Origin of the sequence: Siminovitchia fortis (assembly GCF_007681465.1) — a bacterium.
Classification (GTDB): domain Bacteria; phylum Bacillota; class Bacilli; order Bacillales; family Bacillaceae_C; genus Siminovitchia; species Siminovitchia fortis.
In genome coordinates, this window is record NZ_VEKZ01000004.1 from 1 (window position 1) to 115,343 (window position 115,343).

A 115,343-nucleotide genomic window follows, 5' to 3' on the forward strand; every position below is an offset into this window, starting at 1 on the left:
GTATTATACTTGATTTCACTAGCTTTCGGATGGTTTTTAGATAAATTTAGTCACGGATTAAGGTATATATTTATCACCTAGATAAACAAGCAAAGCCCATATCCCTGATTCATCCAACTGCATATTTGAAGGTAAATGAGCATCAGCTCCATTATTTGGGCCTCCTAGGAAGGATGTTGTCCAAACCTTTTCTCCATTTACAACTAATGCCGGCGATACTTTATTTTTCCCTTTTTTAACAGCGACTATTGATAATTCACCTTATGGGAGTGACTTTCCCCAAAAATGCCACATATATTTGCCTGTTTTTTTCTTTTCAAACGGGAAATCAATAAACCCAACTTTATTCTTTAAACCCTCATCTCGTAATTTCCGGATTGAAAAGTGGGACTCTCTTCCCACTCAATAGATTTAATAATTTCTTCATTTATCGCAAAGGGCAAAGTCTTTGTCTCATCATTAGTATTTGTTATAATATCCGTTTTTGAATTATCAGCATTGTCTTCTGAACCATACTTTTTTGAATTATCACAACCTATTAAACAAGACATAATCATAAAAATTAAAATATATCTAATTGAACTCACTCCCAACACTGAGTTTGTTAAACGAATTTTTTGAAAGGGGCTGTCCAGAAAGTCAGTGAAAATTGATTTTCTGTGACAGCCCTGTTTTTGATTTATATCGAAAGATGCCTACAAAAAAATCGTCCCTTCTAGTAAAATGAAAATGACCAAACCAACATTTCAGAAAGGACGATTTTTTATGAGTAATCCGAAGATCACTAACAATGAGTATAACACACAAATGAGCCTTCCTCTAGAGGTAAAAGGCATTCAATGAAATGCGGTTTGCGGCTTATAACCGATATGAGGCTTTTAGGCTGGGAAGGGCAAAAAGCATGGCCATTAGTTAAAGAAAGGAGATAACTACATGTGTTATTTCATTACTATTGGATTAGACAGGGAGATACCGAATGAAATAAAAAACGAATTTGAAATAAAGGACATTTTCATTGAAAGAATATTTGATAACAAACCTGCTGATATTTTTAGTTGTAAATATAAATATGTTTATACGATTACTACTGGAATGTGTTCTTGTGACTTTTTTAAAAAAACGAGTAATGAAAGAAAATTCACGGAATCCATGTCTCTTTTAAAATCATTTTTTCGCATTTTGAAGGAGAAAGGGTATAGTATTGCCTTTTATTTTCATATGCACGCAGGGACTTATGGGGAAGAAGATTTGCCAATCTTATCAAAAACTAAAATGAAAGCACATGATTTTATTTCTAATCTCCAAAATCTCGAAGAAGATGTTATTTATCTTACAAATAAGTATATGTAATTTTTTAATTGCAATATACAACGATTAAGCCCAAATCAACCGCAATTTTGGTAGAAGTATCAAATACTGGATGCCCTAGGACATATCGGATAACTTAATTTGAATAGCGGGATCTTGTACGGGCGCGGTAAATTTGTTTATCCTACCGCTTGCTTGAGAAATCATGCCCAGGGTGGCTCCGTGTCAATCCTACAAGATCAAAATTTTTCCTATAAAAAAAGATTGACAGAGAAATGTGGAAGTGGTTACACTGTGTGTAAAGGGTTACACCATATATTTTTTAACCAGTGTGTAAAGGGTTACACACTGGGGTACATTATTAAATTTTAACTAATTTAGACTTGTATTTGTAAAATATCCGGTTCCTATTTCACTATTATGTAACGGGTTACATATAAGAGGTTCATAGATTCATATTGTAGAACGGGGGTGAGCAGGTGGCAACAATCAGAGATGTGGCGATGGCGGCGGAAGTTTCGGTCGCGACGGTTTCGCGGGTGATCAACAATTCCGGCTATGTCAGCGAGGATACAAGAAAGAAAGTGGAAAGCGCGATTGAAAGTCTGAATTATAAGCCGAATGCCGTCGCACGGAGCCTTTTTAAGAAGCAGTCGAAAACGATTGCCCTGATCCTTCCGGATATCAAAAACCCGTTTTTTCCCGAGGTGGCAAGAGGGGTGGAGGATTTGCTGAACACTAGGGAGTACACACTGCTTTTGTGCAATTCGGATGAAGACATCGAGAAAGAGATCAACTATATGGAGATGGTCGAGCAAAAATATGTCGATGGCGTCATCATCGTGACGAGCACGCTGACGCCAAAGCATATCAAAAATAGGGCCGTTCCGGTTGTGGCGCTCGACAGGCCGATCGGCGAGAATGTTCCTTCCGTTTCGGTGAACAACTATGATGGTTCGAGGCAGGCGGTCAGGCACCTGAAGTCGGCCGGTTGCAAGAGGATTGCGCATATCCGCGGCCCGATGAATGTTATAAACTCCGATGAACGGTACAAGGGTTATTTGGAAGAAGTGGGCAATGAGCCGTGGTTCGATCATAAATACGTAGCTGCAGGGGAATTTGATGTCAAGAAAACAGCAGAGGTAACAATGCGGTTATTGACGGAGAATCCGGAGATCGACGGAATATTTGCCGGAAACGACTACATGGCCATGGGTGTCATGAAAGCCGCAAGGCAGCTCGGGATCCGGGTTCCGGAGGAGCTGTCTGTGATCGGTTTTGACGGAATTGAGATGGGCCAGCTGACAAGCCCGGAAATCACGACCATGGCACAGCCCATTTACAATCTGGGAAGAACGGCTGCCGAACTTCTCCTTCGGATTATTGAAGGAAAATATGTGGCAAAAAAACATTATGTATTTGAGGTCGAGCTGCTTGCCGGCCAGACCACATTACGAAATTGACGAGGTGCTAAAAATGAAGAGGAAAATAACCGTCATCGGCAGCGTCAATATGGATCTGGTAACGTTGGCGGACCGGACCCCAAAAGCGGGTGAGACGATTCTCGGCAAAGCATTCCATACGATTCCCGGAGGAAAAGGAGCGAACCAGGCGGTTGCGGCCGCTCGCCTCGGCGCCGAGGCCACGTTTATCGGCTGTGTCGGAGACGATGATTTTGGCCGACTGCTTACACAGCGTTTGCGGGATGAAGGTATCAATATCGACTATGTAAAACCGGTTACACATGTATCAACAGGAATCGCCGCCATCACGATTTCAGAAGGCGACAACCGGATTATCGTGGTACCGGGTGCAAATTCACATGTAACCGCAGAATACGTTCAGAAGCATGAAGAAGTCATTGCGGCGAGCGACGCGATAGTGCTCCAGCTTGAAATTCCTGTTGACGGGGTAAAAAAAGCGATGGAACTTGCACGCAAGCATCGGGTAAAAATCATTTTAAATCCCGCTCCATTCCAGGTGCTTTCGAAGGAAATGCTGCTTCTCGCCGACTACTTGACGCCAAATGAGCATGAACAGGCGGAACTCCTTGCCACGGGAAACTGGACGGAAGCCGAGCGGGAAGAAATTTTGCAAAAGTGCATTGTGACAAGAGGAGCCGCTGGAGCTTCCATTTACCAAAACGGCGAAAAGCTAATCCCGGGCTATCCTGTTGAGGCTGTCGATACGACCGGTGCCGGGGATACGTTTAACGGAGCGCTCGCCTTTTCGCTGAGCGGCAAGGCGGACCTTGAAGAAGCGTGCCGGTTTGCGAACGCGGCTGGGGCCCTCTCAGTCACCAAGCTCGGTGCGCAGGGCGGCATGCCGTCGAGCGAAGAAGTCGCCGAATTTTTACAACGGCAGGAAGGGTGAGAAGATGAAAAAACATGGCATACTAAACAGCCATATTTCCGAAGTGCTGTCGAGATTGGGCCATACGGATACGATCGTGATCGCGGATTGTGGACTCCCCATCCCCGATCACTGCATCCGGATTGACGTTTCCCTGAAAATCGGTACGCCCGGCTTTATCGAAACGCTTGAAGTTCTGCTTGATGACATGCAGGTTGAAAAAGCGACGCTGGCCGAAGAGATCAAGACGCACAACCGGCCCGCCGAAGAAGAGGCAGCAGCGCTTTTAAAAGGGATTCCGGTCGACTACCTGTCCCATGAGGAATTCAAAAAAGAAATGGCAAAAGCAAAGGCCGTGATTCGAACGGGTGAGGCTACGCCTTATGCAAACATTATTTTGCACGCCGGGGTGATTTTCTGATATGAGCGCAAGACCAATCGTTCAAATGAAAGGGATTAGCAAGGCGTTTTCAAACGTTAAGGTGCTCGAGAATGTCGACTTTGAGATTTTGCCGGGTGAAATTCACGCCTTGATGGGTGAAAACGGAGCGGGTAAATCGACGCTGATGAAAATCCTGACTGGGGTCTACGAACGGGACACTGGCACGGTGAGCATTAAAGGCAAGGAAGTCGATTTCAAAAACCCGAAAGAAGCCGAAGACACCGGAATCGCGTTCATTCACCAGGAACTGAACATCATCCCGAATTTGACCGTGGCCGAAAATATGTTTCTCGGAAAAGAGCTGACGGTCGGCCGGTTCGGAGTGACGAAAGATAAAGAAATGAAACGAAAAACCCGTGAGTATCTGAACCGTCTTGGCATTGACATCGATCCTTCCGCAGAAGCGGGGCAGCTGTCGGTCGGTCAGCAGCAGATGATTGAAATTGCCCGTGCGGTAGCCGCCAACACGGAGGTGTTGATCATGGACGAGCCGACGGCCGCGCTCACGGACCGTGAAATTGAAGCATTATTTGCCGTGATTGACTCGCTGAAAAAACAGGGAGTCGGCATCGTCTATATATCCCACCGCATGGAGGAGATCTTCCGGATCTGCGACCGAATTTCGGTCCTCAGGGACGGCCGGTTTATCGGCGTAGAAAGAATTGCCGAAACATCCTACGACGATATAGTTCGAATGATGGTCGGCCGCCAGCTTGGCGATCGTTTCCCCAATCGCGAAGTCTCGGTCGGCGCTGAGAAACTTCGGGTTGAAAACCTGGCGAGTAAAGGAAGTTTTAGCCGCATCAGCTTTTCTGTCAAGAAAGGGGAAATACTTGGCGTCGCCGGATTGATGGGGGCGGGGCGCACAGAAATCATGGAAGCCGTTTTTGGCTATCGGAAAGTCACTGACGGGAAACTTTTTATTGATGGAAAAGAAACGATAATCCATAGTCCGACAGATGCGATTCGGGCAGGAATCGGTTTTATCACGGAAGACCGGAAATCGAAAGGTCTTGTTCTCGGCATGTCGGTCCAGGAAAACTTCACGCTCGCCAACCTGAAACGAATTTCGAAGCGGGGCGTAATTTCTGAAAAGGAAGAAGCACGCTTTGCCGAAGAGATGATTGGCAAGCTGCATGTCAAAACATCCGGGAGGGACCAGGCTGTCAAATCGCTGAGCGGCGGGAACCAGCAGAAGATCGTCATCGGAAAGTGGCTTGGAATCCGCCCGGAAATTTTGATTTTGGATGAACCGACACGAGGCGTCGATGTCGGTGCCAAAAAGGAAATCTACCATCTGATGGATGAGCTGACCAAGGAAGGTGTCTCGATCATCATGGTTTCTTCTGAGCTCGAGGAAGTGCTGGGAATGAGTGACCGAGTCATGGTCATTCATGAAGGAAAATTGGCTGCCATCCTTGATAGGAGCGAGGCGGACCAAGAAAAAATTATGCAGGCAGCAACAGGGGGAAATAAAAAATGAAATCCTCGTTTTCAAAACAATTACAGAAGCTTGGCGCATTACTTGGTCTCGTACTTTTGATCATTATACTGGCAATTGTCAGCCCAAGCTTTTTTACCTTAAATAATATTTTCAACGTCCTAAGGCAGGTGTCGATAAACGCCCTGATCGCTTTTGGGATGACTTTCGTCATTTTGACAGGGGGGATCGACCTGTCGGTGGGCTCCATATTGGCTCTCGCTTCCGCGTTGACCGCGGGGCTCTTGGCGGGTGGCATGGATCCGCTGCTTGCCATATTAATCGGGCTTTTGGCCGGGGCGGCGATGGGAGCATTGAACGGCCTGATCATCACAAAAGGAAAAGTCGCTCCGTTCATTGCCACGCTGGCAACGATGACGATTTTCCGAGGGCTGACACTCGTCTACACCGATGGCCGGCCGATCACCGGGCTGTCCAACAGCACGCTGTTCGAGCTGTTGGGCAAAGGGTATCTCGGCTGGATCCCCGTGCCAGTCATCTGGATGCTGGCTGTGTACTTTATCCTGTATTTTATTTTGAAAAAGACGGTTTTTGGCCGTCGGGTTTATGCGATCGGCGGAAACGAGGAAGCCGCGATTCTCTCGGGGATTCGCGCCGACCGCGTCAAGCTGTGGGTGTACACGATTACTGGTACGCTGTCTGCCCTTGGCGGAATCATCCTTGCATCGAGGCTGAATTCGGCACAGCCGACCGCGGGTGTCACCTATGAACTTGATGCGATTGCAGCGGTTGTGCTTGGTGGAACGAGCCTGTCCGGCGGACGCGGCTGGATTTTTGGAACATTGATAGGAGCCCTCATCATTGGGGTTTTAAATAATGGGTTGAACTTAATGAATGTCAGCTCCTTCTATCAACAAGTTGTGAAAGGGGGAGTTATTTTACTCGCTGTGCTGCTTGACCGCAAAAAATCTGCTTAAAAATCTAAAGGAGGAATTATCGTGAAAAAAGCATTCAAAGGTTTATTGATTCTGTCGATCATCATGATCATTGCTGCCGGCTGTTCGACAAAAGCACCTGGTTCAGACAAAGCGTCGGATGGCGATACCAATGGCAAAAAAGACGATAAGGTCAAAATTGGACTGTCGATTTCAACATTGAACAACCCGTTCTTCGTTTCCTTGAAAGACGGCGCGCAAAAAGCAGCTGATGCCGAGGAGGCAGAGCTTGTGGTTGTTGATGCGCAAAATGACTCCGCAAAACAGGTTTCCGATGTGGAAGACTTGATCCAGCGTGGCATTGACGTGCTGTTAATCAATCCGGCGGACTCTTCCGCTGTTTCCGCTGCGATTGAATCCGCCAACAAGGAAAACATTCCTGTCATCACCGTTGACCGAAGTGCCGAAGGCGGCGAAGTCGTTGCTCACATCGCTTCCGACAACGTGGCAGGAGGACAAATGGCCGGCGAGCTCATTTTGGAACAATTGGGCAACAAAGGGAAAGTCGTTGAGCTTGAAGGGATCCCGGGTTCTTCCGCCGCACGTGAGCGCGGCGAAGGCTTCCACAAAGCGGTTGACGAAGTTTCCGATATTGAAGTTGTCGCCAAGCAAGCAGCTGATTTCGACCGTTCCAAAGGGCTTTCTGTCATGGAAAACATCCTGCAGGCCAACAAAGATATCCAGGCCATTTTTGCCCATAATGACGAAATGGCTTTGGGAGCGATTGAAGCTTTGGAAGCTGCCGGAATCAAGGATGTCATCGTTGTCGGTTTTGACGCTACCGACGATGCCGTGAAAGCAGTCGAAGACAAGAAAATGGCGGCAACCGTTGCGCAAAAGCCTGAAGAAATCGGGCAAAAAAGCGTGGAAACCGCATTAAAAGTAAAAGCTGGAGACAAAGTGGATGAATTCATCCCGGTTGATCTTGAGTTGGTAAAATAAGGGAATTATAAAGCCGCCGGTGCTTGTTTACCGGCGGCTTTTTCATGCTTACCGATACTCCCACGGGGGTGCTCCGGTCCAAATTAAATCGAAATCCCCGCCCGAAAACAGGCGGGGATTACGGCCTTTAACCCGAACAGCCGGGATGAATCCGCATGATAATTAAAGATGATCCGTTTTCTTGGAGTATTGATGTTTACCGGCTTTGCGTTCTTCTTCGCGCTGAATGTTTTTTACTTCCCTGCGTGCTTGATTATCCCTTGCCTTTTTGTCATTGTCTGATGTATTGTATCGCATAAGAGAGTCTCCCTTTCCTTATGTTTGCGGTTAGTATGTCCTGACAGGGATTCCCTACTCGTTGTCAATCGGCCTGTTTTTTTAGATAGAAGACAGCGAGCGTTCCCGGGCCCGCATGAGACGCGACGATGGCACCGATCAGACGTATGTAAAAATTCTTTGTTCCGAAACGTTCTTCGATCATTTTTTTCATTAGCAAGGCAGTTTCTTCATCATCGCCATGGCTGATGCCGATCATTTGATTCTCAAGATCGTCACCGCGTTCCTCCATGAGGTCAAGCATTCTTTTTAAAAGTTTCTTTTTACCGCGGATTTTTTCAAGTGGGACCAATTTTCCTTCTTCAACATGCAGAAGGGGCTTGATATTTAAAAGTCCCCCGAAAAATGCAGATGACCTCGATAAGCGTCCGCCTGCTGCAAGAAATTCAAGATCCTCGATTGTAAATAGATGTTCCATGCGGTTACAATTGGATTGTGCGAATTTGATGATGTCTTCCTTTGGTTCGTTATTGTTTATTTTTTCCGCAACAGCCATGACGGTCAAACCATATCCCAAAGAAACGGCTTTTGAATCGATAATCGTCAAATCCAAATCGGGAAATTCTTCTTTTACCTGTTCTTTCACCATGACAGCCGTTTGATATGTACCCGAAAGGCCGGAAGACATGGATATGTATAATCCGCTTTCGCCTGTTTTCGCAAGGTCCGTAAAAAGTTCATGAAGCTGCTGAGGGGAGGCCTGGGACGTTTTGGGCATTTTTCCTGCCCTGATTTCTTCATATACTTGTTCAGGCGTGATGTTCTGTAAATCTTTGTACTCCCGGTCATCAATATGCACCTGAAGAGTGATCAACACAACGTTATTCTCTTCATAGAAAGACAGCGGCAGGTCGCATGCACTGTCGGCAAAAAGTTTCAATGTCATAAAAATACACCTTCCGTGAAAAAATAATTTGACAATCTTTGTCCTTTTATATAAGTGTATCTGCTTTTATAAGAAACCTCAACGTAAAAAAACGCTGAATTAGGGTGAAAAAATGAGAAAACAATCATTATGGGAAGTTATTAAAAAACTAATTGTCATCATAGCAGGGGCAATCCTCGTTGCCGTTGCGATGAATTATTTCCTTATACCGGCAAATGTTTATGCCAGCGGCTTTGCGGGTGCTGCACAGCTCTTATCAAAAGTCATCAGTCAATTTACACCGCTAAACGTATCAACGGGACTTTTATTATTGCTGTTCAACATTCCTGTGGCTGTGCTTGGGTGGTACAAAGTCGGAAAAACCTTTACGTTCTATAGTTTTATATCGGTTGCTGTCACTTCTTTTTTCCTTGAAATTATTCCTGTTAAGGCCCAGACGGCAGATATCATGCTTTACGCAGTGTTTGGCGGCGTCATCACAGCCATTGGAATCGGGATCACATTGAAAGTGGGGGCATCCACGGGAGGGTTGGACATCATATCGATGGTCCTATCCCGAATGAGTGATAAATCTGTCGGGACGTATTTCTTTATATTGAATGCCGTCATCATACTGACAGCGGGCGCTTTATATGGGTGGGATAAAGCATTATACACATTGCTGTCGGTCTACGCGTCCACAAGGGTGATCGATGCCATTCATACGCGCCATCAGAAACTTACGGCCATGATTGTCACGAAAAAAGCCGCCGAGCTTAAAGAAGCGATTTATAAGAGATTGGTCAGGGGCATTACGATGGTGCCGGCCAAAGGGGCGTTTTCCAACCAGGAAAAAGACATGATGATCATCGTCATAACCCGGTATGAATTGTATGAGCTTGAACATGTCATCAAAGAGGTCGATCCTGAAGCATTCACAAATATTGTGGAGACAGCGGCGGTTTTCGGCTTCTTCCGGAAAGATTAAGGGGTCAGGCCCCCGGTGCGTTAAAGCACTAAGGAGGGTCTGACCCCCGATGCGTTAAAGTGCTAAAGCGAATCTGACCTCTTGTCAAGCTGTTCCTGCAGCTCCCTTAACTGGCTCTGCTGGGCGAAGGTTGAGTTGGCATATGCTGAAGAAAGGGCATTCTTGGCAATCTCAACGGTTTCAGGTGACGTGTTATTTAAAGCCTGCTTAACAAAGTGCCTGGCCTCCTGAAAAAGTTTGTCTTTTCCCACCTTAAATACCTCCAAGCGATGATTCTTTCATGAACTCAATTTTTTCCTTTTCTGCCTCATCCAATGTGGAGCGATATGGAAAACGTTGTGCATGTTGTTCAACAGAGTTTTTTCCCTGATTCGTAAAGCGTCTGGATTTACTGTTTTTAGCCATGACAACACACCGCCTTTTTGAAATGGTAGGAAGGAACGCATCACGCGTTCATATCTTATTTTGGACGAAAAGCGGACAAAAACTTCGGGGAATTAATGACAGCCAATCCTCATCTTTGGCAAGAGGAAATAAGGAGTGTTAAAATATAACATTAATTGGCATTCCAACACGTCAAGCCTAAGGAGAGAGTCGATTGATTGAAATCCATCACGAATCCATAAGTAATATACCGGTTTTACATGTCGTAAAAGAAGGCCGAAAAAATGCAAAGCTGCCGATCGTCTTTTTTCTGCATGGTTTTACTTCAGCTAAAGAACATAATCTTCATTTCGGCTACCTGCTTGCGGAAAAAGGGTTCAGGGTCATTCTTCCGGATGCAAAATTACATGGGGAACGAAGTGACGGCAGGCATCCGGAAAAACTGATCTTCGAATTTTGGAACATTGTTCTCCAATCAATCCGCGAACTGAACGATATGAAGGAAGAATTATCCCAAAAGGATTTGATCAACAGCCGGATTGGAGTTGTCGGCACCTCTATGGGCGGCATCACGATGTTCGGCGGACTGGCCCGATACGATTGGATTAAAGCGGGCGTTTCCTTGATGGGAAGCCCGAGTTACGAAAAATTGGCCAGGGCGCAGATTGAGTCATTGGAAAAAGCAGAAATGACCATTCCTTTTTCTAACAAAGAACTTGATGGTATATATGCTGAATTACGGAAATATGATTTAAGCCTTCAGCCTGAGGGACTTGCAGGAAGGCCGCTCCTGATTTGGCATGGGAAAAAGGATAAGGTGGTACCGTTTCAGCCAACATCCGATTTTTACCAAAAAATTAAAGCTGATTATGAAAAGAGGCCGGAACGTCTATACTTCCTTGCCGACAACAATGCCGAGCATAAGGTGACCCGTGAGGCTTTTTTAAAAACAGTTGACTGGTTCAGCGAATTTTTATTGTAAAGAAAACATTTCTGTTTGAATTTATAATGGATTTGGTATGATAAGGATAGAAACCATTTGAAAGGAGCGGGGAACAGTGGACGAAGCATTGAAAGAGAATATTTACGGCGCCCTTGAACAGGTGATCGACCCCGAATTGGGCATCGATATCGTGAATCTTGGACTCGTTTATGATGTTGACTTGGATGAAAGCGGCACGGCAAAAATAACGATGACCCTCACATCAATGGGGTGCCCGCTTGCGCCTGTTATTGTAGACCAGGTGACAGCGGCATTGGCGGATATACCGGAAGTCAAACAGACGGAAGTGGATATTGTCTGGACTCCTCCTTGGACAAAAGATAAAATGTCGCGTTATGCGAAAATTGCGCTTGGCGTTACTTGATTAAAAGAACATATCTTCCGTTTTGCCATTCTGCTGAATGGGAATTGTATAGGCGAAGCTCCTTTTTGGCAGCTTCGCTTTTATTTTGAAGATAAACAGGTTTGAAGATAAACAGGCTCTTTTGGTTTTGAAAAAGGAGGAGGAATATGGATCTGAGCAAGATGACGATGACCATGCAGGAGGCTTTCGCGCAAAGCCAGCAAATTGCCAGAAGGCTGAATCACCCGGAACTGGATATACCGCATCTGTGGAAAGCTCTTATAGACAGGAATGACAGCCTGCTTTCAACGCTTTATGAGCGCCTTGGGGTGACGAAAGGGCAAATCCAGCTTGAACTCGATAAAATATTGGACCAGAAGCCGCAGGTGACTGGCCAGGGTGTGCAGGGCGGCCAGTACTTGAGCAGTCCTTTATCGACGCTCATCAGCAAGGCTGAGGAAGAAATGAGTGGGTTTGAGGATCAGTACCTGTCCGTGGAGCATTTTGCACTTGCTTTAATGGATATGCCGGATAACGGCATATCACGGTTTTTATCCCGCTACGGGATAACGAGAAAAAGCATTTTGGAAGAAGTAAAAGAAATCAGGGGGGGACAGCGGGTGGAGTCACAAAACCCGGAAGCGACCTATGAAGTTTTAAAAAAATACGGACGGGATCTCGTGGCGGAAGTGAAGTCCGGCAAACTGGACCCGGTCATCGGGCGGGATCAGGAAATAAGAAATGTCATCAGGATTCTGTCACGCAAAACGAAAAACAACCCTGTTCTGATCGGCGAGCCGGGTGTCGGGAAAACCGCCATTGTAGAAGGGCTTGCCCAACGAATCGTAAGAAAAGACGTGCCGGAGGGGTTAAAGGACAAGACGATATATGCGCTGGATATGGGATCCCTGATCGCCGGAGCCAAATTCAGGGGAGAGTTCGAAGAACGTCTCAAAGCGGTATTGCAGGAAGTAAAAAAGAGCGAAGGCAAGATTCTGCTGTTCATTGATGAAATCCATACAATAGTAGGCGCCGGAAAAGCGGAAGGTTCCATGGATGCAGGAAACATGCTGAAGCCAATGCTCGCAAGAGGAGAACTCCACTGCATCGGAGCAACGACTCTGGATGAATACCGGCTGTATATAGAAAAGGATGCTGCATTGGAAAGGCGTTTTCAAAAGGTGCTTGTTCCCGAACCGACAGTGGAAGATACGATTTCCATTTTGCGCGGATTGAAGGAAAGGTTTGAAATCCACCACGGGGTCAATATTCATGACAGAGCCCTTGTAGCGGCAGCAACTTTATCCGACCGCTATATTACGGATCGTTTTTTACCAGATAAAGCGATTGATGTCATTGATGAAGCCTGTGCCAATATACGGGTGGAAATCGATTCTATGCCGAGTGAGCTGGATGAGATTACGAGAAGAGTCATGCAGCTTGAAATCGAAGAAGCGGCCTTAAGGAAAGAGGAAGATGAAGCAAGCAAAGAACGGCTTGAGCTGCTGCAAAAAGACCTCGCTGACCTGAAAGAAAAGGCAAATGAAATGAAAGCGAAGTGGGAAAAAGAAAAAAGTGAAATTTCCAGCATCCAGGAAAAGCGGGAGCAATTGGAAAAGCTCCGCAGAGAGCTTGAAGAGGCGGAAAACGAGTATGATCTGAACCGTGCTGCTGAGCTTCGCCACGGCCGCATCCCGGCTTTGGAAAAAGAGCTGAAGCAAATGGAAGGCCAGGAGCGGAATGAGTCGCGTCTTGTAAAAGAGGAAGTGACAGAAGATGAAGTGGCTGAAATTATTTCCAGATGGACTGGCATTCCGATCACAAAGCTTGTTGAAGGCGAGCGGGAAAAACTGCTGAGGCTTGAAAGCATATTGCACGAACGGGTTATCGGGCAGGACGAAGCGGTGGAGCTTGTGAGCAATGCGGTGCTCAGGGCAAGGGCCGGAATCAAGGACCCGAACCGTCCGATCGGATCTTTCATATTCCTTGGACCCACCGGCGTAGGTAAAACCGAATTGGCCAAAGCATTGGCGCAAAACTTATTTGACAGTGAAGAGCAGATGATCCGCATCGACATGTCCGAATATATGGAAAAACATGCGGTATCGCGCTTGATTGGAGCCCCTCCCGGCTATGTGGGATATGAAGAAGGCGGACAGTTGACAGAGGCTGTCAGAAGGAAGCCGTATTCAGTTGTTCTGCTCGATGAAATTGAAAAAGCGCATCCGGAAGTGTTCAATATTTTACTGCAGGTCCTTGACGATGGCCGTATCACCGATTCGCAGGGAAGAAGGGTTGATTTCAAAAATACGGTCATTATCATGACTTCCAATATCGGGTCGGCATTTCTGCTGGAAAGGGAGCAAAATGAAGACCAAATAGATGAGGAGACGAAGGACCTTGTCCTTGGCCAGCTAAGAGCTTCGTTCCGTCCGGAATTTCTTAATAGAGTGGATGACATCATTCTGTTCAAACCGCTCAGCATGGATAACATCAAAGGAATTGTTTCAAAGCTTGTGAGGGAGCTTCAGGAGCGTTTGCGCGACCAGCATATCCAACTGGAGATGACAGACGCCGCAAAAGAATTTACAGCCCGCGAAGCTTATGACCCCGTGTATGGCGCACGGCCGTTAAAACGGTATTTGCAAAGCAAGATTGAGACAGGCCTTGCAAAGGAAATCATTTCGGGGAATGTTCATCCTTTCGATACAGTCATTGTCGATTTGCAGGATGATGAACTGAAAATAAGGATTAAAAAATAAAAATAACTCGCCGATCGCCGGCGAGTTATTGTTCTTCTGTTGGCTGTGCTGGTATCAGTGCAGAGACGATGAAAATCAAAATAACTGCGACGACGCCCAAAGTTGTTGCAGTTCCGAAATCATAGCTTGATCCAATCATGGAACCTGCTACATACATCAACATGTTTACAAGCAAAAGTGTCCAAAAAATTGTGACCAGATATCTCAATTGTGTTCCCCCCGTTTCAGAAACTTCTCTATGTAAGTCACATAATCAATATTATTATTCACCACGTTAGTATACCATAAACAAATGCGGCGTTCCAATAAATCCAATACAAAAAAGAGAAAAGAGGTCAGTCCCTTTCAACTTTGCATACGATAATTTTAGAATAAGAAAAGCGCAAGGCGCCCGTCTATCGGCGCAAAGCTAGACTACGCTTGCGAAGGCGTAGTTTGCCTTCATCAGCGATTGGCTTAATCCTTGCGCCGATGGCGCCTGAAGCTGGACATTACGTTAATTTTGTTTGAAAAGAAAATTCTGTAAAATTTTATACTTGCTTATCTTTGAACAAAGGCGCAAGCGCCGGACGCAGCATTAAGTGACAAATAAGATACTCACAACCTGATCATTTTATTATTTCCTTAACCACTTTTATTATTTCCTTAACCACAAAGAAAGGGGATGCCGAGATGAAAACAGCCGTATTATTTGGAGCCCGCCAGCCTTTCGGATTTGAATTATGTTCCCTGCTGCTTGAAAAAGGCTATGATGTATTCGCAATCGACCACCGTGATTGGATAACGGATGAGCAGGAGGAAAAATGGCTGCTTATCGGACGAAATGCCAATTTAAGATATATGGAGCTGGAAAATGTTGAAGATTCCATTCAACAAAAATTATCGGACGAAAAGTGCCTTTATATCATACCGACGCTAGATTATTTAAACCGCTGCCATCCAAGCGCAAGGAACGAGCTGATCTTTCAGCTTGAAAGGTTTTCGGAACGAAAAAAAACTGAAGCATCACTGCTGTTGATTCATCCGCCTGCCACGGAGAGGTCGCAGTCTTCATTTGCAGGCAAGCTGAATGGAATTTTTGAATCCTTAAAGAAATTTCATGATGTATGGGAATACTGTCCTTCAGATGATTATGCGTCCGGATTTCATGAAAATCTTTCTGCCGCTGCCAATGACGCGGTCAACTATTTAGAACAGCAAAAATTGCTGGAAAGCAATTGAAATAGTGATGACAGGTTAATGAACAAATGCTATAATTAGTACCAAGTCTTAATATAAGATAACAAAACCAATTTTCATAAGGAACGGAAAGAAGGGACATTTTATATGAATGCAGGAATAATTGGAGTCGGAAAGTACATACCCGAACGGGTGTTGACAAATAAAGAGCTGGAAACAATGATGGATACTTCCGATGAATGGATTCGGACACGGACCGGCATTGAAGAGAGAAGGATTGCATCGGATAATGTGAACACTTCTGATATGGCCTTTGAAGCTGCAAAAAAAGCCCTCGAAAACGCAGAAGTTGGTCCGGAAGAGATCGATATGATCTTGGTCGCAACAGTGACGCCTGACCAACCATTCCCTTCCGTTGCGTGCATGCTTCAGGCGAGACTTGGCTGTGTCAATGCTTCTGCAATGGATGTCAGCGCCGCATGTGCCGGATTCATGTATGGGGTGGCAACTGCAAAACAATTCATTGAGACAGGATCTTGCAAAAATATTTTGGTTGTCGGCGTCGAGAAGCTTTCCAAAATCACCGACTGGGATGACAGAAATACGGCTGTCCTCTTTGGCGATGGAGCAGGAGCTGTTGTCATGGGGCCTGTTTCCAAAGGACGCGGAGTCCTGGCATTTGATCTTGGTGCTGACGGGACAGGCGGACAGTATCTTTATCAGGAAAAATATATTATGATGAATGGCAGGGAAGTTTTCAAGTTTGCGGTAAGACAAATGGGAGAGTCATCTGTTAAAGTATTGGAGAAAGCAGGTCTTACAAAAAACGATGTGGATTTGCTGATTCCCCATCAGGCAAATATCAGGATCATGGAGGCGGCAAGACAAAGACTGGAATTGCCGGTAGAGAAAATGTCCAAAATGATTCATAAATATGGAAATACATCTTCCGCTTCCATACCGATGGTCATTGCTGATGAAGTGGAGGCCGGAAAAATAAAAGATGATGATCTGATCGTGTTGGTCGGCTTCGGCGGGGGTCTCACATGGGGAGCCATTGCCATTAGATGGGGCCGTTGAGGAAAAGCGGAAGCGCCCGTTTGCCGGGCGCCTGAGCTGGACAAACAGATGCTTAAATAATGAATACTTTATTTTTTGAAACAAGCAATATCTTCTTCAGAGGGGCAGAAAAGGAGATGAACAATTTGAAAAGAAGAGTTGTAGTTACAGGATTGGGAACTGTCTCTCCTGTAGGAAATGATGTTGAAACTTCATGGAATAACATTTTGGCAGGAAAATCGGGAATCGGTCCTCTTACAAGGCTGGATCCTGACAACTACTCAGCCAAAGTGGCGGCAGAAGTTAAGGATTTTGAAATTGAAAACATTATTGAAAGAAAAGATGCCCGCAAAATGGACCGCTTTACCCATTACGCTCTTGCATCTGCGATGATGGCTGTAAAAGACGCGAACTTGGACATCAATGAGAGCAATGCGGATCGGATCGGTGTATGGATCGGATCCGGCATCGGAGGAATGGAGACACTTGAAAATCAATTTCAAATTTTTCAAAAGAGGGGATACCGCCGGGTCAGCCCGTTCTTCGTTCCAATGATGATTCCTGACATGGCGACTGGACAAGTCTCTATTTATCTTGGAGCCAAAGGAGTCAACTCCTGTACAGTTACTGCATGTGCGACGGGTACAAACTCCATTGGCGATGCCTTTAAGGCCATTCAACGGGGAGATGCGGACGCCATGATTGCAGGAGGGACGGAAGCGCCTATTACGCAAATGTCCGTTGCAGGATTTTGTGCGAATACAGCTCTTTCCACGAATCCTGACCCTGATACGGCAAGCAGGCCCTTTGATTTAAACCGGGATGGATTTGTAATCGGGGAAGGCGCGGGCGTCATTGTACTTGAAGAACTTGAACATGCTACCAGCCGCGGGGCCAAAATATATGCTGAAATTGTCGGATATGGTTCTACCGGAGATGCTTATCATATCACGGCACCGGCGCCAGGCGGCGAAGGCGGTGTACGGGCAATGAAAATCGCTCTTGAAGACGGAGGGCTTGCTCCTGAGGACATCGATTATATTAATGCCCATGGCACAAGCACACCTTACAATGATAAATATGAAACAATTGCTGTTAAAGAAGTGTTCGGCGATCACGCATACAAACTTGCCATCAGTTCAACCAAATCAATGACGGGCCATCTTCTTGGGGCAGCCGGAGGGGTGGAGGCGATATTCTCTGTACTTGCCATAAAAGACGGAATCCTTCCGCCTACAATCAATTACGAAACGCCTGATCCTGAATGTGATCTCGATTATGTGACAAATGAAGCAAGGAAAAAAGAGATCAACGCGGTGATCAGCAACTCGCTCGGATTTGGCGGCCACAATGCCACGATTGCGTTTAAAAAATATTCTTCTTAAAAAAGGTACAGCTCCAACTTTGGGAGCTGTATTTTTTTAGGCACTTTTTTTCTCTTTCCTCAGTAGGATATGGAGGGAGGGATGCAAAATGGGAGTAATCCGGACAGATAATTGGATGGATGAACACTTCTTCAACCCGATGGAGCTGTGTAAGCTCGCTTCGCCGGATGTTGAAAACCATGCGCATTACTATCAATATTTGCGAAGATTTGGAATGTACCAGCCATCAAGGAGAACTCACGATATGTATACAAGGCTCAAAGAACAGAAGGCATGGGAGCATATGGAAAAGTTTTATGCAAAATATAAAAGACTGTGGAAAGCACCGGAGGTAGACATTTATATTTTTCCGATTGAGCCGGCGCGCCAATTCATGGTGGACCTTAAGGGGCGTTCAGGATTGACGTTTCCGAACAAGATCTTTTTGTTCCTTTCACCTGCAGATGATGTCAAAGTATGGGAATCATTGCTTGTACATGAGTACCATCACGCTGTACGGATGAACCGGTATAAAAAAGATCCGGAAGAATATTCTCTGCTTGATTCGCTTATTTTTGAAGGGCTTGCAGAACATGCTGTACTTAAATATTGCGGAAAAGAATATACAGCTGACTGGCTGGGCTTTTACAACCAAGACCAACTTCAGCATTTCTGGAACAGGGTGTATAAAGAACATTTAGAGCTGAAAAAAGAACATCCCTTGCATGATAATCTGCTTTTTGGAAGGAGAGGCATCCCCAATATGATGGGATATGCCCTCGGGGCGGACATCGTAAAAGAGTATGCAGGAAAGAAGCCGTTGACTGTACATGAGTCCTTTAAAGTTCCATCAGAGCGCATTGTTGAGAATAATAGGGCATACACCCGTGAAACAGAGCAGGCTTCCGGATGAACGGAGGCCGATTTCTTTTTCTGTAATGTATGGCTCTTTTTTGAATATAAATGGTGTTAGACAAGCTGTCAGAAACAATGTTCCGGGGGACTGCCATGCTGTTTAGAGGGACAATTTATTTGATAGGATTCGGTCTGTCTGTTGCTGGTGGAATCAATATCATCGCTTATATGAACCTCTTGCCGATGGGATACAGCTATTCATATTACTTTTTGTATATTGGCAGGCGTCCTGAATGTTATTTATTTATAGCCGGCCTTATCTTAATCTGGTTTTCCATTTACGGGACCAATTCCGAAGAATGACCGTATTGCCCGATGATGGATTCACAGGAATAAATTAACTGCAGCCTGCCCATACTGAAAAACAAATAGTTATGAAGTGAGGGGTTAAGGATGCTTTATCTTCATGATGTATGGGTCAATTGGTTCGAAGGGGAAGAAAATGGATATAACGTTTGCCATTTTCACGAATGGAGAAGAGGGGAAGATGTCATTGAACTTCTCGATCAAGTTCCGTTATTGTACATCGAGCATCTCTTATTCGACATGATTGAAAACGATATGGCCGACATACCACAGGAATTATTAAATGACATTTACCAAAAAGCCTATTTAAGAAAAAATCATGAGCGTATAGCGCTGGATTCATGCTTTGTCGTTACGGATGGACAAGGTATCCTTGCGGTGGATACGATGGGATATACGATTCCGCTCAGAAAAAGCAGGCTGATCCCTCGCCAGGAACAGCTTGTATTTGAAATGATTGAAAATAATGAACCGACAAAGTATAAGTTTAAACACGAAGGTGTGAAAAAGGAATTTCATATTCTATCTCCCGATCCCGTCTTGATGAGGGGCTTAACACGCAGAGAGCGCCATTTAAAACAGCTTCTGTTCATGGCACTTGACCAGTTGTACAATTCCAAGAATACGGCGGAAGTCAGATACTGGTATACCGAATGGTGCCCGCACCTATATACCGAAATTCAAACGATGGATTTTGAAAGTGTTTGGAATAAGCTTTATGAAGAGGCGAAAGAGGGATGGACGGAAAAACATCAAACCCTTTGTGAAAATATGGTGAAAGGGCAGCCGTTCTTTGAGAAGCTTTGGGAAATGGAATATGATTCAAAAGTAAATTAAGCAAGTCTTTGGAAATGAAAAATTCCCCTTCATGATCAAGGGGAATTTTAGTGTTTTAAGTAAAGAAAATATAAAATCTAGGCTCATTTTTCCATTCAGAAAGATATATCTATGTCTAGCTCCAGCGCTTGTCGCCCCTAAACAGCCGTCTTCCGCATTTCCGTTTGTACGTCGCTAAACGGGCGCTTGCGCTTTTCTTTTTTATTTTTTTCTGCCCAGGCCCATGGCATTTTCCATCTTTCTCAGCATCCGGTTTGCCTGCTGTTTTGCCTTCTCCGCACCTTCATCAAGAATGTCATCGAGCTCTTTTGACTCGACAAGTTCATAATACCTTTCTTGAATAGGTAATATTGTCTTGACAACGACCTCAGCTAAATCAGCCTTAAAATCTCCATAGCCTTTTCCATCATATTGTGCTTCAAGCTCCTCGATCGTTTTTCCGCCCAAAATCGAATAGATCGAAAGAAGATTGGAAACACCCGGCTTATTTTCCCGGTCGAATTTTATAATGCCTTCAGAGTCTGTAACGGCACTTTTTATTTTTTTCTCAATCTGTTTAGGTGTATCGAGCAACGTGATGAAAGCTTTCTGATTGGAATCGGATTTGCTCATTTTCTTTGTAGGTTCCTGCAAAGACATGATTCTTGCCCCAACCTTTGGGATTCGTACATCTGGAATTGTAAAAATCTCTCTATATTTCCGGTTGAACCTTTCAGCAAGATCACGTGTGAGTTCCAAATGCTGTTTCTGGTCTTCTCCTACAGGCACAAGATCAGCTTCATACAGCAGGATATCTGCAGCCATTAAAGGCGGATAGGTCAACAGGCCGGCAGAGACTGCTTCCTTTCCTGTAGATTTATCCTTGAACTGCGTCATTCTTTCCAGTTCACCGATATAAGAGATGCACTGCAGCATCCAGCTGGCCTGAGCATGGGCGGGCACCTCGGACTGAATAAATAAAGTCGCCTTCTTTCGGTCAAGGCCGGCAGCGACATACAGCGCCGCTAAGCCTCTTATATTTTTGCGAAGTTCAATCGGATCCTGGGGAACCGTAATGGCATGCTGGTCAACCACACAAAAATAACAGTCATATTCGTGCTGAAGTTCAATAAATTGCCTGATAGCCCCAACGTAGTTGCCCAGGGTGATCACACCGCTTGGCTGAATACCTGAAAAAATTGTCTTCATATGTAATCCTCCTAATATGATAAAAGCACTGACGCCCCGCAATCCCTACTCATGCAGCCGGCCGTCAAGTATCTTTGCACTCCTTAAAAATGTCGCAGATGGGGAATATATCCCAATAATTATAACGGCTAAAAGCTTGACAATCAAGCAAAGGCGGTGCTTCACCCGACTTTGGGTCCAGAAGAGCAGGAAAAAACAATCATTTCATTCTTAAGCAATTATTGCTAAAATAGTAATGAATTAACGGACATATAAGTTTTGCCAGATAAAAAGGAGTGTAGGACATCTTGAATTTTAGAAAGCTGATGGCTACAGCCGGAGTGTTCGGCATGTTGGCGCTTACAAGTCAACCGGCGATGGCACAGGGAGCCAAACAGGTTCACTCCTTCAATCCGACAAGGGAAAATGCAATCGCAATGAAGTCTCTGCCGCTGGAGTCCCCCCGCTTTATATACGATTCCGGCTTGAACTTTGAATATCCGGACGCTGTCCGCGGAATTTATGTAACAGGACAATCAGCAGGGGGAAGCCGTTTTGATGAATTGATGAAGCTGATAGAATCAACGGACTTAAATACAATGGTCATAGACATCAAGGATGACTGGGGCAACGTGACATTTAAAGGTGACAAAGGCTCACCATTTGAAAAGATCGGAAAAAGCTACATAAAGGACCCAAGGGCAATGCTTGAAAAAATGGAAGAGAAACAGATTTATCCGATCGCAAGGATTGTTGTTTTCAAAGATTCAATCCTTCCGAAAGAAAAGCCCGAGCTCTCATTCCAGGATGGAGGAAAAATCTGGGTTAACGGCCGGGGAGAAGCATTTGTTAATCCTTTTTTAAAAGAAGTGTGGGATTATAATGTCGATATTGCCATCGAAGCCGCTAAACTGGGGTTCAAGGAAATCCAGTTTGATTACGTAAGGTTTCCGGAAGGATTCGAAAACCGGGATGAACAGCTCAAATATGGAATGGGCGAATACAAAGACATGAAAGAGGACAATGTACAAAAACGCGTCCATGCGGTTACCGACTTTGTTGCCTATGCCCGTGAAAAATTGAAGCCGTATGGCGTCAAGGTTTCAGTGGATATTTTCGGCTACACCGCCACGCTGCCGGAAGCCCCGGGAATCGGGCAGAACTTCAGCAAAATATCGGAGAATGTTGACGTTATATCGTCCATGATTTACCCAAGCCATTGGACATCCTATTTTGGCATTGCCAAGCCGGATTTGGAACCGTATAAACTTGTCCGTGAATATGCAAAATTGGAAAATCAAAAGCTTGCGGAATTGAAAAATCCTCCGATTTCACGGCCATGGCTCCAAGATTTCACAGCTTCATATTTAGGAAGCGGAAACTATCAGGTATATGGAAAAGCTGAAGTGGAGGCCCAGATCAAAGCCCTCAATGATTCGGGAATTGAAGAATATCTGCTCTGGAATGCCGGCAACACATATACACCAGGTGTGGACTACACCCCGGGGACCGAGTAAAAAATAACGGCCCGCATGAATGGAAAAACAGAAACAGGTTAAATTAATTCAAAGAGGGTGTTTCAGACCCTCTTTTGAAGGGTAAAAATGCTTTAAGGGTTACTATAACAGAATGAAAGACGGGAGGAATACAGTATATAAAAAATCTAAATAAATCTATTCATGAATGAGGAAATAGTGTATAATACATAATATAAAGTGTTTCATAATACTGATTTTAATCTGGCTGGTTTTAAAAACTGATCAAAATCAACCCTTTAATATATTTCAAAATAAAATAGGAGTGTGCTAAAATATGGTCACATTATACACTTCACCAAGCTGTACATCATGCAGAAAAGCAAGAACTTGGTTAGAAGAGCAGAACATTCCATATACTGAACGGAATATTTTCTCGGAACCATTGACCCTTGAAGAAATCAAAGAGATATTGCGGATGACGGAGGATGGTACGGACGAAATCATTTCTACACGTTCAAAGGTCTTTCAAAAGCTCAATATCGATTTGGATTCTTTGCCTCTTCAACAGTTATTTGATATCATCCAAAAGAACCCGGGATTGCTGCGCAGACCGATCATCCTTGATGAGAAACGTCTTCAGGTAGGGTATAATGAAGACGAAATCAGGCGTTTCCTGCCGCGCAAAGTCAGAACGTATCAGCTTCGTGAAGCACAGAAAATGGTCAACTAAACGGTTAAGTTTAAGCATAAATAAGAAACCTTCATACTCTGGATCAGAAGTATGGGGGTTTTTTTAATAAAACAGTTGTTGGCGCCGCATGCTTAAGTCCGCACAGTCGAATTTTCGGAAAAATCGCTTGATTTCTTATAATTTATTGGTTAAGATAGGCGAAACATCGATTTTCTTTGGTGGGCTTTTGATGGTTTATAAATTGGGAGCAAATATTGTTTCCCTTTTACAAGCGTTTATCATAAAATAAAGAGTACAAGGGGAAGACTAATTATAATTTATACCTTTGTCGGGATACATGTCCCTTCAACACCGCCACCCTACAAAAGAAGGGAGAGTTGTTTTGTGGAGATTGAGCGTATAAATGAAAATACAGTGAAATTTTACATTTCATATGTCGATATAGAAGAAAGAGGCTTTGACCGCGAAGAAATATGGTACAGCCGCGAAAAAAGCGAAGAGCTGTTCTGGGAAATGATGGATGAGATCCATCATGAAGAAGAATTTGTACCAGAGGGCCCGTTATGGATCCAAGTCCAGGCACTGGACAAAGGGTTGGAAGTTTTGGTAACAAAGGCACAATTGTCCAAAGATGGACAAAGGTTCGAGCTGCCCATTCCGGATGAAAAATTGAAGGACTTGCCGATTGATGAAAGGATCGAGGAGTTTCTGGACCACCATCTTCAATTGAACCAGTATGTCCGCAGTGATGATGATCTGCTTGAATTCGTCCTTATGTTCAATGACTTTGAAGATGTACTTGCGCTCTCCAAGAGGCAGGGCCTTGAAGAAATTGAAACAAAGCTCTTTGCGTACGAGAACAAATACTACTTATACGTGAAGTTTCCGGATGAAGAGTCTGATGAGGACCAGATCGAGGATGTGTTGAGCATCCTGCTGGAATACGGGAATGAATCAGCGTTCACAATCCACCGCCTTGAAGAGTACGGGAAAAAAGTCATCGACCAAAATGTATTTTATACGTTGAACGAATACTTTGCATAAAAAACCGATTTCACTGGGAATCGGTTTTTTTATTTTATGGCAAATTAAAGGAAAAGCAGGCCCGATTGAAGAATACATATATGAAAAGAAGGGAGTGTGTTGTTTGTTAACTGCATTAAACAAAGAAGGAGAACTGTTCACGCTGTCCGGCGATATGCGGAATCGAGTCCCTCAGCTCCGGAAGCATGAACGATTCTTTTGCCCCGTCTGTAAAGAACCACTTATTTTAAAAGCCGGCCATGTAAGAATCCCCCACTTTTCCCATCGGCATCATTCCCAATGTATCGAAACAGCATCCGAACCGGAAAGTCCAAGACACTTGCAAGGTAAACTGGACTTGTTTGAATGGTGTCGATCCAACCAACTGGCTGTCTCACTAGAACATTATCTTTCTGATATCAGACAACGGCCCGATTTACTTGTCGAAAAAGCTGGAAGACAATTTGCTGTAGAGTTTCAATGCACTCCAATTTCCGTCCAAAGTGTGGAAAGGAGATCCCTCCAATACCTTTCATCGGGCATCATCCCCATATGGATAGTCGGCGGACAGCCTTTTCATAAAAGAAGGGCCAATGACATGTTCGAAATGACGGAATACCTATGGTCTCAGACGATGAGAAACAATGGACAAACTATGCTTGCCGGATATGAGCCGGAAAGCGGAAGGGGATTCCTTTTAACGAATATTACACCGTATACCTCAAGAAAAGTATTTGCCAGGCTGCATCAGTGGCCAATCTCGAAAATAAAATACCCCTTCCCATCTTTTCCTGCCCGTACCAATTTTCCATATAAAAATTGGCCAGATGAAAAAATGAATTGGATACAACAGAAGGTCCGTTATGGAAACCTTATGCGTGACAGTTTTTTAAGAGCTGTTTACATGGAAGGATCCAATCCATTCCTTTTATCACCTCTAATAGGTCTCCCTGTGAAATATATGGAAAGCTTCATTTCCCATCCTGCTGAATGGCAATTTTTCATTTGGTCCGATTGTCTGAAGAAATTGGGAACTGGTAAAAACATCTCGTTGAAATATGTAAATTATAAACTTCGAGAAAGAATATCCAATGGGGACATTATATGCAGGACGCTTCCGCTCCATGATGAAAATCAATGGGAAAAGTCAGTCCGCGATTATTTCCGATTGCTTGAAGAATTGTTTTATTTTCAAAGGGCAGGGAAAGACTTATACAGAATGATTCAGGTTATTCCGTGGCCTTCCCATGTTGAGGAAGCGAAATTATGGGACATAGACATTCATGACACATTAATCAACAATAGCGGGTGAACAAAAATGCCTTTCTGGCTTACTTGGCAGGATTTTTATGCTGAAAAAGAGAATATGTTAGTATGCAAAATTTGGAATAAGACAAAACGAACGGAGGATATGCTATGGCACACGATTCGAATGTAAAAACCCTTCCAAGCCGGTCAGAGGTGAAAGAGGAACTGACATGGCGCCTGGAAGATATTTTTCAAACGGATGAAGAATGGGAGAAGGAATATTCCTCCATCCAGGAAATGATTCCTGAGGGTGAACAATTTAAAGGCAAATTGGATGAAAGTGCTGATGCGCTATACGAAGCATTGGACTTCCAATCGAAGCTGGCCGAACGGATGGGAAAATTATATACATATGCACATATGCGCTATGATCAGGACACGGCCAATTCACATTATCAGGCTTTTAATGCGCGGGCTGAATCACTCTACTCTAAATTTGCCAGTGTTTTTTCTTATATTGTCCCTGAAATACTTGCAATGGACGAAAATAAACTGAATCAGTTTCTTGAGGAAAACAAGGACCTGCAGCTGTATAGACAGGCTTTGGATGAAATTAACCTGAAACGGGGGCACGTGCTGAGTTCGGAGCAGGAGGCTTTGCTTGCAGAAGCATCAGAGGTTTTGGGTGCATCCGCTACAACTTTTGGCATGCTGAATAACGCGGATCTTGTTTTTCCGGTCATTAAAGACGAAGAGGGCAATGACGTCCAATTGTCACACGGGAACTATATTCGGTTTTTGGAGAGCCAGGACCGGAATGTCCGCGAGCAGGCGTTTAAAAATGTGTATGAGACGTATGGAAAGTTCACCAATACATTTGCCAGCACTATAAGCGGGACAATCAAGAAAGATAATTTTTATGCAAAGGCAAGAAATTACGATTCAGCCAGGCAGGCGGCACTGGCCGCAAACAATATTCCTGAGAGTGTCTACGACAATCTTGTTTCCACCATCAATAAAAATTTGCACCTGCTCCAGCGTTACGTCGGCTTAAGAAAGAAAGTCCTGCAAGTTGACGAGCTGCATATGTATGACCTTTACGTTCCTCTTGTAAAAGAAGTGGATATGAAGGTCAAATATGAGGAAGCGAAAGATATTCTGCTGGAAGGGCTGAAACCGCTCGGCGAAGATTATATCAATATTTTGAAAGAAGGCTTTGAAAACCGCTGGGTGGATGTAATAGAAAACAAAGGAAAAAGAAGCGGCGCTTATTCTTCCGGGGTGTACGGTACAAATCCCTACATCTTAATGAATTGGCATGATAATGTGAACAACTTATTTACCCTGGCCCATGAATTCGGGCACAGCGTCCACAGCTACTATACACGAAAATGCCAGCCTTATCCATATGGGAATTACTCCATTTTTGTGGCGGAAGTGGCTTCTACCTGCAATGAGGCATTATTGGGCCATTATTTGCAAAAAACGACTGATGACAAGCAAAAGCGCCTTTATTTAATAAACCATGATTTGGAAGGTTTCCGCGGAACGGTATTCCGCCAAACGATGTTTGCGGAATTTGAGCATCTGATCCACCAAAAAGCACAAAATGGGGAGGCATTGACACCGGATCTGCTGACGAACGAGTACTATGAACTGAACAAGAAATATTTCGGTGAAGAAAACCTTCATATTGACAAGGAGATTGGCCTTGAATGGTCCCGGATTCCGCATTTTTATTACAACTATTACGTATATCAATACGCCACAGGCTATAGTGCAGCAACTGCCCTGAGCCAGCAAATCCTGGATGAAGGGGAAGAAGCGGTCAATCGCTATATCGGGTTCCTGCAGGCAGGAAGCTCCGACTACCCGATCGAGGTATTGAAAAAAGCCGGTGTCGATATGACTTCTTCAGAACCGATTGAAGCAGCCTGCAAAGTCTTTGAAGAAAAGCTGAATGAAATGGAAAAGTTGTTAAATGAATAAGATAAATAGAGAGCCGGATTTCCGGCTCTCATTTTTGGGGTCATTAACCTAATGAAATCCTTTGAACTTATTCCTTCCATTCATAAAGGAGAAAAAAATAAAGATGGAAAGGAAAAGCAGCGGCGAGGTAATGTAAATTGGAATCAGCTGCATAAGCCCCAGCATATTAAGATAAAAGCTGATGATGAAAAAAAGGATCATCAATCCAATCAGTGTTTTTCTCAATCCAGTGATCCCTCCGTTTCATATGCCTTGCTTAGATTTTTATGCGGAGGAATCGATATTATGAGAAAAAAAGAAAGGCGTTCCCGCCTTTCAACTTAACTGCAGCCATTTCCAATAAGAACCGTTTGCTGAATGTACCTTTTCCACTTTCCGTTGCAGCTGAAGCTTTTTCATCTTTCTTTCCATTTGTTGGTACGGAACATCGTACATAATGGAAAGGTCATGTGTAGAAATGATGGAATGGGACGACAAATATTTCTCCAGAGGCGGAATATTTGCAGGGTGTGCATAACCCCCGAGCATTTCCTTTAAAATTTGGACATATATGGAATATGAATAAAGGCCGGTTATTTTTAATCCTTCATCTTCAATATGTTCATTGAAAATGACAATGGCGGGCATTTCCGTCACATTCATTTCAGATGAAATCCTTATATCGCATTGAAATGCCCTTGCGGCGCTTGATGAATAAATATCCCGGATAAACTCTTTGCTGTCCAAACCTACGCTTTTTGCACATTTTTCCAATGTATTGATATCCGTAATATTAGCCTGTTCAGCAAAAAGCAGTTCCTGAAGCCTCCTCAAAAAGCGGATCCCTGCCCTTTTTCCCTGAAGCTCTGCAGCTTTTATGCTGATAGCCGCCAAATGCGGGACAACCGAGCCCTGTTCCGACATTTGTTGATCGCCGGATGTTCTCTCCCTGCTTTTGCTCCCATTATTCAGAACGGTTAAATTTCCACATAAGACATGCTTTAGGGTGAAATAATCACCATACTGAAGCTGGAGCTTTTTAATGATCGGGTTCAGGAGCCAGCACTCTTCGCAGAAAGGATCTATGAACACATAAATTTCAATCGGTTTATTTCGTACATTTTTGAGCTTAGGCAAGCTTTGGGTTTTCCAATCCATCACGGTGCTTCACCCTGGGCTTCATCAGGCGTATTGACCATATGATTGGCTGTTATGGCCAGCCTTGAATAAAAAAACTCCCTAAAGTCAGGCTCAAGTTCCACTTCATCCATTGCCTCACTCATGCAGCTCAGCCATGCCTTTGCTCTGACAGGAGTGATTTCATGGGGCAAGTGCCGTGCCCGCATCATGGGATGTCCATGCTCTTGTGAATACAAAGGGGGTCCGCCAAGGAACTGGGTCAAAAACTGCTTTTGTCTCCTTGCGACTTCTGTCAAGTCTTCAGGAAATATGGGGATCAGGTCGGGATGTTTTCCAACCCGGCGATAAAAGGCATCCACAAGGGCGGAGAGTTTTTCTTCCCCAATTGCGTCATACGGCATCATACGCTTTTCAACCATATGAATCGCTCCTTTTTCTAAAAATAGTATGAGATCATGAATCGGATAATATTTAACTTGGGCGGCAAAGTCCATCGGTTCCCTGTTCGCCAAATGAAGCCGATCCGGCGCCGTTGTTTTTCTTAAATAATATGTACATTGTATCAACGGCTTAAAAATAACACAAATAAATAGCATTTTGATAAAAAAGGGGGATTGACACGATCAAAAAACCCTGTTATGTAAAACAGGGTTTAAACGGGCTAGCCTAAATATGTGTCTGTTACCTTCCGAACATAATTTTGGGTTTCTTTAAATGGCGGGATGCCTCCGTATTTGTCCACATTTCCCGGGCCTGCATTGTAAGCTGCGAGTGCCAGCTTCACATTGCCCTTATATTTATCAAGCATGTTTCGCAAATATTTGGCGCCGGCCATGACATTCTGCTCCGGATCCATGATATCGGTGACTCCGAGGCCGCGGGCGGTGGCAGGCATCAGCTGCATTAATCCTGCAGCGCCCGTCCGGCTTACGGCACGTGTATTGAAATTGGATTCATGGCGAATGACCGCTTTAATTAATTTGGATGGCAGTCTATATGTTTCTGCTGCACGATTTATGACCTGTTCGACGGGGGAATCCTGTTTTACTTCGGTCGAAGACGTTCCATAAATGTTTGAGGCATCCCCTTTGTCAGTCAAATATTGCTGTATGTGATATTGGCTGTTTTGAAAAACCTGCCCAAGGGTATTCAATCCGTTTTCAGCCTGTCCAATCGAAGAGACTTGATTCTGTGATTGAACAAACTCCTGAAGAAGGCTGGCAAAGGATGATGAAACGGGCATACCGGAATTTGATTGCTGCCCCGAAAAGTTTTGGAGCGATTGCCATTCAAGCAATGCCCTGATCTGGCCAAGTGAATTCATTGGGTCCCCTCCTTTTTGGCATTAAAGAATCTCTTTATTTTATTATCGGCATGAACCTTTGGAATGTTGAGTTCGTTCAGCAGCTGGAAAAAGTCATTTTTGCCGCTCGATGTATGCTGTTCATCAACCTCATATTCTATTTCAAAATCTTCCCGGCCAAAATAAGTGCTGTGATCAAGCATTATCAGCCCTTTTTTATAAGGGACCTGTGCCCGGCGGGTCTGAAGCATGCCTTTATACTCAAGAGATTCAGGCTTTACATCCATAAGTATAAGTTCATCTTTGACTTCGCCGGAAGGGAAAGAATTTTTACCGATCATGGCCATTGCTTTTTCATCGGATATGGATTGATTGATTTCGAGGACACCGGCCTCCGCTATTTTCTTTAGGGTGAGTTCAAAACGCCCGCCTTTTTCCCTTATTCTGAGGGCAGCTTTTTTTTGTCCTAGTGAAAGGCCGTCCGTATCAAAATAATGGTTATTTTGTATGAGAAAATCTTGCTCATTGATTTTGAAATGCTTCTGCAGCTTGATAAAGTTCTCTTTGTTCAGCATGTTTTTAAATTCAATTTCAATATTTCGGCCCAAAGCTCTTCGTCCTTTCTGAAAGTCAAAGAAAGTATCAAATTTTACCGGATTTTCTCTTCAAAAAAGTTCGTAATGTCCAGCTTCAGGCGCCATCGGCTCGAGATCACAAGGCGAATTGCTGTGGTGGCTGAAGAACTCCCTCATCAAAATTCGCCTTGTGCTTGTCGCCTAAGGCTGCGCGCCTTACGCTTTTCTTAAAACTATATCTTATTATCGCTTTTTTAGACAGATAGTTCAATGTATGAATTGCAACTTTATGCTAAAATGAGTTCGTATATATATTATAGAAAAAAATAGTCCGTCTTCGCACCAGAAGTCACAGGGGTGAGTCATATCATGAATCATTGGGATCAATTTTTAGCGCCATATAAGCAGGCAGTAGAAGAATTGAAAGTAAAATTGAGAGGGATGAGGGGGCAATTTGCCGAAGAGCACGTCCACTCTCCGATAGAATTTGTGACCGGCCGGGTTAAACCGGTTGCAAGCATTTTGGTCAAAGCCAATTTGAAAAACATTCCACTGGATAAGCTGGAGACCGAAATCCAGGATATTGCAGGTCTCAGAATGATGTGCCAGTTTGTCGATGACATCCAGACAGTCGTACAGCTTCTTAGAAAAAGAAATGATTTTCGGATTGTCGAAGAAAGGAACTACATTTCTCATAAAAAACCGAGCGGCTACCGCTCTTACCATGTGGTTATCGAGTACCCGGTGCAGACAATCAATGGAGAAAAGAAAATCCTTGCCGAAATCCAAATCCGTACACTTGCAATGAATTTCTGGGCCACAATTGAGCATTCACTCAATTATAAATACCAAGGACAAATTCCCGAAGAAATAAAAAAAAGACTGCAGGCAGCCGCCGAAGCGGCATTCAGGCTAGATGAACAAATGTCACAGATTAGGGGCGAAATACAAGAAGCACAAGTCTATTTCACAAAAAACAGGGAAGCATACGAGCTTCCTGATGGTAAATAAGGAACGTTGACGGGAAAGGATGGACGTGATGAGGTTTTCAGTACTTTCAAAAGGAGATTCGACATCTAACGCCTTGATGCAAAGGGTCATTACTTATTTACAGGATTTTGAACTGGTCTATGACGAAGAAGAACCGGATATCGTCATCTCTGTCGGCGGGGACGGCACACTCCTATACGCATTTCACCGATACAGCTCAAGATTGGACAAAGTGGCTTTTGTTGGGGTTCACACCGGGCATCTCGGGTTTTATGCAGACTGGCTTCCGGATGAGATCGAAAAGCTTGTGATCGCTATAGCAAAAACACCTTATCAGGTCGTGGAGTACCCGCTTTTGGAAGTGATCATCCGTTACCGGCATGGCGGAAAAGAGACGAAATACCTCGGTTTGAACGAATCGACCGTCAAAAGCACCGTCGGAACCCTTGTCATGGATGTGGAAATAAGAGGGGAACATTTTGAACGCTTCCGCGGAGACGGCCTCTGTGTATCAACGCCATCCGGGAGTACCGCTTATAATAAAGCGTTGGGAGGAGCCATCATCCATCCTGCCATCCATGCGATTCAACTTGCCGAAATGGCATCCATCAACAACAGGGTATTCAGGACAGTCGGCTCTCCGCTCATTTTGCCTGCACATCATACGCTTATGCTCAAACCGGTATATGTCCATGACTTTCATGTTACAATCGATCACCTTAATGTGATGCACCGAGATGTAAAGTCCATTCAATTTCGGGTTGCTGATGAAAAAGTCCGGTTTGCACGGTTCAGGCCGTTTCCTTTTTGGAAAAGAGTACATGATTCGTTCATATCAGATGAAGGATAGGAAAAAATGTCAAATTTTACACTAGAATGGGTCATCCCAAAGGAACGCGCAGGAAAAGATATAAAAACTTTTTTATCGGAGGAGCATATATCAAGAAGGGCTTTGACGGATATTAAATTTGCCGGCGGGACCATCAGCGTTAACGGAAAGGAAGAGAACGTACGCTATTTTCTGGATGAGGGCGACAGGCTGGAAATTGTATTCCCTCCTGAACCGGTCAATCCCCGCCTTGCACAAGAACATATACCTCTTGATATTATATATGAGGATCGGGATATTTTGGTCATCAACAAGCCACCTTATATGAGTACGATTCCTTCGAGGGAACACCCGTCAGGAAGCGTTGCAAATGCTCTGGCTTATTATTATGAGCATCAGGGGTCGGCGAAGGCGGCGGTTCATATAGTAACGAGGCTCGACAGAAACACATCAGGGCTGCTGTTGGCGGCAAAACATCGGCACGCCCACCATTTATTCGGCCTTCAGCAGAAAGAGGCGATCATTCATAGGGCATATGAAGCCATTGCTGCGGGCACCTTTTGGAAGAAAAGGGACGTCATTGATGTGCCGATTGGCAGAAAACAGACAAGTATTATCGAAAGGGAAGTAAGAAGAGACGGAAAAAGGGCTGTTACGGTATATGAAGTACAGAAGCAGATGAAAGATGCGGCCTTTCTGAAAATTAAATTGGAAACAGGCAGGACCCACCAAATCAGGGTGCATCTATCTCATATAGGACATCCCTTGTTTGGTGATGAACTGTATGGCGGGCCGATGAATGGGATGATGCGGCAGGCTTTGCATTGCAGCGAGCTGTCCTTTTTTCATCCTCTGACAAAAAAAGAAATGTTTTTTAATGCTCCATTGCCGCAAGATATGCAAATGCTGTTGGAGGAACTTGAAATCCGCGGATAAGCGAGAATATCTGCGGATAGAGGGAAGTACCCGCGGATAAGGGGAAATACCCGTGGATAAGAGGAAATACCCGCGGATAATAGAAGCCCCGGCAAATTCCGCGCCTATGCAAACTCCGTAAATTTTTCCGGGATATACGGCATGGTGGACGGAACGGAGACTGTTTCCTTCTCCGGATATCTGAATGCCGTTAGCTTGCCTCCGAATACGCAGCCTGTATCGATATTAATGGTCCTTCCGACAGTGCGCGGAACACTGACTGGAGTATGTCCATAAACGATAAAAGGCCAGCCTTGGTACTTTTTCGCCCAGTCCCGCCTGACGGGCCTGCCGTCAGGCAGGAATTCCCCAGTAATGTCTCCGTAAAGCACAAATGTCTTCACACTTTTATTGACTTTGCCAATGTAGTCTTCTTTAATGCCCGCATGGGCGATGATAAGCTTGCCTTCATCAAGTATTTGATAAAGCGGAGAACCCTCATACAGTTCCATATACATTCTTCTGTAATGGTTCTCTTCTTTTGGCGACAGGCTGTCCAACTCGGCAACCGTTGTCTCAAGTCCATGGGTGACTTGGACATTTCTGCCTAGAAAATAACGATAAAGCTTGTTGCAATGGTTCCCTGGCACATAATAGGCACCATGAAGCTTCCAAAGTTTCCAAACGGTTTCGATGACTTTCAAAGATTGCGGGCCCCTGTCCGTGAGATCGCCGACAAAGCCCAAGAGTCTGCCTTCCTGATGAATGGGAACACCATCCCGCCATGAATAGCCGAGCTTTCGTAAGAGGTTTTTAAATTCCGAAAAACACCCGTGAATATCACCGATTATATCAATTTTCAATACAAATCACCTGTCTATTTCAAATATATCCGGATTTTCTTTGCTGAGCGGTTCTTTGATATTATTGTAATAATCCATTTCGTTTTATGCAAAAGCCTATCATATATAACGACAAGCCGGTTCAGATTTGTTAGGATAGGAAAGACAGGCGGAGAGGAGGCGCGAAAATGATGGCTGAAATGAATCAGGAAGAACGAGAGCAATTGGATGAAGAGCTGCTGCTGGAAACACTTCATGATGAAAACATGATGGGTTTCCGTGAAGAATTTTTACATTTACATCCGTATGACCAAGCAAAATTTTTTATAAAAATTGACCATGACATACGGTTGAAGATCTATCTATATTTATCACCTAAGGAAGTATCGGACTTTTTTGAGGTTTTGGATATTGAGGACAGTGAATATAAAGATATATTGGCGGAAATGGAGCCGCAGTATGCTGCAGACATGTTGTCACATATGTTTACGGACAATGCGGTTGACGTGTTGAATAAGCTGGATAAGCTCCAGGCGGCAAGCTATTTGACCATCATGAACAAAGAGAGTGCGCAGGAGATCAAGGACCTCCTCCACTATGAAGAGTCGACTGCCGGAAGTATCATGACAACGGAATACATCGCCATTTCGGCCAACCAGACAGTCCGATCCGCCATGCATATTTTGAAAAATGAAGCGCCTACCGCGGAGACCATATATTATGTGTTTGTGATTGATGACGACAGGCGCCTTGTGGGAGTCATTTCACTTCGTGACCTTATAATCAGCAATGATGATACAATGATATCCGAAATCATGTCTTCAAGGGTTGTTTCAATCACCGTTGATGCGGATCAGGAAGAGGCCGCGAACCAAATGCGTGACTATGACCTGCTGGCATTGCCGGTCGTGGATTTTCAAAATCATTTATTGGGTATCATTACAGTTGACGATATTATCGATGTCATCGATGAAGAAGCGTCAGATGACTATTCAAAGCTTGCGGCTGTAATGGATGTAGACACTCCTGACAAAAATCCGTTTTCCGCAGCCAAAAAACGCCTTCCATGGCTGATTATATTGCTTTTTCTTGGAATGTTTACAGCCAGTTTGATCGGAAGGTTTGAAGATACATTAAATCAGGTGTCTATTTTGGCAGTCTTCATTCCGCTGATTGCCGGAATGGCCGGAAATACCGGAACACAGGCCCTTGCGGTGGCGGTAAGAGGGATTGCGACGGGTGAACTGGAGGAAGAAAGCAGATGGAAATTGGTTCTCAGAGAAGGAGGAACCGGTCTTATCACCGGCTCCATCTGCGGATTGCTTGTAGTCATTGTTGTCTATTTGTGGAAAGGCGAGTTGTTCCTGGGTTTTCTCGTCGGGATTTCAATCCTGGCATCCCTGTTCGTCGCTACCTTGGCAGGAACGCTCGTTCCAATTATCATGCATAAACTGAAAATCGACCCGGCCGTTGCCTCGGGGCCTTTCATCACCACGATGAACGATCTGACATCCATTTTGATCTATTTTGGCCTTGCTACATTATTCATGAGTTATCTCGTTCATTAGGTATTTCATTTAAACAGTCAAAAACGGAGGAAGAAGCATATGGAATCTGAATCATCATTACTTTCACTGGTTATTGTATTGCTGGTCGCATTTTTTACACCGCTTCTTCTCCACCGTTTTCGGCTATCCTTTATACCGGTCGTTGTAGCGGAAATCATCATGGGCCTGATTATCGGCAAGAGCGGATTCAATGTAATCCAGCACGATATGTGGCTTGATACGCTGTCAACGCTCGGCTTTATTTTTTTAATGTTCTTAAGTGGAGTGGAAATAGATTTTTCGGCGTTTAGCAGCAAGCAAAAGAAATCGGCTTTACCAAACGGTAAATTGGAACCTAACAGGTTAGCCGTATCCACTTTTGTTTTTGCCGGTATTTTTGTTTTATCAATATTGCTTTCGTATCTTTTCGTTCTCGCGGGATTTATCGAAAATATGATGCTGATGACATTGATCATTTCGACGATTTCACTGGGAGTGGTTGTGCCGACCTTAAAGGAAGCGGGTATCATGAAAACAGGGATAGGCCAGATCATTTTGCTCATTGCGGTCATTGCCGATCTTGTCACAATGATCCTGCTTTCCGTATTTGTTTCCCTTTCAAGCGACGGGGGCGGACAAATGTGGCTGCTTCTCGTCTTGTTCGCAACAGGTGTCATTTTTTACTTTATCGGTGTCCGTTTTAAGAGCAGAAATTTTGTTGCACGCCTGTCAACTGGGACGGTACAGATCGGGACCCGTGCGATTTTTACATTGATCATAGTCCTTGTCGCTCTGTCCGAATCGGTGGGTGCAGAAAATATTTTGGGCGCATTTATCGCGGGAACGCTTGTGTCGCTCCTCAATCCGGATCAGGGCATGATCAGGCAGCTCGATTCATTTGGATATGGATTTTTGATCCCCATCTTTTTTGTCATGGTCGGCGTGGACCTTGAATTATGGTCGCTTTTAAGCAATAAAAATATGTTGCTGCTGATTCCGCTTTTGATTGTAGCTTTGTTTGTATCCAAGTTTTTTCCGGTACTCATACTAAGACGCTGGTATGATAAAAATACGGTGCTCGCATCCGCATTTCTTTTAACTTCCACTTTGTCGCTTGTTATTGCAGCAGCGAAAATTGCTGAGCGGATTAACGTGATATCGGCAGAGATGAGCGGCACGCTCATATTAGTGGCTGTCATTTCCTGCATTTTAACCCCTATCATGTTCAGAAAGTGGTTCCCGAAGGAAAATGCCGGGGAGAGGAAGATAAAGGTTATATTTGTCGGGGCAAACCAAATGTCTCTTGCCGTTTCCAAGGAGCTCGGCCAATCGAATTATGATACATGCATCATTCATAAGAAAATGGAAAAGGCCGATTCAAACACAGCGGATTCCACATTTGATATACAGGAGATCACAGGATATGACGAAGAAATTTTGGATAAAGAGGGAGCGTTCGCTGCTGATATTCTTTTTATCTCAACAGGGGATGAAGAGCTCAATTCAACTCTGGCCGTTGCTGCCAAAGAGCGCCGCGTGGAACGGGTGATCGCCCGCATCGAAAGCCCTGACCTTGCAAAAGCGTTGACGGAGCAGGATATCGAAGTGTTTTCAACATTGCTCGCAACAACGGCATTGATGAAAGCATTGATTGAGTCGCCTAATATTGCCAACATCATGACGAGTGATGAGACGGCGCTCCATGAAATCCGGATGTTGAACCCTGACTATAACCAGATGACACTCCGGGAATTTCCATTTACGGGGGATGTCATTATCGTAAGGATTTTCAGGGGGAAGGACTCCATCGTTCCCCACGGGGATACGGAATTGCTGATCAATGACCGTCTGATCGTGACAGGATCGGCGGAATATGTCGAGGAATTGACGAGGGAACTGCAATATAAGTAATAATATTTAAGAGAATCCTGTTTACAAACCAAAAAGCTGTCGTGTATGATTAGTACTAGGTGCTAATAACATGTAACAAAAAAAGCGCAAGCGCTCGTCTAGCGACGTACAAACTGGAGTGCCTCTGACGAGATAAAGGATAAGGAAAGGCGGAGAGTGCCTGCTTATCGGCGCAAAGCTAGACGAGCGCTGAAAAAGGCGTAGTTTGCCTTCAGCAGCGATTGGCTTAATCCTTGCGCCGATGGCACTCGCAGCCGGACAACACGGCGACGAAGGCAGGCTCAAGCAGCGACGTCCTGTCGCTTCGCCTGCACTAGGACGTCCTGTCCGTCGGAGCCGATGTTGACTATCGTAGGAAAGAGGCTTCTGCGACGAGCTGAACAAGGCTTCCTTGCTAAGCTATGGCGCAGGAGCACCAGAGGCGCGAAGTTTGCTAGTCGCTGAGCGCTGGAGCTAGACAAGGAAATTATCCACAGTTGTAGAATTTAATATTTTCCTGTTCAACAAAAATTAAAAAGGAGGAATTCACATGCTTTCTTTGAATGGAAAAACCTTTGTGGTTATGGGTGTTGCAAACAAACGGAGCATCGCATGGGGAATCGCGAGATCTTTACATAAAGCAGGAGCCAAACTGATTTTTACATACGCTGGAGAGCGTCTTGAGAAAAATGTCCGTGAATTGGCGGACACACTTGAGGGGGAAGAATCATTAGTTCTCCCTTGCGATGTAACGAAAGATGATGATATAGAGGCATGTTTCGGCAAAATCAAGGAGCAGGCAGGCCCGATTCACGGGATTGCCCACTGTATTGCATTTGCCAACAAGGAGGAGCTTGACGGCGATTACTTGAATGTGACAAGGGATGGTTTCCTTCTTGCCCACAACATCAGTTCCTACTCATTGACTGCTGTTGCAAAAGCGGTGCAAAAGCTGAATGTTATGCCGGAAGGCGGCAGCATTGTCACAATGACTTACCTTGGCGGTGAGCGGGTTGTAACGAACTATAATGTCATGGGAGTGGCCAAAGCATCACTTGATGCGAGCGTCATGTATCTGGCAAGCGATCTCGGAAAACATGGCATAAGGGTGAATTCAATTTCCGCCGGCCCGATCCGTACCCTTTCTGCCAAAGGGATCAGCGACTTTAACAGCATTTTGAAAGAAATTGAAGAAAAAGCCCCTCTTCGCAGAACAACGACGCCGGAAGAGGTTGGAGATACCGCCGCATTTCTTTTCAGCGACCTTTCACGCGGCATTACCGGCGAAAACATCCATGTCGATTCCGGCTACCATATCATGGGTAATTAAAAATTTAATCATTCAACAAGAAACTGCCGATATTTACGGCAGTTTTTTGCTTCTCCATAAACGTCAAGGAAGGTTGTGCATACAAATATAAAGAAAGTTTCAGCGATGGAGGTTGACCCCTATGAAGGAAAAAGGAAGGAAGAAGCCACAAAAGCCGTTATTATTTATTGAGCAGCCTAGTTTAAAGGAGCCGAACCATCGGATGCAAAGCCAATACCGCTCTAGCACTGGCCCGCCAGCAGCTTTTAACAGCAATTTTAAAGATTCTGTTGCCGTTGACAGGCACCAAACCAAAAAAAGGAAGGTCAGCTTTGGTGAGGAAAAATTCATTTTTGAAGAGGAAGAAGTCGGGGAAAAGATTGGGGAAAAGCAGGTTGAAGAAAATAAACCTGTTTCAGCGGTGGATTATTTTAGGTTTCACGCCCATAACAGCAACAGGCCTGCAAGAGGCGGACTGAATCCTGTAAAGTCTTTCACCTCCATGACGATTGAAGAAAAGCTCCATCATTTATCATCGAAGCCCCAATTTTATTCCTGCACATTTTCAACTCCGCTGGGCGGTGTCAAAGGAAAGCTATACGCGGCAGATAAGGAAAAAATAGTTGTAAAGGCAGATTCAGGAGAACTGGCTACGATTGAAAAAAAAGACTTGCTGGGTATCCGGATCAACGCTTAGTGCTAATTAGAAGAGCGCAAGCGCCTTGCCCATCGACGTACAGACTGGAGTGCCTCCGACGAGATAAAGGAAACACGGCGAGGAACGAGCCGATGTTGACTTATCGTAGGAAAGCTTCTTCTTCGAGAGGCTTCCTGAGCTTTGCGACGAGCTGAACAAGGCTTCCTTGATAAGCTATGGCGCAGGAGCACCAGAGGTGCGAAGTCTGCTAGTCGATAGGCGCTGGAGCTAGACAAAGAAAGGCTTTGTTCAAAATTTTAAAGCTAAAAAATCTTACACTTTCTTACTCTGAAATAAAGACGGAAATGGCAGATCCATTTCCGTCTTTCGGGAATTAGTCGCAAATCTCCAAGTCTACATCTGCAATACATTGGACTGCGCAGAAGCAGTGCAGATCAACCGTTACACAGCTGTTGCTGCGGCCCCAGTCTCTTACTTCGCAAAGCTCTGCGAAATTCAGTTTTCCATGTTGATCCATGATATCAGCTACGGTCTTGCCATCTTTTTTTAATGGAACAAGGACTCTCAGCGTAGCACAGCAGTTATCAAAGATATCTTCTACCCTGAAAAAGACAGAAACGCATTTGCCGTGATGGCCCCTGAACAATGCCTTAAACAGTTCGCCGTTTTTATGGGTTAAAGTGAATACGCGGGTGTCGGCATGGCCCCGTCCCCGTACGCCCAATTCTCCCAGCGGTTCAATAAAGCAATTGGATGTGCATACTTCGCATTCTTCTTCTGCCTGATCCTGGATATCTTTAATAGCCCTGACTACTTGACAAACACAATCTAAAGTACAGCCGCCGCTGCATCCACCGCCGCCAACGTGGTGGGTTGCCGGCGCTGTATGATCGAAAGACGATTCCATTTCTTCGAAGCTCATCTTTTATTTTCCTCCTTATAATATGGTCATTAACACTAATAACATATTAATCATTGGGTCATTGAGTAACGGACAGACGCCTGTTTTACATAAAATAGGCAATTGAAGGGGTGGATTCAATGGAAATATCATGGTTGGAATACATCATTTTCAGTATGGCGGTCTTTCGGCTGACAAGACTTTTGGTCTACGATCAAATAACAGAGTGGATCAGAAGCCCATTCATGGATGAATATGAAGAAAAAAATGATGAAGGGAAGGCCGAAATCTATTTGCTGCCAAAAGAGGGAGGCCTGCGGGGATGGATCGGAGCCCTTCTCAACTGCTTCTGGTGCACGGGAATATGGGTGTCAATGGGATTATTCGCAATGCGCTTTTACTTTCCTGTCCTGTATAAGCCTGTGGTCATCGTACTGGCGGCTGCCGGACTTGCAGCTATCGTGGAAACGTGGATCCAGTCAAAAAACATAGGGTAATCTGGGATTTTGGGAAAGCGATCAACACGGGATAGTCATAAAATAAACAAGGTGCATTGATGCATCCAATACTAATACGGGAAGTGAGACTTTTGAAAAAAAGTGGAAGCAAGAAAAGGCCGGTCACTCCTGTTCGTAAAAAAAGAAAAGGCTGCGGATGCGGCGGGCCGACTAAGAAGTCGAAAGTGTACTAATCGGGATTTTTTCACTGATTGGCATGCACAGGTAAACTGGGAAATTCAATGGGGGAATTTCCCAGTTTATTTTTTCCTTAAATCCTCCAAGCAGAGGTTTATTTTTGTTCATAATTTACATGGAATGGTGAAAAATAAAGTTACCATTCTCGAAGCGGAGGTTGACATGCGAAACAAACCATCAAAGATCATAATTTCAGCCTTCTTTTTTTTGGCACTTTCGGCATGCTCTTATGATGACGGCCAGGAGCATAAAGAAAGTGATTCAGCATTGCTGAAAAGGACAAGTCCGCCCCCTATTGAACTGAAACAAAGGGATGAGGATGAGTCGGTAGCCTTCCAGGTAAAAAAAGAAGTGTCAAATATAGATGAAATCTATGATGTCGCCGTTGTAGAAGGAGATAAGAAAATCATTGTGGCCTATAAGGTAAAGCATATGAAAAGGTTTAGAATGAAAAAGATCGAAAGGGAACTTACCAAAAAACTGAAAAAGGAATATCCTGATGAGAAATTTATAGTTTCCAGTGATTATAAAATTTTCCTGGAGGCAGTAAGGCTGAAAGAAGATTTAGACGGTGACAATTTATCCAATGCCGAAGCCAAAAAACGGTTCAAAAAAATCATTCGATTAAAAGAAGAAATGACTTAGGAGAGAAAAAGATGTCCAGCAAAAATAAGGCAAAAACACCTGAACAGATCCAATATGAACAACTGCAGAAAAAACATGAAACAAAAAGGCCCATTTTAAAAAACTGTATTCGGGCATTTTTGGTAGGCGGCACGATTTGCGGAATCGGACAAGCGATTACTTACTTTTATATTTATTTTTTCAATTTTACCGAGCAGACAGCAGGAAACCCTACTGTTGCCACGATGGTTTTCCTTGCCATGCTTTTGACAGGATTCGGCGTATATGACCGGCTTGGGCAATTTGCCGGGGCGGGAAGTTCTGTGCCTGTTACCGGTTTTGGAAATGCCGTCATATCGTCTGCAATCGAACACCGAAGTGAAGGCTTTGTTACAGGGGTGGGAGGAAATATATTTAAACTGGCCGGATCTGTCATCATTTTTGGTGTGTTTTCCGCATTTGTTGTCGCACTCATCAAAACAATATTAATCAAGTGGGGAGGGTTATAATGCTTGTTGGCAATCAGACATGGGTTTTTGACCGGAAGCCGGCCATATTATCAACAGGAGTGGTAGGCGGGCCATTTGAAAAAGAAGGACAGCTCACGAATGATTTTGATAAATTTCACACGGATTTATGGATGGGGAAAGATTCCTATGAGAAGGCGCAGACTGTTTTGCTTGAAGATGCTGTCGATATTGCGTTAAGAAAAAAAGCGCTAAAAGGGGAGGACGTTCAGTTCTTTCTGGCCGGTGATTTAATCAATCAAATTACGCCGACCAGTTTTGCGGCCAGAACAAACCAAATTCCACACCTTGGCATATTCAGCGCATGTGCCACTTCAACGGAGGGTCTGGGGCTTGCGGCAATGATCATCAATAATGGCGGGGCCGACTATATCCTTGCAGGAGCTTCCAGCCACAACGCTTCGGCTGAGCGCCAATTCCGCTACCCTACGGAATACGGAGGGCAGAAGCCGCCGACTGCACAATGGACGGTTACAGGAGCAGGGGTCGCCCTTGTCGGGTCGGGGACATTGGTCAACTCTCCGCATCCAAGAATTACTTCGGCCACTATTGGAAAAGTGATCGACATGGGATTGACCGATCCGTTCAATATGGGCGGAGCGATGGCGCCGGCAGCTGTTGACACAATCCAAAGGCATTTTTTCGATCTGGGCATTGACCCGTCCCATTACGACCTGATTGTAACCGGAGACCTTGCCGATATCGGCAGGCGGGTTGCACTGGATCTTTTTAAACAAAAAGACGTATCCGTTGATGTTGAACAATTCCAGGATTGCGGCCTTCTCATATATAAAAAAGATCAGGAGGTATTTGCGGGAGCAAGCGGTCCCGCCTGTTCAGCGGTTGTCATGTACGGACATTTGCTGAATGAGATGAAAGCAGGGAAGTATAAACGGATCTTATTCGTAGCTACCGGCGCTCTTTTATCGCCGCTTTCTTTTCAGCAAAAAGAATCGATTCCCTGCATCGCTCATGCTGTCAGCGTCGAATATATTTAACGAGGAGGGATTTCATGCTTGCCATGTTTTTTTGGGCATTTGTCATTGGAGGGGCTATTTGTGTGATTGGACAGCTCATGTTTGATGCTGCCAAACTGACGCCTGCACATACATTAAGCACAATGGTTGTCATTGGCGCGATATTGGCCGGGTTTGGCCTGTATGATCCCCTTATTGATTTTGCGGGGGCTGGAGCGACCATACCGATCACAAGCTTTGGGAACTCGCTTGTTCATGGAGCCATGTTGGAAGCAGACAAGCATGGACTTGTCGGCGTAATGACCGGAATGTTCGAAGTTACATCTTCAGGTATATCGGCCGCCATCGTTTTCGGGTTCCTGGGAGCTTTAATATTCAAGCCGAAAGGGTAAAGTGCAAGCATAGCTTTTTTGTATGGGCAAGTCGTATTGCCCCAAAGCATACATTTGATTTCGGATAAAGGATATTGGCGGAATCCCGCATTTTTGGTCCGCTATACCTCACCAAAAATAGCCTCCTTCATAATATATAAAAGATGAAAAGGAGGCTATTTTGATAATGGATAATCAATTTTTTAAAAATATTGAGAGCAAGACCGGTGTCGATATGAATGAAGTACTAAAGCTTGCGAATTCACTGCAGAATGCAAACTTTAAAGATGAAAAAACAGTCCGCCGGGTGATCAGGGAAGTCGCAAGGATTGCAAACCGTCCGGTTTCAAGAGAGCTGGAAGACAAGATGGTGCATACGATCACTAAGGATGGCAATAAGTTGGATATGAACACCATCTCAAAAATGCTGAATAAAAGATAAGGCAGTGGGCTTGCATCAGGTGCAAGTCCTCATTTTTTTAAAAAAAGACGTTTATAAGATGCGTAATGGGGTAAAAGATATGAATCATGGAAATGGAGGTGCCGGTTCCAATGGGATATATTGCGCCAATCAGGATGAACCAATATACGGAATATCAAAAAAGAGACCAGGAAAAAATGAAAGCCCGTGATCCCATGCCTGTCCGTTTCACACCGAAAATCAGACTGCAGCCAAAATTTGAATTGAAGACAACTGATGCGGCAATCCCCACAAAATATGAGACGGAAGCACGTAAAAATAAAAATTTTCCAAATGCAACAGGAAAAGGACAGTTTTTAAACGAATATGTATAACAGCATATTTGGAAGGAATGTTAGAGTTGGAGTTCATAAAAATTTCCGATTGCTGTCATTATTTCAACGGTTCTGTCAATATCGGATATATCCATAAAGATGGGAAGGGGATGCTCATTGATTCCGGGATTGATAAAGGCACGGCAAAAAAGGTTTTGAAAATATTGAATGAGCATCATCTTCCCCTCGATTATGTTTTTCTTACCCATGCCCATACAGATCATTATGGAGGGGCTTCGTTTTTACAGAAGCAGCTTCAGGTTAAATTGCATGCACCGCCGCTTGAAGCGGCGATCATGGAACATCCTGTTCTTGAGCCGATCTATCTGTGGAATGGGGCGATGCCGATTAAACAATTAAGGAACAAGTTTTTGGAAGGGGACCCGGTAAAGATTGACGGTTTCATCCGTGAAGGGCAGCATGAATTGGGGCCTTTTCATTTCGAGGCTGTTCATTTGCCTGGACACAGCTATGCGCAGATGGGAATTTTAATTGGGGAGATCCTGTATGCGGCAGACGCTTATTTTGGCGCCGCTGTTCTTGCGAAACATAAGGTTCCATTCATTGTCGATGCGGATGCGGCAATCGACACTCTTGAAAATTTGCTCAATTTATCTTTCCGGGGGGCGCTTCCGGGGCATGGTGATTATGAAATCGATATTAAGGAGACAATTCAGGCAAACATCGACTGCCATGCCAATATCAAACAGTTTCTGTTAAGCTACGTAAATGCTTCCGCAAATGGCATATCAATGAATGGCCTATTGCAAAGAATGTTCGATCATTTCAGGCTGGAAGCGCGCGAAATCGGGCAATGGCTGCTTTTTAGGACATCTTTCACTGCATACATATCTTCGCTCATAGAAAGCGGTGAAGTTTCCATATCCATTAATGGACATACACCGTGGTTAAAAGGGGAATCACTTAAGATTTCGGAGTGAGAACAAGAAATGGCGCCCGGCTGAAAGGGTAAGCCGATTCCCTTTGACGGCTGAAAGTTCCGATCTTCGGGAATCGCCTGGTTCTCCTCCTCTAAACAGGGCGCTTGCTCATTTCTTGTTCCAGTTTCTTTATCATTTTCCGGTGCGGGATCCCCGCGTCAAGAAATTCTTCCGATACGACGATATATCCCAGTTTCTCATAAAAAGGAACAGCATAGGATTGGGAGTTCAAAACAAGTTCCTCAACCGGAAGTTTTTTTGCATATTCCTCAATCTCCGCCATGATTTGGTTTCCTGCACCTTTTCCGCGATATTCCGGAAGAATGCAAATCCTTTCCACTTTTCCTTTGTCATCAAGAATCCGGAATCTGCCCGCGCCTGCCGGCTTTTCCCCATCGTAAAGCACGAAGTGGGCAGAGTTGTTTTCATGCTCATCGATTTCGATTTCAACAGGCACCTGCTGCTCTTCGACAAACACTTTTTTTCGAATGCTGAAAGCATCTTGAAGCTGACTGTCTGTTCCGGCTAGTATGACTCTCATTTATTAGGCTTCCTTTCCAAGGCGAAACGTCTCGTAAACAGTCCATGACCCGTTATCAAGCTGATACAAAAGGTGGAATCGGTCAATGATTTCCTCGTGTTCGACACCAAGCATCCTTAGCTGGCCGTATACATCGGAGTGTTCATCATTTGACAGATTTTGTCCGATAGTAATATGCGGAACAAAAGGGTGTTCCGGCGGATCACCTGGCAAAGAGGCGTACAAGTCCTCGTAAATGTTTTCCAGCTGCGGGGTCTTCTCTGCTTTCAAATAAATCGTGTTGTTTATGGGCTGGAATGAGCTCACTTTTCTGATGTTTAAAGTGAAAGGTTCATTTTTCTTTGCAATTGCTTCCAACTTTTCAGTGATAGAATTGACATCCATATCTGTTTCAAAAGCCGCTTTCAATGTCAGATGAGGAGGAATCAGCGCATAATGGGGATCATACCTCTTCCGATAGGAGTTTGCCAAATCCTGCAATGATTTAGAGGGGAATATAACAATTCCATATTTCATCTCTCTATAACCTCCCTAACTTCGATAATGGTTAAAATCTTCTATATCTTATTACTATAACATATCCCCGACCGCTTTTCCTATAGGACATAAGAAAGAGTTGATTTAACGGGAAAACATCATTGCCAGTGCACGCTTTACGTCGGGCTGCCAGTATTTCCACGAGTGGCCGCCGTCAAATTCGTCATAAAAAGAATCGAAGCCATTTTCCTCAAAGGCCTGATGAAGCTCCCGGTTTGGAGTCAGGAAGTCCTCCACCCGCTCCTGTGAAAACTTGATTTCGATTTCATCCTTTCCGATCACATGATAGATATCCAGGAGATAAGGCTCTTTATGGGAGCGGACAGCAGAAAGCACTTTATCATCTACATAAGGCGAATGTAAAATGACTTTTCCGAAGGTGTGGGGATATTCAATGGCGGCCATTAAGGAAACAGTGGCTGCCAGGCTGTCCCCCATCAAAGCCCTGCATTTCCCAACGCTGCTGGTGGGATATCTCTTTTCCAGCCAGGGAACAAGTTCATGGGCCAGAAACCTTATGTAGGCTTCATTTTTTTCGCCATCCGGATGATATTTTTGCCGTCGGTCCTTCACGTTTTTATAAGGAATGCCGGCGATGATCAGATTTTCAATCTTTTCCCCGGCAAGCAGCTCGTCCGTAAACCTTGTCAGCCTGCCCATCTGGAAGTAGTCTTTTCCGTCCTGAACAATCAATAGAGAATACTTGTACAGGGGCGAATAGGCTGCGGGCAAATAAATCAAAAGCTCTAACCTTTCATCCAGTTCCTTGCTGTCAAACTCTATTTCTGTAATCGTTCCTTGCATTTTATATTAGCCTCCTTCTTTGGCGGATTGTATGTTAAATACTTTATCATATGGGTTGGGTAATGTTAAAAATGACGTTTTGTTAATTTTTAAAAGGGTAATAAGAGAGGGGTTACTGGAAGCTTAAAAGCGGCTATGTGCAGGGAAACCATAAAGTTTGCCTGCATCAAAGTTATTATGCTAATATCAATTTTGTAGAATACAAGTAGGGGGGGCTATTAAATGATTCGCAGAAAAACTTTTTTTGGCATCGCTTTAATGGTAGTGCTTTCATTAGTGCTGGCAGCCTGCGGCGGTGGGGGAGACGATAAAGGAAAGGAAGAGGCAAAAGAAGGCGGAAAAGATTATGGCGTGAAATTCGTCAGTATTGCGACAGGCGGTACCGGCGGTACATATTATCCGCTTGGAGGAAACTTCGCCAATTTGATCAAGGATGCAACAGGGATTGAATCCAATGCAGTCACTTCAGGCGCATCTGCCGAAAATATGGCATTGATCCAAAAGGAAGAAGTGGAAGTCGCTTTTACACAAACGGATATCGCTACATACGCCACTGAAGGAACCAATATGTTCAAAGAAAAAGTGGACAACCTGAAAGGCCTTGGAACACTTTATCCGGAAACGATTCAAATCGTGACGACGGAGAAGTCAGGAATTAAATCTGTAGAAGACTTGAAAGGTAAAACGGTCTCTGTCGGGGAATCCGGATCAGGAACGCTTGCCAACGCGGAGCAGATTCTTGAAGCGTATGGCATGACGCTTGACGATGTAAAAGCCAGAAATTTATCTTTCGATGATTCTACTACGGGAATCCAAGATGGTACAATTGATGCTGCTTTCATTACTGCCGGAACTCCGACAGGTGCTGTTGAAGGGTTGGCGGCAACTGAAAAAGTAGTCATTGTCCCACTCGAAGATGATAAAATTGATGCCCTAATTGAAAAATATCCTTATTATGCAAAGGAAACAATCAAGGAAGGAACGTATAACGCCAAGAGTGATATAAATACCGTAGCGGTCCAAGCGATGCTTGTTGTCAGATCGGATTTATCAGATGATCTTGTCTACGATATGACGAAAGCCATTTATGAGAATACTGATAAAATCGGACATGCTAAAGGTGAGCAAATCAGTGCCGAAAATGCATTGAATGGAATGGCCATCGATATTCACCCGGGTGCCAAAAAATATTTTGATGAAAAGGGCATTTCAGCAGAGAATAAGTGATGATATCCAATGGCGTGAATAGACCGGACCATCTTCTCGGTCTATTCTTTTCTTTGGAGAGGATTGTTTTTTCGGGAGATAAATATGCCCAGACGTTTAAAGCTGCTATTTATACCATTTATAATTATCATACTTTTAGCGGTTCCAATAACAGATACTATCACGATCGAATCTCAAAAAGAACATAAGCTTCTTGCTTTTTTTCCGCTCCGTGCAGCTGACAGCCGTTTTCAAATTGTATACACCCATTCCATCCATCATTCAGAGGTAAAAGAGTCCTATCGGGTACTGAAAAACGGGACCATCCGCCAGACGGAATTGGAGTACGAGGATACAGCTGTAGGCATGCCGGCCAATGCGGAGGAAGGGGAAACTTTCCGGATGAAAGACGGTAAATATTATATCCGGAACATGAAGCGTGATTTTCCTTGGATTGATCTCAGCACGGGCCAGGTAAGTGCCGATCATCGTCTGGTGGCGGGGGAGAAGGTAACACCTTTTAAGGAGTTTGCAGAGCCCGGATCTGTTGTGAGAATCAAAAAAAGGAAGCTATCTTTATGGCAGCAATGGAAAGGAGTGAATCTTGTTGGCAGATAAACCGGTCCATGAGACTTTATCAGAAGAAGAACAACAGAAAATATTAGAAAAATATGACCCGGAATCAGCAACGCGGAAAGTAAAAGGAGCGCTCGGCTGGATTATATTTTTTGGTTTGCTGGCTTTTTCCATTTTTCAATTGTACGCGTCTATTACTCAATCTGTACCGCGCCAAATTCTGCTGTCCATTCACCTGGGATTTGCACTTTCACTTATATTCCTTCTTTTCCCTGCGAGAAGAAAGGCGGGGCGGAAGGATAGGGTGGCATGGTACGATGTCATATTAGCCATCATATCAGTTGGAATAGGCGCCTATTGGCCGCTGATGATTGAAACGATTGTCAACCGGGTGGGAACATTGACAACACTTGATTTGACAGTCGGAACGCTTGCTGTTTTATTGACGCTTGAAGCAACGCGGCGAGCTGTCGGACTACCGATTACGATCATCGCTCTTTTATTTATGGCGTATGCTTATTTTGGCCCGTCAATGCCGGGATTCCTGGCTCATAGAGGATTGAATTTTGAAAGCCTCATCAATACGATGTTTTTTACATCACAGGGGATTTTGGGAACGCCGTTGTACGTTTCTGCAACCTTCATATTCTTATTCCTGCTGTTTGGCGCTTTCCTTGTGAAAACCGGGGTCGGCCAGTATTTCAACGATTTGGCTCTCTCGATTGCAGGGCGAAGGATCGGAGGGCCGGCAAAGGTTGCGATTTTCTCCAGTGCCCTGCAGGGAACAATCAGCGGGAGCTCGGTTGCAAACGTGGTAACATCCGGATCATTTACGATACCGATGATGAAAAAGCTCGGTTACCGCAAAGAATTTGCGGGTGCTGTTGAAGCCGCTGCATCAACAGGCGGGCAAATCATGCCGCCTGTCATGGGAGCAGCAGCATTTTTGATGGTGGAATTTATCGGGATCACATACTGGGAAATCGCAAAGGCGGCTGCCATCCCGGCGATCCTTTATTTCTCCGGAATATGGATCATGACCCACTTTGAAGCGAAGCGGGTTGGCCTTAAAGGTTTGTCAAAAGAGGAAATGCCGGATAGAAAAGAAGTTTTAGGCAAGATCTATTTGCTGCTTCCAATCTTGTTGATTATTATTTTACTGATGACTGGCGTCAGCGTCATGCGTGCAGCCCTTTGGTCCATCATTGGCACGATTGTTGTCAGTGCCATTAGGAAAAGCACACGGATCGGATTTAAGCAGATGGTGGAGGCCCTTGTGGACGGTGCAAGAACCGCTCTGTCCGTGGCGGCGGCCACCGCTTCGGCGGGAATCATCGTCGGCGTTGTTACGAAAACAGGTCTGGGGCTGAAGCTCGCCAATGGATTGGTCGGCTTGGCCAATGAACAGCTGTTATTGACATTGTTTTTCACAATGCTGACATCCATTGTACTTGGTATGGGGTCGCCTACAACAGCCAACTATGTCATCACATCAACAATTGCGGCACCCGCTATTATTTTGCTTGGTGTCCCGGCGCTATCTGCCCATATGTTCGTTTTTTATTTCGGGATTGTGGCAGATATTACACCGCCGGTCGCTTTGGCGGCGTTTGCAGCATCTGGTGTCTCCGGAGGGGAACCGATCCGAACCGGAGTCAACGCATCGAAACTGGCAATCGCAGCGTTCATCATTCCATACATGTTTGTACTGTCGCCTGAATTGCTAATGATCGATACAACGGTCCCTTATCTGATCTGGATGGTATTCACGGCTTTCACCGGGATGATCGGAATCGGAGCGGGAATCATCGGATTCTGGTACAGAAAACTATACTGGTTCGAACGAATCATCGCCGTAGTTGCCGGACTTATGCTCATGTATCCTGAGGGAATGTCTGATATTATCGGGCTCGTGTTATTCGTGGCAATGATTGCAACGCAAATGTTCACAAAGAATAAAGGAAAATATAAATTGGCGGAAAGCTGATAGGGTGAGCGCCACCTTGACAGAGTGGCGCTCCTTAACCCATAAAAAATTTTTCAAGAATAGTAGTTGACATTATTTGATAGATGTTATATATTATTAATTGTCGACTTGATCATAATAATTTGATTCCGTAGCTCAGCTGGGAGAGCGCCACCTTGACAGGGTGGAGGTCGCTGGTTCGAACCCAGTCGGAATCATCATCGGAACCCTTGATACTTAAATATTTCAAGGGTTCTTTTCTTTTGCTCGGAAGCTGTTATAAATGCTATTGTTGCCGAATTGTTGACGAAATTATTTTTCTTGTGTTTTTTTTGATGTGAAAAGGTCATTTAGTTTTCCAGCGGCAGCTTCATCAGCTGCTTGCAGAGGGTGGCCGGTGTCCATTGTAATTCTAATATCAGCCTGCCCAAGTCTTTCTGCAATAATTTTAGCGTGGACACCTTGATTGATAAAAGAGAAGCTGATGTGTGCTGCAGATCATGCAGCCGAATATATCGGATTTATTTCTGTCCGTGAATCTTCTCCACCAGTTATTCGGCGTAGTTGGATAAAAATGAGTTCCATCCTCATTGCAGAATATCCAATTGTGATCATGCACTTTCCGAAAATTCTTTACTAAATCTCTTTTCCTAACTAATTCCATGTAAAGTTGCCGCAACATTACCATTACTGATTCTGGCACGCTTACGATTCGTTCTGATGCGAATGACTATGAACTTTTTATAACCCGCTTCCCGCCTTCCCCCGGACAATGGACTGATTGATCAGTATCTGATTTTTGTCCCAGTCGATGCGATCTGCTTCTAGTCCCAATATTTCACCACGTCAATAGCCTCTAGTCTTAACCTAATATATATTGTTCCTCTTCTGGACTGAGGCTTTGGGAAAGAGTGCGCTTTTAAATGTCTAATAGTTTCGTAGTCCACATCATCTATAAACGGAGCGTTAAGCGGCTTGATCTGTACTCCCTATTGCCAGCAAATATCATACATGTCAATTTCATCAGGAAAGGAATAGTTAAAATGTGAAAGTACTCTGTTTGCTCTTTCTTCCCAGTAGTCGGATTTCTGTATTTTATTCAGCTGCATGTTATCGCTTCCGAGTCAAACTATGTAAGAAAATATTGGTCATTTCGTAATGGGCAGATATCCCCATGTTTAATATATAAATTAACACGACCTAATCGATCGTGCATTGTATAGATGCATAAATATTTATTTACTATTTAACCCTTTTCAAATCTCTTAATTCACTTTCTTGCTCCAAAGAACGTGCCGAGAGTAGTTCAATAATCCTGTGCTGGCTGTCTTGAATGGTTTTTAATTGCTTGACGCCCTCATTTGTTTCCATGGAGGCTTGTTTTATTAGCTGCTGTTCATTTCTTAATTCCTGCAACTGTTCAGCATTGTTGGCTACTTGATTTGTAATTGCATCAATCTTTGTTTCGGTCCTTTCAAGACGTTTCGTTAATTCCTTCTGCCCAGCTTGTACTTCCTTTTGTCCAGACTCTAACGAATCCAACTTTTGAAGAATCAAATCTAATTTTTTCTCCATCCTTAATCACCCTTTCAATTTAATTTTAATCCTCCTGCTCCCCAAATCCATCACCATATTTCTCATCATCTTCCTCTAGGAACATCTTTTTCATTTTATATAGCTTGATTAACTCTTTGACCTTCTTCTCTGGGTCAGATGCAAGATCGTGGAACATGATAGGGTGTTTCTTTAATTCTTCAAACACCTTCAATTCTTCGGGAGATAAAGTGATCTCTTGGCCGGCAACAGTGACCTTATTATTTATTTCATTATTGTCGGTTCTACCAAGAAGGTAGTCGGTAGAGACTTCAAAAAAGTCGGCAAGTTTTTGTAGTGTTTCTGTATCAGGATTTCTATTTCCGTTTTCATATCCAGAAATAGACACTTTTATAACATTCACTTTTTTACCAAGCTCTTCTTGTGTGATTTTTCGTTCATTGCGTAGTTTTTTTAATCTGTCACCTAACACAGTTAACACCTCGTTTCTTACCAATATTATAAGTTAACAAATAGATAACATGAAGAGAAATAATATATAATTAACTAATCAGAAACTTTTTTTGCAAAAAATAGTTGATAGGTTAACGTGTGGGGAACTATACTGCAGTTAACCTCATGTTAATAGAAAGGAGGCAGATAAATATGGCGCTCTATAGCTTAAAAAAAATTCGCACAAAGACTTCAGTGACAAGCTCGCCAGATGTTGCGCCATGTTCAGCTACACCACGAATAAACAGCGAATCAGCATTAAGGCCAATTTTCTTCATAAGTCAACACCTCCCTTCTACGAAAATACTACCACAGAAGGGGAGTAGCAAAAGAAGTCAGCTAGGAGGTAATCAAATGATTCATCACTACATTACTAAATACGAAGAAGATGGAAATGTATCTGCCATTTAATACCTGAATTTCTTCAACCTGGCGCTGGCTTAAAAGCATATGTATTTGCGCCCTACATACTAATGCTAAGTTCCCTCCGGCCGAAACCAATCGAAGTTCCACCGAATCGTTACTGCAAGAAGCCGTTCCCGGTTCTCTATGTCTCGCAACCCGGTCTTAAAGACAGCATATAGACCTTGCCTAATGGTTGCTACGCTGAATTTCTGCATCGGCTCAACTCACAGGATCAGGATAAATAAAGATAGAACAATTAAATGGAAATACCCTACTCTGGCTGTGAATGGGGAACGACCATCCAAAGGGAAAAATAAAAACTAAATTTCGTTTGATTTGACGAATAGATATCGATATTTTTTAGACTTTATTTGAAGGAGGAAAACTCATGATTAATCCCGGGCATAAAGGAATTTACAAACAATCATTAATTAGAAAAGAGAGAATCCCCCCTGTCGAAGCAAAAACACGAGCGGAAGACATGCTGTGGGATGAAGAGTGTTTGCGTATATTTACCGATGCCTCAGAGTTAATGAGACAAGGTATTTTTGGTTTAGGAATTTGTTTTATCGGCCAGGGCCAAACTTCGGTAAAGTCGAAAAAACATTATAATCCGTCAATGAAGGCGGTGAATGTATATGCCGAGCTTGTTGCGGTTGAATTTGCAGTAGATGAATTACTAAAAGCAATACATAATAACAATCATGCCTTGCCATCAAGGATAAGGATCTTAAGTGATTGGAATGAGGTTGAAAAATTGAAAATCACTTCAAAAATTACTAAAAACAATGCGATAAATAAAGTGGCTGAAAGAATAAATGAAAAAACGAAAAGGTTTTCAGCGCTCTATCCAGACTTTGATTTAGATTTAACTTTTATTGGTAAGGACGAAAGGCGTTATAACCCATACTACACCGCTGCCCATAATGCAGCAAAAAAGATTATTAGATGAACTTAAAGAAATAACACTCAACTTTTCCCAAGGGTTGTGCGAAGACTTCAAAAAAATGCCAGATTTAAGGATTAATTTTATATTGATCTTGATTAAGGACAACAGTACCATCGGCTGAAATTATTAATTGAAGCAATGGAGTGGATGAAAAAAATGAAAATAAAATATTTTAATGATACCGGAAGAATAGTCACTATTCATCCCGCCACATTCCTTCAAGGATGCACTGGCGATAAGGATCCGATTAAATATCTTGAAGAAAGAACTTTTATTTTACCAGAAGGAACTTATCCTTGGGTCAAAATGTGGGATTATGGAGAGGCGGGATTAAGTATTTTGGTCTCACCAATAGCGGATAAAGACCATTCTGTTGAGTGATAACGTGACAATGAATAAACATAAAAAGTTCTAGCCATATCATATTCCATTAAAGGGCCATATTGTGGAATAGAAATACTGACGACTTCGGTTTAAGGTAGTTCCATCAATAAACTGCTTGGAGGTATGATGTATGTTGGGATTACCAAAGGGAGAGGTCTTTTTAGTACCTTGGACTGAAGCTTGGGAAAAAGAATTTTTATTAGAGAAGAGTAGAATCGAGAAGGAAATCGGTAATTATATTGTTGATATTCATCACATTGGAAGTACAGCGGTAAAGAAATTAAGTGCAAAGCCCATTATCGATATAGCTATTGAAATCAACGAATTTAGCGATGGCAAATATTGTGTATCACCTTTGAAGGGTTTAGGCTACTCCTACAAAGGCACAAACATTCTCCCGGATAGATACTACTTTAATAAAGGAGAACCAAGGACACATCAGATCCATATGTTTCAAAGTGGAAGTAAGTATCTGTTGAGCAGTTAAAATTTAGAGAGTACTTAAGAGATAATGATGAAGCAAGAATTGAATATCAGCAACTCAAAATAAAATTATCAGAAGCAAACAAGCATGATAAACATAAATATGCAGATGCAAAAACTGATTTTGTTAAAACAATTTTAGAAAGATGTAAATAGCGTAGTTCAAAAAACGAGCGCATTTCCGGAATATGACTGCGCTCTTTTTATTTATCGGGCCAGATTTTTGAGGAAAAAAGGATTTTATTTGTAGGGGCTGCAATTAATTAAGTAAACAGAATGATAAGGTCAGGTGGCGCTATATGAAGGTTAATCAAAAAAAAGTTTTTATTAAGGAAAAAGAAGTCCATTACACTCATATTGAAAATGGAAGCACGGTTGTTTGTTTTATGTTTTCTGGGTCGGGCTATTCGTATGATAAGCCACTATTTTATTATTCGACTATGACAATGCTTCAAAATCAGTATGATGTTGTCCACATCCATTATTCTTACGGAAAAGACATATTTAAACTTCCATTAGAAGATATAACAAAAATCATCATTGAAGATGTAACACCTATCATTGATGAGGTGCTTAAAAATCATCAAGATCAAAAAGCTGTATTTTTAGGGAAATCATTAGGTACAATTCCAATCATTAACGGATTTATGAAAAACAATATGTTTATGGATTCTAAAATGATTTTACTTACGCCATTACTGGGATTTGACTCAATTTTTGAAACACTATTAATGACTAACTACTCTTCACTAATTGTAATAGGGGAAGAAGATGAGCATTATATTCCAATTAAAATCGAAAGCATTAATAATAAAGCAAATATAATAATTGAAAAAATCCCTAACGCTAACCATTCTTTAGATGTTGAACCCTTTAATACCTCAATGTCCATCACTTCCGTAGATAAGGCAATGAAAAGATTAGACGCTTTTCTCAAGTAATAACTCTTATTCAACGATCGGGCGCAATTCTTGAATAATACTTTCAGACTGTATTTCATAATACACTTTAGATAATTTGAATATGGAGCAAATACACTCTACCTCCACAATTTTTTGATGAAGACTGCACAAAAATTGTACAGAATTTCTAGAAACAATGGAAATAACAGAATCAGCATGCATAAACATTCATCTGAGCTTTGATTTAATGGACTTAATGGAATCGATTTATACATTTTCCTGTATAAACTCGTTTTCGGGAATTGACAAGGTGGAGGTCGCTGGTTCGAACCCAGTCGGAATCACTTAATCAAAAAGGCGCTGATCTAATAAAATTAGGTCAGCGCCTTTTTTCTTATACTTTAGTAACTCATTTTTTCTGCGAAATTTACAACAAAATTCATTCTGATCTGCCCAAACCCATCTAATCAGGGTCCCGAAAGCGGATTTTTTGTTGATATTGATATACTTTTCCATCTGTTTGAAACGAGTATTTATTCCAAACGCTTGCATCTTCGTTCGTCTCTTCCGTTTCCAATAACTGCAATTCACCCGGTTTCAAAGTCATTATTTTTGAATCAATGACTTTCATTTCCTTGTTGTTGCTGTTCAAAGCGCGGAGTTTTACCTGCACTTCTTGTTTCTTGCCCATATTATTTTTTATAAAGTATTGATTTTTATATGCTTGGTTTCTGCAATATTGACTCGACCGCCTTAGGCAATCTTTTTCGGAATTTACCAATACTATAGAGAACTCCTCATTATTCGTCTTGTTGGCGGCTTCTATCGCCTCATTAATCGAAACAGCAAAGGCAACTTTTTCCCCCAAGGGCGCTGCAATAAAGAAAATGATAAAGAAATACAATGCAAAACACCCGGTTATAATCTTCACCACTTTGCTATTATGGGTTGGGCTTTGGCTGCCTAACTTTTTTGTAATGATTAAATTTAAAACCAGCATAAATCCGCAAATGAGCAAGATGATCCCCATACTAACCCAGGTTTCTATTCTTGTTTGAAGCAGCGGAAACTCATATGAACGGAGTAAATAGATATGTACTATCATGCCGGCAATAATAAGCAAGAGCTGAAGGGAAACCAGCAATTTCCACGGGACATTTTCTTTTTTGATTGATTTGACATAGGCAGTTGACCAAATCAGGATCAGCCCCGGAATAGAAAAAATGATGATAGCTGCCATAACAAAAATCAAGTCAGTTCACCTCATTTCGGGTTATCAAGAAAAAAGTATGCTTTTCAAAAAGGAATAACTAATATTTTACCAAATTCATTGAACATCTACACACGATCACGCAGAAACTCTTTTGCTATTTATAAAGGATTGATTATATTTTTATTTTGGGGTAAGGTAGTAAATGTTTTGATAAATTTGCGAAAACAGGTGAGATCAAAGACATTATGTGGTTTATTTTTTCTATACTAACAGCTGTGTCCTGGGGAGCAGCAAATCTTTTTTACAAAAAAGGTTCCGACAGCAATGACAGGTTCAGCCATCTTAAAATTGTAACAATGGTTGGATTTGTAATGGGAATTCATGCCATTCTGTATATGCTGATTAAAGGAGTCAGCTTTGACCCTTTTGATATGATCAGATACTTTCCGGTTTCGGCCATGTATATTTTGTCGATGACCATTGGCTATATCGGACTAAGGTATATAGAATTGTCAATTGCCGCCCCGGTTCAAAACTCTTCGGGTGCTGTCAGTGCAGTTTTATTATTTTTATTTTTTCCGCGGGAAATGAGTTTCATAGAAATTTCGGGAATTGTCGCCGTTACAGCCGGTGTAATAGGACTTGCCGTTTTTGATAAGCAGGCTGAAACGGCTGCTTTACAAGCGAGCAATGAAGTGATTGAACGAAAATATCAAATTGGTGTACTGGCGATTACATTCCCGATCCTATACAGCTTGATTGATGGACTAGGGACATTTGCGGATGGGATCTATTTGGATGAATTAAAGCTTATCAGTGAAGATTCAGCTTTGTTGGCGTATGAATTCACCTTCCTTATTGCAGCAGTCATTTCATATTTTTACGTTAAAATAATCAAGAAGGAATCATTCGTCATTTTCAAAGAACATGATAAAGGATTGGCTGCCATACTGGAAACGATTGGTCAATTCTTTTATGTATTCGCAATGGCTGGCAATGCAATCATTGCGGCACCGCTTATTGCTGCACATGGAATTTTTTCAGTGCTTTTATCCCGTTTGTTCTTAAAAGAAGTCCTGACATGGCGCCAATATATCATGATAGCAATCGTCATGCTGGGAATCATATTATTGGGGACGGCGGAAGGCGGATGATTGTTGAATGCCTTTGTTTATTTGATATGATGATAAAAATGAATGATGTGAAAGGAAGATATTATGCTGGATTTGTTAACATCGCACGCTTCAGTCCGGAAGTATAAGGATGAGCCAATTTCAGATGAAACGTTTCACAAGATGCTCCATGCTGCCCAGCATGCGGCCAGCTCCAACTTTGCTCAGGCGTATTCCGTTATACAGGTGAAGGATCCGGTTAAAAGAGACAAGCTGGCAGAGCTGTCAAAGAACCGGAAACAATATGATTCGGCCGCATTGGCACTTGTTTTTTGTGCTGATTTAAGAAGGCTTGGACATGCGGCTGCCATTCATGGAAAAAAGATTTTGGGCGGCACAGCGGAAAACTTTCTGGTTGCAGTAATTGATACTGCATTGTTTGCCCAAAACTTTGTTGTGGCTGCTGAATCGAAGGGATATGGCATCTGTTATATCGGGGGTGTCCGGAATAACCCGGAGCCAATCAGTGAGCTGTTGGAACTGCCTGATCTTGTCATCCCTTTGTTCGGCATGACAGTAGGGGTTCCTGCTGAAAAAAATGAAGTGAAGCCGCGCTTGCCGATTGAAGCGATTTTGCATAAAGATACATATGACGAAAACAAATACGATAAAATTCTTAAAGAGTATAATTCGGTCATGGAAGAGTATTACCGCAACCGTTCCGCCAACAGTAAAAGCAATGGGTGGACGGACGTCATGGCAGCTTTCCTGTCTGAGCCGCGCAGGACCTTTATGCTAAATTTCCTGCAATCAAAAGGATTTCTGAAAAATGAATAGTTCGAAAGCCCCGGTCTATTTTGGGCCGGGATTTTTTTGGCTGCAAAATTGTATTCTGTGTAAATTTATAGGCGCAAATTCATATAATTTTGTCAAAAGGGTAGGAATTTTGTCGTATTTTGTTATAATAACATTTGTAATCATTGCATTGTTTTCCAGATAAAGGCAAACTTATTGAAAAATAAGGACGCAAAGCTACGGGCCTAAGGCTATTTGCTATGGTGGCCGAGTTACCAAAGGAAATTGGACACTAAAGGTGGGCCCTTTTTTCCTGGGCCCGCCTTTTCGTATTGGGAAAGGGGGTATGAAGTTTGTCTTTTAAACGTTTTATCCAAACCGAACAGTTCTATCATTTTTTTCAACCGATTTACGATTTGGAAAACAGTAGAAAGGTTGGGTATGAGGCGCTGTTAAGAGCTAAGACATATCCAAATCCCGAATTAACTTTCCAAATGGCCAAAAAAGAAAATCAGTTATATGAATTGGATTCACGTTCCATCCAAAAAGCTGTTTTCAGCTTCAATGAGGTACGTCCATCGGGAGAATACGAATGCTTGTTTTTAAATGCCTTCCCGTCGACTATTTTAAATCCAAGCTTCCCTGCTTTTCTCAACAGAATGATGGCCGGTACCAATTTGAAAAAACAACGAATAGTCCTGGAGATATCTGAATCCGAGGTTATCGAAGATCTGCTTGACTTTAAACAGCGGATATCTGAACTTAGGCAGGATGGATTTTTAATAGCGATAGATGATATCGGGACAGGTTATTCAAACGTTGAATCCATCATTGAATTGGAGCCCGATTATCTGAAACTTGATCGATACTTCGCCCAAGATTTACATATGTCCCAAGGAAAGCAGGAGTTCATCTCAGTTTTTAAAAATTATTGTGAAAAAACAAAGAGCGGGCTAATTTTAGAGGGGGTGGAAACGGAGGAGGAACTCCAAGCGGCAAAAGCATTGGGGATTTCGATTGCCCAAGGCTACTTTCTCGGAAAGCCTGCTTTGTTATGCAACTCTGAATTCAACTCTCCTATTTTAGTAGATCAACGGAACAACAGTAATAAGGAGTAACAGATGTCAGCAATTAAAGAATATGACAGATATGATATACTGTCATCGCAATTCCCATTTAAGAAGATTCCAGTTGACTGTTCAGAATATGATTCGCTAAAGAGGATATTTCATTTTCTGCTTGAACATACCGACATTTATTATCTCGTTTTTTTAAAAGAAGAAATGTTGGTTCAGTATCTTAAGTATCATCAATCAATGCATTTTAGACTGATCTCTTTTGCCCAGGCAGTAAGTGACATTAAAATTTTTACACTTTATCTGCGAAATAATAAAAGAATCAATAAAGAGTTAAAGCTTGATGTATCATTGCAAAACTACAATTTCTGGATAAACCTGTAAGAGTTCTCTTCCTCCGGAATAGTGCCGGTCCAAATGCGTTGGGATTTCTATCTATGGCTTTTTTACTATTTAGAAAAAAGACGTATTCATCATTCTCTGTAAAGATCATCAAAAATCAGCCGATACATAAAGTTGTAGATAAAGAATCGTACATGACCCCGGGATATTAGGCCTATTAAATGAAAAAATATTTTTGAAAACGCAACCGGCTAAGAGGAGGACGAAACATGAGTTTGTTTGGACTGGGCAAGTCAAATAAGAAGAAGGAAGAGAAAAATAACCATAACGAAATCGTAAATACGAAAGTGGGCACTAAAATAGAAGATGCTTCTATATTGGATAAAATCAATATGATTCAACTTACTGAAAAAGATTTGAAGCTCCTCAAAAGCATCCAGCCTTTGGTAGAAGCAAATATCGACAGGCTTGTTGAAGATTTCTATGCAATTGTCATGAAGGTTGATAAATTAAAAGCGATTATTGACAATCATTCCACTGTCGACCGGCTTAGAAAAACATTAAGGGCCCATATTACTGAGATGTTCGATGGGAATATAGATCAAAGTTTTATAAATAAGCGTTTGAAAATTGCGAAGGTCCACTATGTAATCGGGTTGGAACCTTCATGGTATATGGGATCATTTCAAAGCATTCACGATACGATCACTCATTTAACCTTCAAAAATATAAAAGACAGAAGAAAGCTTCAAGCTGTCCTTTCCGCCGTCAATAAAATATTAAGCCTGGAGCAGCAGCTCGTCCTTGAAGCGTACGAGCGGGAAAATATGAAAAAACTAAATGCGCAGTTTGAAGAGGGGAAAGCCTATCTCAAAAACAAAATGACTTCTGTCAGTGAAGGACTGGTTGCCCTGGCCGAACAGACCCAGGCATCTGTTGTTACGTTGAGCACTAACATCCGGGAAGTGAACCAAACGACAACCGAGAGCAGTGAGCAGGCAATCTTGGCTAAAAATTACGCAGATGACGGCCAAAACAAGCTGAGGGAATTGTTGGATAAAATCAGCGTGATGGATAAATATTCAAGGGACATGATCGAAAGCATCCACCGGCTGGGTGAATCTTCCGATAAAATTTCCAGCGTCATTCACATTATTCAGGATATCGCCGAACAGACTAATATATTGGCGCTGAATTCCGCTATTGAAGCGGCAAGGGCCGGAGAACACGGAAGGGGTTTTGCTGTACTTTCCCAGGAAGTGCAAAGCCTTGCTGAACAAACGAAAAATTCCATTTCGCAAATTCATGAACTGATTTCCAATTCCAATCTATATAAAGAACAGGTGATAAAGTCGCTGAAGCATGTGGAAGAAGCGTTGATGTCCGGCATCGCCACTTCTGAGCATACGCATGAGGCTTTTCAAAATATTACCCGGTCCATCCAGCAAAACAGCATGACAAATATGAAAGTGCAGGAACAAATGGACCAGCTCGTTGCGGTTATGAATGAAATTGAAAATGCTTCAGCTATTGTGACGTCATCGGCTGAACAATTGAACGAAGCGGCAATGGCCTAGATTATAGAGGTACGGAATTAATCGGATTGAATCAGAATTCACAATCAAATTATTTTTACCCCTCCTGGGGGTTTTTTTATGGATCGGCTTAAAAGGAATCGAGAAGACATCATAAAATGACAGCCTCCCAAGTGAGGAAATGGAAGAATTTTAAGTAAAGGGTGTTGTAGAATGCGCTGGTTTGTCAATAGAAAAACTTCATTTAAACTTTTATCGTCATTTATTGTCATTGCCATGATCCTTGCAGCGGTAAGTATCTATGCAATGAACAGTATGAAAAAAATCAATATAATCGCTGCGGAGATGTATACTGCTGCATTAAAGCCTATGGAAAATATGGCTAATGCCCAAAATGAACTCCTGCAGTTAAGGATTGGCTGGCGTGACGTCGCATTGGCTGACTCTGATGCTGCAATTGATACAAAGGTAGAAGAAATAAAGAAAATCAGGGAAGATGTTGCAAAAAATATTAAGATTTATACAGATTCCTATGAAACTGAAAGTATCGAGGCACAGCAGGAGGCACAGGAATTTTATAACAGATTCATGTCGGATTTTGAATCATATAACAAAGTTTATGACCAAGCGGTCCAACAAGTTAAAAAAGACCGCAGCAGCTTTCAAAAACTTGATGCTGAGTTGAATGGATATCATGATCGCTTAACTACATATCTTAAAGAGATCTGGGACGTAGATATGTCCATTTCGGAAGATGAGTATCACAACTCTGAAAATAAGTACACCACCACTATGAAAATCATGATTGCCATCGTCATTCTGACACTGGGGATTTGTATCGCCCTCGGTCTTTTCCTCACCAAGATCATTGCCCGCCCTCTCAATGAGATGGCAGAACTGATGGAGAAAGTGGCTGAAGGTGATTTGACTGAAAAGGCTCATATTCAAACGAAGGATGAAGTTGGCATACTCGCCCAATCCGTCAACCATATGATAGATAATTTTAAAGGGATGATCAAAAATATTTTAAACGCCGCGGAAAATCTTTCGGCTTCTTCTGAACAGGTTTCGGCCAGCACCGAAGAGATTGCGAGCGCCAGTGCCAACCAGGCAACATCGGCACAGACCATGAACGAGCTGTTCCGGGAATTATCGGGGGCAATCAATGCGATTGCACAGAATACAGAACAGGCGGCAGAACTTGCGAATCAAACGATTGAAATTGCCCAAGAAGGGGAAAAAGTGGTCCTGTCTTCAGTGGAAGGGGCCAATCTTGTCAGTGAGCAGATGTCCCGTTTGGAGGAAGATTCCAACAGAATTGGGGAAATCATTGAAGTGATCGATGATATTGCGGATCAGACAAATCTTCTTGCCTTGAATGCAGCCATCGAAGCGGCCCGTGCAGGTGAGCAGGGCAGGGGATTTGCGGTAGTTGCAGACGAGGTCCGGAAGCTGGCTGAGCGAAGCGGTGAGGCGACGAAGCAGATTTCATCCATTATTAAAGAAATGCAAGAGGCCACTTTACTGAGTGTCAAATCGGTTGCTGAAGGTGTCACATCAACCCGGCAGTCTGGGGAAGCCTTTGAAAATATCATTAACATGGTGAATGATACAGGCAATAAGGTGACGGAGATTGCAGGTGCCAGTGAGGAACAGACGGCACAATCGGCCGAGGTGTTAACGTTTATTGAGAGCATTTCTGCCGCAACTGAGGAAGCGACGGCAAGCAGCGAGGAGACAGCTGCTACTGCCAATGCATTGATAGAATTGGCAGAGGAATTGAATGCTTCGGTGGCAGCTTTTAAAATCAATTGAAAGTAAAGCCCAGGTCCTGGACCGGGGCTTTCATCTTGTAGCGTTAAAAAAGCTGAAAAGTGAATTTTCAATGACGTATATAAAAAAAATCATGAATATGCCGATAAAGAAGGTATCGGTTATTATTAAATTAGTAATGAAAGAATCCCAATTTTTAACTAAAAATGGACTTGGGTGCATCAAAAGTCCTGCGTGCATCCTGACAAGTTTCGATGATAATGCCGTTTGTCCACCTGATGCAGGATGACGGAGATTTTGACTATCACTACAGCTTTTGAGAGGAGGTTATAACGTTGGGTTCGAAAGATGAACAATACGTCGTATTTGCCATTAACCAAAATCTTTACGCCATTTCTATTCATGATGTTTCGGAGATCATTCGGATGCAGACTGTTAAATGGGTTCCGAATTCGCGTGAGGAGTTTCTGGGTGTCATTCACCTGAGAGAACATATTATTCCCATCATCAGTCTGCACCGCATTTTTTCTGAAGATGAAAAAACAATCGATTCAAAAACAAGAATGATTGTTTTACAGACCAATGGCCAGGAATTCGGATTTGTGGTGGATGAGGTTGACCATGTCATGTTTTTATCTGATGAACATATCAGTCCTGCACCGCACTTATCGCAAAGCGAATGGATCACGGGAGTATACCACCACAATGAAAAAACGATCGCCTTGCTGAATTTACAAACCTTATTGCAGCAGGTTGATGTTCAAAAAGCTTTGGCTTAATACAACTTAATAATGAGGAAGTGTCTAAAAGTGAAATTTTTTAACTGGTATTACAATTTGAAAACAGCAACTAAGATTTTATCGGTTTTTGTTATCATTGCTTTCATTCAGATAGGCGCGAATCTATTCGGATTGAGCAATTTGGGCAAAATGAACAGCAGTATAGATGACATGTATAATGAAAGAATGCAGCCGATGGACTACATATATGATACCAGATTTCTGTTTCAAGAATTGAGAGTCAAGTGGCGTGATGCCAATACGAGTGATTCAAGTGAAACGTTTTTGAATGAGGTCAATGATATCAGGGCAGACATGGAAAAAAATATTGAGACTTACAGTAAATCAGCCCTGACGAATGAACAAAAAAAACTGGTGGATGACTTCTGGCCTGAATGGGCGGCTTTTAATGAAACGTATGACAAGTCTGTCCGTGAAATCATTGACGGAAAAAAAGACATCCAAAGCTATGATGTCTCTGAACTGGATACTCATCAAACGAAGATAATCGGGATGCTCGACCAATTGAAAGAATCAGGCCGCGCTGTTGCCGAACAGGAACATAAAAATGCAGATCATATGTATTCCAGTACAAAAGTGGTCATGATTATTATCCTCACACTTATCTCTCTCTTCAGTATTGTCATGGGCCTGTGGACCTCCAGGGTTATTGTCCGCCCGCTCAGACAGGTCGTCGGCCTAGTTGAACAAGTCGCTGACGGCGATTTGACAGAAACAGCGGACATTCGAACTAAGGACGAAGTTGGAATACTTGCCCGGTCTGTCAATACGATGGTGTTAAATTTGAGGGAAATGGTCCAAAACATATTGGGTGCCGCTGAAAATCTGTCGGCTTCATCAGAACAGGTGTCGGCAAGCACAGAAGAAATTGCCAGTGCGAGCTCTAATCAGGCCAATGCTGTGCAAACTATGAATGAACTGTTCAGGGAATTGTCGGATGCAATCAATGCAGTTGCCCAAAATACGGAACAGGCGGCTGAACTTGCCAATAAAACGATGCAAATTGCGCAGGATGGTGAAAAAGTGGTGCTGTCTTCTGTGGATGGTGCCAATGTTGTAAGTGAGCAAATGGCCAGCCTGGAGCAGGATTCCAACAGAATCGGAGAAATCATTGAGGTTATTGATGACATCGCGGACCAGACAAATCTGTTGGCCTTGAATGCGGCGATAGAAGCAGCACGGGCAGGCGAACAGGGACGCGGATTCGCGGTTGTGGCCGATGAAGTGCGCAAACTGGCGGAACGAAGCGGCGAAGCGACAAAACAAATCACTGCCATTATCAAAGGCATGCAGGAGAATACGGCGCTCAGCGTGAAATCCGTTCAGGAAGGGCTTGCCTACACACGAAAATCAGGCGAAGCTTTTGAAAATATCATTCATATGGTAAATGACACAGGAAATAAAGTGACGGAAATTGCCGGCGCCAGTGAGGAGCAGGCGGCTCAGTCTGCGGAAGTCCTCACGTTTATCGAAAGCATTTCCGCTGCAACCGAGGAAGCGACGGCAAGCAGTGAAGAAACAGCTTCTACAGCACAGTCGCTCACAGACTTGGCAGAGGAATTGAATGCATCGGTTGCGGCTTTTAAAATCAATTGACGTAAATTCACCCCCAATGATTAATTGGGGGTGAACTGTAAATGATGAAAAATATAAAGCAGGTGGGGAATATGGGGGAAGCAAGCCAGGAACAATACGTTGCCATCGGTATCGGTCCCGAGAAATATGCAATCAGGATTCATGATATCGAAGAAATAATACGAATGCAGGATATTACGAAAATACCAAATGTCCAGGCTCATATTAAAGGGGTGATCAACCTTAGGGGAAGGATCATTCCAATTGTCAGCCTGCGCCATCGGTTTGGGCTGAATGAGGAAGAGTATTCAAAAGATACACGCATTGTTGTCGTGAAATATAAAGATGAAATGATCGGTATTGTGGTAGACAATGTCAGCCAGGTGACCACGTTCAGTGATATTCAGCCTCCACCCGAAACGTTCGGGGATGTAAAAGGCTCGTTTTTCTCCGGAATCGGGCATGTGGACGAGGAACTGGTCAGCATACTAAATTTGGATAAAGTTCTCCAGCAATAGGCGGTGAAAAATAGATGGATACATTTGATTTAAGCGAGTTTTTGGGAGTTTTTATAGATGAAGTCGATGAGCAGTTGGATATCATCGACCAGGAGATCCTTGTACTGGAACAAGAGGGTGAATCGCCGGAAGTCATACAGAGGCTATTCCGCGCTGCACATACATTAAAAGGTTCCTCCGCGACAATGGGTTTTGAGGATATGACAAAGCTGACGCATGAAATGGAGCATTTGCTTGACCATGTCCGCAATGGCAGGTTATCAGTCACTCATGATTTGATCAATCTTTTATTCAAGTGCCTGGATGAATTGAAACAGTTGAAGGAAGAAATTGTTTCGGGTCAGGACCCAAGAACGGACATAACACCGCTTATTGAAGAAGTGGAGAGTTTTTCTAGTAGAAAGCAACCGGAGGAGCAGGAAGAGGAAACAGCTTCAAATGAACAGTATTCATCAGAAATTCAAGCGGACATTGATTCATACAGGGAACAGGGACTGCACATTTATGAACTGTCCATCAACATTTCCGCTGAATGTGAAATGAAATCCGTTCGGGCTTTTTTAATTAAAAACCAGCTGGAATCAGCTGGGGCCGATATTATTCAATCTGTACCGGATTTTGATCAGCCGAATAATCAGGAGGAAGATTACGAGAAAATAAAGTTTCTCATTGCGACGCAGCAGAGCAGTTCGGAAATTTCCGGCCTTGTGGAAATGATGACTGATGTGGATCAGGTAGCCGTAAATGACTTTGGACAGGAAGCTGCGGCAAAAGAAGCGGCTGCTGCAACTGGGGCGGAAACTGTGGAAAAAGCCGAAGTGCCAGTCGAACAAGAGAAAAAGGCTGGATCGGCTCCCAAACCCGAACCGCCAAAAGCTGATGGGAAGAAGCCTGCCAAAGGACCGCAGGCGGCCCAAACGATCCGGGTGGATGTCGGGCGCTTGGAGCATCTCATGAATCTGGTGGGGGAACTGGTCATCGATCAAACGAGAATCAGCCAAGTGAGCGGATTGCTTCATAACCGTTATACTGAAGATGATACCGTTGATGATCTGGTGCAAGTTTCCGATCACGTCGCACGAGTGATCGGGGAGCTTCAGGAAAGTGTCATGAAAGTGCGGATGCTCCCGATCAGACAGCTGTTCAGCAGATTCCCGAGAATGGTCCGCGATCTTGCGCAAACGCTGGATAAGGATATAGACCTTGTCATTGAAGGGCAAGAAACGGAATTGGACAGAACAGTCATTGAAAAAATCGGCGACCCTTTGATTCACTTGATTCGAAATGCGGTTGACCATGGGCTCGAATCAAAAGAGGACAGGGCTAAGACAGACAAGCCCCCTAAGGGTGTTTTGCGCATCACCGCCAGCCATGAAGAAAATCAGGTAGTCATCACTGTTGAAGATGACGGTGCAGGAATAGACCCTGATAAAATGAGAGCTTCAGCGGTGAAAAAAGGTGTTATTACTGCCGAGGAAGCTGAGAAGCTGACTGATGATGAAGCAGCCTACCTCATTTTTCGGCCGGGTTTCTCCACAGCCAAAGAAGTGAGCGATGTTTCCGGGCGGGGAGTTGGGATGGACATCGTCCGTAGCCATATCGAAAGCTTGAACGGGATCATTGAGCTTAATACAAAATTGGGTCAAGGCACTTCTTTTAAAATTAAGCTGCCATTGACATTGGCCATCATTACTGGGCTGATCATCAGATTGGCTGACAGGACCTTTATTTTGCCAATGAGCAATGTCGTTGAAATTGTTCGGATTCACCCAGATACGATTCAAACGATCAAAGGCAAATCGATCGTGGTTGTCCGGGAGCAGGTATTGCCTGTTGTCTGGCTCCACGATCTGCTCCAAATTCCGCGGACCGATCCCGGAAACAGGCAGCTGCCGGTTGTGATCGTAGGTGTGGGTGAAAAAAGAATTGCTTTGATCGTTGATGAACTTCAAGGCAACCAGGAGATTGTTGTCAAGTCATTGGGCAAATATGTCGGAAAAATCAACGGAGTTTCCGGAGCTACCATTTTAGGGGACGGACGGGTGGAATTGATACTGGAAGTGGCCGGCATCAACAGAATGATCAATAATGTATAAATTCATAGATTGGAAGTGAATATATATGAAAATCTTAATTGTAGATGATGCAGCGTTTATGCGGATGACTTTGCGGAAAATGCTGGAAGAGTTCGGGCATGAGGTGATCGGAGAGGCTGTTGACGGGAATGACGCTGTGGAAAAATACAAGGAATTGAAACCGGATTTGGTCACGATGGATATCACCATGCCGAATAAGGATGGGATCACTGCTACGAAAGAAATTAAGCAATATGACCCGAATGCGAAAGTTCTTATCTCTTCCGCGATGGGACAGGAATCAATGGTAAAAGAAGCGATCATCGCAGGGGCTGTTGATTTTATTGTAAAGCCGATCAATCCACAAAGGATGATGAACGCGGTAGCCAAGGCAGGAAAGAGCTAAGAGTTATGTTTGAAAAGTAATATAGGCTGAAGGTGAAACAATGCTTGAAGTATTGGATAAAAACCAAGATTACGATTTGTTTATACAGAGAATCAAGAGACAGACAAACATAGACCTGCATGCGTATAAAGAAGACCAGATGAAACGGAGATTGACTTCCTTAAAAAGCAGAAAAGGGTTCCGGACATTTGATGATTTCTACAAAGCGATGATGCAGGATGAAATGCTCTATGAAGAGTTTTTAAACCATATGACAATCAATGTCACAGAGTTTTTTCGCAATCCTTCGCGGTGGAATATTTTAGAAAAGAAGATTATTCCAGAACTTTTGAAGGATAAAAAGAGGATTAAATGCTGGAGTGCCGCCTGCTCTACAGGGGAGGAACCATACAGTCTGGCCATGCTGCTTTCTTCGTTCCTGGACTGGAAAGATATTCGGATATTGGCGACGGACATAAATCAAAAGGTGATTGATCAAGCGAAATCCGGCGTATTCAACACAGGGACGCTGAAAAATCTCTCTCCCCAGTACCGGGAGAAATTTTTTGCCGATCAGGGAAGACAGCATGTGATTTCAGAAGAGGTAAGAAAAAGTGTCCATTTCAAACAGCAGAATCTCCTGTCTGACCCTTTTGAACAGGGATTTGACTTGATTATCTGCCGCAATGTCCTTATTTATTTTACGGATGAAGCGAAAGATTATCTGTTTCATAAGTTCAGCCGGGCATTGAATAAGGGCGGATACCTTTTTGTCGGCGGTTCCGAGCAGATCTTTCAGCCGCAGAGGTACCAGTTGAAAGAAGCGGGCACATTCTTTTACAAAAAGATGTAGGTGAGATGTTATGGGAAAGATTAAGGTCCTTATTGTTGATGACTCCATTTTTATGCGGAAACTTATCGCCGATTTCGTATCAAAGGATGATCGTTTAGATGTCGCTGGGACAGCGAAGAACGGTCGTGAGGCTATCCGGCTGACGGAAGAACTGAATCCTGATGTCATCACAATGGATGTGGAAATGCCTGAAATGGACGGGTTGACAGCACTGCGGCATATTATGCAAAGATTCCCGACTCCAGTTCTCATGGTAAGCTCTTTGACCGAAAAAGGGGCTTATGAGACGATCAAGGCTTTGCAGCTTGGTGCAGTCGATTTTGTTCAAAAACCGTCCGGATCTGTCTCTTTGGACCTGTTCCGGGTAAAGGAAGAACTGATTGCCAAAATCAAGGCGGTCGCAAACGCACCTCTGTCGAAGACAGAACCCCTGGTTCTTAGTGAAGCTGTACAGCCTAAAACAAAACCGGCCATTCAAAAAATAGAAAAACCGCTGAGAGTTGTGACCGGTTTTAAACAGCTGTTTGCCGTTGGGACTTCAACAGGGGGGCCGAAGGCGCTGGAAACAGTCATCACTGGTTTGCCTGCCGGCTTTAAGGATCCTGTTCTTGTCGTACAGCACATGCCGCCAAAATTTACGGAATACCTGGCCAAAAGGCTGGATGGCATTGCAAATGTAAATGTAGTCGAGGCGCAGAACAATCAGGTCATTAGCGGTGGAACCGTTTATATTGCCCCTGGGGATTACCACATGGAAGTACGGCAAAGAGGCAATGAATACAGGATTGTTTTAAATAAAGAAACGCATTGCAACGGGCACCGCCCTTCCGTTGATGTCTTGTATGATTCCGTCAGCAAGCTTGCCGGATTGAAACGCCATTATATCATTATGACAGGAATGGGCGGGGATGGTGCCAAGGGCATGAAAAGGGCAAAAGATTCCGGTGCAGCCGGTTCGACCATTGCTGAGTCCGAAGAGACATGCATCGTTTACGGAATGCCGAAAACGGCTGTCAATCTGGGCTGCGTCGATCATATTCTGCCGTTAAATCGTATTTCTTCCAAAATGATAGAGTTATCGAATTAAGTTACATAACTTGGTCTGCTCTCGGTATTAGCCGGGAGCCTCTCTTTATCATGAATTTTTTCACTTTTGACTTTGTTTGGAATTGTTGCTTTGCATGTTTTAAAAGGGGGGTATGAAGAATGAAGTTTTTTTCGAGGTTCCTGAATTTAAAGACATCATTGAAGTTGATATTCGCTTTTATTCTTATTGCTTGTATCCAGATAGGCGGCGGGCTTTTCTCCGTATATAACATGGGGAAACTGAATGAGAACACGGAGAATATGTATGATGAAAGTCTTCAGCCCATTCAATATTTGAATGAGACGAGATATCTTTTTCAAGAGTTAAAGGTGAACTGGCGCGATATTTTTATCAGCGTCTCCAGCAAAGAAAGGATAAAACTTTTGGATGACGTTAAGGCGGCGAGAGATGATATCAATCGGAACATTGAGCTGTACAGCAAAACTTCATTGAATAAAGAACAGAAAGAATTGCTGGAAAGATTTGAAAGTGAGTTGGAGAAGTATAACAGGGAGTACGACAGATCCATCGATGTCATCATTGAAAATGATACGAAATATTTTAATCAGATGAATCTGAACAAACTGCAAATCGAATTGGGGATCATTATTAATAAATTAATCGAAATCAATGTTGCCGAAGCGGAAAAAGAGAATATAGATTCCGGCCAAACTTATACAATGGTGAAAAATATCACCTTATTCAATATCACGCTGACTTTTATACTATGTATCGTATTCGGAATTCTCATTTCACGCGTCATTTCCAAGCCGCTCAATCAAGTGGTCGGCCTGGTAGAAAAGGTGGCTGACGGCGATTTGACAGAAACGACGGACATCCAAACGAAGGATGAGATCGGAAAATTAGCGCAGTCGGTCAACCGGATGGTCGTCAATTTGAGGGGGATGATTCAAAACATATTGAGTGCTGCTGAAAATCTGTCGGCCTCCTCAGAGCAGGTGTCCGCAAGCACTGTAGAAGTTGCCAGTGCCAGCGCCAATCAGGCGAATGCCGCACAGACGATGAATGAGCTATTCGGAGAATTGTCGGATGCGATTCACTCTGTTGCAAAAAATACGGAGCAGGCAGCAAAGCTTTCAAATGAGACAATCAGAATCGCGCAGGACGGGGAAAAAGTGCTGCTGTCTTCCGTTGAGGGGGCCCATGTTGTCAGTGATCAGATGGGCGATTTGGAACAGGATTCCAATAGAATCGGAGAAATTATCGAAGTGATCGATGATATCGCCGATCAAACGAATCTATTGGCATTGAATGCGGCAATTGAGGCGGCCCGCGCAGGAGAACAGGGAAGAGGTTTCGCTGTTGTGGCCGATGAGGTCCGCAAGCTCGCAGAACGAAGCGGGGAAGCGACAAAGCAGATTACCTCCATTATCAAAGAGATGCAGAATAACACGGCGCTGAGTGTAAAATCGGTACAGGAAGGTCTTGTTTACACACAAAAATCGGGCGAAGCCTTCGAACAAATTATCAAAATGGTAAAGGAAACAGGCAAAAAAGTAACGGAAATAGCAGGTGCCAGTGAGCAGCAGGCGGCCCAGTCGTCAGAGGTTCTGCATTTCATCGAAAGCATTTCGGCTGCGACGGAGGAGGCAACTGCGAGCAGCGAAGAAACCGCTTCCACCGCACAATCATTGACAGAGCTGGCGGAAGAATTGAATGCGTCGGTGGCCAATTTTAAGCTGGGCGACTGATTTCTCCAATATAATAGAACGGCAACAGAAAGAAGGCTTGCTTGCAAAAAGCAAGTCTTTCCCGCTTTATTTTGATAAAATAGAATTGATTGCATACCCCAAATAATAGATGAAAGAGTTGAAGAGGATGGAGACACTGAAAATAGCGGCCATTCCGGGGGATGGAATCGGCCCCGAAGTCATTGCGGAAGGAATCAAAGTTCTGGAAAAAGCTGCTCAGTTGGACGGAAGAGTTCAATTTGAATTTACCTATTTTCCCTGGGGCTGTGAATATTATCTTGAGCATGGCAGAATGATGGATCAAGACGGTATAGACCAGTTGAAGAAATTCGATGCCATTTATTTGGGGGCTGTCGGCTATCCCGGCGTCCCTGACCATATATCCCTTTGGGACCTGCTTTTGCGAATCCGAAAAAGCTTTGATCAATACGTGAATATCCGCCCTATTCAGCTTTTGAATGGAGCGCCTTGTCCCTTGAAAAATGGCAGCAAACAAAAAATCGATATGTTGTTTATCCGGGAAAACAGCGAAGGCGAATATTCGGGGGCAGGAGACTGGCTCTTTAAAGGAAAGCCTGAAGAGGTAGTCCTGCAGACAGGTGTTTTTTCCAGAAAAGGAACTGAGCGGATTATCCGCTATGCCTTTGAAACAGCAAAAGAATCCGGAAAAACGGTGACAAGCATCAGCAAGGCTAACGCACTCAATTATTCCATGGTCTTTTGGGATGAAGTGTTTGAAGAAGTAAGCAAAGAGTATCCTGAAATCCAAACTTATTCGTATCTGGTGGATGCTGCGGCCATGCATATGATCACGGATCCGGAACGCTTCGAAGTCGTAGTCACATCAAATTTATTCGGGGATATTTTAACCGATTTAGGCGCCGCGCTTGCAGGCGGGATGGGGCTTGCTGCCGGTGCGAATATCAATCCTGAAAGGGAATATCCATCCATGTTTGAACCGGTCCACGGATCGGCTCCTGATATCGCCGGGAAAGGGATTGCCAACCCGTTGGCGGCAGTCTGGTCAGCCAGCCAGATGTTTGACTTTTTCGGCTATAATGATTTGGGAGAGAAGCTTTTACAAGCGATAGAAAAACTTTTGGAAGAAAACGAGGTACTTACTCCCGATCTCGGCGGGAATGCTTCCACTTCGGAAGTTGGAGACCGGGTTACCGAAATTTTGAGTGAACTCATATAATTTCCGTTCTTATTAGCGAAAGGCCAATGCCCGCGTATGGGGTTTCCCGGCGTCAGCGGTCACTGGAGACCGGGTCCAATGCCCGCGTATGGGGTTTCCCGGCGTCAGCGGTCACTGAAGACCGGGGCTGATACCCGCAAACGGGGTTTTCTGCTATCCGGGTCATCGGCGTGCGAAAAACGCCCGATTTTAAGTATTTGATCCACTATGCAACCATTTATGAGCATTCTATGAGATCCGAGGGAGCGGCATATTTAAGAAAAGTAGAACGTCCCATTAGGATCGATTTATAAATTTTTAAAAAATGATTGTAACAGAGAAAAAGGAGAGAGAATTTTCATGTCTAAAGAAGAGAAACAGCAATTATTCAAAGAGGCGCTTGGAAACTATCCAACAGGTGTCACGATCGTAACTGCTGCTAAAGAAGATGGAACTCCGGTCGGACTGACCGTTAATTCATTTGCATCTGTATCATTGGATCCTTTGCTTATTTTATGGTCTATCGATCATCGTGTATCATCCAAAGATGCTTTTATCAATGGGGAAAACTTTGCAGTACATATTTTGGCTGCGGACCAGGTTGAGCTTTGCAAGACGTTTGCGACTCCGAATGTCGATCGTTTCAGCAAGTGCAGCTGGAACATGTCCGGGCATAATATTCCAATTATTGATGGGGCTTTCGCTGTTCTTCAATGCAGGCTTTACAAAGCCGTGGAAGCCGGCGACCATACAATCATCATCGGGGAAGTGCTTGATATCGATATTGAAAAACGCGACCCGATGTTGTATCACAGAAGAAATTTCGGCTCCATTCCGGCCCAATTTTATACAGACATTGATGAGAAAAAATGACGGCTATATGGGTTTAGAAGTATTTCTGGAGGTTAAAAGTAAAATTAGAAAAATACCGATCCAGTCAACGCAGTGCTTAAAATGAAAGGATGATGCCAAGATGGACGTCTTTTTTATAACAGGTGCTTCCAGAGGAATCGGCCTTGCTTTAAGTAAGGAGTTTATGGGTAAAAACAACGTGCTTGTCTGCACGGCGCGATCAAAGAACGAAGAGCTTGAGGAGCTTGCAAAACACCACGGCGGCAAACTTGCATTCCTTGAGTTCGATTTGACTGAAACCTCCCGTCTCGAAGAGCTGATGGATTCAATGATTTCCTATGTACCAGAGTTTCCGGGTTCTATTACGCTCATCAATAATGCCGGTGTCATCGAACCGATCGGCCATACAGAGGACAACCCGCCGGCAGCCATCGAGAAAAGCATTGCCGTCAACTTGACTGCGCCGATGATATTGACATCTGCTTTCATCCGAAAGCTTAAGGACAAACATGTGCCAAAACGGGTCGTCAATATTTCTTCAGGCGCCGGACGCCATGCCTATACAGGATGGAGCAGCTACTGTGCCGGAAAGGCAGGGCTTGACCATTATTCCAATGCTGTTGCACTGGAGCAGAAAAAAGAACCGTTCGGTGTGAAAATCGTTTCTGTTGCTCCGGGTATTATTGATACGGATATGCAAAAGGAAATACGTAAAAGCGACAAGCAGGAATTTGAATTGGTCGATCAGTTTATCGAATATAAGAAAAAAGGGCTGCTGAGTTCACCCGAAGAGACAGCGGGCAGGCTTGCACGCCTGATTCAGAGCGATAAACTCTTTGAAATGGATGTCCTTCTTGATTTGCGTAATATCTGATATAGTGCCGATTATAGGAAAAAATCGCCTGCATCTTTATGTGCCGGCGATTTTTTGTTTATTAATAAGTAAAGCATAATTTGCTAAAAATTTTTATTCAAAAAAAGCTATTCTTTGTCCAGCTCCAGCGCCCAGCGACTAGCAAACTTCGCACTCCTCCACTACGATAAGTCAACATCGGCTCCTTCGTCGCCGTGTTTCCTTTATCTCATTGCGGAGTGCTCCAGTTTGTACGTCGCTAAACGGGCGCTTGCGCTTTTCTTATAAACTTTTTCTCGTAATTGGAGAGTGCAAGCAAAGGAAAAATATAACGGTAACTATGGTAATGGATGTAAAATCCCCCTCCCATTCCTTGGCCGACGGGGTAATCCCAAGTCCAATTCTCGCTATCATATGAGTGGAGCAAATAGCGGACTCCCGCTTGAATTTCCGGCGTCGGCTGGTTTTCTGCGGCAATCAGTGCATCCAAGGCCCATGCCGTTTGGGTAATATGGCTTTTACGCAGCGGAACGTACGTATTTTCAATATCGCTGCTGCATGATTCCCCCCATCCGCCATCTTTGTTTTGAATCCTTTTAAGCCAGGCGGCCGCATTTTGGATACTTTTATCTTTCCGGTCAAAGCCTATTGCCATTAAGCCAGTCACGGCAGCCCACGTTCCGTATATAAAACAGATTCCCCACCTCCCGTACCATGACCCGTCTTTTTTCTGGTCCGCTTTAAGCCATTCTGCTCCATTTCTTATCTTTTTGCTCTTTTTCGGCATGTTTGTATAATTACCAAAAAATTCAAGGGTCCTTCCGGTTAGATCGGCGCTGCTTGCATCTGAAACAAGGAATCTCGCCTTTTCGATCGGCAATAGATTCATAATCTTTTTATCAACATTTCTTTCAAAAGCAGGCCACCCTCCGTCATTATTTTGCATCGAAATGGTCCAATTGGTCCCGCGGTCCCATGACGAACGCAGGGCAGAATTCTCCGTAACCAATGGAGAAAAGGCTCTTAACGCCGCGGTTGTATCATCAACATCCGGGTTGAACGTATTAATATCCGAAAATCCCCAGCCACCTGGCAAAGCACTTGGATTGTGGATGACCCAATCGCCGTATTTATAATGCTGTTTTTCCAACAAATATTCGTTGGCTGCTATGACCGTAGGATCTGACGCTGGGACTCCCGCATTCTGAAGGGTATAGGAAATAAGGGCAGTATTCCAGACGTTCGCTGTCGTATACTGCATATGGGTGTAGCCCTTAATTGTACATTCCATCCCTTTCAGGCCTTCGACCGCTTTTAAAATAACCGGATCGTCTTTTTTGTATCCGAGAGACATGAGGGCGAATATCATCAGGAAGGTGGAGCTGAAATAACTGTAAAACGTCCCGTCCGGTTCCAGGTGGTTGAGCATGTATTGTTTTGCCCGCTCGATGGCATATGACCGAAGTTGGCCGGGAGCCATCAGGATGCTTTTGATCCCTTGTTCAATAATGGAGAAAATATTTTCGAAACTGCGTTTTTCGTCCGCTGAAAAAAATTCGTCTGTCCTGTTGACAAAAAGGTCAGAAAGATCCGGGCTGTCCTTTGTTTTTCTGTTGTATTTTTTTGCGGCCAAAATCATGATCGGAGCAAGATTGGCCCTGCCGAATACAGAAAAATCATAGAAATTGATAGGAAAGGAAAGGGGCAGAAGAATCAGTTCCACAGGAAGCGGAAAAAAGGCTGGCCACTTATATTGCCCTGTCAAAGCAAGCAAGACTTTTGTAAATATCCCGGCTTTCTCCATCCCGCCATTTTTTAATATGAAGCTTTTGGCCAATCGGAGACGGGTATCAGACTTTGGGTAAAAACCCGAATAAAGAAGGGCATAGTAAGCTTCAACCGTATAGGACAAATTGCCGTCTTTTTCATCGTAATACAGCTTCCAGGCACCGTTTTTTTCCTGTTTGCTGAGAATCCGCTCCGTTAGCCTCCGAATCAAATCTTCATCATTTATTTCCAGGGTCTTTAATAAAATAATCATATAGGCATCGGTTTTGACGCCTGTGTCAAAGGGATAATCCCACGAACCATCGCAATTCTGCTCCTCTTTTAAAATTCCGGTAATCCTGTTGATCAACTCATTTGGACTGTACGCCATACCGAATCATCTCCCTGACAAATATTTATTCAAAAAAGGCGAAAGAATTCTTGGCGGGGGTGAGGAAAGATTTTCTTTTTTAAAAAGAAGAAAAAAACAGAACCGCTATCCCGCCACCTCCACGATATAAAGAGAAAATTGAAGAAAGTCTTGTTGGATACCTGCACTTTGAAAATCGAAGATTTGTCACGGGAAGATAAAGCGATAGTAGAGCAGATAACAAAAATAACGAAAATGCTGAATATCAACAACGTAACAAGGACGCAGGCCTATCTTGATTTTTATCTGCGGTATCCGGAAATCCATTGGGCATTCCTAGGGCATGCCGTGTCAAGAAACGGCGGATGGAACATGACCGACTTGAAAGGTGATTTGCTTTCAAGGCTGATGAGCGAAGAAAAGCAGGAAGAATTCTTTGAATTTCTGGAACGCGGAAATTGGTTAATTTTTCAGGATGCATTTCCGCAATTTTTGCTTTATGCGGAGAGCATAAGACAGGGACGAAGCCTATTTTATTTGCTTCCGTGTATGGGGATATCCAGGTTCATGGAGGTGATCTGGGACGATTTTTGGCAGAGGAGGGATTCTTATATATTGGCCATGGCGCAGGTTGTGAACGAACAAAGCTATTTGGAAGCGCGAATGATCCAAAATCCTTTTTATAAAGAAAAAATTTTTCAGACGCTGGAATTCTTTTTGCAGGATCTGCTTTCATTCAATCAAATATTGTTTCCTTCCCGTAAAGGCGAAAAGGCTTCACTGACAGGCATGACGATTCATCAATTTGGTTCATTGCATGAGCGGATCATCCTGGGCAGAAGATTGTATCACTTGCTTTTTAAAGACCGGAAACAACATAAGGAAATATTGGCCTGGTGTATTTCACGCGCGCATACCGGCTCCAGAAAGGATTACTGGCCTCATATTTTTAACGATGTCAATGAAGGGCTGCCGGCCCGCTCCAAATTCGCAGGTTGAAAAACTGCCGTTTGATCAAAGGTTCGCCAAAGTTGTATAGTCCCAAGCTTGAACATGCATGGCCAAATATGAAGCACCGGCCCGCTGAAACTGGTGACTGGTTTTATGATCCCGGTGTTGTTGTCTATTTAAAAGAAAAAGAAGAGCCGGTAAATGGAAAAATAACAGGTGATTATTGTGAAACCCTTCAAAATCTTGAATTGGCAGTACTTGCAAAAAAGACGGTTTTTATATAATGAGCCCGTCTATTTTCCGGCCATTGTATTCGCTATGTTGTTGGGAACATACCTTGAGCTTTATTTTACAGGAATGGGCATGTACTCATTTCCGGTCCGGCCCTTTGCTGATGTTTTCAAAATTCATATCGTTTTTAATCTAGCGGGCCTGCCCGTTTTTACTTGGTTTTTTCTTTGGGCTGGAATCAGAATGAACAAAGCGGGGAGGGGGCTTTTGATCGTATTGTTTAGTATGGCAGGTCCCGTTTTGGAGGTATTATCGGAATCGTTGGGTATGTTTTGGCATGCAGGCGAGTGGAAGCATTGGTATACATTTATCGGTTATTTCATATTTTTGCTCATTGTATGGAATGTATTTAAATGGACAAATATTCAGGAGGACAGAGGAAAATAAATTAAAAGGGAGTGGGGATGATGGTTCAAAATCCGGGTGGGTTTTGGAGAAGGCTGCTTGGACTATTATTGGATGCGATCGTTGTTGGTGTCCCGCTGGGCATATTAAGTTACATTTTGACAGGTGAGTCTGAAGGAAACACTCTTACCAATCTGCTAAGCTTTTTATATTATTTGATTCTTCCCGTAGTCTGGATGGGATACACGGTCGGCAAAAGAATTGTCGGCGTCCGGATTGTGAAGGTCGATGGCGGAAAAGTGGGAATTGGGACTATGCTTCTGCGGACTTTTGTGACTGGTCTCGTTTATGCAGTTACGCTTGGAATTGCTTTGATCGTGAGTGCATTTATGGTTGGTCTGAGGGAAGATAAAAGAGGGATTCATGATTTGATTGCCGGCACCTATGTGACCACGGACAGACCACAGTAGCATTTTTAGCCGGAAATCTTCTTATCTGTGATACAATCAATTTAGATAATTTTAGAACCGGACAGCAAGCGGGGGATTTGATGAAAAAATGGCATTTATATTTTTTAGTCATCATGGTGATGGTGGTATGGGGCTTCAATGTCACCGCCATTAAAATTATAGTCACACATTTTGCACCAGTGACGATTACATCATTGCGGATTTTCGTTGCCTTCCTCACGCTTGCGCCCATGTTGTTTTATCGCAGTGAAATGAAAAAGCTTACGAAAAAAGATATATTGTTCATAGCTCTGGTGGCCGTATTCGGAGTCCTCGGCCACCATTATTTCCTTTCTGTTGGATTGAGCAAGACAAGCGCCGCCAACGGCGGGCTGATACTCGGCTCAGTTCCAATCGTTACAACTGTTGCGGCGGCTCTGTTTCTGGGAGACCGGTTGACTGTCTTCCGGATACTTGGACTGATTTTCGGTTTCTCGGGAGTAGCATTGATCATGCTTATGCAGCCGGGAGCCTCATTCAGCTTCGCCGTCGGTGATATTTTCATATTTTGTGCGGTATTATCACAGGCTGTCAGTTTTATTTTAATAAACAAAATGTCCAATACAGTAGGAACACAGGCAGTAACGGGGCTTTCACTCATGATGGGTTCGGTGATGCTTTTTTCATTCAGCCTTGCTGTGGAACCGGCAGGATTGGCGACATTGAAAACCGGCAATCTTACAGCCTGGCTCGTATTTTTCGCTTCCGGAGTCATTGCGACGGCTTTTGGACACCTCATCTACAATCACGCAATACAGAAAATCGGAGCGGGGCAGGCGTCGCTGTTTTTAAACTTATCGCCTTTTTTCTCGCTTGTCGGAGCCTTTTTATTTTTGGGCGAGAAAATATATTCCACTCAATGGCTTGGATTTATTTTTATTGTGGCGGGAGTTATATTGGGGACTGGATTTTTGGAACACCGGAACTTCATCCGTACAAAAAAATCGGCATAAGAGGTTTTTAAAACTATTTTATGGAGGCGGAGAAACCAGAATTTTGGATTTCTTCGCCTTTACTTTTTACATGGATTTGATATTCTTTTATTAATTAACCAACGGGAGGGGGACGGATGTGAAAATTGATTATAATCATCCAATTCCGCTGCACATCCAACTAAAAGATCTGATTGAACAGCATATCGCCGATGGCATTTATACTGAACAAATTCCGAGCGAACGACAGTTAATGGAAAAATTTAACGTAAGCCGGAGTACTGTCCGGGAAGCCATCAACTTATTGGTCAGGGAAGGGATACTTGAAAAGAAGCATGGGAAAGGCACCTTTGTTTCCTTGAAACCGATCCAGGATTGGCTGGGACATTTAAGCAGCACAACTGAAGTTATACGCGGAATGGGGATGAAGCCGGGAGCCAAGCTGATTACTCATTACAAAACAACGCCGGATCCTTATATACAGGGTCTGACGGGATTCAGGGAAGCCTATTTTATCAAAAGGGTACGCTTTGCCGACGATATAGCGATTGGCGTGGAACGGCATTATTATCCGGTGGAAATCGGAGAGGAATTAGCTAAATATGATTTGGATAATGCAACTTTATACGATTTGGTTCAGAACGAACTCGGAATCCGGTTCGCAGAAGCCGATCAATCCATTTCCTGCGGGCCATTATTGGAAGAGGACCGTGAGTATCTGGACATACCGTCTGATGCCTGCGTGATGACAGTAAGACGAGTGATCAAAAACGAAGCTGGGCAAATCATTGAACTGGAAACCGCTTTTTACAGGAGTGACATGTACACATTCAAAGTAAATTTGTCACGAAAATTTGGTTGATCAGGGCATTTATCAGCAAACCTTATAAATATAATAGAATGATCAAATGTCTGAATAGATGAAATTAATTGAAATATAAAACTTGATGTTTTATACTGAGTTCAACTCCGGTATCTCAACTGGTTCGGACGTCACAATGTCATGAAATGGAGGTTTGGAGTATGAAAACTGAAGTTGAATTGAGGAAAGGTCCGCAATCAAATGAAACACACCTTTGGAATGCGATCACCCGCTATAATCCCAATGCAGAGCCAACAGTGGCTGTTTCCGGTGAAGGCTCCTGGTTTACAGATGAAAATGGCAATCGCTACCTTGATGGCGTTTCCGGATTGTGGTGTTTGAATCTTGGTCATGGGAGACAGGAGATTGTTGATGCAGCGGCAGAACAAATGAAAGCCCTGTCATATTTTCCGTTGACGATGAACCATCAGCCCGCTGTCCGTCTCGCCGGCAAAATCAGCGAACTGCTTGGGGCTGATTATCAGGTTTTCTTTTCAAACAGCGGCTCTGAGGCAAATGAAACCGCCTTCAAAATCATAAGACAGTACCATAACCAGAGTGGCAATCCAGGAAAATATAAAATCATTTCCCGATATAGAGGGTATCATGGAGCCACGCTTGGAGCGCTGAGTGCAACAGCACAAGCCAACCGTCGTGTGAAATATGATCCGGGTGTTCCTGGATTCCTGCATGTCCATCCTCCATACAGCTATCGTTCCCTGTTTGATGGAACGCCTGAAGAAACGGATTTGAAAGCTGCCGATCTTCTTGAAAGCACTATTCAGCATGAAGGCGAGGAATCAGTGGCCGCTTTTATTATGGAACCGTTTATCTCCGGGGGAGGTGTCATCGTACCTTCAATCAAATATATTCAACGCGTTCAGGAGATTTGTAAAAAATATAATGTTTTGCTCGTCATGGATGAAGTTGTTTCCGGATATGGAAGAACCGGGGAAATGTTCGGATTCCAGCATGCCGAAGGAGTTCAACCCGACATTGTAACAATGGCAAAAGGATTGACGAGCGGGTATTTGCCGCTTGGGGCTACAGCCGTTAAATCTGAGATTTATGAAGTGTTCAAAAAACAGGGCAAAGATAATCACTTCCGGCATGTTTCCACTTATGGCGGACACCCTGCAGCATGTGCCGTCGCTCTCGCCAATATCGACATTATTGAAAGGGAAAATATTGTGGGGCGGGTTAAAGCACTGGGAGAATCAAAGCTTGGAAGACTCCATCAATTAAGCGATCACAAATATGTTGGAGAAGTGAGGCAGGCAGGCTTCCTGGTGGGAATTGAAATGGTCGCCGACAAGGAGACGAAAGAGCCGCTTGATGATGAAAAAATGGGCAGTATCTTGGCTGAATGCAAGAAGCGCGGTTTGATCATCGGAAGAAATGGGGACACGGTGCCGGGATTAAACAATGTCATTATTATAGCGCCGCCATTAACAAGCACTGAAGAGGATTTGGACTTTGTAGTTGAAACAGTAGAATCGGTGATTCGTAGTCTTTAATTTTTTCCCTAAATAATAACTCGGGGAGGGAACCACTAATGGATTACGAAAGGCTGAAAACGTTTGTGGCAGTGGCCGAGAAGAAAAGTTTCTCCGAAGCGGCCAAGATATTGTATGTAACACAGCCGACCATTTCGGCGCAAATCAAGGCTTTGGAAGAAGAACTTGGGACGAAGCTGTTTGAACGGACAACAAAAAAAGTGGAAATGACACAGTCCGCCGAAATTTTATTAAAATATGCGAAAAAAATTATTCACCTGAGCGACTCTGCCCATAAGGAAATTTTGAAAATTGAGGACAGTATGTATGGTGATTTGAAAATTGGCTGCAGCTTTACAATAGGAGAATATGTCCTTCCCGAGTTTTTAAAATTATTCAAGGATGATTATCCGCTTATTCAAATAAGTGTCGACATTACCAATTCCAACAACATAGTGTCGAACATTAAGGATCAGTTCATTGATGTAGGATTGATTGAAACTCCGATAGAAGATTCCCAGATTATTGTGGAGCCTTTTATGGAAGATGAATTGACTTTAATAGCAGCGCCGGGTTATTTTCCCGATAACGAAATCACCATTTCGGCTGAACGGTTAAAGGATACGCCTTTGATCGTCAGGGAAAAGGGTTCGGGTACTAGGGCTGTTGTCAGCCAGTATTTGAATCAGGCTGGCATGGCGGAGGAGGACCTGAATCTTGTGATGGAACTTGGGAGTACGGAAGCAGTTAAATCTGCAGTGTCCGCTAAGCTCGGGGTTTCGATTATATCAAAAAGTGCGATCAAAAAAGAGCTTAAACTCAAGCTATTGAAAGCTTACCCGATTAAAGATATTTCTTTTTACCGGCATTTTTACATCGCCTGCCGGAAGGCTGCTGTTTTAAAACAAACAACGGAATTGTTTATGGATCAATTAAAAAGCAGCACGGTGAAAAGTGAAAAAGGTGCTTCATAATCTGTATCTGGCAACATGAGTTGTTGATGATAAATTTTCAAACTTAACATAGTGAGGGAGGAATTGAAATGGCTCAAAAGGAAGCGGTAAAACAAAAGGTTGTAACAGGACAAAAAATGAAAATGACGCCGAGTGAGGCAATTGTTGAAACTCTTGTGCAGGAAAATGTAAAAGAAATCTACGGGATAGTTGGATCTGCTTTCATGGATATGCTTGACTTGTTTCCGACGGCAGGAATCAGATTCATCCCTGTCCGCCATGAACAAAGCGCTGCACATATGGCTGATGCTTTTACAAGAGTATCAGGTACAGCAGGGGTCGTCATTGGGCAGAATGGACCGGGGATCACAAATATGGTGACATCTGTGGCAGCCGCATACCAGGCGCATACTCCGATGGTTGTCATTTCCCCATCTGCCGGAACACCGACAATCGGTTGGGATGGATTCCAGGAAGCTGACCAGGTATCAATCTTTAAGTCTATTACAAAGGAAACTGTACGGGTGACGCACACAAGCCGTGTAGCCGACTGTCTGCGCACAGCTTTCAGGATCGCATATGCTGAACGCGGCCCGGTTTTATACGATATTCCGCGTGACCTTTTCTATGGAGAATTGGAAGATCAAATCCTTGAACCGCATCAATACCGCACGGATGCAAGAGGAAGCGGTGACCCTGCATTAATTCAAAAAGCAGTCGAACTGCTTAAAGATGCGAAAAACCCGGTTATTATTTCCGGTCGTGGTGCTGTAGATGCTGACGGGGTAGAAACAGTTGTGAAAATTTCGGAACATTTATCTGCGCCAGCTGCGGTATCTTACATGCATAATGACGCATTCCCGGCAGATCACCCACTGGCTGTCGGACCGATCGGTTACATGGGATCAAAAGCGGCCATGAACACAATAAAAGACGCGGATGTTCTGATTGCGATTGGAACCCGCCTATCCGTCTTTGGAACACTGCCTTGCTACGATATCGATTATTTCCCTAAAAATTCGAAGATCATTCAGGTTGATATCAATCCGCGAAATATCGCAAGAACACACCCGATTGAAGTGGGAATTATTGGTGACGCAAAAGCAGCCGGTGAAGAGCTGTATAAACAGTTGTTGAAAGTACAGCCTGAGCCTTCGAAAAACACGGAGCGCATGGCTGAAATTGCAAAGCGAAAAGAAGCCTGGGAGCAGGAGCTTGTTGATCTGGCAATGGAGCCGGGCAACCCGATCAATCCGCGCAGGGCATTGCTGGAGTTGACGCGAGCGCTTCCTGAAAATACAATTATTTCAACCGATATCGGAAACGTATCATCCACAGCAAATGCTTACTTGAAATTCAATCAGACGAGACGCCATATTGCAGCGTTGACTTTCGGTAATACAGGCTTCGCTTACCCTGCAGCCATGGGTGCCCAGCTTGCCGAACCTGATACTCCTGTAGCAGCCATCATCGGAGACGGCGCGTGGGGAATGAGCCTGCATGAAGTGAGCACAGCAGTAGAGCAGAACATTCCAGTCATCGCATGTGTCTTTAACAACAAGTCCTGGGCTGCTGAAAAGAAAAATCAGGTAGATTACTATGACAACCGCTTTATCGGTTCCGACATCGAAGCGCCAGATTTTGCGGAAGTGGCGAAGTCAATGGGTGCGCTTGGCTATACGATCAACAAGCCGGAGGAAATTGGACCGGTAGTAAAAGAAGTTCTTGAAAAGAGGAAGCCGGCAGTGCTTAACATCTACGTCGATGGAACACAGCTTGCTCCGCCATTCAGGAGAGATGCTCTGAAAATGCCAACACGCTTCCTGGATAAATACAAACACTTGGATCACGAGAATTGGAAAAAATAAACAAAATAAAAGTCCAGCCCGTTCGGTGACAAGCCGGAAGGGCTGGTATTTTAATTGATTGAGGTATCTGCAGGTGAAAGATGAGTGGAATCCTGATTCATAAAAAAATCGGCACATTCTCAAAAAAAGCCAAGGATGAGCGATAACATTACATTAAAGGATGATTTTGGTTAAAAGATATTACTATGTTTTGTAATGAAGGAGGTTGACATTATGGATGAAAAACCCCCACAAATTGAAGCAATTATCTTTGACTGGGCCGGTACTATTATAGATTACGGCTGCTTTGCACCCCTGGATGTTTTTATTGAAGTATTCAAAAAGAGGGGAATAAACGTTACCGATGATGAAGCTCGGGCTCCCATGGGGCTATTGAAATGGGATCACATCAATGAAATGTGCAAAATGGAACGGATTGCAAACATTTGGAAGGAAAAATTCGGTCGATTTCCCCAGAAAGAGGACGTTGACGCACTTTATGAAGATTTTGAACCGATGCTGTTTTCCATCCTTCCAAAATACTGTGAACCGGTTCCGGGGGCAGTTGATTTAGTAAGTCGTTTGAGAACCCAAGGGTTGAAAATTGGATCGACAACCGGGTATACAGGAGAAATGATGAAAATCGTAGCTCCAGAAGCTAGAAAAAGGGGCTATGTACCTGATTCGATGGTGACATCTGATCATTTACCCGGAGGGCGACCGTACCCTTGGATGATCTATCAAAATGCCATTAATTTGGAAGTCTATCCTATGAAACATGTTGTAAAAGTCGGTGATACAGTCAGCGATATCAAAGAAGGAATTAATGCGGGTACCTGGGCTGTAGGAATTTTAAAAGGAAGTAGCGAGCTCGGGTTAAAAGAAACGGAATTAAATGCACTAAGCCCTGAAAATCTTGCTTACAAAATGGACCAAGTGTCCAAGAAGTTCAAGGAAGCTGGGGCACACTATGTCATTGAAAGTATAGGTGAATTAGACAAAATCATTCCAAAGATAAATAAGCACTTGGAAATTGGGGTTAAACGTCCAACTGACCATTTTATATGAAGAGAGGTGAAGAGGGCGGTATACGTAAACGTTGCATTAGGAATGATTGAAACTACTGCTTTTCCTGCATTGATCGCCATCACTGATTAATCGGATCGTGGAATGGGATTCCTTATCTCTTTGCGGACTTCATGCGCAATTTAAAAAAGAAGGTTGACGAAGTTAAAATCAAAAAGCCGATTGATGAGAAAGATCCAGCTTACAGGGCATTTCTCGCTTGGTTGACATTTCCTTCATGGCTTCTTCTTTTATTCAACCAGCCAATTGGACTAGTCTTGCTGTACGCAGCCCTTGGATCGCTATTCCTGCTGCTTCTCGCCATTACTCTTCTTTTCTTATTGAATTCTAAGGAAGTGAGGCCTGAATTCAGAAACAGACTTTGGAATAACGCTGCATTGATAATGGTCATTATTATATTTTTAACCTTGGGGGTAGCAAAATTCATTTAAGGGTTTATTGTAAAGGATGAATGGAGGGGGTTAGGCTGAGTATTTGAAAAAAGCTGCGGCCCAGGCCGCAGCTTTAATTAAAAACTATTTTGCTTCGGGTTCAGTGGTTAGGGAACCGGCTGAATTTTCGCTATCCTTGAAATCGCCCAAAATATAAAGATCCAAATCTTTCTTAGGCATTTCACTGTAATTTTTATATCTTGTAAGGAAGAAGGTGCCTCCGAGTGCCACCCAGACAAGCAGGGCAATCCATGACGGCGTTCCCAAAAATCCCGGGGAGCCGGGAACTACTAGTAATAGGAAGAAACCGATGCTGCTTATAACCCCAATAAGTGCAATGAGCTTCCTGCCAGGCGCAATGAGCGAGATATCCCTTGTTTTTCCAGTATCCTGGTCTGACCATCTAAAGAGGCGGTAGGCAACAAATGTCGTATAGAAGTAGGCGATCGTAACTCCCAAGGCAGCCATGTCGACGACCCATAATAGTGCCTGCCTTCCGAAGAACGGAGCTATGAGACAAGCTGCCATAGTAAACCAGATGCCCAGTTTCGGAGTTCCGTATTTTGGATGTAGTTCACCAAAAGAATCGGGAATGACTTTCGCTCTCCCCATTGCAAACAGCAGGCGGCTTGTCGATACATAAAAACCGTTTAGTCCTGTAAAAATTCCCATCATAACGGCAAAAGCAAGTATAAGGACACCAAATCTGCCAAATGCATTTTCAACAATTGTCCCCGTTCCCCACATGAAACCGGCGTCAACCGTATTCATCCAGGGCATGCCAACACCAGTGGCAATGATGAGAAAGGCATAAGTTAAACCGGCACAGATCAATGCCCAGAATATCAGCTTGAATGATTTGCTTGGATGGAAATCGAATTCTTCAGCTGCCTGAGGGATATTGTCAAATCCGACATATGCCCATGGCGCAATGGCTATGATGGCAGCAATTGCAGCTACTGATGAGGTTCCCGGCTTAAAAAGAGGCTGGAGGTTTGAAAATGAGCTGGAAGGGTGCAGAACCATTCCAACTGTCAATAATACAACCGCCACAACAAGGCCGACGCAAAAGATGAACTGTGAGAGCCCCGAAAGGCTGGCTCCACGAATGTTTAAATAAGCAAAGAAAATCAGGGCGAGACATGCAATGATTATTTCGCCAATCGTAACTTCCCATCCGGCAATCGTGTAAAGATGCCCTTTAGTGAAAAAAGCAGGCATTGTAAACTTTGCCAACAGGGCCAAGGCAGATGCGTTTAAAGCGACGATTGACATATAGCCGAGTGTAAGGAACCATCCGCAAAAGAATGCATGATACCTTCCAAGCCCATAATAGGCATAGGCAAACTCTCCGCCCGACACCGGCAGCTTTTCAACCAGGTATCCATAACTTACACCAATAACGATCATAAGAAGTGCTCCGATGGAATAACCGATAATGACACCAAGAGGCCCGGCCATGGACATCCAATCAACAGGCAATACAAAGGCTCCCCAGCCGATACATGATCCGAATGCGATGGCCCAAACCCAGTGGGGCTTCAACGTCTTAGCCAGCTGTTGCCGTTGTTCCATAAAAATATCCTCCTTTATTTTCTTTTAAAAACGAAACCCTCAAGATGTTAATTAAAATTTTATTCCTTAGATGAGTTGAAATCAATAATTTCTGACAGTTTGAATCATCGGAATATGTAATGTGGCTCATGACTTTTTTCTATATGTGCTGATTACTTCCCGTTGTAATCATTTTATTCAGCATGAAAACACTTAAGCACTGTATGAAACAGCGCTTGCAACCGAAGCATTAAGGAAAGATAAGTGCATGCAAATGAAAAACTGTACTGCACTTTATGTTAATCTATCAAGTTAAGAATGTTGATAAATTATCGCAAGGTTTTTCCCAATGCAAAAGAGTTTGTATATTCAAAAATTAATTGAATATAGATAGATTTAGTGATTTAATGAAGGAACAGGATAATCTTTACATAAATAGGTGGTGAGTCCAATATCAACAACCAGTATTTTATCTGAATTGAAGGCGGTAATTTCTGAAGATCGTTTTGCAGCCGGGGAAACTGATCATGAACTTGGGAATGGAGGAAATATCACTGTATACCCGCAGTCTGAACAGGAGATTGCAAATATATTATCCTATGCCGACCAATCCGGCCAAACTGTTTCTATTATGGGAGCTGGAACGAAGAGAGGCTGCGGCGGCCTCGTTGAAAGTACGGATATTTTATTGTCTTTAAAAAGTTACAGCGGGATTGTAGAGCATGTTCCGGGAGATATGACGGTCACTGTCAAAGCAGGAACCCGCTTCGGCGAGCTCCAGGAGTATCTTTCACGCTATAACCAAAGGGTTTCCATTGATCCGTTTACACCGCAAACCTCTACAGTCGGCGGCGTAATTGCTGCGAATGACAGCGGCCCCAAGAGGCTGGGTTACGGTTCGGCAAGGGATTCGGTCATCGGGTTGAGGGTTGTTTATCCGAATGGGACGATCATCCGTACTGGCGGAAAGGTCGTTAAAAATGTGGCTGGTTATGATATGAATAAATTGTTTATCGGTTCCATGGGGACCCTTGGCGTCCTCTCTGAGATTACATTTAAACTCAGGCCGCTGCCAAAGTATGAGACCCTCGTTCTTATATCATTTCCTGAAGGAAACATGGATCAGATCAGGAAATTTTGCATCCGCCTGCTTGATTCAATGCTGGAACCGGTGTCATTGGAATTGCTTAACCCGCCACTTGCCGAAAAGTTGACAGAAAGACGCAGCAAAACATTGGCCATCGCTTTTGAAGATGTGGAAAGCTCGGTTCTGTATCAAGAGAATTATTTAAGGGATCTCAGGCCCGACGGCACGGAAGTCAGAGTGCTTTCAGAGGAAGAAGCCTGCGATTTTTGGAATAAGTTTTATGAAAACCCCGTCATTGAATCGTTGGAAGAACTGGAGGCGTCGGTGAAAATAGGCGTGGTCAATCTGGACGTGCTCCATATAATAGAAGAAACTATCAAATTGGAAAATCCTGGCCGTTTATCAATCCAAGCGCATGGGGGAATGGGGCACGGCTTATGCCGGGCAGTAATGAAAGGAGAAGAAAGTTTGGTGGCCGATACAATCCTGCAATTAAGGGAAAAAGCAAGGGAGTACGGCGGATATGCAACTGTCACCCATTTGCCGTATAAGCAAAGAAAGCAAATCGACACATGGGGAGAGAAACCTCCTTATTTTTTCCTGATGGAGGGAATCAAGAAAACGGTTGATCCGAACGGCATTTTGAATCCGCAAAGGTTTTTGGGAGGGATTTAATAGTGGCAACGATAGAGAAGGAAATCACTCAGGAACCTGCATGTACCACGATGCAATTGGGCAATTATCTCTGGAATGATCCCCCTGATCCAAATAAATGGGCGGATTGTGTTCATTGCGGCATGTGCCTTGAATCCTGCCCGACCTATGAAATCACAGGCCAGGAGCAGCATTCGCCAAGAGGCAGGGTGCATTTGATCCAATCAGTTGCCCAGGGGCGCCTTGAAGTCAATGAGGAACTGATTGATCCGGTTTTTGACTGCCTGGATTGCCGGGCGTGCACAACCGCCTGTCCTGCTGATGTGAATGTCGGCGGCCTTATTGAAGAAGCAAGAGGGCAGATCCGCCAGGCAATGCCACTTACAGGCTGGAAGAGCACAGTCAGCAAATTATTCCTGGAAAAACTGTTCCCTTATCCAGAACGGATGAACAAGCTTGGAAAACTGCTGAGATTTTACCAAAAGAGCGGTATGCAGACAGCTGTGCGGAAAACGGGTTTGATCAATATCATGCCGGACCACCTGGCTGAAATGGAAGGAATCATGCCTGAGGTCCGGGAGCCTGTCCGGAAAAAATATAAGAACGAAAAAGTGATAAAAGCCCAAGGGGATAAGAAAGCGGAAGTTGCTATGCTTACTGGCTGCGTGATGGATGTGATGTTCGCCGACGTGAATGAAGCGACAATCAATGTGCTGACGCGAAATGGAAACGATGTCATGATCCCGGAAAATCAGACATGCTGCGGTGCTCTGCATGTTCATGCCGGCGACAGGGATACGGGCAGGAAGCTTGCCAAGCAGAATATAGAAGCATTCGAAGAAGCACAAAACGTTGTTGTCAATGCGGCAGGCTGCGGTTCCATGATGAAAGAGTATCATGAACTGTTCCGCCAGGACCCTGAATGGAAGGCGCGCGCAGAAAAATTTTCGGAGAAAGTGGTTGATGTCGCAAAATATCTTCATGATACAGGATACGAAATACCGAAAGCACCCATTGAAACGACGATCACGTACCACGATGCCTGCCATTTGGCCCATGGACAGGGAGTGCGGCAGGAACCCCGTGACCTGCTGCTGGATATTCCCGGTGTAAAAATGGTTCATATGCCAAACGCCGACAGATGCTGCGGCAGTGCAGGAATCTACAATATTACCAACCCTGAGATGGCCGATGCAGTGCTGCAAAGCAAAATGGAAAATGTCCCGGAAGAAGTTGAGATGATTTCGATGGGCAACCCGGGCTGCATGCTGCAGATGGCGCTTGGAGTCCAAAAGTACGGCCGTAATCAAAAGATCGTTCATACGGTTCAATTGCTGGATTGGGCTTATCAAAAGGAAGGCAGGGAGGTGGAAGGCAGTGGCAAGTAAGGTGTACACAAAAGACAGGCATATCATTCAATTGGCAACCCTCGTCTCAGGCCCCGGTTCAATTTTATTTAAAAAAGCGGATCTGGCCGCTTACGATTGCGACGGATTCACCGTACAAAAATATTTGCCAAGGGCGGTTGTCTTTCCGCAAAATGCGGAAGAGGTGGCGGCAGTCGTCAAATACTGTTCAGAAAACGGTTTGCCATTTTTGGCACGAGGGGCCGGGACGGGGCTGAGCGGCGGTGCCATTCCGATCAACGGTGAAGTGATCATCAGCCTGACAAGGATGAAGAGACTGCTGAGTGTCGATCTCGAAAACAGGCGGGCTGTCGTTGAACCTGGCTTCATCAATTTGAAATTGACACATGCCGTTTCAGATCAAGAGTATTATTATGCACCGGATCCATCGAGCCAATATTGCTGCACGATCGGCGGCAATGTAGCCGAAAATGCCGGAGGGGCACATTGCCTGAAATATGGTGTGACAACCAATCATATATTGGGATTGGAGGTCGTACTGCCAAATGGTGAAGTGGTTGAAATCGGGAAAAATGGAATTCCTGATGCACCTGGTTATGATTTGCTCGGGCTTTTGACAGGATCGGAGGGGACTCTTGGCATCGTCACGAAAATCACCGTGAGGATTTTAAAAAATCCCGAAGCGAAGCAGACAGTGCTCGCTTATTTTGACAGGGTGGAAGACGGAAGCCAGGCAGTGTCTGACATCATTTCTGCCGGCATTGTACCTGCCGCCCTTGAGATGATGGATAAAATTGCGATTGAAGGGGTGGAAGCTGCCGCATTTCCTGTCGGCCATCCCAAAGATATTGAGGCCCTTCTCTTAATTGAAGTGGATGGCATTCGTGCAGGGATAGAGGAGCAGATCAATCAAATTTTGGAAGTTTGCAGAAACCGGAATGTCAGGGAAGTAAGGGCAGCGAGAGATGAAGCAGAAAGAGAAAGATGGTGGGCAAACAGAAAAACCGGCTTTGGGGCAATGGGAGCCATCTCGCATGATTATCTTGTTCAGGACGGTGTCATTCCCCGGAGCAAGCTCCCTGAAGTTTTAAGTAAAATCAATGAAATCAGCCAAGAGTCAGGACTGCGGATAGCGAATATTTTTCACGCAGGAGATGGGAACCTTCATCCGTTGGTATTGTTTGATTCCCGTGTACCGGGCGAAACTGAAAAGGCCATAGAAGCTGGCAGTGCCTGTTTGAAAGCTTGCGCAGATGCGGGCGGAACGATTACAGGCGAACACGGCGTCGGGATCGAAAAGAAAGAAGAGATGCGGTTTGTTTTTACGGATGAAGAAATTATTGCCCAGACGGATATAAGGAAGGTATTCAACCATGACAATCTGCTGAATGCAGGTAAGCTGTTCCCTACACCCGGGAAGTGTGCCGAAATCAAACAGGAGTTGAAAAAAGCCTGATCAAAAGGTCAAACTAATATCGGTAAAATAAGTATGTTTACAGATATTTTTAATATATTAAAAGCCTCATAGAACAACAGATCACCTCAAGAATAGGGCACTTATCAATAAGGAAAGGGGAAAGTGCAAAATGAGTACCGGTTTGCTTGCTTTTTTGTCTCTCTTGCCCATTATTGCTGTAGGTGTGTTTCTGGTTGGTCTTAGGTGGCCTGCGAGCAGGGCGATGCCTATTTCCTATGTTTTGGCTGTTGTATTGGCACTTTTTGTCTGGAAGGTTCCCGGATTAAATGTCACTGCCGCAACTATTAATGGCGTCATTGTAGCCATTACGCTTTTATACATTATTTTTGGAGCCATTTTGCTGTTGAATACTTTGCAGGAAAGCGGCGGGATGAGAACGATCCGCCAAGGGTTTACGGACATTTCGGAAGACCGGAGAATCCAAGTGATTATTATCGCCTGGCTTTTCGGTTCTTTCATCGAAGGTTCCGCAGGATTTGGGACTCCTGCTGCGGTAGCTGTTCCTTTGCTTGTTGGATTGGGCTTCCCGGCAATGGCTGCGGTTGTGGCCGGTATGGTGATTCAAAGCACGCCGGTTACGTTCGGAGCGGTCGGCACGCCTGTTTTGGTCGGGATTCAAACGGGTTTGTCGGCTGACCCGAGCATAAGCAATAATTTCCTTCAATTGGTAACGATGATCGGCGGCAAAGCCTCTATTCTACACATGATTGCCGGGACGTTGATCCCACTTTTTGTTGTTTCGTTGATGACAAGATTTTTTGGCAAGAACAAGTCTTTTACTGAAGGGCTTAAAGTATGGAAATTTGCCCTTTTTGCTGCATTTGCCATGACGATTCCGTATGTGATTGTAGCCAATACGCTTGGACCAGAATTCCCATCCATGACCGGCGGCCTTTTGGGCTTGGTTATTGTTATCTCTGCTGCAAAAAAGGGATTCCTTTTGCCGCCAAAGGAAGAAACGTGGAATTTTGAGGATGAGTCAAAATGGGATCCGGAGTGGACCGGAAAGGTCGTCCTGAAAGATATTGCACACAAAAGCGGATCCATGAGCATGGTAAGAGCCTGGTCCCCCTATGTTCTCGTTGGTCTTTTCCTTGTATTGACAAGGTTGAAGTTCCTCCCGTTTTTGGAATGGACCCAGTCTTGGACAATCGCATTTGAAAACATGTTTGATTCGGGCATAACAGCGAGCTTCCAGCCGCTTCATTCACCAGGTACGATATTTATACTGGTATCCATCATTACATTCTTCTTGCACGGTATGAATGGCAACGGATACAAGAGAGCCTGGGCTCAATCTGGAAAAACAGCACTGGCTGCATCAACGGCATTGATTTTTACCGTCCCGATGGTTCAGGTCTTCTTAAACACCGGAGGGGGTGCAGCAGGATATGAGCGGATGCCGATTGAACTCGCCAACGGCGTAGCGGCGCTTGCGGGAGAGTTTTGGCCGTTTTTTGCCACTTTCATAGGGGGGATCGGCGCATTTATAGCGGGAAGCAATACTGTCAGCAATATGATGTTCTCCCTTTTCCAATATGATGTCGGATCGCAAATTGGAGTGGATCCTACTTGGATTGTCGCATTGCAGTCAGTGGGAGGAGCGGCAGGTAATATGATCTGCGTCCACAATGTCGTTGCAGCATCAGCGGTTGTAGGGCTCCTGGGAAAAGAAGGTACAGTCATAAGGAAGACACTGTTCCCGTTTGTCTATTATGCCTTATTCACCGGCTCGATAGGATATTCGATTGTATGGTATTCACAAAAAGGGCTGTTCAACCTAGGGTCTATTATTGCTTTGTTGATTGTGTTTGCAGCCATCTATATTATCGCAACCAACAGCAGGCGTGCAAATATGCTTGATGTACCGGTTTCTGATGACTCAATGAAGGATATAAAATAGTTTGGGGAAAAAGCATTCACCGAATTTTACCGGGGATGCTTTTTTACTTTTCTGTATTTTCACTCGGAAAGAAAACATACGTTTGGTATAATGCCAGTAACAGAAGAATTATAAATTAAGAAAATAAGGAGGGAGCGCTTATACATATTGCTTTCTATTTGAGAAATCGTAAAATGTAATTAACATGTACTTTGGTAAAATCAATGTAGGCGTGTGTGTTAACCAAAATGGATGGAAAGAGTGATAAAAATGACGGATCATCAATTACTCGAAGCCATACTTCAAAAAGTAACAGCCATTGAAAAAGATCAGCAGGCAACAAAAGAAGAAATGGGGATTATGAAAGAAGAGATGGGGCTGATGAAAGAGGAAATAGGCTCTGTCAGATCAGAACTTAAAGAGGAAATAGGCTCTGTCAGATCAGAACTTAAAGAAGAAATAGGTTCTGTTAATCAGAACTTAAAGAAGAAATAGATTCTGTCAGATTAGAACTTAAAGAGGAAATAAGTTCCGTCAGATCGGAATTCAAAGAGGAATTTAAGCTTGTTAAAGATCAATTAAATGAAAACACTCATTTAATCCGGGCCGTCATTGACCGTCAGGAAGAAACCGATGCCAAACTGGAATCTCTTACAATGGATGTTCATAAAGTACACGGTGAAATAGCCTCTTTAAAACATGGACAAGAGCGCCAGGACAAGATACTGGAATCGCTTGCTATGCGCTCTCTCGAGCAAGAAACTGAATTGCGCGATTTAAAAAGAATATAAACTAGCGTTTCTTTGTTCATCAAATTGGCCCTGGAGGGCTTTTCTTTTTGTCTAAAATCGATGATTGCAATTCGGTTTCTGGAGGAATAAGATTATAAAGAGATTGAAATGAAAGGATTTATGTGATGGCAAACGATTTGGCAAAAGAAGTGAATTCCAGAAGGACCTTTGCAATTATCTCCCACCCGGATGCGGGAAAGACGACTTTGACTGAAAAACTCCTTTTATTTGGCGGAGCCATCCGGGATGCCGGGACGGTTAAAGGGAAAAAGACAGGAAAATATGCTACATCGGATTGGATGGAAATAGAAAAGCAGCGCGGCATTTCCGTAACATCATCCGTGATGCAGTTTCAATATGATGATTTCCGGATCAATATACTTGATACACCAGGTCACCAGGACTTCAGCGAAGATACGTATAGAACCTTGATGGCGGTGGACAGCGCCGTAATGATCATCGACTCGGCCAAAGGGATAGAAGAACAGACATTAAAGCTGTTCAAGGTATGCAAGATGCGCGGAATTCCGATTTTCACTTTTATCAATAAACTGGATAGGCAGGGAAGGCAGCCTCTTGAACTGCTGGCAGAAATAGAAGAGGTGCTTGATATTGAGACGTACCCGATGAACTGGCCGATCGGAATGGGAAAAGAGTTTTACGGCATCTATGACCGCTATTATAAAAGAATTGAACAGTACCGTACTGATGAAGCGAGCCGTTTCCTTCCGTTGGATGATGACGGCGAAGTCATCGGGGATCACCCGATCAAACAAACGGGCCTATATGATCAGGCGCTTGAAGAAGTCATGCTTTTGGACGAGGCAGGGAATGAATTTTCCGTTGAAAAGCTGAATGAAGGTGAGATGACGCCAGTATTTTTCGGAAGTGCTCTGACAGCGTTCGGGGTACAAACTTTTTTGGAAACGTACCTGAAGTTTGCTCCCTCTCCGCAGCCGAGAAAGTCAAATTTAGGTGAAATCGATCCGGCGTCAGAAGGGTTTTCCGGCTTTGTTTTTAAAATCCAGGCGAATATGAATCCGGCCCACCGTGACCGCATCGCTTTCGTAAGAATTTGTTCCGGTGAATTTGAAAGAGGCATGTCCGTGACACTTGCAAGGACCGGGAAGCAATTTAAATTGTCGCAGTCCACCCAATTTTTGGCGGATGACAGAAGTACAGTCAATAAAGCGGTAAGCGGGGATATTATCGGCCTTTACGATACAGGGACGTACCAGATTGGGGATTCGATTGCCGAAGGCAAAAAAATCATCCAATATGAAAAGCTTCCTCAATTTACACCTGAGTTATTTGTAAAAGTGACAGCAAAAAATGTCATGAAGCAAAAAAGCTTCCAAAAGGGCATTCACCAGCTTGTTCAGGAAGGCGCCGTCCAATTATTCAAGACTTACCGCATGGAGGATTATATTCTCGGTGCAGTCGGCCAGCTCCAATTTGAAGTATTTGTCCATCGGATGAAAAATGAATATAATTCGGACGTCATCATGGAGCCGATGGGTTCAAAGATTGCCAGATGGATTGAAAATGATCAGATAGATGAATCGTTGTCCAGCCAGCGAAGCTTGCTTGTTAAAGACAGATTCGACAATCCTGTCTTTCTGTTTGAGAATGATTTTGCATTGCGCTGGTTTATGGATAAAAATCCGGCAATCCAATTGCGGGATCCAATGGAAATTGATTGACTTAGGTGTCTTGAAAGGAAGTCTTCATGGTATAATGGGTAAAAATTTGGTTTGAGGTGAGTTTGATGTCATTGCCGATAGAGAACCGGATTCACACTTATGCCGATTATTTATCGTGGCCGGACAATGAAAGAATCGAAATCATTGATGGTAGCCCTTATTTTCAAGCTGCACCTTCAAGAATCCATCAGGAAATATTATCGGAATTGCATCGGCAGATAGCCAATTTTTTAATAGGAAAGGAATGTAAAGTATACCCGGCTCCGTTTCACGTTGTATTTGATTTGGAAGATGAAGCGAATGGTTGGGAGAATAGTAAGAACGTATGTGAACCAGATATCTCGATAATTTGTGATCAATCGAAATTAGATGACAGCGGCTGCAAAGGAAGTCCGGATCTGATTATCGAAATCATTTCACCTTCAACAGCCAGAAAAGATAAAATAGAGAAATTTAATTTATATGAACGGGCGAAAGTGAAAGAATATTGGATTGTGGAACCACAGGAAAAAATAGTCAGTGTCTTTACACTGGAGGAGAACCAAAGATATGGCCGTCCAGATCTTTATACAGAAGTGGATCAAGTAAAGGTATCTATTTTTGATGGGCTAAACATAGATTTAGCATCGGTTTTTGCATGATAGGGGAGCCTCGAAAGAGGTTCCTCTGTTTTTTTTCAGAGAAAGTATAAGATGTTTTAGCTTTAAAATTTTGAACAAATCCTTTTGTTGTCTAGCTTCGACGGACAGGAGGTCCTAGTGCCGCCGGCGCCACAGGACGTGGCGCTTTAAGGCGGCCAGCGCCTATCGACTAGCAGACTTCGCGCCTCCTCCTACGATAAGTCAACATCGGCTCGTACCTCGCCGTGTTTCCTTTATCTCATTGCGGAATGCTCCAGTTTGTACGTCGCTAAACGGGCGCTTGCGCTTTTCTTAACCGTATTTGTGAAAAAGCTCAATTCACGGCAGGGGAGTATAAATATTAAATACAAAACTGTTATAATTAACAGTTAGTAAATCGTTCTTTTATCCGAAAGGAGTTTCGTTCGTGAACTTAAGCAATTTTGCGATAAGGAGACCTGTTTTTACGATTGTCACAATGTTCCTTGTCATCATCCTTGGGGTTGTTTCATTGTTAAAAATCCCGCTCAAATTGATTCCTGAAATCAATCCCCCTATTGCGGTAGTGGTGACAACTTATGAAGGAGCAAGCCCGACTGAAGTTGTTGAAAAAGTGTCAAAACCCCTGGAGGCGAATTTGGCAACGCTCCCGGGAATTAAAAATGTGCAGTCTTTTTCAGAGGAAGGCTCGAATTTAATTGTACTTGAGTTCACATGGTCAACTTTGATTGATGATGTCCAAAATGATATTTTGCAGAGGATCGATCAAACGCCTGTCCCTTCCGATGCGTCCAAACCAAGGCTATTGAAATTCGACCCTTCACAATTTCCTGTCATCCAACTCTCATTGAAGTCAGATAAGGATGAACAATCATTGAGAAAGCTTGCGGATCAATTGACGACCGAGCTGACGAGAGTTGAAGGCGTTGCCAACGTAAATGTGACCGGAAAGCTGACGGAAGAGATCAACATCACTCTTGATCAGGATCTTTTAAAAAAATACGGTCTTTCGCAATCGGATATTGTTAATCTGATCCAGGCAAATAATATTTCCATGCCCGGCGAAACGGTTCTGACGGATGGAAAAGAATTGACGACAAGAATTATCAGTTCTTTGCATTCAACCAAGGAGATCGAAAAACTGGTTGTCACGGCTGATCCATTGACCGGCGAGAAAATCAGGATCCGAGACGTAGCAGATGTGAAACAGGAGAAACAGGATGAAAGAATGATCACAAGAACGGATGAGCTTCCTTCTGTCCTTCTAAGTGTTTTGCAGGAATCAGACGCGAACACGGCCAATGTTTCCAAAGGATTCCAAAAAGAATTAAAAACATTGTTGAAGAAAGATCAATTCAAGGATATTGAAGCGAACGTCCTATTCGACCAGGGTGACTACATCCGCATGGCCATCGGCAATATCGCCTCATCGCTTTTGATCGGGGGAGCGTTGGCCATGCTTGTCCTGTTCCTGTTTTTAAGGAATGTAAAAAGCCCGATCATCATCGGCATTGCGATTCCCTATTCGGTTATTGTCACATTTGTCCTGATGTTTTTTGCTGATTTTGCATTGAATATTATGACGCTTGGAGCTCTTGCCCTGGGAATTGGAATGCTTGTCGATAATGCCATTGTCGTCATTGAAAATATATACAGGCATCTCTCCATGGGAAAAGATCCAAAGACTGCAGCAAGGGAAGGGGCAAAAGAGGTTGCAGGTGCCATCACAGCTTCGACTCTGACAACCGTTGCCGTCTTCCTGCCGGTCGTCTTTATCAGCGGGCTTCTTGGCCAATTGTTTAAAGAATTTGCTTTTACCATTTCGTTCAGCCTCTTTGCTTCACTGTTTGTAGCGTTGACAGTCATTCCGATGCTTGCAAGCAGATGGCTGAAAACGCCGAAGGGGGATTATGAGGCAAGAAGGCGCAGGTCCAAACCGATGAATTTCCTTGACAGGACAGTTCGCTGGTCTTTGAGGCACCGTTTTTTCGTACTGTTCACATCGCTGCTGTTATTCGTTGGAGGGGGTCTGGGCTTATTTACGGTCGGTATGCAATTTCTTCCTCCGACAGATGAAGGGTTTTTCAGTATTAATCTGGAATTGGAAAACGGCTCAGCCCTTTCAGAAACGGAAAAAGTTGTCGGAGCGATTGAAAATGAACTGAAAGATGAGATAATCGTCGATACGTATGTCAGCCTGATCGGATCAACACAGGAATCGTCATTCCAGGGAACCTCTAAAAGCAATACGGCCGAAATGTATATCAAGCTTAAGCCGTTGGGTAAGAGGGACGAATCCGTATTTGAATTTGTAGACGGATTGAAGCCGAGGCTTGAAGATAAGGTTGAAGATGTTAAAAAGGGAACAGCCATCAAGTTCAATGTGGATGCGGCATCAGGGCTCACACCCCAGACATTGACGTTTAATGTCGGTGATACAGACAAATCCCGGCTTGATGAAAGCACTGATAAAATATATGCCGCTCTTGAGAAATTGAATCATGTAACGGATTTGTCCACAAGCTCAGGTGATACGGTCGAAGAGATCCAAATCATCGTTGACAGGGACAAAGCCCTTGAAGCAGGACTTGCACCTGGACAAATTGCATCGGCAGTGAATGATGTGACCAGAGGAGTGCAGGCGACTCAGATTATCGGCGACAGTTCTGATGTATACGGGGTTTATGTAAAATATGATAAGAAAATCACAAGGGACATCGACAAACTTAAAACTCTTTTGATCAAAACACCTGGCGGTGGTTATGCGGAACTGAAGGATGTCGCAAAAATTAAAACGGGCACCGGGCCTGTGGAAATTCAAAGAATCAACCAGCAGGATTCCGTTGAATTCACTTTAAAATACGATACGGGCACAAATATCGGCGATATGTCCAAAAAGGTAGAAGAAACGATTGCTGATTTGAATTTACCTGATGAGACCGAAATCACCTTCAGCGGTGAAACAGAACTGTTGGAAGACTCGTTCAATGACATGATCATGGCCTTTGTACTGGCGATCATTTTAGTTTACATCGTAATGGCCGCACAATTTGAGTCTTTCAAATATCCGTTCGTCATCATGTTCACAGTACCGCTTATGGCAATCGGAGTGACAGCCGCGCTTGTGATGGCAAGGATCCCGCTCAGCATACCTGCTTTGATCGGAATCATTATACTTGCAGGGATTGTGGTGAATAATGCCATTGTGATTGTCGATTATATCAATCAAAGGAAAGCGGCAGGCCTTTCAAGCTATGAGGCCCTCGTCGTATCGGTCAAGGACCGGGTCCGTCCAATTCTTATGACTGCATTGACAACGATATTGGGGCTGGTACCCTTGGCCCTGGGCCTTGGGGAAGGCACGGAAATGAACCAGCCCATGGGTGTCGCAGTTATCGGGGGTTTGATCAGCAGTACATTCCTTACTCTGTTCGTGATTCCGGTTGTTTACAGCCTGTTTGACCCGGAAACAAGAAGGATGAACAGGAAGGAAAAGAAAACGCGGGCATAGTTTCAATTTTTCATTGCTTTTTCATCAATTATAAATTATAATGAAAAAAACAACATAAGCTTGACTTATAGTCAAAGGGGAGTAGCATCAAATGAGCTTTATTGGGCTTATTTGAAACAAAGTCGTCAATTCGTGAAGAAATTCACCGGCTTTGTTGGCATGAACATGTCCAGCAAGACCTTTGCCCATCGGGCAAGGGTCTTTTTGATTTTCCGATAAAGGCTGCCGATGGGAATGTTGATCATTTTCGCGGGAGGGGTTTTATTTGGAATTATCAATGATGTTGGAGTATTTGTGGGTGCTTGTTGTACTGGTCGGCCTGGAAGGAATATTGGCAGCGGACAATGCAGTCGTCATGGCTGTCATGGTGAAGCACCTTCCAAAAGATAAGCAGAGGAAAGCCTTATTCTATGGTTTGTTCGGCGCCTTCCTCTTCCGTTTCACGGCATTGTTTTTAATTACGTTTTTAGTTAATGTATGGCAGGTTCAAGCAATTGGTGCAGCCTATTTGTTATTTTTGGCTGTTCACTACCTCCTTAAAAAGTATACGGGTGCCGAAAATGAAAAAAAGATAAAAGAAGAAAGCAAAAGCCGGTCATTTTGGTTCACTGTCTTCAAAGTGGAAGTGGCTGATATCGCATTTGCAATTGATTCAATGCTTGCTGCAGTGGTGCTTGCCGTTACATTGAAACCGACGGGATGGTTTCAGATTGGAGGCATTGACGGAGGACAATTTCTTGTGATGCTGTTGGGCGGACTAATCGGGGTCATCATCATGAGATTTGCGGCGAATTCTTTTGTAAGCCTGTTGTCTAAATATCCAGGCTTGGAAACATCCGCCTTTTTGATTGTCGGATGGGTGGGGGTAAAACTGGCAGTGCTGACATTGTCTCATCAGAAGCTCGGTATATTGAACCCTCACTTTCCGGAATCGTTTGAATGGAAACTGACATTCTGGATTGTCCTTATCCTCATTGCAGTTTCTGGTTATGTTACGTCAAAGAAAAAGGCCGTTCTTCAATCTTCAAGTAAATAAGTAATGGAGCAGTCCCTGTATTTTGCAAAAAGCAGGGACTGCTTCTTTTATTGCTCTTAACGAAAGTATAAAGTTTAGCGAATTTTCTCTTCAAACAAAGGTTGCGTTATGTCCAGCTCCAGGAGCCATCGGCGCAAGGATCAAGCCGAATTGCTGTGGTGGCTGAGAACCTGCCTCTCGCAATTCGTCTTGTGCTTGTCGCCGATAAGCGGGCGCCTTGCGCTTTTCTTATTGCTGTTTATTGCCGGATAATTGTGACTGTGCCTGTTTGACGAGGCGCTTTGTAATTTCTCCGCCTACGGATCCGTTTGCTCTGGCAACAGTATCAGATCCAAGAACAACTCCAAATTCCTGGGCAATTTCAAGTTTCACCTGATCCAAATATTGTTCGATGCCAGGAACGAGTAATTGATTGCTTCTATTTGCCATCATCTTTCCTCCTTAAAAAGCTTTATTGATAGTATGTTCGGGAAAGAAAAAAGTAATGCTGGAACATGCTGTATGTTTTTTGGTACATTTGGGATACAAAAAAGGTAGATCCCCCTTTCCATTCAACGGCATTTTGCTTATTATGGAATAATGAATAAATACAGAGGAAATGAGAAAAATGAAACCATTCCATAAACGAAGGCTTTACAAAATGTCGCTGACACCTTTTCGGGTATTGGTCTCTTATTACTTTTTGACGGTTGGTGTCGTAGCGATCCTTCTAAGTCTTCCGGTTTCCAGGCTGGAAGGTGCGGACTGGTCTGTGATGGATGCTATATTTGTCGCAGCCAGTTCAGTCAGTGTGACCGGCTTGACAACTGTTGATTTATCCGAAACGTTTTCGGTCACCGGGATTTTTATTTTGATCTTCGCCCTTCAGGTCGGGGGCATTGGGATTATGACGATCAACACTTTCTTCTGGCTTTTGTTTGGCAAGAAGATCGGATTAAAACAAAGGCAATTGATTCAAACGGATCAAAATCAATTGAATTTGTCAGGGTTGGTCAACCTGCTCCGGCAAATTCTTTATTTGATTATACTGATTGAGACAATGGGAGCCCTTGTTTTGGGAACCTATTACATGAACTATTTTGAGGATCCCGGGGAAGCTTTTCTCCAAGGATTGTTTGCTTCTGTCAGTGCCACGACAAATGCCGGATTTGATATTACCGGTGAATCTCTGATTCCATTTGCTCATGATTATTTTGTTCAATTTGTAACAATGATTTTGATTATTCTTGGGGCAATCGGATTTCCGGTTTGGACGGAAGTAAGAAAATTTTTATTTTATAAAGGAACAAAAACAAAGTTTCGCTTTTCTTTATTTACAAAAATTACGACTGCAACCTATTTCATTTTGCTCGTTGTTGGGACGGCAGTCATTTTCGCGCTTGAATTCAACGAATTTCTATCCGGAAAGTCGTGGCACGAATCTTTCTTTTATTCGCTATTCCAATCAACTACAATGAGAAGTGCAGGATTACTAACGCTGGACATCAACGATCTTTCGACTCCGACCATTTTGTTTATGTCGGCGCTTATGTTTATCGGGGCATCTCCCAGCTCTGTCGGAGGCGGAATCAGGACGACGACATTCGCTTTGAATATTTTATTTCTCATTCACTATGCGAGGGGACGCAGGACGATAAAAGTGTTTAAACGGGAAATCCATCATGATGATGTGATCAAATCACTTGTTGTATTGATGCTCGCCGTCATATTATACGGCTCATCTGTTGTCATTTTGTCGGCAACTGAAGATGTCAGCCTGATATCAATCATTTTTGAGGTGGCTTCCGCTTTTGGAACCTGCGGGGCTTCCATGGGGATCACTCCGGATTTGACTGTATTTGGAAAATGGCTGCTCATTATATTGATGTTTATCGGCCGAATAGGCATATTGTCATTTTTATTCATCATGTCGAGCAACGACAAAGCACCTGACTTCCAATATCCAAAGGAACGAGTCATAATAGGTTAGAAACGAGTTTTATCAGATGTTTGTCAAGGAGGATGAAAATATGAACCGCAAAATTAGAATTGGCATCAACGGCTATGGAAACCTGGGCAAAGGGGTGGAATTTGCCCTCAGGCAGAATGAAGACATGGAGCTTGTCGCCGTCTTTTCGCGCAGGGATCCGGAAAGTGTGGATACGCTGGATCCATCCGTGAAGGTTTTACATATTTCTGAAGCGGAAAAATATAAAGACGAAATCGATGTAATGATTTTGTGCGGAGGGTCAGCAACGGACCTCCCTGAACAAGGGCCGAATTTTGCTAAACTTTTTAATACGATTGACAGCTTTGATACGCATGCGAAAATACCGGAATATTTTTCTGTAATGGATGAGGCAGCAAAGTCCGGAAATAAAACAAGCATTATTTCTGTCGGCTGGGATCCGGGGATGTTTTCCATGAACCGCCTGCTCGGGGAAGCGATACTTCCTCAAGGTGAAACCTATACGTTTTGGGGAAAAGGGCTCAGCCAAGGACATTCCGACGCTATCAGGAGAGTGGAAGGAGTAAAAGCCGGTGTCCAGTACACGATTCCGATCGAAGAGGCGGTCAACCGTGTCAGAAATGGTGAGAACCCAGAACTTTCCACAAGAGAAAAACATTTGCGGGAATGCTTCGTTGTGGCAGAAGAAGGGGCTGATAAGGAAAAAATTGAACGCGAAATCAAAACAATGCCCAACTACTTTGCTGATTATGACACAACTGTCAATTTCATTACTGAAGAGGAATTGAAAAAGAACCATTCTAAAATGGTTCACGGCGGGTTTGTTATAAGGAGCGGAATCACAGGGGAGAACACAAGTCAAATTGTCGAATACTCCCTGAAATTGGACAGCAACCCTGAGTTTACTTCCAGCATTTTGGTCACTTATGCCCGGGCTGCTTATAAAATGAACCAGGAAGGGCAAACAGGAGCGAAAACCGTGTTTGATGTCCCACTGGGGCATTTGTCGCCAAAATCTCCGGAACAATTAAGGAAAGAACTTTTATAAAAAACAAAAAGCCGGCACAGGGCCGGTTTTTTGTATGTTTTCCATTCATTGACTCAAATGATGACTAATTTTTACGCTAATTTTGATAAACTCCCCATATTTAATGGATAAAATGAAGATTTTCCGCTGGAAGGGTCGAAATAAACCAGCCCGTAGGAATCCTGTGGTATGATCTTTCCGGATTCCATATATTCTCCCAGCAAAAATGGGAACTTTTCAATCACAGTATGCTTGTAAAGGTCACGCTCGTTCAATCCGAGTCCGGAAAACGCCTGGCCTGCCAAGGTGCTGTTTTCATTAATGGCGGAATAAAGTCCGGAGCGCTCCTCCTTGCTCAAAGAAGAAGAGTTGTCCCACCAGGCTTTTCTCGGTTTATAACGGTGGTTCAGCAAATAGTCATATTTCATCAACCCCTCAGCCAGTTCCCTATTCCGGATTTCTTTTTCATTCAAAAACTGAATTAACCTTTTATAGAGGTCTTCAAGCTGATGACCGATTCTTGACCATCCCTGTTCGTCCCAGTAAGAACCGAAGTTCTGGAAGAAATCAAAAGGAGTATCAAAACAGGAGGATGTGATATAGTCCACTGCATGATCCATTCTATGGTCATTCCAGTATTTTTCCAGAACATCTTCCACCTGCTTGATTTTCATGACATCTTCAAAACTAAGTACATTATTTTGCAGAATTTCGTAAGGGGAATGGTCCATATAGACATAACCGAACTGTTTGGCAGATATCCTTAATCCTGTACCGCGCAGCATTTTTAAAAATCCGAGCTGAAGTTCTTCCGGTCTTAAGGCGAATACATCATTAAATGTTTTTCGGAAGGAATGGTAATCTTCTTCCGGAAGTCCGGCGATCAAATCAAGGTGCTGTAGGATTTTTCCGCCTTCCTTGACCATTGTCACTGTCCTTGTCAGCTTTTCAAAATTCTGCCGTCTTTTTACCAGCTCATTCGTCAGATCATTTGTGGATTGCACACCGATTTCAAAACGAAATAACCCCGGAGGTGCATTTTTATTTAAAAAGTCGATGACTTCCGGGCGCATGATGTCACCCGTGATTTCAAATTGAAAAACAGTGCCCGGCACATGCTCATCGATCAAAAATTGGAACATCTCCATGGCATAGCTTCGGCTTATATTAAATGTCCGGTCAACAAATTTAATTGTTTTTGCGTCGTTAGCCATCAAATATCTGATGTCGTCTTTTATCTTGTCCCTATTAAAATATCTCACGCCCACTTCAATGGATGAAAGGCAGAATTGGCAGCTGAATGGGCAGCCTCTGCTCGTTTCAATATAGGTGACACGTTTGGAGAGATTGTCCCTGTCTTCCGGAAAGCGGAAAGGGGAGGGAAGTTCCCGAAGGTCGACTTTGTCTCTTATCGGGTTAATGACAGGTTTTCCGTCTTTCATAAAACCAATGCCTTTAATATCGTCGGTATTCGTTCCATTTTTAAGTGCGTCAAGGAGCACCTTGAATGTTTCTTCACCTTCCCCGATAACGATAAAGTCGATTTCATTTAAGCGTTGCAGCCAATAAACCACATCATAGGAAACTTCCGGGCCTCCCAGGATAATTTTGACATTGGGCATGATTTTGCGCATGATCTGAATCACTTTGACCGTTTGTTCTATATTCCAAATATAGCAGCTGAAGCCGACGACATCAGGCTTTTTGGCAAATAGGTCCGTCACTATATTTAAGGCGGGATCATTGATTGTGTACTCAGCAATTTCAATATCATGATCAGGGGCCGCATACGCCTTTAAGTAGCGTATGGCCAAATTTGTATGGATAAACTTCGCATTAAGCGTACTTGCGATTACTTTCATTTCGTTCGCAGCTCCTTTTTCCTTCACTACTTCATCCATTTTATCGAAGAAAAAAGAAAACTACAATTTGTGATAAAAAAAGCAGGAATTTTTCGAACTATAGCGAATTTAGGTAAAAGATGAACAAGAAAAGCGCAAGCGCTCGTTTAGCGACGTACAAACTGGAGTGCCTCCGACGAGATAAAGGAAACACGGCGAAAAATGAGCCGATGTTGACTTATCGTAGGAGGAGGCGCGAAGTTTGCTAGTCGCTGAGCGCTGTAGCTAGACAAAGATAAGTTATCCACAGACATGAAATTTTTATAATTTCCTGGCGATAAAAAAAGAGCGAATCAATCGCTCCATCAAAGTGAACTGTATTCATTCCGCAGCCGGTTTGCAGCATGCTTTAGCTTTGACCACTTCATTTCTATAATCGGCTGGGTGAGGCTCGTTACAAATTTACTCGAAAGGAGGGCGGTCAACAGAAGACTGACTATTAATAATAAAGGTAATGCCTGCACTTGATCTACGTAATCCTCAAGGCCACTTCCCCTAAATGTACGTACAATGAATCCGTGCAGCAAATAGACGTACAGTGTATTTCTTCCCCAGTTCGTAAAGAAGAATTGCCTGCGAGGAACAAATGCAAAAAAACATGCAGTCATCGCAAATTGGACCATGTATATTCCCGCCCGCTGTAATATTCCAAAAATCTCCGCGCTATGAAATTCACTATATGCTTTTGAACCAAAGAACCACTTTTCATTCAGGTCAGGGAAACATAGGATGCCGACGGCTACGATAAACATGACAATGAGCGCGGCAACTTTTGCCTTTGGCTGGATGAGTTTCTTGAAATCTTTTTTGCTTAAAAGATAACCTGTTAAGAAAAACGGAAAGAAGACAATGGTTCTCGACAGGCTGAAATAAGTTGAAATCCAGTCAAAGTAGCCTGCTCCAAGACCGGCCAAAAGAGTGATGGCCAAAGCAATTCCGGGTTTCATGCGGCTGAAGGCCAACAGCAATATATTCCAGCAAAAAAGGCTGATTAAAAACCAAAGGGACCAATGCGGCTGAAAAAGTTCCAGTTTAAAGGTATCTTTGCTGTGCAAAAAATAGTAAAATACGGCGTAGGCAATTTGGAATAAAATATAGGGCAGAATCAGTTTTTTGGTGATTTTGGCAATATAGCCCTTTTCATAAATGCCTTTGGCGAAGAAACCCGAAATCAGAATAAACGCGGGCATATGAAATGTGTATATGAATTTATATAAAAAGGAAATGAACGAACTTGTTTCAATATAGGATTGAAGGAAGTGCCCAAATACGACCAGAAAAATCAACAAGATTTTGGCGTTGTCAAAATAATAATCTCTTTTTTTCATCAGTGATCACCTACATACCAAGTTAGTCACTATGCATTTTCCCTTTACACGCATTCACAAACATTACGTTTTTGTAACAAATAAAAAAAGTAATATAAGTGGATAAGGAGTCTAATACAATGGACAGAAATTTTACGACAAACAAATTTTATTATACAGAGATGGACAGTTCAATAGGTAAACTCTTTCTAACCGCTGCAGATTATGGAATGACAGGTATTTATTTTAAAATGGATGATGTCCCGGAATCGGTAAAAAACAATATGGATGGAGGAAGGGATCATCCGATTCTACGGGAGGCTGTCAATCAATTATCGGATTATTTCCATGGTAAAAGGCGGGAATTCTCTGTTCCTCTTTCTCCTGAAGGAACGGACTTCCAGAAAGCTGTGTGGAATAAACTGTTGGAAATTCCTTATGGAGAAACCCGGACATATGCTGAAATCGCAGCTTCCATACAAAATGAAAAAGCAGTGAGAGCGGTGGGACAGGCAAACAGGGTCAACCGATTGCCGATATTGATCCCATGCCATCGGGTGATTGGAAAAAATAGCAAATTAACAGGTTACGCGGGGAATCAAGTCGACAAAAAGGAACTCCTGTTAAAATTGGAAGGTGCTCTATGATCAAAATGAAAAAATAATCTTATTTTTGTCCGAATAGTGTCAACTTCTGGATATTTATTTACATTGATGTATAGTTTTGAGATAATAGAAAAGTTGAAAAGAATGGATGGCGGAGGTAAGTAACACATGTGCAACAGCAGTAAGGATCAAAGCACTTTTTTGGCAAAGATTCAACGAAAACGGGAAGAAATGTTCATTCTAGGCGAAAAATACGGATTGAGCGCAGATGAAACGATTACCTGCAGCCGTGAACTTGACCAGCTTTTGAACGATTATTATCATAATTTTCAATCGACACCCTCTGCTAAGACAACAAACCAAAGCCGCAAACAATCGTTTGTAATATTCTCAAAACCGTATCCTGCAAGACATGTACAAACATCATGAAAACTGAATAAATGAAAAAAAGAGACTGCCCAATTAGGCAATCTCTTTTTGTTTTACGATGATTTTATCGTTCTCCACGACAGCTTGAAGCTGCTCGGCATCTTCATTTTCCAAGATGAAATCTGCGATTTGATCTTCAAGCTGTTCCTGGATCGCACGGCGCAGCGGGCGTGCACCAAACTGTGGATGATATCCAAGGTCCGTTAATTTTTCTTTCACTCCGCCTGAGATGTCAATGGACAAGCCTTGTTCAGCCAAAGTATCGGACATTTCCCGGAGTAGAAGATCTACAATTTTCAATAAGTGTTCTTTCTCCAGCTTGTGGAATTCTACAATTCCGTCGAAACGGTTGAGGAATTCCGGCTTAAAGAAAGATCCGAGTGAATCGAGGATGCTCGTCTCTTTTAGTGCATCGCTTTTATCAAATCCGACTTTGATCTCTTTTACGCCTGTTCCGGCATTGCTTGTCATAATGATAACAGTATCTTTGAAGCTCACTGTTCTGCCCTGGCTGTCTGTCAGACGGCCGTCTTCCAAAATCTGCAGGAACATATGCTGTACATCTGGATGTGCTTTTTCAATCTCATCAAGCAAAATGATGCTGTACGGATTGCGGCGTACTCTTTCGGTCAATTGTCCGGCTTCCTCGTGTCCCACATATCCTGGAGGAGATCCAATCAACTTGGATACGCTGTGTTTTTCCATATATTCGCTCATGTCCAGGCGGATATAGGCATCTTTTGTTCCGAAAAGTTCCTCGGCCAATACTTTAGTCAATTCTGTTTTACCTACTCCTGTCGGTCCTACGAAAAGGAATGATCCGATCGGGCGGTTTTTCGCCTTCAAACCGGCACGGCTGCGGCGGATGGCTTTGGCCACTTTCTGAACCGCTTCTTCCTGGCCGATTACTTTGGAAGATAGATTGTCAGCAAGTTTTTTCATTTTCTTTTGTTCATCCGACTCAAGCTTTCCGACTGGAATTCCTGTTTTCACAGCGATGATGTCCTGAATATGCTTAACATCCACAACCATCCGTGGTCCGGCTGAGCCTTCATTCAATATTTTCTCCAATTCCGCTTCTTCGTCGCGGAGTTTTGCGGCAGTTTCATAATCTTCTTTGGCAAGTGCCGCCTGTTTTTCTTTTTCCACTTCAGCGTAACGCCGCTGTGCTTCTTCCTTGCTTGGTTCATTGATCATCAAGTTTAACTTGGAACCTGCTTCGTCCATCAAGTCAATGGCTTTGTCCGGCAGGAAGCGATCCTGGATGTAGCGGCTTGACAAGTCGACGCATGCCTTGATTGCTTCGTCTGTGTAAGTCACATCATGGAAGCTTTCATATTTGTCTTTCAAGCCTTTTAAAATTTCCAGCGCTTTTTCCCTGCTTGGTTCGCCGACTTGCACCGGCTGGAACCGTCTTTCCAATGCCGCGTCTTTTTCAATTTGACGGTACTCTTTTAATGTAGTGGCCCCGATGACTTGCAGCTCACCTCTGGCCAACGCCGGTTTCAAAATGTTGCCGGCATCCATGGAGCCTTCGGCTGATCCGGCACCGACAAGCAAGTGAATCTCGTCGATAAATAGCAAGATGTTTTTGCGTTTTTGAAGTTCAGCGATCAGCTGCTTCATCCGCTCTTCGAATTGTCCTCTGATGCCTGTATTGGCAACGAGAGAAGCAACATCCAGCAAATAAACTTCCTTGTTCTTTAATTTGGAAGGTACACTGCCTTCGATAATCTTTAAGGCGAGGCCTTCGGCGATAGCAGTTTTACCAACACCCGGCTCACCGATCAAAACAGGATTGTTTTTGTTCCTGCGGTTCAATATCTCGATGACCCGGTTGATTTCCTCGTCACGTCCAATGACAGGATCGATCAATCCCGCTTTGGCTGCATCATTCAAGTTGCGGCCGAACTGATCTAAGAATCCCCCGCCATGTCCTCCAGCGGTCCTTTCCTGGACTTTTCCATTCATGTTTGGATTAAATATATTTTCTCCTGCACCCGGGAATCCTTTGAAAAAGTCATCAAATCCCCCGAATTGATTTCCGAAAGGGGATCCTCCCATTGCTCCCAGAGCTTGTTTTTCATTGGCATAGCAGGTGGAGCATAATGCCAAGGTTTGTTTTTGTCCATTAATATTTACGTGGAGATGAACGTTAGCATTTCTTTGATTACATTTGCTGCATAGCATATGCATCTAACCTCCATTATTTAGTTTGATCATTTTTGACCATTTAGCGATTAAAAAACAGGTAAGTTGTTTGACCAACTTTGACCTTGTGATTTCATTATACACTGACCTTTTTTGACTTTCAACCCATTTGATCAAAAAAATTTATTTTTTTTGGGCCTGTCTCATATGGATAAAAGGAGGGGAAAGGAGCGTGTCTGTTGAGAAAATGGTCAGAGGCTTTCCAGGTCGCTTCAGTCTATGTGGGAACAATAGTAGGAGCGGGATTTGCAACGGGGCGCGAGATCGTCGAATTTTTTACACGCTTCGGTTTCTATGGCACTGCCGCCATCTTTCTGGCGGGTGTCCTGTTTATTGTGCTGGGTTCTAAAATCATGCTTGTCGCGATTGATATCAGGGCAAAGTCCTTTGAGCAATTGAATGAATATTTGTTTGGGCGCCGCCTCGCTTTGGTCATGAACATTTTTTTAATGCTCATGCTGACGGGAGTATGTGCTGTCATGCTATCCGGTGCGGAGGCATTGTTTACGGAACAGCTTCGGCTGCCGCCGCGTACAGGCTTGGTCTTTACAGTAATTCTTACACTTATTGTCATGGCTGCCGGGGTGAAAGGGTTGTTTGCGGTCAATACATTTGTTGTCCCGATGATGGTTGTTTTCAATTTCCTTGTTATGCTCCTGGTGATGAATACAGGCAGCCGGGTTTTTGCACCTGTGGTTTCATCAGGGTGGGAAGAAGGAGGGAAAGCAGTCTTGTCGGCTTTTTCATATGCCGCATTTAACCTTGCCTTGGCCCAGGCGGTTCTGGTGCCGATGGCAGCTGAGATCAAGGACCGTACCGCTGTAAAAAGGGGAGGGGTGATCGGCGGCCTGCTACTCACTGTCATTCTTTTATCAAGCCACATATCACTTGGAACGCTGTCTGATCCTGCAAGTTTTGACATCCCGATGGCAGTGATTGTAGAAGGGACAGCAGGCACACTTTATTTCTTATATCTTCTTATTATATATGGGGAGATTTTCACATCGGTGATCGGGAATTTGTACGGGCTGGAAAGGCAGATACGGAGTTATTTGCCTATCCGCAGCCTTTGGATCTATATTTGCCTTTTGTCTGTTGTTTATGTCATAAGTCTTGTCAAATATGGGACCTTGTTGGAAATCTTATATCCTTTGTTCGGGTATATCAGCATCGGGTTTTTATTTTTGCTGTTGATCAAGCCGGATAAAGCCCGGTGAATTCACTCACCGGGCTTTAGCATGTCCATTTCACTTTTTTTCAATCGTTTCGGCCATTTTTAAGAAAGGATCTTCCGCATTTTCTTTGACGGGTGTAAAAATTGTCAGTTTCAGCAGCCAATCTTTTTGCGGGATGAGGTATGCGCTGACTTTTTCATTTCCATTATCAGCCGTAAAGCCGGCTGCGTCTTTCAGCCACTCGTGCCCTTGCGGCTTGGCCTCTTTTATATCGGAGCTGACAGATTCAAGCTGCGATTTGGCTGTTTCAATTTCATCATTTAATTCTGCGTCGGCCGGAAGGAGCTCAATCCGCATAAACAATGCATCGTTCTCTTTCAGGTAGAGGACATCTTTTCGCGGTTCCTCGCCGGTCAGTTCATAGTCCGGGAGTACGTATAGGGAATAGTCCTGATTGTCGCTCTCCTTTAAAAAAGCCGTTTCTTCTTTTTCCTCGCCTTTCACTTGATAATTGAGGTTTTTTTCCATCAGACGGATCTTGTCTGATCCTCTCCCGGTTTCATTTTCCTTTTGATCTTGTCCATCTGGGGATTCATCATCAGATTTGCCTTCACCGTCCTGTTGTTTGCTGGTGCCATCGTCTGCAGTTTCGGTGTTTTCTTTTCCATCACTGCCGCCGCTTCCGGCATTTTGCTCTTTTTTTGTTGTCCCGCAGGCTGAAAGCATGGCAGCGGCAAGCAGGAAGATGAATAATAACTTCATTTTTTTCATTTTAATAGCCTCCTGTATAATGTTTTTCAAAATATGATTTGCCTAATATAAAGGGAAGATCATCAATAATAACAGGTCAAACGTCAAATGTGAAAAAATGACAAGAGGTATGCTTCGTTTCCATAAATACAAGGTTCCCCAGACAAGGCCGCTCACGAAAGCGGCTAAGGCCAATATGGGATATCCTGAGAGGAAAAAGCCCGCTCCATTCAGCAAGGCGGCGCCGATTACGGCTGCTGCAGGGCTTAGCAGTCTTGTCATCCTTTTAAGGACAAACCCTCTCCAAAAGATTTCTTCTCCGGGAATCATGATAAAAATAAGGACGAGGTAATGCCAAATGAATTTAAAAGAAAAAAAGTTGAATAGCGATGCAACCTGGTTGTCCAATGAGCCCGGCAAAACGGATAATATCCGGTTCCCCGCAAAAAACAGCAAATAAAGGGAAATTCCCGACCAAAGCCCGTGTTTGATATAGTCCTTTGCCGGCACTTCATCGTCAAGCTGTTCATTTACGATTGTATAGCTGATTAAAAATAAGAGAGTGGCCGTATATAAATACCAAAATACATCCTTTCTGTCGAACGTGACATAGATGAGCAGGAAAGCAAAGAATATGCCTCCGATTAATTTTAAGTCAACCCATTTTTTAAACATGCAGCAGGTTTGGTTCCTTTCCTAATTTCTATAACC

Annotated in this window: 110 protein-coding genes, 1 tRNA gene, 2 pseudogenes and 2 riboswitches; of the genes and pseudogenes, 86 read left to right on the top strand and 27 right to left on the bottom strand. The window is 43.6% G+C overall.

Going from position 1 to position 115,343, the window contains the following annotated elements:
- Window positions 1-57: 57 nt before the first annotated feature.
- Window positions 58-249, bottom strand: a complete 192-nt coding sequence (locus FS666_RS20150; RefSeq protein ID WP_244943825.1) for a DUF4871 domain-containing protein — start codon at window positions 247-249, stop codon at window positions 58-60.
- 684 nt (window positions 250-933) lie between these two features.
- Between FS666_RS20150 and FS666_RS02300 the strand changes: the two genes are divergently transcribed.
- From FS666_RS02300 to rbsB, 7 genes are all read left to right on the top strand, one after another.
- Window positions 934-1,350 carry a hypothetical protein gene (locus FS666_RS02300; protein WP_144460463.1) on the top strand — a complete coding sequence of 139 codons (417 nt, stop codon included), beginning with the start codon at window positions 934-936 and terminating at the stop codon, window positions 1,348-1,350.
- A gap of 437 nt (window positions 1,351-1,787) precedes the next feature.
- Window positions 1,788-2,771, top strand: coding sequence for a LacI family DNA-binding transcriptional regulator (locus FS666_RS02305; RefSeq protein WP_144460461.1), 984 nt, complete (start codon window positions 1,788-1,790; stop codon window positions 2,769-2,771).
- A gap of 13 nt (window positions 2,772-2,784) precedes the next feature.
- Window positions 2,785-3,681, top strand: coding sequence for a ribokinase (gene rbsK, locus FS666_RS02310; protein WP_144460459.1), 897 nt, complete (start codon window positions 2,785-2,787; stop codon window positions 3,679-3,681).
- A 4-nt stretch (window positions 3,682-3,685) separates the two neighbouring features.
- Complete coding sequence (gene rbsD / locus FS666_RS02315) at window positions 3,686-4,081, top strand: D-ribose pyranase (protein WP_144460458.1); 396 nt, start codon at window positions 3,686-3,688, stop codon at window positions 4,079-4,081.
- Between the two features lies 1 nt (window position 4,082).
- A complete protein-coding gene (locus FS666_RS02320) occupies window positions 4,083-5,585 on the top strand; it encodes a sugar ABC transporter ATP-binding protein (RefSeq protein ID WP_144460456.1) in 1,503 nt (500 codons plus the stop codon).
- Window positions 5,582-6,520, top strand: coding sequence for an ABC transporter permease subunit (locus FS666_RS02325; RefSeq protein ID WP_120069074.1), 939 nt, complete (start codon window positions 5,582-5,584; stop codon window positions 6,518-6,520). The genes FS666_RS02320 and FS666_RS02325 overlap by 4 nt, the downstream gene beginning before the upstream one ends.
- A gap of 21 nt (window positions 6,521-6,541) precedes the next feature.
- Window positions 6,542-7,480: a ribose ABC transporter substrate-binding protein RbsB gene (gene rbsB, locus FS666_RS02330; RefSeq protein ID WP_244943820.1), complete on the top strand. Its 939-nt coding sequence runs from the start codon at window positions 6,542-6,544 to the stop codon at window positions 7,478-7,480.
- A 162-nt stretch (window positions 7,481-7,642) separates the two neighbouring features.
- Here the strand turns inward: rbsB and FS666_RS02335 are convergent, their stop codons facing one another.
- Together FS666_RS02335 and FS666_RS02340 are read right to left on the bottom strand one after the other, a co-directional pair.
- Window positions 7,643-7,777: a DUF3941 domain-containing protein gene (locus tag FS666_RS02335; RefSeq protein ID WP_120069071.1), complete on the bottom strand. Its 135-nt coding sequence runs from the start codon at window positions 7,775-7,777 to the stop codon at window positions 7,643-7,645.
- A 64-nt stretch (window positions 7,778-7,841) separates the two neighbouring features.
- Window positions 7,842-8,702 carry a DegV family protein gene (locus FS666_RS02340; protein WP_144460454.1) on the bottom strand — a complete coding sequence of 287 codons (861 nt, stop codon included), beginning with the start codon at window positions 8,700-8,702 and terminating at the stop codon, window positions 7,842-7,844.
- A gap of 112 nt (window positions 8,703-8,814) precedes the next feature.
- On the opposite strand from FS666_RS02340, the gene FS666_RS02345 reads away from it, so the two are divergent.
- A complete protein-coding gene (locus FS666_RS02345) occupies window positions 8,815-9,669 on the top strand; it encodes a YitT family protein (RefSeq protein ID WP_144460452.1) in 855 nt (284 codons plus the stop codon).
- Between the two features lie 62 nt (window positions 9,670-9,731).
- Here the strand turns inward: FS666_RS02345 and FS666_RS02350 are convergent, their stop codons facing one another.
- Window positions 9,732-9,920, bottom strand: a complete 189-nt coding sequence (locus FS666_RS02350; RefSeq protein ID WP_144460450.1) for a DUF3813 domain-containing protein — start codon at window positions 9,918-9,920, stop codon at window positions 9,732-9,734.
- 1 nt (window position 9,921) lies between these two features.
- Window positions 9,922-10,074 carry a competence protein gene (locus FS666_RS02355; protein WP_120069060.1) on the bottom strand — a complete coding sequence of 51 codons (153 nt, stop codon included), beginning with the start codon at window positions 10,072-10,074 and terminating at the stop codon, window positions 9,922-9,924.
- A 193-nt stretch (window positions 10,075-10,267) separates the two neighbouring features.
- On the opposite strand from FS666_RS02355, the gene yjfP reads away from it, so the two are divergent.
- From yjfP to clpB, 3 genes are all read left to right on the top strand, one after another.
- A complete protein-coding gene (yjfP, locus tag FS666_RS02360) occupies window positions 10,268-11,035 on the top strand; it encodes an esterase (protein WP_144460448.1) in 768 nt (255 codons plus the stop codon).
- Window positions 11,036-11,111: 76 nt separating this feature from the next.
- The gene (locus tag FS666_RS02365) at window positions 11,112-11,420 is read left to right on the top strand and encodes a metal-sulfur cluster assembly factor (protein ID WP_120069054.1); all 309 of its coding nucleotides are present in this window, start codon (window positions 11,112-11,114) and stop codon (window positions 11,418-11,420) included.
- Between the two features lie 146 nt (window positions 11,421-11,566).
- On the top strand, window positions 11,567-14,161 hold the full coding sequence (gene clpB, locus FS666_RS02370) for an ATP-dependent chaperone ClpB (RefSeq protein WP_144460446.1): 2,595 nt from the start codon (window positions 11,567-11,569) through the stop codon (window positions 14,159-14,161).
- 25 nt (window positions 14,162-14,186) lie between these two features.
- On the opposite strand, the gene FS666_RS02375 is transcribed toward clpB, so the two are convergent.
- Window positions 14,187-14,369 (bottom strand): YjzD family protein, encoded by a 183-nt coding sequence (locus tag FS666_RS02375; protein ID WP_144460444.1) that lies wholly within the window; start codon window positions 14,367-14,369, stop codon window positions 14,187-14,189.
- A gap of 464 nt (window positions 14,370-14,833) precedes the next feature.
- On the opposite strand from FS666_RS02375, the gene FS666_RS02380 reads away from it, so the two are divergent.
- The 6 genes from FS666_RS02380 to FS666_RS02405 all read left to right on the top strand — a co-directional run bounded on the left by FS666_RS02380 (window position 14,834) and on the right by FS666_RS02405 (window position 19,821).
- The gene (locus tag FS666_RS02380; RefSeq protein WP_144460442.1) at window positions 14,834-15,382 is read left to right on the top strand and encodes a Rossmann-fold NAD(P)-binding domain-containing protein; all 549 of its coding nucleotides are present in this window, start codon (window positions 14,834-14,836) and stop codon (window positions 15,380-15,382) included.
- A gap of 105 nt (window positions 15,383-15,487) precedes the next feature.
- Window positions 15,488-16,420 (top strand): beta-ketoacyl-ACP synthase III, encoded by a 933-nt coding sequence (locus tag FS666_RS02385; protein ID WP_144460440.1) that lies wholly within the window; start codon window positions 15,488-15,490, stop codon window positions 16,418-16,420.
- A gap of 116 nt (window positions 16,421-16,536) precedes the next feature.
- Window positions 16,537-17,784 (top strand): beta-ketoacyl-ACP synthase II, encoded by a 1,248-nt coding sequence (gene fabF, locus FS666_RS02390; protein ID WP_144460475.1) that lies wholly within the window; start codon window positions 16,537-16,539, stop codon window positions 17,782-17,784.
- An 88-nt stretch (window positions 17,785-17,872) separates the two neighbouring features.
- Entirely contained in the window at window positions 17,873-18,676 is an 804-nt protein-coding gene (locus FS666_RS02395) for a DUF2268 domain-containing putative Zn-dependent protease (protein ID WP_144460438.1), read from the top strand.
- A 95-nt stretch (window positions 18,677-18,771) separates the two neighbouring features.
- Window positions 18,772-18,981, top strand: coding sequence for a YuzI family membrane protein (locus FS666_RS02400; RefSeq protein WP_144460436.1), 210 nt, complete (start codon window positions 18,772-18,774; stop codon window positions 18,979-18,981).
- Window positions 18,982-19,071: 90 nt separating this feature from the next.
- Window positions 19,072-19,821, top strand: a complete 750-nt coding sequence (locus FS666_RS02405) for a YjbA family protein (protein ID WP_120069033.1) — start codon at window positions 19,072-19,074, stop codon at window positions 19,819-19,821.
- Window positions 19,822-20,022: 201 nt separating this feature from the next.
- On the opposite strand, the gene trpS is transcribed toward FS666_RS02405, so the two are convergent.
- A complete protein-coding gene (trpS, locus tag FS666_RS02410) occupies window positions 20,023-21,009 on the bottom strand; it encodes a tryptophan--tRNA ligase (protein WP_120069030.1) in 987 nt (328 codons plus the stop codon).
- Window positions 21,010-21,296: 287 nt separating this feature from the next.
- On the opposite strand from trpS, the gene FS666_RS02415 reads away from it, so the two are divergent.
- The 5 genes from FS666_RS02415 to pepF all read left to right on the top strand — a co-directional run bounded on the left by FS666_RS02415 (window position 21,297) and on the right by pepF (window position 27,417).
- The gene (locus FS666_RS02415) at window positions 21,297-22,505 is read left to right on the top strand and encodes a putative glycoside hydrolase (RefSeq protein WP_244943821.1); all 1,209 of its coding nucleotides are present in this window, start codon (window positions 21,297-21,299) and stop codon (window positions 22,503-22,505) included.
- A 295-nt stretch (window positions 22,506-22,800) separates the two neighbouring features.
- On the top strand, window positions 22,801-23,196 hold the full coding sequence (gene spxA / locus FS666_RS02420) for a transcriptional regulator SpxA (RefSeq protein ID WP_120069027.1): 396 nt from the start codon (window positions 22,801-22,803) through the stop codon (window positions 23,194-23,196).
- A 345-nt stretch (window positions 23,197-23,541) separates the two neighbouring features.
- On the top strand, window positions 23,542-24,201 hold the full coding sequence (gene mecA, locus FS666_RS02425) for an adaptor protein MecA (RefSeq protein WP_120069024.1): 660 nt from the start codon (window positions 23,542-23,544) through the stop codon (window positions 24,199-24,201).
- 103 nt (window positions 24,202-24,304) lie between these two features.
- The gene (locus FS666_RS02430; RefSeq protein ID WP_186306538.1) at window positions 24,305-25,492 is read left to right on the top strand and encodes a competence protein CoiA; all 1,188 of its coding nucleotides are present in this window, start codon (window positions 24,305-24,307) and stop codon (window positions 25,490-25,492) included.
- A gap of 104 nt (window positions 25,493-25,596) precedes the next feature.
- Entirely contained in the window at window positions 25,597-27,417 is a 1,821-nt protein-coding gene (gene pepF / locus FS666_RS02435) for an oligoendopeptidase F (RefSeq protein ID WP_144460432.1), read from the top strand.
- 315 nt (window positions 27,418-27,732) lie between these two features.
- Here pepF and FS666_RS02440 read toward each other — a convergent pair whose 3' ends face one another.
- The 4 genes from FS666_RS02440 to FS666_RS02455 form a co-directional block, all read right to left on the bottom strand.
- The gene (locus FS666_RS02440; protein WP_120075291.1) at window positions 27,733-28,554 is read right to left on the bottom strand and encodes a ClpXP adapter SpxH family protein; all 822 of its coding nucleotides are present in this window, start codon (window positions 28,552-28,554) and stop codon (window positions 27,733-27,735) included.
- Window positions 28,554-28,955 carry a globin domain-containing protein gene (locus FS666_RS02445; protein WP_120075296.1) on the bottom strand — a complete coding sequence of 134 codons (402 nt, stop codon included), beginning with the start codon at window positions 28,953-28,955 and terminating at the stop codon, window positions 28,554-28,556. Before FS666_RS02445 ends, FS666_RS02440 begins: the two co-directional genes overlap by 1 nt.
- Before the next feature lie 242 nt (window positions 28,956-29,197).
- Entirely contained in the window at window positions 29,198-29,860 is a 663-nt protein-coding gene (locus FS666_RS02450; RefSeq protein ID WP_120075290.1) for a lytic transglycosylase domain-containing protein, read from the bottom strand.
- Complete coding sequence (locus FS666_RS02455) at window positions 29,857-30,447, bottom strand: CYTH domain-containing protein (protein WP_120075289.1); 591 nt, start codon at window positions 30,445-30,447, stop codon at window positions 29,857-29,859. Before FS666_RS02455 ends, FS666_RS02450 begins: the two co-directional genes overlap by 4 nt.
- 336 nt (window positions 30,448-30,783) lie before the next feature.
- Between FS666_RS02455 and yjbM the strand changes: the two genes are divergently transcribed.
- From yjbM to FS666_RS02470, 3 genes are read left to right on the top strand one after another with little or no spacing between them, the layout of a single operon-like run.
- The gene (gene yjbM / locus FS666_RS02460) at window positions 30,784-31,425 is read left to right on the top strand and encodes a GTP diphosphokinase (protein ID WP_120075288.1); all 642 of its coding nucleotides are present in this window, start codon (window positions 30,784-30,786) and stop codon (window positions 31,423-31,425) included.
- Between the two features lie 28 nt (window positions 31,426-31,453).
- Complete coding sequence (locus tag FS666_RS02465) at window positions 31,454-32,254, top strand: NAD kinase (RefSeq protein ID WP_120075287.1); 801 nt, start codon at window positions 31,454-31,456, stop codon at window positions 32,252-32,254.
- Between the two features lie 6 nt (window positions 32,255-32,260).
- Window positions 32,261-33,169, top strand: coding sequence for an RluA family pseudouridine synthase (locus FS666_RS02470; protein WP_144460430.1), 909 nt, complete (start codon window positions 32,261-32,263; stop codon window positions 33,167-33,169).
- A gap of 104 nt (window positions 33,170-33,273) precedes the next feature.
- On the opposite strand, the gene prpE is transcribed toward FS666_RS02470, so the two are convergent.
- Window positions 33,274-34,011 (bottom strand): bis(5'-nucleosyl)-tetraphosphatase PrpE, encoded by a 738-nt coding sequence (gene prpE / locus FS666_RS02475; protein WP_144460428.1) that lies wholly within the window; start codon window positions 34,009-34,011, stop codon window positions 33,274-33,276.
- A gap of 170 nt (window positions 34,012-34,181) precedes the next feature.
- Between prpE and mgtE the strand changes: the two genes are divergently transcribed.
- From mgtE to FS666_RS02495, 4 genes are all read left to right on the top strand, one after another.
- A complete protein-coding gene (mgtE, locus tag FS666_RS02480) occupies window positions 34,182-35,558 on the top strand; it encodes a magnesium transporter (protein WP_186306539.1) in 1,377 nt (458 codons plus the stop codon).
- Window positions 35,559-35,597: 39 nt separating this feature from the next.
- Entirely contained in the window at window positions 35,598-37,448 is a 1,851-nt protein-coding gene (locus FS666_RS02485; protein WP_120075283.1) for a monovalent cation:proton antiporter family protein, read from the top strand.
- A gap of 529 nt (window positions 37,449-37,977) precedes the next feature.
- Window positions 37,978-38,757: an enoyl-ACP reductase FabI gene (gene fabI, locus FS666_RS02490; protein ID WP_120075282.1), complete on the top strand. Its 780-nt coding sequence runs from the start codon at window positions 37,978-37,980 to the stop codon at window positions 38,755-38,757.
- Between the two features lie 121 nt (window positions 38,758-38,878).
- Window positions 38,879-39,433: a CotO family spore coat protein gene (locus FS666_RS02495; RefSeq protein ID WP_120075281.1), complete on the top strand. Its 555-nt coding sequence runs from the start codon at window positions 38,879-38,881 to the stop codon at window positions 39,431-39,433.
- A gap of 334 nt (window positions 39,434-39,767) precedes the next feature.
- On the opposite strand, the gene FS666_RS02500 is transcribed toward FS666_RS02495, so the two are convergent.
- On the bottom strand, window positions 39,768-40,316 hold the full coding sequence (locus FS666_RS02500) for a CotY/CotZ family spore coat protein (RefSeq protein WP_144461042.1): 549 nt from the start codon (window positions 40,314-40,316) through the stop codon (window positions 39,768-39,770).
- Window positions 40,317-40,435: 119 nt separating this feature from the next.
- On the opposite strand from FS666_RS02500, the gene FS666_RS02505 reads away from it, so the two are divergent.
- From FS666_RS02505 to FS666_RS02540, 8 genes are all read left to right on the top strand, one after another.
- Complete coding sequence (locus FS666_RS02505) at window positions 40,436-40,792, top strand: DUF1360 domain-containing protein (protein ID WP_120075279.1); 357 nt, start codon at window positions 40,436-40,438, stop codon at window positions 40,790-40,792.
- Window positions 40,793-41,152: 360 nt separating this feature from the next.
- Window positions 41,153-41,635 carry a YhcN/YlaJ family sporulation lipoprotein gene (locus FS666_RS02510; RefSeq protein WP_144461041.1) on the top strand — a complete coding sequence of 161 codons (483 nt, stop codon included), beginning with the start codon at window positions 41,153-41,155 and terminating at the stop codon, window positions 41,633-41,635.
- An 11-nt stretch (window positions 41,636-41,646) separates the two neighbouring features.
- Window positions 41,647-42,123, top strand: coding sequence for a stage V sporulation protein AC (spoVAC, locus tag FS666_RS02515; RefSeq protein ID WP_144461040.1), 477 nt, complete (start codon window positions 41,647-41,649; stop codon window positions 42,121-42,123).
- The gene (gene spoVAD / locus FS666_RS02520) at window positions 42,123-43,139 is read left to right on the top strand and encodes a stage V sporulation protein AD (protein WP_144461039.1); all 1,017 of its coding nucleotides are present in this window, start codon (window positions 42,123-42,125) and stop codon (window positions 43,137-43,139) included. Before spoVAC ends, spoVAD begins: the two co-directional genes overlap by 1 nt.
- Window positions 43,140-43,153: 14 nt before the next feature.
- Window positions 43,154-43,510 (top strand): stage V sporulation protein AE, encoded by a 357-nt coding sequence (spoVAE, locus tag FS666_RS02525; RefSeq protein ID WP_120075276.1) that lies wholly within the window; start codon window positions 43,154-43,156, stop codon window positions 43,508-43,510.
- A 166-nt stretch (window positions 43,511-43,676) separates the two neighbouring features.
- On the top strand, window positions 43,677-43,931 hold the full coding sequence (gene spoVIF / locus FS666_RS02530; RefSeq protein ID WP_120075275.1) for a sporulation-specific transcription regulator SpoVIF: 255 nt from the start codon (window positions 43,677-43,679) through the stop codon (window positions 43,929-43,931).
- A 110-nt stretch (window positions 43,932-44,041) separates the two neighbouring features.
- Window positions 44,042-44,284 carry a hypothetical protein gene (locus FS666_RS02535; protein WP_144461038.1) on the top strand — a complete coding sequence of 81 codons (243 nt, stop codon included), beginning with the start codon at window positions 44,042-44,044 and terminating at the stop codon, window positions 44,282-44,284.
- A 26-nt stretch (window positions 44,285-44,310) separates the two neighbouring features.
- A complete protein-coding gene (locus FS666_RS02540) occupies window positions 44,311-45,225 on the top strand; it encodes an MBL fold metallo-hydrolase (RefSeq protein ID WP_144461037.1) in 915 nt (304 codons plus the stop codon).
- A gap of 91 nt (window positions 45,226-45,316) precedes the next feature.
- Here the strand turns inward: FS666_RS02540 and FS666_RS02545 are convergent, their stop codons facing one another.
- The 3 genes from FS666_RS02545 to FS666_RS02555 all read right to left on the bottom strand — a co-directional run bounded on the left by FS666_RS02545 (window position 45,317) and on the right by FS666_RS02555 (window position 47,107).
- The gene (locus FS666_RS02545) at window positions 45,317-45,766 is read right to left on the bottom strand and encodes a GNAT family N-acetyltransferase (protein ID WP_144461036.1); all 450 of its coding nucleotides are present in this window, start codon (window positions 45,764-45,766) and stop codon (window positions 45,317-45,319) included.
- 3 nt (window positions 45,767-45,769) lie between these two features.
- A complete protein-coding gene (locus FS666_RS02550; RefSeq protein WP_120075271.1) occupies window positions 45,770-46,282 on the bottom strand; it encodes a YjcG family protein in 513 nt (170 codons plus the stop codon).
- A gap of 105 nt (window positions 46,283-46,387) precedes the next feature.
- Window positions 46,388-47,107, bottom strand: a complete 720-nt coding sequence (locus FS666_RS02555) for an alpha/beta hydrolase (protein ID WP_144461035.1) — start codon at window positions 47,105-47,107, stop codon at window positions 46,388-46,390.
- 222 nt (window positions 47,108-47,329) lie between these two features.
- On the opposite strand from FS666_RS02555, the gene FS666_RS02560 reads away from it, so the two are divergent.
- The 4 genes from FS666_RS02560 (at window position 47,330) to FS666_RS02575 (ending at window position 51,073) form a co-directional block, all read left to right on the top strand.
- Entirely contained in the window at window positions 47,330-48,334 is a 1,005-nt protein-coding gene (locus FS666_RS02560; protein WP_144461034.1) for a TAXI family TRAP transporter solute-binding subunit, read from the top strand.
- An 84-nt stretch (window positions 48,335-48,418) separates the two neighbouring features.
- Window positions 48,419-48,931, top strand: a complete 513-nt coding sequence (locus FS666_RS02565; protein WP_144461033.1) for a DUF1850 domain-containing protein — start codon at window positions 48,419-48,421, stop codon at window positions 48,929-48,931.
- Window positions 48,921-50,876, top strand: a complete 1,956-nt coding sequence (locus FS666_RS02570) for a TRAP transporter permease (RefSeq protein ID WP_144461032.1) — start codon at window positions 48,921-48,923, stop codon at window positions 50,874-50,876. The genes FS666_RS02565 and FS666_RS02570 overlap by 11 nt, the downstream gene beginning before the upstream one ends.
- A gap of 124 nt (window positions 50,877-51,000) precedes the next feature.
- Window positions 51,001-51,073, top strand: a tRNA-Val gene (locus FS666_RS02575).
- A 1,024-nt stretch (window positions 51,074-52,097) separates the two neighbouring features.
- On the opposite strand, the gene FS666_RS02580 is transcribed toward FS666_RS02575, so the two are convergent.
- On the bottom strand, window positions 52,098-52,430 hold the full coding sequence (locus FS666_RS02580) for a hypothetical protein (RefSeq protein ID WP_120076045.1): 333 nt from the start codon (window positions 52,428-52,430) through the stop codon (window positions 52,098-52,100).
- Between the two features lie 25 nt (window positions 52,431-52,455).
- Window positions 52,456-52,881, bottom strand: coding sequence for a helix-turn-helix domain-containing protein (locus tag FS666_RS02585; protein WP_144461031.1), 426 nt, complete (start codon window positions 52,879-52,881; stop codon window positions 52,456-52,458).
- Between the two features lie 813 nt (window positions 52,882-53,694).
- Here FS666_RS02585 and FS666_RS02590 point away from each other — a divergent pair.
- From FS666_RS02590 to FS666_RS02605, 4 genes and pseudogenes are all read left to right on the top strand, one after another.
- Window positions 53,695-54,258: a hypothetical protein gene (locus tag FS666_RS02590; RefSeq protein ID WP_144461030.1), complete on the top strand. Its 564-nt coding sequence runs from the start codon at window positions 53,695-53,697 to the stop codon at window positions 54,256-54,258.
- Window positions 54,259-54,402: 144 nt separating this feature from the next.
- Entirely contained in the window at window positions 54,403-54,636 is a 234-nt protein-coding gene (locus tag FS666_RS02595) for a hypothetical protein (protein ID WP_244943822.1), read from the top strand.
- Window positions 54,637-54,769: 133 nt separating this feature from the next.
- Window positions 54,770-55,278, top strand: a pseudogene (locus FS666_RS02600) (GrpB family protein).
- Between the two features lie 143 nt (window positions 55,279-55,421).
- On the top strand, window positions 55,422-56,063 hold the full coding sequence (locus FS666_RS02605) for an alpha/beta hydrolase (protein WP_144469094.1): 642 nt from the start codon (window positions 55,422-55,424) through the stop codon (window positions 56,061-56,063).
- A 424-nt stretch (window positions 56,064-56,487) separates the two neighbouring features.
- Here the strand turns inward: FS666_RS02605 and FS666_RS02610 are convergent, their stop codons facing one another.
- Window positions 56,488-57,276, bottom strand: coding sequence for a hypothetical protein (locus FS666_RS02610; protein WP_144461028.1), 789 nt, complete (start codon window positions 57,274-57,276; stop codon window positions 56,488-56,490).
- A 206-nt stretch (window positions 57,277-57,482) separates the two neighbouring features.
- Here FS666_RS02610 and FS666_RS02615 point away from each other — a divergent pair, with 206 nt between their 5' ends.
- From FS666_RS02615 to FS666_RS02695, 17 genes are all read left to right on the top strand, one after another.
- Window positions 57,483-58,391, top strand: a complete 909-nt coding sequence (locus FS666_RS02615; protein ID WP_144461027.1) for an EamA family transporter — start codon at window positions 57,483-57,485, stop codon at window positions 58,389-58,391.
- Between the two features lie 63 nt (window positions 58,392-58,454).
- A complete protein-coding gene (nfsA, locus tag FS666_RS02620; RefSeq protein WP_144461026.1) occupies window positions 58,455-59,186 on the top strand; it encodes an oxygen-insensitive NADPH nitroreductase in 732 nt (243 codons plus the stop codon).
- A gap of 154 nt (window positions 59,187-59,340) precedes the next feature.
- Window positions 59,341-59,424: riboswitch (cyclic di-GMP riboswitch) on the top strand.
- Between the two features lie 73 nt (window positions 59,425-59,497).
- A complete protein-coding gene (locus FS666_RS02625) occupies window positions 59,498-60,262 on the top strand; it encodes an EAL domain-containing protein (RefSeq protein WP_144461025.1) in 765 nt (254 codons plus the stop codon).
- Between the two features lie 3 nt (window positions 60,263-60,265).
- Window positions 60,266-60,604 (top strand): hypothetical protein, encoded by a 339-nt coding sequence (locus FS666_RS02630; protein WP_120075675.1) that lies wholly within the window; start codon window positions 60,266-60,268, stop codon window positions 60,602-60,604.
- 227 nt (window positions 60,605-60,831) lie between these two features.
- Window positions 60,832-62,139: a globin-coupled sensor protein gene (locus FS666_RS02635; protein ID WP_144461024.1), complete on the top strand. Its 1,308-nt coding sequence runs from the start codon at window positions 60,832-60,834 to the stop codon at window positions 62,137-62,139.
- 171 nt (window positions 62,140-62,310) lie between these two features.
- Window positions 62,311-63,912 (top strand): methyl-accepting chemotaxis protein, encoded by a 1,602-nt coding sequence (locus FS666_RS02640; protein ID WP_120075679.1) that lies wholly within the window; start codon window positions 62,311-62,313, stop codon window positions 63,910-63,912.
- A gap of 293 nt (window positions 63,913-64,205) precedes the next feature.
- The gene (locus FS666_RS02645) at window positions 64,206-64,649 is read left to right on the top strand and encodes a chemotaxis protein CheW (RefSeq protein WP_144461023.1); all 444 of its coding nucleotides are present in this window, start codon (window positions 64,206-64,208) and stop codon (window positions 64,647-64,649) included.
- Between the two features lie 30 nt (window positions 64,650-64,679).
- A complete protein-coding gene (locus FS666_RS02650) occupies window positions 64,680-66,266 on the top strand; it encodes a methyl-accepting chemotaxis protein (protein WP_186306481.1) in 1,587 nt (528 codons plus the stop codon).
- A gap of 41 nt (window positions 66,267-66,307) precedes the next feature.
- Window positions 66,308-66,763, top strand: coding sequence for a chemotaxis protein CheW (locus tag FS666_RS02655; RefSeq protein WP_244943823.1), 456 nt, complete (start codon window positions 66,308-66,310; stop codon window positions 66,761-66,763).
- A 14-nt stretch (window positions 66,764-66,777) separates the two neighbouring features.
- A complete protein-coding gene (locus FS666_RS02660; protein WP_144461021.1) occupies window positions 66,778-68,859 on the top strand; it encodes a chemotaxis protein CheA in 2,082 nt (693 codons plus the stop codon).
- Between the two features lie 19 nt (window positions 68,860-68,878).
- The gene (locus tag FS666_RS02665) at window positions 68,879-69,244 is read left to right on the top strand and encodes a response regulator (protein ID WP_164876413.1); all 366 of its coding nucleotides are present in this window, start codon (window positions 68,879-68,881) and stop codon (window positions 69,242-69,244) included.
- 40 nt (window positions 69,245-69,284) lie between these two features.
- Window positions 69,285-70,076 (top strand): CheR family methyltransferase, encoded by a 792-nt coding sequence (locus tag FS666_RS02670; protein WP_144461020.1) that lies wholly within the window; start codon window positions 69,285-69,287, stop codon window positions 70,074-70,076.
- A 10-nt stretch (window positions 70,077-70,086) separates the two neighbouring features.
- Entirely contained in the window at window positions 70,087-71,163 is a 1,077-nt protein-coding gene (locus FS666_RS02675) for a protein-glutamate methylesterase/protein-glutamine glutaminase (RefSeq protein WP_144461019.1), read from the top strand.
- A 119-nt stretch (window positions 71,164-71,282) separates the two neighbouring features.
- Complete coding sequence (locus tag FS666_RS02680; protein WP_120075694.1) at window positions 71,283-72,875, top strand: methyl-accepting chemotaxis protein; 1,593 nt, start codon at window positions 71,283-71,285, stop codon at window positions 72,873-72,875.
- Window positions 72,876-73,002: 127 nt separating this feature from the next.
- On the top strand, window positions 73,003-74,073 hold the full coding sequence (locus tag FS666_RS02685) for a tartrate dehydrogenase (RefSeq protein WP_144461018.1): 1,071 nt from the start codon (window positions 73,003-73,005) through the stop codon (window positions 74,071-74,073).
- Between the two features lie 339 nt (window positions 74,074-74,412).
- Complete coding sequence (locus tag FS666_RS02690) at window positions 74,413-74,925, top strand: flavin reductase family protein (protein ID WP_144461017.1); 513 nt, start codon at window positions 74,413-74,415, stop codon at window positions 74,923-74,925.
- Between the two features lie 100 nt (window positions 74,926-75,025).
- A complete protein-coding gene (locus FS666_RS02695) occupies window positions 75,026-75,778 on the top strand; it encodes a (S)-benzoin forming benzil reductase (protein ID WP_144461016.1) in 753 nt (250 codons plus the stop codon).
- Between the two features lie 238 nt (window positions 75,779-76,016).
- Here FS666_RS02695 and shc read toward each other — a convergent pair whose 3' ends face one another.
- Window positions 76,017-77,915, bottom strand: coding sequence for a squalene--hopene cyclase (gene shc, locus FS666_RS02700; protein WP_144461015.1), 1,899 nt, complete (start codon window positions 77,913-77,915; stop codon window positions 76,017-76,019).
- Between the two features lie 225 nt (window positions 77,916-78,140).
- Between shc and FS666_RS02705 the strand changes: the two are divergent.
- The 10 genes and pseudogenes from FS666_RS02705 to FS666_RS02750 all read left to right on the top strand — a co-directional run bounded on the left by FS666_RS02705 (window position 78,141) and on the right by FS666_RS02750 (window position 87,597).
- Window positions 78,141-79,129 (top strand): annotated as a pseudogene (locus tag FS666_RS02705) (DUF2515 family protein).
- The gene (locus FS666_RS20430; protein WP_280524783.1) at window positions 79,071-79,523 is read left to right on the top strand and encodes a CBO0543 family protein; all 453 of its coding nucleotides are present in this window, start codon (window positions 79,071-79,073) and stop codon (window positions 79,521-79,523) included. The pseudogene FS666_RS02705 and the gene FS666_RS20430 overlap by 59 nt, the downstream one beginning before the upstream one ends.
- 17 nt (window positions 79,524-79,540) lie before the next feature.
- Window positions 79,541-79,951 (top strand): RDD family protein, encoded by a 411-nt coding sequence (locus FS666_RS02715; RefSeq protein WP_144461013.1) that lies wholly within the window; start codon window positions 79,541-79,543, stop codon window positions 79,949-79,951.
- Between the two features lie 80 nt (window positions 79,952-80,031).
- On the top strand, window positions 80,032-80,943 hold the full coding sequence (locus FS666_RS02720) for a DMT family transporter (RefSeq protein ID WP_120071887.1): 912 nt from the start codon (window positions 80,032-80,034) through the stop codon (window positions 80,941-80,943).
- A gap of 118 nt (window positions 80,944-81,061) precedes the next feature.
- Window positions 81,062-81,784, top strand: a complete 723-nt coding sequence (locus tag FS666_RS02725) for a GntR family transcriptional regulator (protein WP_144461012.1) — start codon at window positions 81,062-81,064, stop codon at window positions 81,782-81,784.
- A 161-nt stretch (window positions 81,785-81,945) separates the two neighbouring features.
- Window positions 81,946-83,301 (top strand): aminotransferase, encoded by a 1,356-nt coding sequence (locus tag FS666_RS02730; protein ID WP_144461011.1) that lies wholly within the window; start codon window positions 81,946-81,948, stop codon window positions 83,299-83,301.
- 38 nt (window positions 83,302-83,339) lie between these two features.
- The gene (locus tag FS666_RS02735; RefSeq protein ID WP_144461010.1) at window positions 83,340-84,254 is read left to right on the top strand and encodes a selenium metabolism-associated LysR family transcriptional regulator; all 915 of its coding nucleotides are present in this window, start codon (window positions 83,340-83,342) and stop codon (window positions 84,252-84,254) included.
- A 68-nt stretch (window positions 84,255-84,322) separates the two neighbouring features.
- The gene (gene xsc, locus FS666_RS02740) at window positions 84,323-86,101 is read left to right on the top strand and encodes a sulfoacetaldehyde acetyltransferase (RefSeq protein WP_144461009.1); all 1,779 of its coding nucleotides are present in this window, start codon (window positions 84,323-84,325) and stop codon (window positions 86,099-86,101) included.
- Window positions 86,102-86,314: 213 nt separating this feature from the next.
- The gene (gene phnX, locus FS666_RS02745) at window positions 86,315-87,148 is read left to right on the top strand and encodes a phosphonoacetaldehyde hydrolase (RefSeq protein WP_208646278.1); all 834 of its coding nucleotides are present in this window, start codon (window positions 86,315-86,317) and stop codon (window positions 87,146-87,148) included.
- 131 nt (window positions 87,149-87,279) lie between these two features.
- Complete coding sequence (locus FS666_RS02750; protein WP_186306482.1) at window positions 87,280-87,597, top strand: hypothetical protein; 318 nt, start codon at window positions 87,280-87,282, stop codon at window positions 87,595-87,597.
- An 84-nt stretch (window positions 87,598-87,681) separates the two neighbouring features.
- Here FS666_RS02750 and FS666_RS02755 read toward each other — a convergent pair whose 3' ends face one another.
- Window positions 87,682-89,172: an APC family permease gene (locus tag FS666_RS02755; RefSeq protein WP_120071875.1), complete on the bottom strand. Its 1,491-nt coding sequence runs from the start codon at window positions 89,170-89,172 to the stop codon at window positions 87,682-87,684.
- Window positions 89,173-89,602: 430 nt separating this feature from the next.
- Between FS666_RS02755 and FS666_RS02760 the strand changes: the two genes are divergently transcribed.
- The 9 genes from FS666_RS02760 (at window position 89,603) to FS666_RS02805 (ending at window position 103,279) form a co-directional block, all read left to right on the top strand.
- A complete protein-coding gene (locus tag FS666_RS02760; RefSeq protein WP_120071922.1) occupies window positions 89,603-90,913 on the top strand; it encodes an FAD-binding oxidoreductase in 1,311 nt (436 codons plus the stop codon).
- Window positions 90,914-90,963: 50 nt separating this feature from the next.
- The gene (locus tag FS666_RS02765) at window positions 90,964-92,280 is read left to right on the top strand and encodes a (Fe-S)-binding protein (protein WP_390614728.1); all 1,317 of its coding nucleotides are present in this window, start codon (window positions 90,964-90,966) and stop codon (window positions 92,278-92,280) included.
- Entirely contained in the window at window positions 92,270-93,715 is a 1,446-nt protein-coding gene (locus tag FS666_RS02770) for an FAD-linked oxidase C-terminal domain-containing protein (RefSeq protein ID WP_120071871.1), read from the top strand. Before FS666_RS02765 ends, FS666_RS02770 begins: the two co-directional genes overlap by 11 nt.
- 130 nt (window positions 93,716-93,845) lie before the next feature.
- Window positions 93,846-95,639 carry an L-lactate permease gene (locus FS666_RS02775; protein ID WP_144461008.1) on the top strand — a complete coding sequence of 598 codons (1,794 nt, stop codon included), beginning with the start codon at window positions 93,846-93,848 and terminating at the stop codon, window positions 95,637-95,639.
- 249 nt (window positions 95,640-95,888) lie between these two features.
- Window positions 95,889-96,113: a hypothetical protein gene (locus FS666_RS02780; RefSeq protein ID WP_144461007.1), complete on the top strand. Its 225-nt coding sequence runs from the start codon at window positions 95,889-95,891 to the stop codon at window positions 96,111-96,113.
- A gap of 421 nt (window positions 96,114-96,534) precedes the next feature.
- Window positions 96,535-98,112 carry a peptide chain release factor 3 gene (locus FS666_RS02790; RefSeq protein WP_144461006.1) on the top strand — a complete coding sequence of 526 codons (1,578 nt, stop codon included), beginning with the start codon at window positions 96,535-96,537 and terminating at the stop codon, window positions 98,110-98,112.
- 65 nt (window positions 98,113-98,177) lie between these two features.
- The gene (locus tag FS666_RS02795; protein WP_144461005.1) at window positions 98,178-98,753 is read left to right on the top strand and encodes a Uma2 family endonuclease; all 576 of its coding nucleotides are present in this window, start codon (window positions 98,178-98,180) and stop codon (window positions 98,751-98,753) included.
- 406 nt (window positions 98,754-99,159) lie between these two features.
- On the top strand, window positions 99,160-102,243 hold the full coding sequence (locus tag FS666_RS02800) for an efflux RND transporter permease subunit (protein WP_144461004.1): 3,084 nt from the start codon (window positions 99,160-99,162) through the stop codon (window positions 102,241-102,243).
- 64 nt (window positions 102,244-102,307) lie between these two features.
- Window positions 102,308-102,470, top strand: a riboswitch (yybP-ykoY riboswitch).
- Window positions 102,471-102,508: 38 nt separating this feature from the next.
- Window positions 102,509-103,279 (top strand): TerC family protein, encoded by a 771-nt coding sequence (locus tag FS666_RS02805; protein WP_144461003.1) that lies wholly within the window; start codon window positions 102,509-102,511, stop codon window positions 103,277-103,279.
- Window positions 103,280-103,507: 228 nt separating this feature from the next.
- Here FS666_RS02805 and FS666_RS02810 read toward each other — a convergent pair whose 3' ends face one another.
- On the bottom strand, window positions 103,508-103,708 hold the full coding sequence (locus tag FS666_RS02810; RefSeq protein ID WP_144461044.1) for an alpha/beta-type small acid-soluble spore protein: 201 nt from the start codon (window positions 103,706-103,708) through the stop codon (window positions 103,508-103,510).
- A 178-nt stretch (window positions 103,709-103,886) separates the two neighbouring features.
- Here FS666_RS02810 and FS666_RS02815 point away from each other — a divergent pair, with 178 nt between their 5' ends.
- Both FS666_RS02815 and FS666_RS02820 read left to right on the top strand, forming a co-directional pair.
- Entirely contained in the window at window positions 103,887-105,248 is a 1,362-nt protein-coding gene (locus FS666_RS02815) for a TrkH family potassium uptake protein (RefSeq protein WP_144461002.1), read from the top strand.
- A gap of 40 nt (window positions 105,249-105,288) precedes the next feature.
- On the top strand, window positions 105,289-106,275 hold the full coding sequence (locus FS666_RS02820) for a diaminopimelate dehydrogenase (RefSeq protein WP_144461001.1): 987 nt from the start codon (window positions 105,289-105,291) through the stop codon (window positions 106,273-106,275).
- Between the two features lie 71 nt (window positions 106,276-106,346).
- Here FS666_RS02820 and FS666_RS02825 read toward each other — a convergent pair whose 3' ends face one another.
- Window positions 106,347-108,116 (bottom strand): B12-binding domain-containing radical SAM protein, encoded by a 1,770-nt coding sequence (locus FS666_RS02825; RefSeq protein WP_144461000.1) that lies wholly within the window; start codon window positions 108,114-108,116, stop codon window positions 106,347-106,349.
- Window positions 108,117-108,460: 344 nt separating this feature from the next.
- Window positions 108,461-109,483 carry an acyltransferase family protein gene (locus tag FS666_RS02830; protein ID WP_144460999.1) on the bottom strand — a complete coding sequence of 341 codons (1,023 nt, stop codon included), beginning with the start codon at window positions 109,481-109,483 and terminating at the stop codon, window positions 108,461-108,463.
- 119 nt (window positions 109,484-109,602) lie between these two features.
- Between FS666_RS02830 and FS666_RS02835 the strand changes: the two genes are divergently transcribed.
- Together FS666_RS02835 and FS666_RS02840 are read left to right on the top strand one after the other, a co-directional pair.
- The gene (locus FS666_RS02835) at window positions 109,603-110,109 is read left to right on the top strand and encodes a methylated-DNA--[protein]-cysteine S-methyltransferase (protein ID WP_186306483.1); all 507 of its coding nucleotides are present in this window, start codon (window positions 109,603-109,605) and stop codon (window positions 110,107-110,109) included.
- A gap of 126 nt (window positions 110,110-110,235) precedes the next feature.
- Window positions 110,236-110,496 (top strand): aspartyl-phosphate phosphatase Spo0E family protein, encoded by a 261-nt coding sequence (locus FS666_RS02840; protein ID WP_144460998.1) that lies wholly within the window; start codon window positions 110,236-110,238, stop codon window positions 110,494-110,496.
- Between the two features lie 33 nt (window positions 110,497-110,529).
- Here the strand turns inward: FS666_RS02840 and FS666_RS02845 are convergent, their stop codons facing one another.
- A complete protein-coding gene (locus FS666_RS02845) occupies window positions 110,530-112,686 on the bottom strand; it encodes an ATP-dependent Clp protease ATP-binding subunit (protein WP_144460997.1) in 2,157 nt (718 codons plus the stop codon).
- 200 nt (window positions 112,687-112,886) lie between these two features.
- On the opposite strand from FS666_RS02845, the gene FS666_RS02850 reads away from it, so the two are divergent.
- On the top strand, window positions 112,887-113,924 hold the full coding sequence (locus FS666_RS02850) for a YkvI family membrane protein (RefSeq protein WP_144460996.1): 1,038 nt from the start codon (window positions 112,887-112,889) through the stop codon (window positions 113,922-113,924).
- A gap of 30 nt (window positions 113,925-113,954) precedes the next feature.
- Here FS666_RS02850 and FS666_RS02855 read toward each other — a convergent pair whose 3' ends face one another.
- Window positions 113,955-114,653 carry a DUF8580 domain-containing lipoprotein gene (locus tag FS666_RS02855; protein ID WP_144460995.1) on the bottom strand — a complete coding sequence of 233 codons (699 nt, stop codon included), beginning with the start codon at window positions 114,651-114,653 and terminating at the stop codon, window positions 113,955-113,957.
- A gap of 42 nt (window positions 114,654-114,695) precedes the next feature.
- Window positions 114,696-115,307 carry a CPBP family intramembrane glutamic endopeptidase gene (locus tag FS666_RS02860; RefSeq protein WP_144460994.1) on the bottom strand — a complete coding sequence of 204 codons (612 nt, stop codon included), beginning with the start codon at window positions 115,305-115,307 and terminating at the stop codon, window positions 114,696-114,698.
- Window positions 115,308-115,343: the final 36 nt, after the last annotated feature.

Coding starts and splice junctions, on each gene's coding strand:
- spoVAE (WP_120075276.1), top strand. CDS start 43,154: ATGCTTGCCATGTTTTTTTGGGCATTTGTCATTGGAGGGGCTATTTGT.
- yjbM (WP_120075288.1), top strand. CDS start 30,784: ATGAATCATTGGGATCAATTTTTAGCGCCATATAAGCAGGCAGTAGAA.
- FS666_RS02790 (WP_144461006.1), top strand. CDS start 96,535: ATGGCAAACGATTTGGCAAAAGAAGTGAATTCCAGAAGGACCTTTGCA.
- FS666_RS02450 (WP_120075290.1), bottom strand. CDS start 29,860: ATGAATTCACTTGGCCAGATCAGGGCATTGCTTGAATGGCAATCGCTC.
- FS666_RS02505 (WP_120075279.1), top strand. CDS start 40,436: ATGGAAATATCATGGTTGGAATACATCATTTTCAGTATGGCGGTCTTT.
- FS666_RS02845 (WP_144460997.1), bottom strand. CDS start 112,686: ATGCTATGCAGCAAATGTAATCAAAGAAATGCTAACGTTCATCTCCAC.
- FS666_RS02385 (WP_144460440.1), top strand. CDS start 15,488: ATGAATGCAGGAATAATTGGAGTCGGAAAGTACATACCCGAACGGGTG.
- FS666_RS02815 (WP_144461002.1), top strand. CDS start 103,887: ATGAAACCATTCCATAAACGAAGGCTTTACAAAATGTCGCTGACACCT.
- FS666_RS02545 (WP_144461036.1), bottom strand. CDS start 45,766: ATGAGAGTCATACTAGCCGGAACAGACAGTCAGCTTCAAGATGCTTTC.
- fabI (WP_120075282.1), top strand. CDS start 37,978: ATGCTTTCTTTGAATGGAAAAACCTTTGTGGTTATGGGTGTTGCAAAC.
- FS666_RS02820 (WP_144461001.1), top strand. CDS start 105,289: ATGAACCGCAAAATTAGAATTGGCATCAACGGCTATGGAAACCTGGGC.
- FS666_RS02855 (WP_144460995.1), bottom strand. CDS start 114,653: ATGAAAAAAATGAAGTTATTATTCATCTTCCTGCTTGCCGCTGCCATG.
- rbsK (WP_144460459.1), top strand. CDS start 2,785: ATGAAGAGGAAAATAACCGTCATCGGCAGCGTCAATATGGATCTGGTA.
- FS666_RS02320 (WP_144460456.1), top strand. CDS start 4,083: ATGAGCGCAAGACCAATCGTTCAAATGAAAGGGATTAGCAAGGCGTTT.
- FS666_RS02780 (WP_144461007.1), top strand. CDS start 95,889: ATGACGGATCATCAATTACTCGAAGCCATACTTCAAAAAGTAACAGCC.
- clpB (WP_144460446.1), top strand. CDS start 11,567: ATGGATCTGAGCAAGATGACGATGACCATGCAGGAGGCTTTCGCGCAA.
- fabF (WP_144460475.1), top strand. CDS start 16,537: ATGAACAATTTGAAAAGAAGAGTTGTAGTTACAGGATTGGGAACTGTC.
- mgtE (WP_186306539.1), top strand. CDS start 34,182: ATGGCTGAAATGAATCAGGAAGAACGAGAGCAATTGGATGAAGAGCTG.
- FS666_RS02445 (WP_120075296.1), bottom strand. CDS start 28,955: ATGGTTGAAAAGCGTATGATGCCGTATGACGCAATTGGGGAAGAAAAA.
- FS666_RS02695 (WP_144461016.1), top strand. CDS start 75,026: ATGGACGTCTTTTTTATAACAGGTGCTTCCAGAGGAATCGGCCTTGCT.
- FS666_RS02830 (WP_144460999.1), bottom strand. CDS start 109,483: ATGAAAAAAAGAGATTATTATTTTGACAACGCCAAAATCTTGTTGATT.
- FS666_RS02735 (WP_144461010.1), top strand. CDS start 83,340: ATGGATTACGAAAGGCTGAAAACGTTTGTGGCAGTGGCCGAGAAGAAA.
- FS666_RS02555 (WP_144461035.1), bottom strand. CDS start 47,107: ATGCAAGGAACGATTACAGAAATAGAGTTTGACAGCAAGGAACTGGAT.
- FS666_RS02860 (WP_144460994.1), bottom strand. CDS start 115,307: ATGTTTAAAAAATGGGTTGACTTAAAATTAATCGGAGGCATATTCTTT.
- FS666_RS02440 (WP_120075291.1), bottom strand. CDS start 28,554: ATGGATTGGAAAACCCAAAGCTTGCCTAAGCTCAAAAATGTACGAAAT.
- shc (WP_144461015.1), bottom strand. CDS start 77,915: ATGGCGTACAGTCCAAATGAGTTGATCAACAGGATTACCGGAATTTTA.
- FS666_RS02550 (WP_120075271.1), bottom strand. CDS start 46,282: ATGAAATATGGAATTGTTATATTCCCCTCTAAATCATTGCAGGATTTG.
- FS666_RS02325 (WP_120069074.1), top strand. CDS start 5,582: ATGAAATCCTCGTTTTCAAAACAATTACAGAAGCTTGGCGCATTACTT.
- FS666_RS02795 (WP_144461005.1), top strand. CDS start 98,178: ATGTCATTGCCGATAGAGAACCGGATTCACACTTATGCCGATTATTTA.
- FS666_RS02750 (WP_186306482.1), top strand. CDS start 87,280: ATGCGCAATTTAAAAAAGAAGGTTGACGAAGTTAAAATCAAAAAGCCG.
- rbsD (WP_144460458.1), top strand. CDS start 3,686: ATGAAAAAACATGGCATACTAAACAGCCATATTTCCGAAGTGCTGTCG.
- FS666_RS02485 (WP_120075283.1), top strand. CDS start 35,598: ATGGAATCTGAATCATCATTACTTTCACTGGTTATTGTATTGCTGGTC.
- FS666_RS02810 (WP_144461044.1), bottom strand. CDS start 103,708: ATGGCAAATAGAAGCAATCAATTACTCGTTCCTGGCATCGAACAATAT.
- FS666_RS02680 (WP_120075694.1), top strand. CDS start 71,283: ATGAAGTTTTTTTCGAGGTTCCTGAATTTAAAGACATCATTGAAGTTG.
- FS666_RS02765 (WP_390614728.1), top strand. CDS start 90,964: ATGCAATTGGGCAATTATCTCTGGAATGATCCCCCTGATCCAAATAAA.
- FS666_RS02675 (WP_144461019.1), top strand. CDS start 70,087: ATGGGAAAGATTAAGGTCCTTATTGTTGATGACTCCATTTTTATGCGG.
- FS666_RS02730 (WP_144461011.1), top strand. CDS start 81,946: ATGAAAACTGAAGTTGAATTGAGGAAAGGTCCGCAATCAAATGAAACA.
- FS666_RS02465 (WP_120075287.1), top strand. CDS start 31,454: ATGAGGTTTTCAGTACTTTCAAAAGGAGATTCGACATCTAACGCCTTG.
- FS666_RS02715 (WP_144461013.1), top strand. CDS start 79,541: ATGATGGTTCAAAATCCGGGTGGGTTTTGGAGAAGGCTGCTTGGACTA.
- FS666_RS02535 (WP_144461038.1), top strand. CDS start 44,042: ATGGGATATATTGCGCCAATCAGGATGAACCAATATACGGAATATCAA.
- FS666_RS02380 (WP_144460442.1), top strand. CDS start 14,834: ATGAAAACAGCCGTATTATTTGGAGCCCGCCAGCCTTTCGGATTTGAA.
- FS666_RS02355 (WP_120069060.1), bottom strand. CDS start 10,074: ATGGCTAAAAACAGTAAATCCAGACGCTTTACGAATCAGGGAAAAAAC.
- FS666_RS02510 (WP_144461041.1), top strand. CDS start 41,153: ATGCGAAACAAACCATCAAAGATCATAATTTCAGCCTTCTTTTTTTTG.
- FS666_RS02565 (WP_144461033.1), top strand. CDS start 48,419: ATGCCCAGACGTTTAAAGCTGCTATTTATACCATTTATAATTATCATA.
- FS666_RS02500 (WP_144461042.1), bottom strand. CDS start 40,316: ATGAGCTTCGAAGAAATGGAATCGTCTTTCGATCATACAGCGCCGGCA.
- FS666_RS02615 (WP_144461027.1), top strand. CDS start 57,483: ATGTGGTTTATTTTTTCTATACTAACAGCTGTGTCCTGGGGAGCAGCA.
- FS666_RS02335 (WP_120069071.1), bottom strand. CDS start 7,777: ATGCGATACAATACATCAGACAATGACAAAAAGGCAAGGGATAATCAA.
- FS666_RS02300 (WP_144460463.1), top strand. CDS start 934: ATGTGTTATTTCATTACTATTGGATTAGACAGGGAGATACCGAATGAA.
- spxA (WP_120069027.1), top strand. CDS start 22,801: ATGGTCACATTATACACTTCACCAAGCTGTACATCATGCAGAAAAGCA.
- FS666_RS02670 (WP_144461020.1), top strand. CDS start 69,285: ATGCTTGAAGTATTGGATAAAAACCAAGATTACGATTTGTTTATACAG.
- FS666_RS02690 (WP_144461017.1), top strand. CDS start 74,413: ATGTCTAAAGAAGAGAAACAGCAATTATTCAAAGAGGCGCTTGGAAAC.
- FS666_RS02840 (WP_144460998.1), top strand. CDS start 110,236: ATGTGCAACAGCAGTAAGGATCAAAGCACTTTTTTGGCAAAGATTCAA.
- FS666_RS02605 (WP_144469094.1), top strand. CDS start 55,422: ATGAAGGTTAATCAAAAAAAAGTTTTTATTAAGGAAAAAGAAGTCCAT.
- FS666_RS02340 (WP_144460454.1), bottom strand. CDS start 8,702: ATGACATTGAAACTTTTTGCCGACAGTGCATGCGACCTGCCGCTGTCT.
- FS666_RS02395 (WP_144460438.1), top strand. CDS start 17,873: ATGGGAGTAATCCGGACAGATAATTGGATGGATGAACACTTCTTCAAC.
- FS666_RS02580 (WP_120076045.1), bottom strand. CDS start 52,430: ATGGAGAAAAAATTAGATTTGATTCTTCAAAAGTTGGATTCGTTAGAG.
- nfsA (WP_144461026.1), top strand. CDS start 58,455: ATGCTGGATTTGTTAACATCGCACGCTTCAGTCCGGAAGTATAAGGAT.
- spoVAC (WP_144461040.1), top strand. CDS start 41,647: ATGTCCAGCAAAAATAAGGCAAAAACACCTGAACAGATCCAATATGAA.
- FS666_RS02775 (WP_144461008.1), top strand. CDS start 93,846: ATGAGTACCGGTTTGCTTGCTTTTTTGTCTCTCTTGCCCATTATTGCT.
- FS666_RS02345 (WP_144460452.1), top strand. CDS start 8,815: ATGAGAAAACAATCATTATGGGAAGTTATTAAAAAACTAATTGTCATC.
- FS666_RS02755 (WP_120071875.1), bottom strand. CDS start 89,172: ATGGAACAACGGCAACAGCTGGCTAAGACGTTGAAGCCCCACTGGGTT.
- trpS (WP_120069030.1), bottom strand. CDS start 21,009: ATGAAGACAATTTTTTCAGGTATTCAGCCAAGCGGTGTGATCACCCTG.
- FS666_RS02400 (WP_144460436.1), top strand. CDS start 18,772: ATGCTGTTTAGAGGGACAATTTATTTGATAGGATTCGGTCTGTCTGTT.
- FS666_RS02630 (WP_120075675.1), top strand. CDS start 60,266: ATGTCAGCAATTAAAGAATATGACAGATATGATATACTGTCATCGCAA.
- FS666_RS02635 (WP_144461024.1), top strand. CDS start 60,832: ATGAGTTTGTTTGGACTGGGCAAGTCAAATAAGAAGAAGGAAGAGAAA.
- FS666_RS02590 (WP_144461030.1), top strand. CDS start 53,695: ATGATTAATCCCGGGCATAAAGGAATTTACAAACAATCATTAATTAGA.
- FS666_RS02720 (WP_120071887.1), top strand. CDS start 80,032: ATGAAAAAATGGCATTTATATTTTTTAGTCATCATGGTGATGGTGGTA.
- spoVIF (WP_120075275.1), top strand. CDS start 43,677: ATGGATAATCAATTTTTTAAAAATATTGAGAGCAAGACCGGTGTCGAT.
- xsc (WP_144461009.1), top strand. CDS start 84,323: ATGGCTCAAAAGGAAGCGGTAAAACAAAAGGTTGTAACAGGACAAAAA.
- FS666_RS02560 (WP_144461034.1), top strand. CDS start 47,330: ATGATTCGCAGAAAAACTTTTTTTGGCATCGCTTTAATGGTAGTGCTT.
- FS666_RS02685 (WP_144461018.1), top strand. CDS start 73,003: ATGGAGACACTGAAAATAGCGGCCATTCCGGGGGATGGAATCGGCCCC.
- spoVAD (WP_144461039.1), top strand. CDS start 42,123: ATGCTTGTTGGCAATCAGACATGGGTTTTTGACCGGAAGCCGGCCATA.
- FS666_RS02825 (WP_144461000.1), bottom strand. CDS start 108,116: ATGAAAGTAATCGCAAGTACGCTTAATGCGAAGTTTATCCATACAAAT.
- FS666_RS02655 (WP_244943823.1), top strand. CDS start 66,308: ATGATGAAAAATATAAAGCAGGTGGGGAATATGGGGGAAGCAAGCCAG.
- FS666_RS02595 (WP_244943822.1), top strand. CDS start 54,403: ATGAAAAAAATGAAAATAAAATATTTTAATGATACCGGAAGAATAGTC.
- FS666_RS02470 (WP_144460430.1), top strand. CDS start 32,261: ATGTCAAATTTTACACTAGAATGGGTCATCCCAAAGGAACGCGCAGGA.
- FS666_RS02640 (WP_120075679.1), top strand. CDS start 62,311: ATGCGCTGGTTTGTCAATAGAAAAACTTCATTTAAACTTTTATCGTCA.
- FS666_RS02835 (WP_186306483.1), top strand. CDS start 109,603: ATGGACAGAAATTTTACGACAAACAAATTTTATTATACAGAGATGGAC.
- FS666_RS02495 (WP_120075281.1), top strand. CDS start 38,879: ATGAAGGAAAAAGGAAGGAAGAAGCCACAAAAGCCGTTATTATTTATT.
- FS666_RS02660 (WP_144461021.1), top strand. CDS start 66,778: ATGGATACATTTGATTTAAGCGAGTTTTTGGGAGTTTTTATAGATGAA.
- phnX (WP_208646278.1), top strand. CDS start 86,315: ATGGATGAAAAACCCCCACAAATTGAAGCAATTATCTTTGACTGGGCC.
- FS666_RS02405 (WP_120069033.1), top strand. CDS start 19,072: ATGCTTTATCTTCATGATGTATGGGTCAATTGGTTCGAAGGGGAAGAA.
- pepF (WP_144460432.1), top strand. CDS start 25,597: ATGGCACACGATTCGAATGTAAAAACCCTTCCAAGCCGGTCAGAGGTG.